The following is a 113,919-nucleotide window of genomic DNA, read 5'->3' as shown; positions in this document are numbered from 1 at the left end:
GGATCGAGTTCGTCAATGCCGACGGCAGCCCGGCACCGGCGCAGCTGGCCAAGGTGATGGAAGCGGCGCGAGCCAAGGGCCTGTTGCTGATGCCTAGCGGCAAGGCACGGCACATCATCCGCCTGCTGGCACCGCTGACCATCGAGGCCGCGGTGCTCGAAGAAGGTCTGGATATCCTTGAGCAGTGCCTGGCCGAGCTGAACTGATACTTACAAGCCCAGTTCTGCGGGAGTGAGCATGTCGGACTCGAAGGCAATCCAGCCGCCTTCGAGTTCGGCGTGGCCGTTGACGATCGGGCCATAGTAAGTCAGGCCGTTTTCCAGGGTCACGCAGATGTGCGTGGCGTTCTTTTCAGGGGCCGCGAGCGTACCGACGAAATGCACCTTCTTCAGGGTTTCGGTCACCGCTTCCAGGCCAACGCGCATGTTTGGGTTTTCCGAGGCTTCGGTGTCGCCGCCGCGGTCTTCGGCGCTGATGGTGATGGTGGCGATGTACGGGTACTTGGTGCTCAAGCGGGGTTACCTCAGTGGGTGTGTAGGCGTATGGGCGCGTAGAGTACGGCAGGTGATCTCCATTGTCTCTACTGGCCTCTTCGCGGGTAAACCCGCGAAGAGGCCGGGCCTGCAAAAGGTGATCTGAAGGGTCCGATCTGTTAGGGTGCCCGCCGATGCAAGCCACACCACACGAGGATACCGAGTGAGCGCCGAAGAACCCCTGATCGCCGACCTGTTCGAAGTCGACAAACGCCTGTCCCTCAAGCCCGTGGTGGACTTCAACAGCTACCTGCGCAATGCCTTCGGCGAAGGCCCGTGCCGTTGCCACCGCTGCACCGAAGGTGGCGACCAAAGCACCTACAGCCACGCCCACACCTTCACCTTCGACGGCCGCCAATGGCACCGCCGCTTCGCCAGCACCTCCGGCAGCGACGTCGCCCAGGCCCTGAAAAAAGCCTGGCTGTCGTACACCAAGGCCGATCTCAACCTGGTAGGTGCACTGGACCTGGCCACCCTCAAGACCTTCACCGAAGCCGCCCTGCACACGCGCCTGCTGGCCCTGCTGCCCGCCAGCGGCCTGGCCCGCGAAGTGGACGGCCAGTGGATGCTGCAAGCCCAGGCCGACTGACGGTCAGGCGGCAGGGCAGGATTCTCCCGGTCTGCTACCGTGGGAGAATCCGCTCATCCACAGGTAGTCCGCCATGGCCCGCACAACGCCCATCGAGCTGTACCGCAATATCGGCATCGTCGCCCACGTGGATGCCGGCAAGACCACGACCACCGAGCGGATCCTGTTCTACACCGGGGTCAACCACAAGATGGGCGAAGTGCACGATGGTGCCGCGACCATGGACTGGATGGCCCAGGAGCAGGAGCGCGGCATCACCATCACCTCGGCGGCGACCACCGCCTTCTGGCAGGGCTCGACAAAGCAGTTCGCCCACAAGTACCGCTTCAACATCATCGACACCCCAGGCCACGTCGACTTCACCATCGAGGTGGAGCGTTCGCTGCGCGTGCTCGATGGCGCGGTGGTGGTGTTCAGCGGCGCGGACGGGGTCGAACCACAGTCCGAGACCGTTTGGCGCCAGGCCAACAAGTACCATGTGCCACGCCTGGCCTACATCAACAAGATGGACCGCCAGGGCGCCGATTTCCTGCGCGTGGTCAGGCAGATCGACCAACGCCTGGGCCACCACCCGGTACCTATCCAGCTGGCCATCGGCAGCGAAGAAAACTTCGTCGGCCAGATCGACCTGGTGAAGATGAAGGCCATCTACTGGAACGACGCGGACCAGGGCACCAGCTACCGCGAAGAAGACATCCCCGCCGAGCTGCAGGCGCTGGCCGACGAATGGCGTGCGCACATGGTCGAGGCAGCAGCCGAGGCCGATGACGAACTGCTCAGCAAGTTTCTCGAAGGCGAAGCGTTAAGCATCGAAGAGATCAAGGCCGGCCTGCGCAAACGCACCCTGAACAACGAGATCGTGCCGACTATCCTCGGCTCGTCGTTCAAGAACAAGGGCGTGCCGCTGATGCTCGACGCGGTCATCGACTACCTGCCCGCGCCTTCGGAAATCCCGGCCATCAAGGGCACCGACCCGGATGACGAAGAAAAGCACCTGGAGCGCCACGCCGACGACAGCGAGCCGTTCTCGGCCCTGGCGTTCAAGATCGCCACCGATCCCTTCGTCGGCACCCTTACCTTCGCCCGGGTCTATTCCGGCGTGCTCAGCTCCGGCAACGCGGTACTCAACTCGGTCAAGGGCAAGAAGGAACGCATCGGCCGCATGGTGCAGATGCACGCCAACCAGCGCGCCGAAATCAAGGACGTGTGCGCCGGCGACATCGCCGCGCTGATCGGCATGAAGGACGTGACCACCGGCGATACCCTGTGCGACATGGACAAGCCGATCATCCTCGAACGCATGGACTTCCCCGACCCGGTCATTTCCGTGGCAGTAGAGCCGAAGACCAAGGCCGACCAGGAAAAAATGGGCATCGCCCTGGGCAAACTGGCCCAGGAAGACCCGTCATTCCGCGTGCGCACCGACGAAGAGACCGGCCAGACCATTATCTCGGGCATGGGCGAGTTGCACCTGGACATCATCGTCGACCGCATGCGCCGCGAGTTCAACGTCGAGGCCAACATCGGCAAGCCACAGGTGGCCTACCGCGAGAAAATCCGCAACACCTGCGAGATCGAAGGCCGTTTCGTCCGCCAGTCCGGCGGCCGAGGCCAGTACGGCCACTGCTGGATCCGCTTCGCCCCCGGCGACGAGGGCAAGGAAGGCCTGGAATTCATCAACGAAATCGTCGGCGGCGTGGTACCGCGCGAGTACATCCCGGCTATCCAGAAGGGCATCGAGGAGCAGATGAAGAACGGCGTGCTCGCCGGTTACCCGCTGATCAACCTGAAGGCGGCGGTGTACGACGGCTCATACCACGATGTCGACTCCAACGAAATGGCCTACAAGATCGCCGCCTCGATGGCCACCAAGCAGTTGTCGCAGAAAGGTGGAGCAGTGTTGCTGGAGCCGGTGATGAAAGTGGAAGTGGTGACGCCGGAGGAATACCAGGGTGACATCCTCGGCGACCTGAGCCGGCGCCGCGGGATGATCCAGGATGGTGACGAAACGCCGGCCGGCAAGGTGATCCGTGCCGAGGTGCCGCTGGGCGAGATGTTCGGCTACGCCACCTCGATGCGCTCGATGACCCAGGGCCGGGCCAGCTTCTCGATGGAGTTCACCCGCTATGCCGAGGCGCCGGCGAGCATTGCCGATGCCATCGTCAAGAAGAACCGCGGCGAATAAACCTTTCGCCTGCACCGGCCTCTTCGCGGCTAAAGCCGCTCCCACAAGGACATCACAGCCAGTGAATACTGTGCAGTACCTGTGGGAGCGGCTTTAGCCGCGAAGAGGCCGGCACAGACAACAACCAACCATCAGTGCTGCTCGCCAGCCCGCTTCAGCAGCTTCTTGCAGCGCTCCGACAGATGCACCACCCGCAATTGCTTGCCCGCCCTGGAATACCGCTCGCGCAAGGTCTTCAGCGCAGCAATCGCCGAGTAATCGACAAAGCTCAAATGCTGGCAATCCAGAGTCACATTGGCCGGGTCATTAGCCGGATCGAACTGATTCAGGAACTGCGTGGTCGAGGCAAAGAACAGCGTGCCATGCACCTGGTAATGCTTGCCTCCCTCTCCATCTTCACGGCTGTCGGCGTACAGCTCCCGCGCATGCTGCCAGGCAAAGTTCACCGCCGCGATGACGATGCCGAACAGCACCGCCACGGCCAGGTCGGTGAACACCGTGACCACGGTTACCGCGATGATCGCCAGCACATCGCTGGCCGGCACCTTGTGCAGCACCCGCAACGACGCCCAGGCAAACGTCTGCTGCGCCACCACGAACATCACCCCGACCAGCGCCGCCAGCGGAATGCGCTCGATCAGCGGCGCCAGGAACAGCACGAACAGCAGCACCATCACCCCGGCCACCACGCCCGACAGCCGGCCACGGCCATGGGAGCTGAGGTTGATCATCGTCTGGCCGATCATCGCGCACCCGCCCATGCCACCGCACAGGCCCGAAACCATGTTCGCCGCCCCTAGTGCCACGCACTCGCGGTCCGGGTAGCCACGGCTCTCGGTGATCTCATCGGTCAGGTTGAGCGTAAGCAGGGTTTCCAGCAGGCCGACCATGGCCATCAGTACCGCGTAGGGTGCGATGATCTTCAGGGTCTCAAGGTTCCACGGCACGTCCGGCAAGGCCAACTGTGGCAGGCCACCGGCGATGCGTGCCATGTCGCCCAAGGTACGGGTGGGCAGGTCAAGCAGGTAGACCAGCACACCAACGCCGAGGATCGCCACCAGCGCCGGCGGCACCGCCCGGGTCAGCTTCGGCAACACATAGACCACCAGCATGGTCAACGCCACCAGGCCGATCATCAGGTACAGCGGCGCACCGCTCAGCCAGTGCTCACCCTCCTTGAAATGCTCCAGCTGGGCCAGGGCGATGACGATGGCCAGGCCGTTGACGAAGCCGAGCATCACCGGGTACGGCACCAACCGCACCAATTTGCCCAGGCGCAACAGGCCGAACAGGATCATCACCCCGCCCCCCAGCAGCACCGTGGCCAGCAGGTACTGCACACCGTGCTGCACCACCAGGGCGACGATCACCACCGCCATCGAGCCGGCAGCGCCGGAAATCATCCCCGGCCGGCCACCGAATAGCGCCGTCAGGGTGCAGATGATGAAGGCGCCGTACAGGCCCATCAGCGGGTTGAGGTGAGCCACCAAGGCAAAGGCGATGCACTCGGGCACCAGGGCGAACGAGGTGGTCAGGCCGGCGAGCAGGTCGGCACGGAGTCGGGCGGGTTTCATGGGCATCCTGTGGCGCAGTCCGGATGGACGGATGGAAAACAAGGGGCGCGATGTTACGGAATTTGTCTGATAGCAGCCACCGCTCAAAGAGGTTCTGTAACGTGAAGCCAGCACAAGCCGGGCAAATTTGCCATCATGAACATTCCACCTGCGGAGATCATGGACATGCCGCTACGCCCCCTTTTCGCCTCCCTGCTGCTGGCCGCCAGCCTCACCGCCCAGGCCGCCACCGAGGTCGTACCGCTACAACACCGCAGCAGCGCCGAACTGCTACCCGCCGCCCAGGCCTTCATTGGCAAGGACGGCACGGTCAGCGCCTTCGAGAACAAGCTGATCGTCAACGCCAGCGCCGAACGCATCGACGACCTGCGCGCCCTGCTGCAACAGCTGGACACCGCCCCCAAGCGCCTGCTGATCAGTGTCGACAACAATGACAGCAACTTCCAGGACAACCGCGGCAACGCGCGCGTCATCCATTACGGGACCAGCAACCGTGACGGCGGCATGCAGCAGATTCAGGCCAGCGAAGGTCAACCGGCGCTGATCCAGGTAGGCCAGAGCATACCGATCACCAGCACCAGCACCGACGGCTACGGGCGCATTCAGAGCAATACCGAATACCGCAACGTGACCCAGGGTTTCTACGTCACCCCTAGCCTGAGCGGCGAAACGGTTCGTCTGCAAATAAGCAGCAATAATGACCGCATCAGCCAGGAACGCGCGGATGTAGTGAAAGTACAGAGCACCGACACAACAGTCACCGGAAAGCTCGGCGAGTGGATCAACCTGGCGGGGTACAATCAGCAGAGTCAGGCTGATCGCAGCGCGTCAAGCCTCAGCTACAGCACCCAGCGCGGTGAAAACATGACTTTACGTGTCAAAGTCGACCTTCTCGACTGATCCCAGGCAATTCAAGGCCTCGACCAAAGGCCTTGAAACTGACTGCCAAGTCGTATTAGACCAAAGATGTAGTAAGCGAAAAAAACCACTACAAAACATTTGACAGGGTCTTTTTCCCAAGGGCATGATGGCCTCGCTCCCGCTAATCAGGGGCCCTGGCAAGGGCCTTCGAGACGCACTCCTCCCACCCCTGGAGGCGCCTCGTGTCTATACGGCCCACAAGGCGGTTCGACGGGATTGCGACTGCAACGAAGAAGTTGTCCCGAGGGACGGAAGCGCATCACCGCAGTACTGGCAATCGCGCAGCACCGCAGCAAGGCAACCACGAGCCGACCTGCCGGAGCTCCTTTCGCCTGGCCTGCACACCCTTCCCCTTCGAGCCTTCGCGTTCGCCGCCGCACTCCTGCGAACAGGACAGCCGCCAGCTCCCTGATCTGCTCCGAGCATCAGCACAATTACCCCAAGATCGATGCGACGAGGTTTATTTCCATGGCACTGACACGCGAACAGCAAATTGCAGCCCTCGAGAAAGACTGGGCCGAAAACCCGCGCTGGAAAGGCGTGACCCGTACCTACACCGCCGCTGATGTCGTTCGCCTGCGTGGCTCCCTGCAGCCGGAGCACACCCTGGCCCGCCTGGGTGCAGAAAAACTGTGGAAGCTGGTCACCGAAGGTGCCCACCCGTCCTTCCGCCCAGAAAAAGATTTCGTCAACTGCATGGGCGCCCTGACCGGTGGCCAGGCAGTGCAGCAGGTCAAGGCCGGCATCCAGGCCATCTACCTGTCCGGCTGGCAGGTTGCCGCCGACAACAACTCGGCCGAGTCCATGTACCCTGACCAGTCGCTGTACCCGGTCGACTCGGTACCGACCGTGGTCAAGCGCATCAACAACGCCTTCCGCCGCGCCGACCAGATCCAGTGGAAAGCCGGCAAGAACCCGGGCGACGACGGTTACATCGACTACTTCGCGCCAATCGTGGCCGACGCCGAAGCCGGTTTCGGTGGCGTACTGAACGCCTACGAGCTGATGAAGAACATGATCGAAGCAGGCGCCGCCGGCGTGCACTTCGAAGACCAGCTGGCCTCGGTTAAAAAATGCGGCCACATGGGTGGCAAGGTGCTGGTACCGACCCAGGAAGCTGTACAGAAGCTGGTGGCTGCGCGCCTGGCCGCTGACGTGTCGGGTGTACCGACCATTATCCTGGCCCGTACCGACGCCAACGCCGCCGACCTGCTGACCAGCGACTGCGACCCGTACGACCAGCCGTTCGTGGTTGGCGAGCGTACCCGCGAAGGTTTCTACAAGGTACGCGCCGGCCTCGACCAGGCCATTGCCCGCGGCCTGGCCTACGCCCCGTACGCCGACCTGATCTGGTGCGAAACCGCCAAGCCGGACCTGGACGAAGCCCGCCGCTTCGCCGAAGCGATCAAGAAGGAGTACCCGGACCAAATCCTGTCGTACAACTGCTCGCCTTCCTTCAACTGGAAGAAGAACCTGGACGACGCGACCATCGCCAAGTTCCAGCGCGAGCTGTCGGCCATGGGCTACAAGCACCAGTTCATCACCCTGGCTGGCATCCACAACATGTGGCACGGCATGTTCAACCTGGCGCACGACTACGCCCGCAACGACATGACCGCCTACGTGAAGCTGCAGGAGCAGGAATTCGCTGACGCCAACAAAGGCTACACCTTCGTGGCGCACCAGCAGGAAGTGGGCACTGGCTACTTCGACGACATGACCACTGTTATTCAGGGCGGGGCTTCGTCGGTGACTGCACTGACTGGTTCGACCGAGGAAGAGCAGTTCCACTGATAGTGGGTTGCTGTTGAAGAAAGGCCCGGGGTTTGTGAAAGCCCTGGGCCTTTTTGCATGGGTTCAAATAGCAGCCTGTGACTGGAACAACCTCAAAGCTTCATGCCCAGCTCTGCGTCATCCATCAGCGCCTTGGCCATGGCGCTGAGGTAATGGGCAGCCCAGATCATCATCGGTTTCTCGTCCATCAGGCCGGTGATGGTCAGTTCGCGCACATAGCCCATCAGCTCCGAGGACTGCTCGCGGGCATCCCGACAAGGAATGCCGGGCTCGATGCGGAACAGTGGGTGGGTGCCGTTTTCACCTTGGTAGAAGGTGGTTTTGCCGACGGTGAACTGGGTGTCTTCTGTTGTCATTGTTCATTCCCCTGAAAATTCTCTACTGCCTGGGCCGGCCCTTTCGCGGGTAAACCCGCCCCCACAGGTGCTGTGCAAGTCTTGGCGCTTGTGATGAACCTGTGGGAGCGGGTTTACCCGCGAAGAGGCACACCCAGACAACACATCAATCAAGCCTTAGTGCAAAGTCCGAGGCCCTGTGTGCATCTGCGCCTGAACCAATGCCGAAGGCCTGATGCACCACGGTGGCCTGGATCAGGGTGTCTTCGAGGGAATGGGGGTTGTGGGGTAGATCGGGGACAACTTTTAGCATGACTCGCTCCTTTCTTTCCTGTTTGGCTGCCATCCGCCCGCTGTCAAACGGTTAGGTGGCAGCTATGCGCGGGTTGACAGACCGGTGGAAAGAAAGAAAGACCGGCGCACGCGAACGTGCCCACACGCACAGCTGCCATTGAGGCAAAGCGAGTGCACCTTCTTTCAATTCCGGCCTGTCAAAGCCGTGTCGTTGATGTGCAACGACTCGCCGAGACTAGAGCGCTGCCACAGCAGCCGCAACGGAAAAAAGGCGGCAAGAGTATGTTTGGGAAATGGCCTACATGGAAGGGGTTAAATCCGACATGTCAGGTGTTCTGCGCCCGATTGCGTCAGGGCGGCGAGGTGCCTGCCTTGGTTTTTGCGGTGCTGCGTAGATCGAGCGCCGCCCGCGCGGCGCTTCGCGGGACAAGCCCGCTCCCACATTTGTTGCAACGTGGCCATGCCTGTGGGAGAGGCGTTGTCAGCCTTGGCGCATGACTTGAGATAGATGGGACGGCAGCAGCGCCAGTCGAGAAATCAGGCCAGGGCAACCAGGCTGACAACCATGGCCTGACAGGTTCGGCACGTTGCAACAAATGTGGGAGCGGGCTTGTCCCGCGAAGCGCCGCGCGGGCGTCGCTCGGTCTCACAGGCGGCGCATTCCTTTCATCAAGCCCATGGCAGCCCCAACACAATCCAAAGGCATCACCAGCAAAACCCAAATTCAGGTCTATGCTTGAGGCAGCCCAGCCGCAAGGACCGCTCATGCCTCGCCCAAGCCACCTGACGATTCTCGCCCTGGTCGCCGCCGCCCTCTATATATATGCACTGGCCAGCGACAACACCCTGCTCGCCCTGCTGGCGAAACCGATCCCGGTACTGGCCCTGATCGCCTGGCTGCGCAGTGCTCGCGCCACACCTTATCGCCGCTGGATTACCCTCGGCCTGGCCTTCTCGGTACTCGGCGACATCCTGCTGGCCATCCCCGCCGACCTGTTCGTGTTCGGCCTGGCTGCCTTCCTCTGCGCCCACCTGGCCTACCTGCGCGCCTATTGCAGCCAGACCCTGCGTCCAGCCCTGCCCGCACTGCTGCTGAGCGCCATTACCGGTATCACTCTGCTCGGCGTGCTGGCCAGCCACGGCCTTGGCCCACTACTGATCCCGGTCGCACTGTACGCCCTGGCCATCAGCGCCATGCTCTGGCGCGCCCTGGCCTGTGGCGGGCTCGCCACGCTCGGCGCCTGCCTGTTCGTGCTCTCCGACAGCCTGATAGGCATCGACCGCTTCGTCAGCCCGTTCGCCGCCGCGCCATACCTGATCATCCTCACCTACTGGCTCGGCCAGTGGGCGATCGCTTCATCAGCCGGTCATCGCCCAATCGATAAAGTATTGACCCAGAGCGGTACGAGCGGTGTCAGAAGCTGCTAGAACAGGCGTTTTTTGCATTTGCAAGTAGCGGGAATCGTCAGATGAACTTTACAAGGGGCAGAAGAGGAGAAATATCAGGCACCAGACCAAATGATATCAATTATCATTACGAAACTTGCAATTCGTTACCCGTCGCAAGAAACATAATTAACAAAACCGCACGCAATGCCCTAATCTCAAGGCTTTCAGCCATTTACGAGCAGGTTTTGTACTTAATCCTACGAATAAATTTGCGACAGAAATTTTACTTGCACGGGGTTTACCCATAAAATCAGCGCGATTGATTCAGCTGCGACATTTGGTCACTGCATGTGCGACACCAGGTCGCCGCTCTACACTTATTTCAGACTGCAGAGCTGGGTCTCTGTATAAGGATCTCTAGCATGTCCGATTCGGCAGGACTCATCGCCCACAACTGGGGCTTTGCCATCTTCCTCCTGGGTGTCGTCGGCCTGTGCGCCTTCATGCTCGGCCTGTCCAGCCTGCTCGGTAGCAAGGCCTGGGGCCGCGCCAAGAACGAACCCTTCGAATCCGGCATGCTGCCCGTCGGCAGCGCCCGCCTGCGCCTGTCCGCCAAATTCTATCTGGTCGCGATGCTGTTCGTGATCTTCGATATCGAAGCCCTCTTTCTCTTTGCATGGTCTGTGTCCGTCCGCGAAAGCGGCTGGACCGGATTCGTCGAAGCACTCGTTTTCATAGCAATTCTGTTGGCTGGTCTTGTCTACCTATGGCGCGTCGGGGCACTTGATTGGGCTCCCGAAGGTCGCCGCAAGCGGCAAGCGAAGCTGAAACAATGAGGCTTTGGCATGCAATACAATCTCACCAGAATCGATCCGGATGCGCCCAACGAGCAGTACCCGGTCGGTGAACGGGAAACCGTCACCGATCAACTGCTAGAGGACCAGGTCCACAAGAACATCTTCATGGGCAAGCTTGAAGATGTGCTGCGTGGCGCGGTCAACTGGGGTCGCAAGAACTCCCTCTGGCCGTACAACTTCGGCCTGTCCTGCTGCTACGTGGAAATGACCACGGCCTTCACGGCGCCCCACGACATCGCCCGCTTCGGCGCCGAAGTCATCCGGGCCTCGCCGCGTCAGGCCGACTTCATGGTCATCGCCGGTACCTGCTTCGTCAAAATGGCGCCGATCATCCAGCGCCTGTACGAGCAGATGCTCGAGCCGAAGTGGGTCATCTCCATGGGTTCGTGCGCCAACTCCGGTGGCATGTACGACATCTACTCGGTCGTTCAGGGGGTCGACAAGTTCCTCCCCGTGGACGTCTATGTGCCTGGCTGCCCGCCACGCCCTGAGGCTTTCCTGCAAGGCTTGATGCTGCTGCAGGAGTCGATCGGCCAAGAACGACGCCCGCTTTCCTGGGTTGTTGGTGATCAAGGTATTTACCGTGCCGAGATGCCAGCCCAGAAAGACCTGCGTCGTGAGCAGCGCATTGCAGTAACCAACCTGCGCAGCCCCGACGAAGTCTGATCCAGCGACCTGCCGCCCGCTCCCCTGGAGCCGGCGGCCTGGCTTCATTCTTAACGTTTGCCCAAAGCGACCGAGACCATGACAGCGGACAACGCTATTTTCATTCCGCCCTACAAGGCTGACGACCAGGATGTGGTCGTCGAACTGCACAACCGTTTTGGCGCCGAAGCATTCGTCGCCCAGGAAACCCGCACCGGCATGCCCGTGCTGTGGGTCAAGCGCGAGCAACTCAAGGAAGTGCTCAGCTTCCTGCGCGGCGTGGCCAAACCGTACAGCATGCTGTACGACCTGCACGGCGTCGACGAACGCCTGCGCACCCAGCGCCGCGGCCTGCCCGCCGCCGACTTCAGCGTGTTCTACCACCTGCTGTCGATCGAGCGTAACAGCGATGTGATGATCAAGGTGTCGCTCAGCGAAGGCGACCTGAACCTGCCGACCGTGACCGGTATCTGGCCGAACGCCAACTGGTACGAGCGCGAAGTCTGGGACATGTTCGGCATCGACTTTGCCGGCCACCCACACCTCAGCCGCATCATGATGCCGCCTACCTGGGAAGGCCACCCGCTGCGCAAGGACTACCCGGCACGCGCCACCGAATTCGACCCCTACAGCCTGACCCTGGCCAAGCAGCAGCTTGAAGAGGAATCGGCACGCTTCAACCCGGAAGCCTGGGGCATGAAGCGCCAGGGCGCCAACGAGGACTACATGTTCCTCAACCTCGGCCCCAACCACCCTTCTGCGCACGGTGCCTTCCGTATCGTCCTGCAACTGGACGGTGAAGAGATCGTCGACTGCGTGCCGGACATTGGCTACCACCACCGTGGCGCCGAGAAAATGGCCGAGCGCCAGTCCTGGCACAGCTTCATCCCTTACACCGACCGTATCGACTACCTCGGCGGGGTAATGAACAACCTGCCGTACGTGCTCGCGGTCGAGAAGCTGGCCGGCATCAAGGTGCCACAGAAGGTCGACACCATCCGCGTGATGCTGGCCGAGTTCTTCCGTATCACCAGCCACCTGCTGTTCCTGGGTACCTACATCCAGGACGTCGGCGCCATGACCCCGGTGTTCTTCACCTTCACCGACCGACAGCGCGCCTACACCGTGATCGAAGCGATCACCGGTTTCCGCCTGCACCCGGCCTGGTACCGCATTGGTGGCGTCGCCCACGACCTGCCACGCGGCTGGGACAAGCTGGTCAAGGACTTCGTCGAATGGCTGCCCAAGCGCCTCGACGAGTACGAAAAGGCTGCCCTGCAGAACAGCATCCTCAAGGGCCGTACCATCGGCGTTGCCGCGTACAACACCAAGGAAGCCCTGGCCTGGGGTACCACCGGTGCCGGCCTGCGTGCTACCGGTTGCGACTTCGACCTGCGCAAAGCCCGCCCCTACTCCGGCTACGAGAACTTCGAGTTCGAAGTACCGCTGGCCCACAACGGCGATGCCTACGATCGCTGCATGGTCCGTGTCGAGGAGATGCGCCAGAGTATCCGCATCATCGACCAGTGCCTGCGCAACATGCCGGAAGGCCCGTACAAGGCGGACCACCCGCTGACCACGCCGCCGCCGAAAGAGCGCACCCTGCAGCACATCGAGACCCTGATCACGCACTTCCTGCAAGTCTCGTGGGGCCCGGTCATGCCGGCCAACGAGTCGTTCCAGATGATCGAGGCGACCAAGGGCATCAACAGTTACTACCTGACGAGCGATGGCGGCACCATGAGCTACCGCACCCGGATCCGTACCCCGAGCTACCCGCACCTGCAGCAGATCCCTTCGGTGATCAAAGGCAGCATGGTCGCCGACCTCATTGCGTACCTGGGCAGTATCGACTTCGTTATGGCTGACGTGGACCGCTAAGCATGAACAGCACGCTTATCCAGACAGACCGTTTCGCCCTGAGCGAAACCGAGCGCTCGGCCATCGAGCACGAAATGCATCACTACGAGGACCCGCGCGCGGCGTCCATCGAAGCCCTGAAGATCGTCCAGAAGGAACGTGGCTGGGTGCCGGACGGCGCCATCCACGCCATCGGCGAAGTACTGGGCATTCCGGCCAGCGACGTCGAAGGTGTCGCCACTTTCTACAGCCAGATCTTCCGTCAGCCAGTCGGCCGCCACATCATCCGCGTGTGCGACAGCATGGTCTGCTACATCGGCGGCCATGAATCCGTGGTCAGCCAGATCCAGAGCGAACTGGGCATCGGCCTCGGCCAAACCACCGCCGACGGCCGCTTCACCCTGCTGCCGGTATGCTGCCTGGGCAACTGCGACAAGGCCCCGGCGCTGATGATCGACGACGACACCTTCGGTGACGTGCAACCGGCAGGCGTTTCCAAACTGCTGGAGGGTTACGTATGACCATTACTTCCTTCGGCCCGGCCAACCGCATCGCGCGCACGGCCGAAACCCACCCGCTGACCTGGCGCCTGCGTGACGACGGCGAGCCGGTATGGCTTGCCGAGTACGAATCGAAAAACGGCTACGCTGCCGCCCGCAAGGCGCTGGCGCAGATGTCGGCCGACGACATCGTGCAAAGCGTCAAGGACTCCGGCCTCAAGGGGCGCGGTGGTGCAGGCTTCCCCACTGGCGTGAAGTGGGGCCTGATGCCCAAAGACGAATCCATGAACATCCGCTACCTGCTGTGCAACGCGGACGAAATGGAGCCGAACACCTGGAAGGACCGCATGCTGATGGAGCAACAGCCCCATCTGCTGGTCGAGGGCATGCTGATCAGCGCCCGTGCCCTGAAGGCCTACCGTGGCTACATCTTCCTGCGTGGCGAATACACCACCGCAGCGAAGCACCTCAACCGCGCCATCGAGGAAGCCAAGGCCGCCGGCCTGCTGGGCAAGAACATCCTTGGCAGCGGCTTCGATTTCGAGCTGTTCGTGCACACCGGTGCCGGCCGCTACATCTGCGGTGAAGAAACCGCACTGATCAACTCGCTGGAAGGTCGCCGCGCCAACCCGCGTTCCAAGCCACCCTTCCCTGCTGCCGTTGGCGTGTGGGGCAAGCCGACTTGCGTGAACAACGTCGAAACCCTGTGCAACGTCCCGGCCATCGTCGCCAACGGCAACGACTGGTACAAGTCGCTGGCCCGCGAAGGCAGCGAAGACCATGGCACCAAGCTGATGGGCTTCTCCGGCAAGGTGAAGAACCCGGGCCTGTGGGAGCTGCCGTTCGGCGTCACCGCCCGCGAACTGTTCGAAGACTACGCCGGCGGCATGCGCGACGGCTTCAAGCTCAAGTGCTGGCAGCCAGGCGGCGCCGGTACCGGTTTCCTGTTGCCCGAGCACCTCGACGCGCAGATGTACGCCGGCGGCATCGCCAAGGTTGGCACCCGTATGGGTACTGGTCTGGCCATGGCGGTGGACGACAGCATCAACATGGTTTCGCTGCTGCGCAACATGGAAGAGTTCTTCGCCCGCGAGTCGTGCGGCTGGTGCACCCCATGCCGTGACGGCCTGCCGTGGAGCGTGAAGATGCTGCGCGCACTGGAAAAAGGCCAGGGCCGCGCCGAAGACATCGAGACGCTGCTGGGCCTGGTCAACTTCCTCGGCCCTGGCCGTACCTTCTGTGCTCATGCACCAGGTGCCGTCGAGCCGCTGGGCAGTGCCATCAAATACTTCCGGTCCGAGTTCGAGGCCGGTGTCGCTCCCGCTGCGGCGGGCGATGCCCTGCGCCCCAACCTGGCCAAGCCGATCGTGGTCGGCGCATAACAAGATGATTGAGGCGGGTGGTCCGTGCCACTCGCCAGCTTGCCGGCAGGCCCGAGAAATCGTGGCGTGTCGCAAGCTCACCGATTTCCATTAGCCACGCCCGCTCACGCGGGCCAACGAAGAACTTTGAACAATGGCCACTATCCACGTAGACGGCAAAGCGCTCGAAGTCAACGGTGCAGACAACCTGTTACAGGCCTGTCTGTCGCTCGGCCTCGACATCCCTTATTTCTGCTGGCACCCGGCGCTTGGTAGCGTTGGCGCCTGCCGGCAGTGTGCGGTCAAGCAGTACACCGACGAGAACGACACCCGTGGTCGTATCGTCATGTCCTGCATGACCCCTGCCTCCGACGGCACCTGGATCTCCATCGACGATGAAGAATCCAAGGCGTTCCGCGCCAGCGTCGTCGAATGGCTGATGACCAACCACCCGCACGACTGCCCGGTGTGCGAGGAAGGCGGTCACTGCCACCTGCAGGACATGACGGTAATGACCGGCCACAACGAGCGCCGCTACCGTTTCACCAAGCGTACCCACCAGAACCAGGACCTCGGCCCGTTCATCGCCCATGAGATGAACCGCTGCATCGCCTGCTACCGCTGCGTGCGCTACTACAAGGACTATGCCGGTGGTACCGACCTGGGCGTGTACGGCGCCCACGACAACGTGTACTTCGGCCGCGTCGAAGACGGCGTGCTGGAAAGCGAATTCTCCGGCAACCTGACCGAGGTCTGCCCGACCGGCGTGTTCACCGACAAGACCCACTCCGAGCGCTACAACCGCAAGTGGGACATGCAGTTCGCCCCGAGCATCTGCCACGGCTGCTCCAGCGGCTGCAACATCAGCCCGGGCGAGCGCTACGGCGAACTGCGCCGCGTGGAAAACCGCTTCAACGGTTCGGTCAACCAGTACTTCCTGTGCGACCGCGGCCGCTTCGGCTATGGCTACGTCAACCGCAAGGATCGCCCGCGCCAGCCATACCTGGCCGACGGCACCAAGCTGGGCCTGGACGCCGCCCTGGACAAGGCTGCCGACCTGCTGCGCGGCCGCACCATCGTTGGTATCGGTTCGCCACGCGCCAGCCTGGAAAGCAACTACGGCCTGCGTGAGCTGGTCGGTGCCGAGTACTTCTACTCGGGTATGGAAGCCGGCGAGCTGGCCCGCGTACGCCTGGCCCTGAACGTGCTGAACAACAGCCCGCTGCCGGTTCCGACCCTGCGCGACATCGAAGACCACGACGCCGTGTTCGTGCTCGGTGAAGACCTGACCCAGACCGCTGCCCGCGTCGCCCTGGCCGTGCGCCAGGCCACCAAGGGCAAGGCCGAGGCCATGGCCGAAGCGATGAAAGTGCAGCCTTGGCTCGACGCCGCCGTGAAGAACATCGGCCAGCACGCGCTGTACCCGCTGTTCATCGCTTCGCTGGCTGAAACCAAGCTGGACGACGTCGCCGAAGAATGCGTGCACGCTGCCCCGGCCGACCTGGCTCGCATCGGTTTTGCCGTCGCCCACGCCATCGACCCGAGCGCCCCTGCCGTCGAAGGCCTGGACGCCGAAGCGAAAGCTCTGGCGCAGCGCATCGCCGACGCCCTGGTCGCCGCCAAGCGCCCACTGGTTGTAGCCGGTACCTCGCTGGCCGACCCGGCACTGATCGAAGCCGCCGCCAACATCGCCAAGGCGCTGAAGCTGCGCGAGAAGAACGGCTCGCTGAGCCTGGTGGTACCTGAAGCCAACAGCCTCGGCATGGCCATGCTCGGTGGCGAGTCGGTCGACGCCGCGCTGGACGCAGTCATCAGCGGCAAGGCCGACGCCATCGTCGTACTGGAAAACGACCTGTACACCCGCGTACCGGCCGCCAAGGTCGACGCTGCCCTGGCTGCGGCCAAGGTGGTGATCGTTGCCGACCACTCCAAAACCCCGACAGTCGATCGCGCCCACCTGGTGCTGCCAGCTGCTTCGTTCGCCGAAGGCGACGGTACCCTGGTCAGCCAGGAAGGCCGTGCCCAGCGTTTCTTCCAGGTATTCGACCCGCAGTACCTGGACAGCAGCATCCAGATCCACGAAGGCTGGCGCTGGATGCACGCCCTGCGTGCCACCCTGCTGAACAAGCCGGTCGACTGGACCCAGCTGGACCACGTCACCAGCGCCTGCGCCGAAGCCGTCCCGCAACTGGCCGGCATTGTCAACGCTGCGCCAGGCGCCGCATTCCGCATCAAGGGCTTGAAACTGGCCCGTGAGCCGCTGCGCTACTCCGGCCGTACCGCCATGCGCGCCAACATCAGCGTGCATGAGCCGCGTACCCCGCAAGACAAAGACACCGCGTTCGCCTTCTCCATGGAAGGCTACTCGGGTTCGGCCGAACCGCGCCAGCAAGTGCCGTTCGCCTGGTCGCCGGGCTGGAACTCGCCACAAGCCTGGAACAAGTTCCAGGACGAGGTCGGTGGCCACCTGCGTGCCGGCGACCCGGGCGTACGCCTGATCGAATCGCAAGGCGACCGCCTGCACTGGTTCAACGCCATTCCGGGCGCCTTCAGTCCGGCCCGTGGCACCTGGACTGCCGTACCGTTCTTCCACCTGTTCGGCAGCGAAGAAAGCTCCTCGCGCGCCGCCCCGGTGCAAGAGCGCATCCCGGCAGCCTACGTGGCCCTGGCCAAGTCCGAAGCCGACCGCCTGGGCGTCAACGACGGTGCCCTGCTGAGCCTGAACGTCGCCGGTGTCACCCTGCGCCTGCCACTGCGTATCAATGAAGAGCTGGGCGCTGGCCTGGTCGCGTTGCCGAAAGGCCTGGCCGGCATTCCGCCTGCCATCTTCGGTGCATCCGTCGAAGGTCTGCAGGAGGCAGCACAATGAGCTGGTTCACCCCCGAAGTGATCGATGTGATCCTCTCCGTGCTGCGGGCCATCGTGGTCCTGCTGGCGGTGGTGGTCTGCGGCGCACTGCTCAGCTTCGTCGAGCGTCGCCTGCTGGGCTGGTGGCAGGACCGTTATGGTCCAAACCGCGTCGGCCCGTTCGGCATGTTCCAGATTGCTGCCGACATGCTGAAGATGTTCTTCAAGGAAGACTGGAACCCACCCTTCGTCGACCGTGTGATTTTCACCCTGGCACCGGTAGTGGCCATGAGCGCCCTGCTGATCGCCTTCGTGGTCATCCCGATCACCCCGACCTGGGGCGTTGCCGACCTGAACATCGGCCTGCTGTTCTTCTTCGCCATGGCAGGCCTGTCGGTCTACGCAGTGCTGTTCGCCGGCTGGTCGTCGAACAACAAGTACGCCCTGCTGGGCAGCTTGCGTGCCTCTGCTCAGACCGTGTCGTACGAAGTGTTCCTGGGCCTGGCGCTGATGGGCGTGGTGGTGCAGGTGGGTTCGTTCAACATGCGCGACATCGTTGAATACCAGGCGCAGAACCTGTGGTTCATCATTCCGCAGTTCTTCGGCTTCTGCACCTTCTTCATCGCTGGCGTCGCCGTGACTCACCGTCACCCGTTCGACCAGCCAGAGGCGGAACAGGAACTGGCCGACGGTTACCACATCGAGTATGCCGGCATGAAATGGGGCATGTTCTTCGTCGGTGAGTACATCGGCATCATCCTCATCTCGGCGCTGCTGGTAACCCTGTTCTTCGGCGGCTGGCACGGCCCGTTCGGCATCCTGCCGCAACTGTCGTTCCTGTGGTTCGCACTGAAGACCGCGTTCTTCATCATGCTGTTCATCCTGCTGCGCGCCTCGATCCCGCGCCCACGCTATGACCAGGTGATGGACTTCAGCTGGAAGTTCTGCCTGCCGCTGACCCTGATCAATTTGCTGGTGACCGCTGCGATCGTGCTCTACAACACGCCAGCCGTCGCGGCCCAGTGAGGATTTGACCCATGTTCAAGTATATCGGCGACATCGTTAAGGGCACCGGCACCCAGCTGCGCAGCCTGGCAATGGTGTTCTCCCACGGGTTCCGCAAGCGCGATACCCTGCAGTACCCAGAAGAACCCGTGTACCTGCCGCCGCGCTACCGCGGCCGCATCGTCCTCACCCGCGACCCCGATGGCGAGGAGCGCTGCGTAGCGTGCAACCTCTGCGCGGTGGCCTGCCCGGTCGGCTGCATCTCGCTGCAGAAGGCCGAGACCGAGGACGGCCGCTGGTACCCGGAGTTCTTCCGCATCAACTTCTCGCGCTGCATCTTCTGCGGCCTGTGTGAAGAAGCGTGCCCGACCACCGCGATCCAGCTGACTCCGGATTTCGAAATGGCCGAGTTCAAGCGTCAGGACCTGGTGTACGAGAAAGAAGATCTGCTGATCTCCGGCCCCGGCAAGAACCCTGACTACAACTTCTACCGTGTTGCCGGCATGGCAATCGCTGGCAAGCCGAAAGGCTCTGCACAGAACGAAGCCGAGCCGATCAACGTGAAGAGCTTGCTCCCATAAGGACAGAAAGATGGAATTCGCTTTCTACTTCGCATCCGGGATCGCCGTGGTCTCCACCCTTCGGGTGGTGACCGGCACCAACCCCGTGCACGCCTTGCTTTACCTGATCATTTCGCTGATTTCCGTGGCCATGATCTTCTTCGCCCTGGGTGCGCCGTTCGCCGGCGCCCTGGAAGTGATCGCCTACGCCGGCGCCATCATGGTGCTGTTCGTGTTCGTGGTGATGATGCTCAACCTCGGGCCGGCTTCGGTCGCCCAGGAACGGGGCTGGCTCAAGCCCGGTATCTGGGCGGGGCCTGTGATCCTTGCCGCCCTGCTGCTGCTGGAGCTGCTGTACGTGCTGTTCGTCGCCCCGAGCGGTGCCGGCATCAGCGGCACTACCGTGGGTCCGAAAGAAGTCGGCATCAGCCTGTTCGGTCCCTACCTGCTGGTGGTCGAACTGGCTTCGATGCTGCTGCTGGCCGCAGCTGTCACCGCCTTCCACCTGGGCCGCAACGAGGCGAAGGAGTAAATCATGGGTGCTATCCCTCTCGAGCATGGTCTGGCGGTCGCCGGCATCCTGTTCTGCTTAGGTCTGGTTGGCCTGATGGTCCGCCGCAACATCCTCTTCGTGCTCATGAGCCTGGAAGTCATGATGAACGCCTCTGCCCTGGCGTTCATCGTCGCCGGTGCCCGTTGGGTCCAGCCCGACGGCCAGGTGATGTTCATTCTGGTGATCAGCCTGGCAGCCGCCGAGGCCAGTATTGGCCTGGCCATCCTGCTGCAGCTGTATCGCCGCTTCCACACTCTCGACATCGATGCTGCCAGTGAGATGCGCGGATGAACCTTCTCTTCCTGACTTTCGTCTTCCCCCTCGTCGGCTTCCTGCTGCTGTCGTTCTCGCGCGGGCGGTTCTCGGAGAACCTGTCCGCCCTGATCGGCGTCGGCTCGGTAGGCCTGTCGGCCGCCGTGGCCGCCTACGTCATCTGGCAATTCAACGTCGCCCCGCCTGAAGGTGGCGCGTACAGCCAGCTGCTGTGGCAGTGGATGTCGGTGGATGGCTTCACGCCGAACTTCACCCTGTACCTGGACGGCCTGTCGGTCACCATGCTCGGCGTGGTCACCGGTGTCGGCTTCCTGATCCACCTGTTCGCGTCCTGGTACATGCGTGGCGAAGCCGGCTACTCGCGCTTCTTCGCATACACCAACCTGTTCATCGCCAGCATGCTGTTCCTGGTGCTGGGCGACAACCTGCTGTTCATCTACTTCGGCTGGGAAGGCGTGGGCCTGTGCTCGTACCTGTTGATCGGTTTCTACTACAGCAACCGCAACAACGGTAACGCGGCGCTCAAGGCATTCATCGTCACCCGTATCGGCGACGTGTTCATGGCCATTGGCCTGTTCATCCTGTTCGTCCAGCTGGGTACCCTGAACGTGCAGGAACTGCTGGTGCTGGCACCGCAGAAGTTCCAGGCTGGCGACACCTGGATGGTCCTGGCAACGCTGATGCTGCTGGGTGGTGCGGTCGGCAAATCGGCCCAGCTGCCACTGCAGACCTGGCTGGCCGACGCGATGGCCGGCCCGACCCCGGTCTCCGCGCTGATCCACGCGGCAACCATGGTGACCGCGGGCGTGTACCTGATCGCCCGTACCAACGGCCTGTTCCTGCTGGCGCCGGACATCCTGCACTTGGTAGGCGTGGTCGGTGGCGTAACCCTGGTTCTGGCCGGCTTCGCCGCGCTGGTGCAAACCGATATCAAGCGTATCCTCGCCTACTCGACCATGAGCCAGATCGGCTACATGTTCCTGGCCCTGGGCGTTGGCGCCTGGGACGCGGCGATCTTCCACCTGATGACCCACGCCTTCTTCAAGGCCCTGCTGTTCCTTGCCTCCGGTGCGGTGATCGTTGCCTGCCACCACGAGCAGGACATCTTCAAGATGGGCGGCCTGTGGAAGAAACTGCCGCTGGCCTACGCCAGCTTCGTGGTCGGTGGTGCTGCCCTGGCTGCCCTGCCGATCGTGACCGTGGGCTTCTACTCCAAGGACGAGATCCTCTGGGAAGCCTTCGCCAGCGGCAACACCGGCCTGCTGTACGCCGGCCTGGTCGGTGCGTTCATGACCTCGCTGTACACCTTCCGCCTGATCTTCATCGCCTTCCACGGCGAAGCCAAGACCGAAGCCCACGCTGGCCACGGCATCAGCCACTGGCTGCCGCTGGGCGTGCTGATCGTGCTGTCGACCTTCGTCGGCGCCTGGATCACCCCGCCGCTGGCAGGTGTACTGCCTGAAAGCGCCGGCCACGCCGGTGGCGAAGCCAAGCACGCGCTGGAGCTCACTTCGGGCGCCATCGCCATCGCCGGTATCCTGCTGTCGGCCCTGCTGTTCCTGGGCAAGCGCCGCTTCGTCAGCGCCGTCGCCAACAGCAGTATCGGTCGTGTCCTGTCGGCCTGGTGGTTCGCCGCCTGGGGCTTCGACTGGATCTACGACAAGCTGTTCGTCAAACCTTACCTGCTGATCAGCCACATCCTGCGCAAGGATCCGGTTGACCGCAGCATCGGCCTGATCCCTCGCCTGGCTCGCGGCGGCCACGTCGCCATGAGCAAGACCGAGACCGGCCAGCTGCGCTGGTACACCGCTTCGATCGCCGTTGGCGCAGTGCTGGTACTCGGCGCTGTGGTAGTGGCCGCGGTATGACCATGAACTTTGCGAACCTTGCGACCCTGCAAAAGGAAACGAACCCGTCATGATTTTGCCTTGGCTGATCCTGATCCCCTTCATCGGCGGCTTCCTGTGCTGGCTGGGTGAGCGCTTCGGCGCCACCCTGCCGCGCTGGATCGCGCTGCTGACCATGTCCCTGCTGCTCGGCATCGGCCTGTGGCTGTGGGGTAACGGCGACTACACCCTGGCCCCCGCCCCGGGCGCCGAGCCGGCCTGGGCCCTGGAATACAAAGTCCAGTGGATCCAGCGCTTCGGCATCAGCATCCACCTGGCCCTCGACGGCCTGTCGCTGCTGATGATCCTGCTCACCGGCCTGCTCGGTGTGCTGTCGGTACTGTGCTCCTGGAAAGAGATCCAGCGCCATGTCGGCTTCTTCCACCTCAACCTGATGTGGATTCTCGGCGGCGTGGTCGGTGTGTTCCTGGCCCTGGACCTGTTCCTGTTCTTCTTCTTCTGGGAAATGATGCTGGTGCCGATGTATTTCCTCATCGCGCTCTGGGGTCACAGCTCCTCGGATGGCAAGAAGACCCGGATCTACGCCGCTACCAAGTTCTTCATCTTCACCCAGGCCAGCGGCCTGATCATGCTGGTGGCGATCCTCGGCCTGGTGCTGGTCAACTACACCAACACCGGCGTGATCACCTTCAACTACAGCGACCTGCTCAAGGCCGAACTGCCAGCTGGTACCGAGTACCTGCTGATGCTGGGCTTCTTCATCGCCTTCGCGGTGAAACTGCCGGTGGTGCCATTCCACTCCTGGCTGCCTGACGCTCACGCCCAGGCACCGACCGCAGGTTCCGTGGACCTGGCCGGTATCTTGCTGAAGACTGCGGCCTATGGCCTGCTGCGCTTCGCCCTGCCGCTGTTCCCGAACGCCTCGGCCGAGTTCGCACCAATCGCCATGACCCTGGGTCTGATCGGTATCTTCTACGGTGCCTTCCTGGCCTTCGCGCAAACCGACATCAAGCGCCTGGTCGCCTTCTCCAGCGTCTCGCACATGGGCTTCGTACTGATCGGTATCTACTCCGGTAGCCAGCAGGCCCTGCAAGGCGCGGTGATCCAGATGCTGGCCCACGGCCTGTCGGCTGCCGCGCTGTTTATCCTGGCCGGCCAGCTGTACGAGCGCCTGCACACCCGTGACATGCGCGAGATGGGTGGCCTGTGGCACCGCATCGCCTACCTGCCGGCCATCAGCCTGTTCTTCGCCGCCGCATCTCTGGGCCTGCCCGGTACCGGCAACTTCGTCGGCGAGTTCCTGATCCTGATCGGCAGCTTCGCCAGCGTACCGTGGATCACCGTGATCGCCACCACTGGTCTGGTGTTCGGTTCGGTGTACTCGCTGATCATGATCCACCGCGCCTATTTCGGCCCGGCCAAGACCGAAACCGTGCTGGCCGGCATGGATGGTCGCGAGCTGATCATGGTCCTGGGTCTGGCGGTACTGCTGATCCTGCTGGGCGTGTATCCGCAGCCGTTCCTCGACACCTCTGCCGCCACCATGAGTGGTGTGCAGCAGTGGCTCGGTTCCGCTTTCACTCAACTCGCTTCGGCCCGGTAAGAGCGCTATGGAATTCACCACTCAACACTTCATCGCATTGGCGCCGATGCTGATCACCACCATCACCACGGTGGTGGTGATGCTGGCGATCGCCTGGAAGCGCAACCACTCGCAGACCTTCCTGCTGTCCACCGTGGGCCTCAACCTGGCCCTGCTGTCGATCCTGCCGGCGCTGAAGGTTGCGCCGCTGGCGGTCACCTCGCTGGTCACCATCGACAAGTTCGCCTGCCTGTACATGGCGATCATGCTGGTGGCGACGCTGGCCTGCGTCACCCTCGCCCACGCCTACCTCGGCGAAGGCTCCAAGGGCTTCCCGGGCAACCGTGAAGAACTGTACCTGCTGCTGCTGATGTCGGCCCTCGGTGGCCTGGTGCTGGTCAGCGCCAACCACCTGGCCGGCCTGTTCATCGGCCTGGAGCTGCTGTCGGTACCGGTCTACGGCCTGGTGGCGTATGCCTTCTTCAACAAGCGCTCGCTGGAAGCCGGCATCAAGTACATGGTGCTGTCGGCCGCAGGCTCGGCCTTCCTGCTGTTCGGCATGGCCCTGCTGTACGCCGACGCCGGCAGCCTGAGCTTCGACCAGATCGGCAAGGCCCTGGCCGCCACCAGCATGCCAAGCCTGGTGGCCCAGTTGGGCCTGGGCATGATGCTGGTCGGCCTGGCCTTCAAGCTGTCGCTGGTACCGTTCCACCTGTGGACCCCGGACGTGTACGAAGGCGCCCCGGCACCGGTCGCCGCCTTCCTGGCCACCGCCAGCAAGGTCGCAGTGTTCGCCGTGGTCGTGCGCCTGTTCATGCTCTCCCCTGCTGCCAGCAGCGGCGTGCTGAGCACCGTACTGGCGGTGATTGCCGTGGCCTCGATCCTGATCGGCAACCTGCTGGCACTGACCCAGAGCAACCTCAAACGCCTGCTGGGTTACTCGTCCATCGCCCACTTCGGCTACCTGGTCATCGCCCTGGTCGCCAGCAAGGGCCTGGCCCTGGAGGCCATGGGCGTTTACCTGGTCACCTACGTGATCACCAGCCTGGGCGCCTTCGGTGTCATCACCCTCATGTCCTCGCCTTACGGTGGCCGTGACGCCGATGCGCTGTACGAGTACCGTGGCCTGTTCTGGCGCCGTCCGTACCTGACCGCAGTACTGACCGTGATGATGCTGTCGCTGGCGGGTATCCCGCTGACCGCCGGCTTCATCGGCAAGTTCTACATCATTGCCACCGGCGTCGAGTCGCACCTGTGGTGGCTGGTCGGTGCCTTGGTGATCGGTAGCGCCATCGGCGTTTACTACTACCTGCGCGTGATGGTCACCCTGTACCTGGTCGAGCCGAACCTGCGTCGCCACGATGCACCGCTGAAGTGGGAACAGCGCACCGGCGGTGTCATGCTGCTGGCTATCGCCATTCTCGCCTTCGTGCTGGGTGTGTACCCGCAACCGCTGCTGGAAATGGTCCAGCAAGCAGGCCTGCAACTGATCGGCTGATCGCCCCGGCAAAACAAGACACCCCGCTTATGCGGGGTGTTTTTTTATCTGCGCGTTTTTTATTTGTGAGCATGAAGGCTCATTCACCAGGGCTGTCCTGGGCGGCACCCTGCAGCGCTGCCTTACGTAAATCACCATTGGCCGAAGGCAGGTACACTTCCGGGTTGGGCATGCCGCTGGGCGAGAGTTCATGGGTCATTTCGAACTCGGCCCGCACTGACCAGCCACATGCCTCGGTGGTGCATTGCAAATAGGCGATCCGCAGGAAAATATGACGCCCTTCACTGGTGCGTATACGCATCCGGCTGTGGCAATGCGGGCAAACCAGCTTGTATGTACTCACGGCAAATACCTGCAAGCATTGTTCAGGTTTACATTCTGTGAGAATAGTCGTCCAGTTTTGTCAGTATTAGCTGCATATATAGGTGTATTCTTCAGTTTGATGCTTCTCATTGCAGGAATGCTCCTTAAATCGCAGGGCTGTATTCATAACGAGTAGTTTAAGCCCATGGAATATCATTAAACCAGTCATGGATATTTGTTATGAGTACCAACGTACTTGCTTCGGTGCTGACCAGACTGAAGCAACTGACCGCTACGGAATCTGATGCCGAGCTGTCCCGAGCGCTTTCAATCAGCCCGCAAACATTGAGCAGCTGGAAGGTGCGCGACAGCATTCCATATTCACTTTGCATAGATGTCGCCAGGCAGTATGCATGCTCACTGGACTGGCTTCTGCTGGGTGAACCCGAACCGCATCGCACATGCCTGGACGAAGAAGACTGGGAATGCGACATGCTCGCGCGACTGCGCACCTTGTCGCGTGCCGATCGTCAAGCCGTTCTCCTGCTGGTCCAGGACAAGCAACGCATCCAGCAGCTGGAACGGCAATTGAGCGCGCTGACCAGTCGCTTGCCCAATGCCGCCAGCGGCTAGCCCCGCCGGCGCCAGCGCTGGATGAGTTCGCGCGGGTCCAGCGTATCCAGCCAGACCATCACCTTGAGGCTGATGGGGATCACCACCACGGCAGCCACGAACGCCGCCATGCCACGGGTCAGCAAAGGCACCAGTGACGAAACCAGGGGCTCGAACAGGTGGCCCACCCCCACAGTCACGAACACCAGCAACAGTTTCTTGCCGAGCGTCAGGCGCCTGGCAGTGTTGGTGATCAACCGATCGCGCGCCGCACTCACCAACAAAGCCCCCAGAAGCGCGGCGAACAATACGTTGCCATCCACGCCCAGCAACTCCAGCAACGCCGAGGTCAAACTGTCGAGAACAGATTCCTCAGCCATGGGCAGCTCCCCGGTGCGCAATGGGCAGGTAAGCGTTCGAGCCGAGGTTATACAGGACCGCGGCTTCGACAAAGCGGATGTAGCACACCCGCAATGCACGCCCCTGGTCATGCCCGGCCACATCCTCGAGGCGCTTGTAGCCCCGCTCTCGCAACACCGCGCGCCAGCGCGCGAATTCGCGTGCCGCATCGATGGCGGCGCAGCGCGCGGCCACTTCCAGCGCCGCCTCACTGACAGGCCGCTGCAGGTTCAGCCGCTCACGCAGCCTGCCAAGGTCCACCCGTGGCCAGAACGGATCATGGCAATCGGCAAAGCGCGGTAACCGAGGATCGTTGCCCATGCTTCACCCCCTCACTGCTCGGCCAGCATGCCGTAGCGGATGGCCTTGATCACCGCAGCCACCCGGGTGGGCACATCGAACTTGCGCAGGATGTTCGACACATGGAAGTTCACCGTCGATTCCTTGCATGCCAGGATCTGGCCAATCTCCCACGAGCTCTTGCCATAGGCACACCACAACAGCACTTGCCGTTCACGTGGCGTCAGGCGAACCGGGGCGTCCGCCAGGGGTTGCTGCGAGTGTCGTGCGTTGTCAGTCATTTTTGAACTCCTCGGGTGAGTGAGGCATCGCTGCCGGATCTGCTGTCACCTTACGAAGCTCGCCCCCCCCTGCTCCACCGCTGCGGCTTGTAAAGAACTTTCATACAAGACCGTCTGACGAAGGCTGTCCGAGATTTGCCGACTTTCTTCGTGCTCCAAGCGGCATTTCGCTCGTCTCAAGGCCGTTGTCCATTCGCCTTTCGCCTGGAGTCGTACAATGCGTTGCGTTTTGCCCCTACCATCCTGCCTTGGCCTGCTGGCTGCTTTCGCTACCACCCAGCCCGCCCTGGCGGCACCTTCGGTCGAGCTGGGCCAGGTGCTGATCACCGATGAGGAGCAGAACGAACTGAGCGCAGCCAGCGAACGCCTGCGCGAAGTGCCAGGCGCCAGCAACCTGGTGGACATGCAGCGCGTGGGGCAAGGCCGGGTGGCCAGCAACCAGGACGTGCTGGCCTACCAGCCCGGGGTGTTCGCCCAGTCCGCGGGCAACGATGGCATCAAGCTGTCGATCCGCGGTTCGGGCATCAACCGCGCACCGGGGGCCCACGGTTCCGGGGTGTACACGATGTTCGACGGCCTACCCCTGACCGGCCCGGGCGGTACGCCCTACGAGCTGTTCGAACCGCTGTGGCTGAGCCGTGCCGAAGTGCTGCGCGGCGCCAACGGCTTCGACCAGGGCGCGCTGGCCCTTGGCGGTGCGATCAACTACGTCACCCACACCGGCTACGACGCCGCACCGCTGCAGGTGCGCTACGAAATCGGCAGCCGCGGCTACCAGCACCGGCACATCAGCTCGGGGCAGGTGCTGGGCAACCTCGACTACTACGTTGCCCTGACCGATGCGGAATATGACGGCTACCAGGCGCACAGCAGCGGCAGCGCCAAGGGCGTTGCCGCCAACGTCGGCTACCGCTTCAACCCGAACCTGGAAACCCGCTTCTACTTGCGCTACCGGGAAACCGAGAACGAGCTGGCCGGGCGCCTGACCAAGGAGCAGATCAAGCATCACCCGCGCGCGGCCAACCCGGCCTACCTGGCCCGCGACGACAGCCGCCCGCAACCGGGCAGCACCTGGGTGGGCAACAAGACCACCTTCTACCTTGACGACGATGCGCGCCTGGAGGCCGGCCTGGTCTACCACGACTACCCGATGGACCTGCGCGAAGGCCCGATGCGCCTGAAGGTGGCCTACACCGATGTCAGCGGCACCTTGAACTACTTCCGCCGCGACACCCTGTTCGGCCACGAGAGCAAGACCACCGTCGGCTGGCGCACCACCAAGCACCTGCCCAACAGCGGTGCATCGCAGTTCACCCGCAACGGCGACGTGTTCGGTGAGCGCACCCGTGACTTCACCTACCAGGGCTCGGACACCGTGCTGCATGTGGGCAACGACCTGGAACTGGTCCCCGACCTATGGCTGACCACAGGCCTGGCGATGATCTATACCCGCCGTGAAAGTGATGTCACCTACCCTGCCGAGGGCGGCAAGGTGAGCATGCATGACTGGGACTATGCACCACGCCTAGGGCTGCGCTATGACATCAGCCCGGACCTGCAGGTGTATGGCAACCTGAGCCGCTCGGTAGAGCCACCTCACCCGTGGTCGCTGATCTGGAGCTCGCCCAAAGTAGGCGGCAAGCAGATCCAGCCGATCGAGATGCAGAACCAGACCGCCACGACCCTGGAGCTGGGCGCGCGTGGCGATTCGACGCTTGGCCGCTGGGACCTGGCCTGGTACTACTCGCAAGTGCGCCACGAGCTGCTGGCCGTGGAAGTGGTGCCGAACTTCACCTCGGAATTCAACGCCAGCCCCACCGTGCACCAGGGCGTGGAGGCAGGCCTCGACAGTACCCTGTGGGAACGCGCCGGTACTGGCAAGCTCAGCCTGCGTCAGGCCTATACCTTCAGTGACTTCCACTTCCGTGATGACGACAAGTTCGGCGACAACCGCCTGCCGGGCATCCCCATGCACTACTACCAGGCCGAGCTGCGCTATGACTGGCCGAGCGGCTTCTATGCCGGGGTGAATACGCAGATGGCGTCGAAGGTGCAGGTGGACTACGCCAACAGCTACCACGCCGATGAATATGCCTTGCTCGGCGCGCGCCTGGGCTGGGACTCACCGAAGCAGGACTGGCAGACCTGGCTGGACCTGCGCAACCTCACCAACAAGCGCTATGCGGCGACGGTGGCCCCTACCTATGATGCAGACTTGGACAAAGCCCGCTTGACCCCGGGCGAAGGCTTCGCCGTGTATGCCGGGGTTTCCTACAGTTTCCGCTAGAACATGCCGCGCCCCGCTTCTGTAGGAGCAGCCTTGTGCTGCGAAGAGGCCGGTACAGATCCTGTTGATGCGTGATTTGTACCGGCCTCTTCGCAGCACAAGGCTGCTCCTACAAAGAGACCGTCCATTCAACGATCGCGGATCACACCGCCCTGTTCAACTTCACCCAGGAAGCGAACTTGTCAATGAATGCCTGCAAGAACGGCCGGGTCTTGTCACTGAGCTTGCCCGAATCCTCGAACAGGCTAGCCGCACCGCCAAGATAGGCCTCGGGCATCTGCATGCACGGCATATCCAGAAACACCAGCGACTGGCGCACGGCATGGTTGGCGCCAAAGCCACCAATGGCCCCCGGTGACACACTGACCACCGCCGCCGGCTTGCCACTCCAGGCGCTTTGCCCGTAGGGCCGCGAGCCCACATCGATGGCATTCTTCAGGCCGCCAGGTACCGAGCGGTTGTACTCCGGGGTGACGAACAGCACCGCATCACTGCGGCGGATCTCGTCGCGAAAACGCTTCCACGCTTCCGGCGGCGCTTCGGCCTCGACATCCTCGTTGTACAACGGCAAATCACCAATCTCGACGATCTTCAGGGCAAGGCTGGACGGGGCCAGCTCCGAGAGTGCGCGGGCGACCTTGCGGTTGTAGGAGTCCTTGCGCAAGCTGCCGACGACCACCGCTACCGAATACACCTGACTCATGGCAATTTCCAACCTTTGCTGGGGAAAGGGACGTTGTAGTTATAGATGACCGTTCCTCGGCACTTTGGTTTTTTTTCCACGGGGCGAAAACTTCCGACGCTGTTCCACGGTCTATGCCTGCAGACATTTCCCACGTAATTCAGAGGTTTCCACCCAAATGGCAGCAGTAATGATCGGCCAGTTCCACGCCCGTGACGCCGAAGGCCGCATCTACCCCGTGCACGAGTTCCAGGAGTCGACCCTGCAAACCGACGGCAGCACGCTGGGCGCCCCCATCACCACCTACCGCCTGGCCATCGGCGACAAGGTCAACCACCTGGGTGAAAACCGCTTCGAACTGGCGCGCAGTGGCGTCGAGATCATTCGCATTCCTTGATGCAATCCACCGTGTAGCGACCACTTTCGTTCTGCAGGCCATGCACGTCGGCGACGAAACCTGGGAAGCCCTGGTTGAACGCCCGGGCGAATGTCAGGTAATCGATTATCGAGCGGGTCGCCTCGGTGAACCGCTCCCCCGGCATGATCAACGGAATACCAGGCGGGTAAGGCACCAGCATCACCGCCGCCACCCGCCCCGGCAGCGCCTCGATCGGCACCGCCTCCACCTCCCCGCGCACCATCTGGTCATAGGCCTGGGCCGGGCTCACGGCCACCTCCGGCAAGCGTGTGAACAGCCGCTTCAACTGCTTGGCCGTGGCATTGGTGCGGTAGCAACCATGCAACTGATCGCACAGGTCGCGCAGGCCCATACCCTGGTAGCGTGAGGCATCGGCAACCACCACACTCGGCAGGCAGTTGCTCAGGGCAGTATTGCCGTCATAGTGGCGCTTGAACTCCAGTAACTCGGTCAGCAAGGTACTCCACTTGCCCTTGGTGATACCCATTGAGAACAGCACCAGGAAGCTGTACAGGCCGGTTTTTTCCACCACCAACCCGCGCTCCCAGAGGAACTTGCTGACCACCGCCGCCGGGATGCCATGTTCGCCCAGCGCACCGCCCGCGCTCAGGCCCGGCATCACCAGGGTCACCTTCAGCGGGTCGAGCAGTACATAGTCGTCTGCCACCTCGCCAAAGCCATGCCACTCCGCCCCCGGCTGCAGCAGCCAGTCCTGCGCGGCCAGGCGATGGATGCCTTCGGCGCTCGGCGGCTGCCAGATGCTGAACCACCAGTCGTCGGCGGCGATGTGCTCGCGCAGGTTAGCCAGGGCACGACGAAAGCTCAGCGCCTCGTCGAACATTTCTTGCAGCAGCGAACGCCCGGCCGGGCCTTCCATCATGGTCGAGGCCACGTCCAGCGAGGCAAGGATGCTGTACTGCGGTGAGGTCGAGATGTGCATCATGAACGCTTCGTTGAAGCGATCACGGTCCAACTGGCGCCTGGCCCCGTCCTGCACATGAATCATCGAGGCCTGGCTGAACGCGGCTAGTAGCTTGTGGGTGGAATGGGTGCTGAACACCAGCGGGCTGTCCGCGGCACAGGCCGTGCCCATGGCGTAACGCCCGGAGAAGAAGTCATGGAACGCCGCGTAGGCGAACCAGGCTTCGTCGAAATGCAGCACCTCGACACTGGCACCCAGGGTCTGCTTGATCAACCCGGCGTGGTAGCACAGGCCGTCGTAGGTAGAGTTGGTCACCACCGCCAGCTTGATGCGCTGCCCGCGATCACGGGCAAGGGGGTTGGCCTGGATCTTCGCCTGAATCGCCTCGGGGCTGAACTCGCTGAGCGGGATCGGGCCGATGATGCCCAGCTCGTTGCGCTCCGGGCACAGGTACAGCGGAATGGCGCCGGTCATGATGATCGCGTGCACCACCGATTTGTGGCAGTTGCGATCCACCAGTACCAGATCGTCGCGGCCGACCATGGCGTGCCAGACGATCTTGTTGGCCGTGGAGGTGCCATTGATGACGAAGAAGGTGTGGTCGGCGCCGAAGTTGCGCGCGGCCCTGGCCTCGGCTTCGGCCAAGGGGCCGGTGTGATCGAGCAGCGAGCCCAGCTCTGGCACGGATACGGACAGGTCCGAGCGCAAGGTGTTTTCCCCGAAGAACTGGTGAAAGGCCTGGCCCACCGGGCTTTTGCGGTAGGCCACGCCGCCGCCGTGGCCTGGGGTGTGCCAGGAATAGTTGGACTGCGCGGTGTGCTGCACCAGGGCCTTGAAGAACGGTGGCAGCAGGCCATCGAGGTAGGTGTGTGCGGCACGCGCCACCTGGCGGGCGAGAAACGGCACGGTATCTTCGAACAGGTAGAGGATGCCACGCAGCTGGTTGAGCTCGCTCATGGCCTCGGCGGGGGCGTTTTCCAGGGTCACCTGTTCGCCCAAGGCGAAAATCGGCAGGTTGGGGGCGCGCAGGCGGGCCAGGCGGATCAGCTCGGCCATGCTCTGCAGCAGGTGGGTATTCTCACCTGCGCCTTCGGCGGCGATCAGCATGCAGGCCAGGCCGTGGTGAGTGGCCGCGACCAGGCAGGCCTCGGCGTGGTCGGCGGCGGCGAGGATGGCAAAGCCGTCCTGCCGCAGCTCCTCGGCGATACCCCGCACGCGCTCGCCGGCGACGCTGTCGACCTTGATGGCGCGGTGGACGATAAGGATAGGGAACTTGAGGTCCTTGTACATCAGGCGGCTACCTCCGAAGGACATGGCGTCCATTTCAGGGTAGTTGACGTGCCTGTCTTGAGTGTTGAGGTGGCGCGTAAATCGAGCGCCGCCCGCGCGGCGCTTCGCGGGACAAGCCCGCTCCCACATCTGTTTCGGGCCAATTATTCCTGCACCAGTGGGTTGCAGCCTTGGTGCATGGCTGGAGATTGATGGGATGCAGTGGCGTACCCTTCAAAATCGAATGGAACACTCAAGGCGGACGGAGGTTGCTTCACAGGAGTGACTGGCCCGAAACAGATGTGGGAGCGGGCTTGCCCCGCGAAGCGCCGCGCGTGCGGCGCTCGATCTCACAGACATCAAACACCCCAAGGCAAGCAAAAAAATCAGCCCGCAGGTGCCTCGGTCAGAGTCTGCCACATGGATGGCCCACCCGCCGACTTGGCAATGGCCGCCAGGCGCTCGGCATGCGCCTCCAGCTCCTCGGCACTAGCCATGATCACGCGCCCAGGCACCCGCCCGGTAATACGGCGAATCTCGCTGCCGCCAGCACCCGTTCCTTCATCCTCGGCTTCTGCACCATGCCCGGCCAGCGACAGACTGGTCTGGCCACCAGTCATCGCCAGGTAAACGTCCGCCAGCAGTTCCGAGTCGAGCAATGCGCCGTGCAGCTCGCGCCCCGAGTTGTCGATATCGTAGCGTTTGCACAGCGCATCCAGGCTGTTGCGCTGCCCCGGGTGGCGCGAGCGCGCCAGCAGCAGGGTGTCGAGCACGGTGCAGTACTGCGAAACGTCCGCGCGGTCGTGCTGGCCCAGCAAGGCGAATTCGTTGTTGATGAAGCCAACGTCGAACGCCGCGTTGTGGATGACCAGCGTGGAACCCTGGATGAAGTCGAAGAACTCCTCGGCGACATCGCCAAAGCGTGGCTTGCCGACCAGGAAAGCATCGGTGATGCCGTGGACGTTGATGGCGCCCTCGTCACTCTCGCGGTCCGGCTGCAGGTAGACGTGGAAGTGCCGCCCGGTCAGGCGTCGGCCAATCACCTCGACACAACCAATCTCGATGATCCGGTGGCCTTCGCTGACCGGCATGCCCGTGGTTTCGGTATCGAGAATGACGAACCGTTTATCTTGCTGCTGCTCCACGCGGGGCGCTCCAACTTGCATCAGTTACAAAGATCGCAATTGTACCCCAGCTCAACGCTGGGCGCGCACCTCATCGACCCCACGGTTGGCCAGCTGGTCGGCGCGTTCGTTGCCGGGGTGGCCGATGTGGCCGCGCACCCACTTCCAGGTCACCTTGTGGCGGTTGACCTGCTCGTCCAGCTGCTGCCACAGGTCGGCGTTCTTCACCGGCTCCTTGGCCGCGGTTTTCCAGCCGCGCTTCTTCCAGTTGGTCATCCACTCGTTGATGCCCTTCATCACGTACTGCGAGTCGGTGGTCAGCACGACTTCGCACTCGCGCTTCAGCGCCATCAGGCCCTGGATCGCGGCCATCAGCTCCATGCGGTTGTTGGTGGTTTCGCGTTCGCCGCCCCACAGTTCCTTCTCGACGCCCTTGTAGATCATAAGGACGCCCCAACCGCCAGGGCCAGGGTTGCCCTTGCAGGCACCATCGGTAAACATCTCGACGCTTTCGCTCATGTACCACTCATGTTCAGTGCTTTTCAGTATCCGGGTTGGCCGCCGTGCGGTTGACCTTGGCCAGTGGCAGCGGCAGCAGCTTGCCCATCGGTTCGCGACGCTCCTGGCGCAACGGCCGCAGGCCCACCACCATCTTGCGCGCTACCAGCAGGTATACCCCGCCACCAGAGCTCTGCCAGCCGCCGGCCACCCGTTCCCAGCCTGCCAGGCGCTGCTGCCAGGCCGGTGAGGCAAGCGGCGGACGATAGCACCCGAAGCGGCGTTTCTCCAGCGCGAAGCCCAGCAGGTTGAGCCAGTCGCCCACCCGCGACGGCGAGATGCAGCGAGCCTTGCGCAAGGCATCATGGCTGAAGAAATGGCGCATACCCCAACTGCTCCAGGGGTTGATCCCGACGATCAGCAGGTGCCCGCCGGGGCGCACCGCACTGGCCGCCTCACGCAGCAAGCCATGGGGCGACAGGCTGAAATCCAGGCCATGCTGCAGCACCACCACGTCGGCGGCGTGCTCGCTCAGCGGCCACGCCTGCTCTTCGCAGACAATCTCCACCCCCGGCAGCGGCGCGCCGAGGCGCACGTTGCGCTGCACCTGGGGCGCGCTGGGCGGCGGTTCGGCACATGGCCCGTAGTGCACAAGGTATCCGCCGAAGAAGCGCCCGAGCTCTTCTTCCAGCAGTTTTTCCTCCTCCTTGAGCATCAGTTGGCCGAGTGGACCATTGAACCACTCACGGGCCAGGCTGATCAGCTTGACCCAGTCCGGGTCGGCCTGGGCAAAGGCTTGGTCGGTCATTGCGCTCTCCCTCGAAGGTTCTCGCACCGCGCCATCGCGGCTAAGATGGCCCTCATGTGCCACGCTAGGCGAATCGGATCCGCACCATGATACAGATCGATGCTCTCCCCGCTTTCTCCGACAACTACATCTGGTTGTTACAGGATACTGCCAAACGCCGCTGCGCGGTGGTCGATCCGGGTGACGCCGGCCCAGTGGAACGCTGGCTGTCAGCCAACCCCGACTGGGTACTGAGCGACATCCTGGTCACCCACCACCACAACGACCATGTTGGCGGCGTGGAACGGCTCAGGCAACTGACCGACGCCCGGGTCTGCGGCCCGGCCCGCGAGCGCATTCCCTGCCGTGACCTGGCGCTGGACGAGGGTGACCAGGTGACCGTGCTGGGGGTGACCTTCCAGGTGCTGGCCGTGCCCGGCCATACCCTGGGGCATATTGCCTTCTTCAGCGACCAGCCGGCGACGCCGCTGCTGTTCAGCGGCGATACCCTGTTCGCCGCCGGCTGCGGGCGCATGTTCGAGGGTACTGCCGAACAGATGCAGCCCGCCCTCGCCCGCCTGGCGGCCCTGCCAGAGCATACCGAGGTGTACTGCGCCCACGAATACACCCTGAGCAACCTGCGTTTCGCCAAGGCAGTGGAGCCTGCCAATCCGCACGTTCAACAGCGGTTCGAAGACGTTAGCCGTTTGCGCGCCGACAATCGCATCACCTTGCCCTCAACGATTGGCCTGGAACGCCTGACCAACCCTTTCCTGCGCACCGCTGAAACATTAGTTAAACAAAAAGCAGACGAATGGAAGGGGCATTCAAACCCCACGCATGTCGCTGTTTTTGCTGCCTTGAGGTCTTGGAAGGACACCTTCTGATAACCTCAAGATATATCGCAAGCGATGGTCAAAGGTTGACCAGGCCCGGAGCGGTTTCTAGAATCGCCGAAATTTTTCGCCCGGAAACCTGTGTCAGCCGATGTCTTCACGTAGCCGCAGAACCTCTCATTCCGTCGCCCTGACGCGCCTGGCCCAAATCAGTGCGCTGGCCCTGGCCGCCACCCTGGTGGGCTGCCAGAGCACCCGTCAGCTCGACGAATCCGATAGCGTTCGCGCGCACAACTACCAGGCGCGGATCAAGCACAAGCCTTCACCGCTGCTGGTCAAGCCGGCCGAGCAGGCGCCACAGGACGTGTGGGAACGCATGCGCCAGGGCTTTGCCCTGCAGGACAACATCGACGTCAACCCGCGCATCGAGCAGCAGCGCCTGTGGTTCGCCAGCAACCCAAGCTACATCGAAAGCGCCGGCGAGCGTGGCAGCCTCTACCTGCACTATATCGTCGAACGCCTCGAAGAACGCGACATGCCGCTGGAACTGGCCCTGCTGCCAGCCATCGAAAGCGCCTACAACCCGATGGCCTACTCGCGTGCCCATGCCGCGGGCATGTGGCAGTTCATCCCCTCCACCGGCCGCCACTTCAACCTGCGCCAGACCAACTTCTACGACGGGCGTCGCGACGTGACCGCCTCGACCAACGCCGCGCTGGACTACCTCAGCCGCCTGCACGACATGTTCAACGGCGACTGGCTGCTGGCCCTGGCTGCCTACAACGCCGGCGAAGGCACGGTCAGCCGCGCCATCGAGCGCAACGAACGGCTCGGCCTGCCCACCGACTACTGGAACCTGCCGCTACCGCAGGAAACCCGTGACTACGTGCCCAAGCTGCTGGCGCTATCGCAGGTAGTACTCACGCCGGAAGCCTATGGCGTGAACCTGAACCCGATCGCCAACGAACCCTACTTCGAGGCGGTGGCCATCAACGACCGCCTCGACCTGTCACGGGTAGCAGCCTTCGCCAACATTGACGAAGACGAGCTGATCCAGCTCAACCCGGCATTCAAGAAACGCATGACCGTGGACGGCCCGCAGCAGCTGCTGGTACCGACCGCCAAGGCGCAGTTGCTGAGCGACAGCCTGTCCAACCTCAAGCCCGAGCAACTGGTCAGCCTGCAGCCGAACAAGGCCGTATTCGCCCGCGCCGTGGCCGAAGCCAAGGCACCTGTGGCGGCGCGCAGCTACCGGGTCAAGCGCGGCGACAACCTGGGTGCCATCGCCAGGGCTAACCGCGTTTCGGTCAAGGACATCAAGCGTTGGAACCGCCTCTCCGGCAACAGCGTGCGCGCAGGCCAGGTCCTGGCACTGCGCGGTGGCAGCGCGCCGAGCGCTGCTGGCAATCGGGTAGCCGCCTCCGGGCAACGCTCCACGCAGTACAAGGTACGCAAAGGCGATTCGCTGTACCTGGTGGCCAAGCGCTTCAACGTGGAAATGAAGCACCTCAAGCGCTGGAACCCACGCAGCGGCCATGCCCTGAAGCCAGGCCAGACCCTCACCGTCTACCTTTCGCATTGATGCAGTGATCGTGGCCTTTACGCGGCCCTGTGGGAGCGGCCTTGTGTCGCGATAGGGCTGCGCAGCAGCCCCAGCAACCGATGCTGCGAAGCTGAAATCCTGGGGCCGCTCCGCGCCCCTTTCGCGACGCAAGGCCGCACCCGCAGGTACCGTGCCACCCGCGAAAACCGGCAAGGGGCTGTACCGCCACCCTCTCCTTCAAAACCTCTCTTTTTCCAACCCCACCAAGCTGTTACTGTACCCCGATCAAAGCCCAACGCCTCTGGATCGGATGCCGACTTGATACGTCCCCTCCTGCTGTCACTCAGCCTGGCCTTGAGCTTTCCCGCAGCCGCGATGGTGAGCGAAAGCCACGGATACGCGCAGTTCGGCACGCTCAAGTACCCAGCCACATTCACCCATTTCGACTGGGTCAACCCGCAAGCGCCCAAGGGCGGCACCTTGCGGGCCATGGCTTTCGGTACCTTCGACACCCTCAACCCCTATACCTTCAAGGGGTCGAGCCCGATTACCACGCCCAACTTCCAGCAATACGGTATCAGCGAGCTGAACGAGCCACTGATGGTCGGCACCGGCCAGTACGACCCGTCCGGCGACGAACCGACCTCCAGTTACGGCCTGATCGCTCGCTCGGTGGAGTACAGCGAGGACCGCAGCTGGGTGGTGTTCAACCTGCGCCCGGAAGCCCACTGGCATGACGGCAAGCCGATCACCTCGGCAGACGTGGCCTTCTCCTACCGCACGTTGCTCAAGGACGGCCACCCGATCTACCGCACCAACCTGCAGGAAGTGCAGCGGGTGGACATCCTCGGCCCACTGCGCATCCGCTTCGTGTTCAAGCGCGCCGGCAACCCGCTACTGATCCTGCGCCTGGGCGAAATGCCGGTGCTGCCCAAGCACTACTGGCAAAAGCGTGACTTCAAGGCCACCACCTTCGAGCCCCCGCTGGGCAGCGGCCCCTACCGCATTACCCAGGTCCAGCCTGGGCGCCGGCTGGTATTCGAACGGGTGAAGAACTACTGGGGCAAGGACCTGGCGGTGAACCGTGGCAAGTACAACTTCGACCGCGTGGAATACGAGTTCTACCGCGACGCCACGGTCGCCTTCGAGGCGTTCAAGGCCGGTGAGTTCGACATCTATATCGAGCACCAGGCGAAGAACTGGGCCAACGGCTACAACTTCCCGGCCGTGCGCCGGGGCGAGGTAATCAAGGCGCAAATTCCCCACCGCATCCCCACGCAAACCCAGGGCCTGTTCATGAACAGCCGCCGGGCCACCTTCAGCGACCCACGGGTACGCCAGGCGCTGGGGTTGATGCTCGACTTCGAGTGGACCAACCGCGCGCTGTTCAGCGGCGCCTACCGCCGCTCGACCAGCTACTACCCCAACAGCGAGTTTGCCGCCACTGGCCTGCCCACCGGCAAGGAGTGGCTGCTGCTGGCACCGTTCCGTGACCAGTTGCCGGCCAGCCTGTTCAGCGAGCCCTACAAGGTCAGCCACACCGATGGCCGTGGCATCAGCCGCCAGACCCTGCGCCAGGCCCTCGGCCTGCTCGCCGAGGCTGGCTGGAAGCTGAACGGCCAGCGCCTGGTCGACAGCAAGGGGCAGCATCTGCGCATGGAGCTGCTGCTGGTAAACCCCAACCTTGAACGCATCCTGCAACCTTATGTCGAAAATCTGGCCAGTATCGGCATCGATGCGCGCTTGCGCACCGTGGACCGCGCCCAGTACAAACAACGCCTGGACCAGTTCGATTTCGACATGATACTGATGACCCTGAACCAGACCCTGAGTCCCGGCCTGGAACAGTGGCTGTACTTCCATTCCAGCCAGGCCACGACCAAGGGCAGCAAGAACTATGCTGGGGTCAAGGACCCGGTGGTCGACCATCTGCTCGACACCCTGCTCGCCGCTCGCACTCGTGATGACCAGATCGCCGCCGCCCGTGCCCTGGACCGCGTGCTCTCATGGCAGTACTACATGATTCCCAACTGGTACCTCGACAATCATCGCCTGGCCTACCGCAACCGGTTCGCCTTCGTCACTACGCCGCCCTACACCCTTGGGCTGAACAGCTGGTGGATCAAGACTTCGGAGAAAGCCCAATGACGCCAACGCACCGACTGCGCCGGCTGGCAGGCAGCCTGTTGCTCGCCTGCCTGAGCCTTCCCGCCCTGGCCGCACCGCAACACGCGCTCACCCTGTATGACGAGCCGCCCAAATACCCGGCCGACTTCAAGCACTTCGACTACGTCAACCCGGACGCACCCAAGGGCGGCACCTTCCGCCAGTCCAGCTTTGGCGGCTTCGACAGCCTCAACCCGTTCATCAACAAGGGCGTTCCGGCCGAGAACATCAGCAGCATCTACGACACCCTGATGCGCCAGAGCCAGGACGAGCCGTTCACCGAGTACGGCCTTGTGGCCGGCAAGATCGAAAAGGCCCCGGACAACAGCTGGGTGCGCTTCTACCTGCGCCCCGAGGCACGCTTCCACGACGGCCACCCGATGCGCGCCGACGACGTGGTGTTCACCTTCAATACCCTGATCAAGGACGGCGCTCCGCTGTACCGCCAGTACTACGCCGACGTCGCCGAAGTGGTCGCCGAAGACCCGCTGAAGGTGTTGTTCACCTTCAAGCACAAGAACAACCGCGAGCTGCCGCTGATTCTCGGCCAGCTGCCGGTATTGCCCAAGCACTGGTACGAAAACCGCGATTTCAACCGCGGCAACCTGGAGATCCCGCTGGGCAGCGGCCCGTACAAGGTCGCCGAGGTCAAGGCCGGGCGCTCGGTGCGCTACGAGCGGGTCAAGGACTACTGGGCCAAGGACCTGCCGATCAACCGCGGCTTCTACAACTTCGACGTCATGACCTTCGATTCCTACCGCGACACCACCGTCGCCCTGGAAGCACTCAAGGCCGGAGCGTTCGACTATGCGCTGGAAGTCAGCGCGAAGAACTGGGCCACCGCCTACAACGTACCCGCCGTACGCGACGGCCGCCTGATCAAGGAAGAGTTGCCCAACGGCAACCCCACCGGCATGCAGGGCTTCATCTTCAATATCCGCCGCCCGGTGTTCCAGGACGTGCGCGTGCGCCAGGCACTGAGCCTGCTGCTGGACTACGAGTGGACCAACAAGCAGCTGTTCAACGGCGCCTACACCCGTACCGGCAGCTACTTCGAAAACTCGGAGATGGCCGCCCGCGGCCTGCCCAGCCCCAGCGAGCTGAAAATCCTCGAACCGCTGCGTGGCAAAGTCCCCGAGCAGGTATTCAGCGAAGCCTTCCACAACCCGGTCAGTGACGGCAGCGGCATGATCCGTGAACAGCAGCGCCAGGCCTACAAGCTGCTGCAGGAAGCCGGCTGGAAGATCGTCGACGACAAGATGGTCGACGCCCAGGGCAAACCGGTAAACATCGAGTTCCTGCTGGCACAGACCGAGTTCGAACGCATCCTGCTGCCGTTCAAGCGCAACCTCGCCGACCTCGGCATCGACCTGAACATCCGCCGGGTCGACGTTTCCCAGTACATCACCCGCCTGCGCTCGCGCGACTACGACATGATCGTCGGCGGCTACCCGCAGTCCAACTCGCCGGGCAACGAGCAGCGCGAGTTCTGGTCCAGTGCCGCCGCCGACAACCCCGGCAGCCGCAACTTCATCGGCCTGCGCGACCCGGCCATCGACCAGCTGGTGGAACAGCTGATCAACGCCGATTCGCGGCAGAGCCTGATCGACCACTGCCGGGCCCTCGACCGCGTGCTGCTGTGGGGCTACTACGTGATCCCCAACTGGCACATCAAAACCTGGCGCGTGGCCTACTGGAACCACATTGTCCACCCGGACGTTTCGCCCAAGTACGACATCGGCATCGACACCTGGTGGATCAAGCCCGGCGTGACCCCGGCCGTCAGCTCAGCCTCTGCGGACGAGGCCGAATAAAATGCTCGCCTACATCCTGCGCCGCCTGCTGCTGATCATCCCGACCCTGTTCGGCATCCTGATCATCAACTTCATCATCGTCCAGGCCGCCCCCGGCGGCCCGGTCGAGCAGATGATCGCCAAGCTCGAAGGTTTCGAAGGCGCCACCAGCCGCATTGCCGGTGGCGGCGCCGAAGTGTCCGTGGCCGGCTCCAACTACCGCGGCGCCCAAGGCCTGGACCCGGCGCTGATCGCCGAAATCGAGCGCATGTACGGCTTCGACAAGTCGCCGCCCGAGCGCCTGTGGATCATGATCAAGAACTACGCCCAACTGGACTTCGGCGACAGCTTCTTCCGCGATGCCAAGGTCATCGACCTGATCATCGAGAAGATGCCGGTGTCGATCTCGCTGGGGCTGTGGAGCACGCTGATCATGTACCTGGTGTCGATCCCGCTGGGCATTGCCAAGGCCGTGCGCCACGGCAGCCACTTCGACGTGTGGACCAGTTCGGCGATCATCGTCGGCTACGCCATCCCGGCATTCCTGTTCGCCATCCTGCTGATCGTGCTGTTCGCCGGCGGCAGCTACTTCGACTGGTTCCCGCTGCGCGGCCTGACCTCCAACAACTTCGACGAGCTGAGCACCACCGGCAAGGTGCTGGACTACTTCTGGCACCTGGTGCTGCCGATCACCGCGCTGGTCATCGGCAACTTCGCCACCATGACCTTGCTGACCAAGAACAGCTTCCTCGACGAGATAAACAAGCAATACGTGGTCACCGCCAAGGCCAAGGGCCTGAGCCGACCACGGGTGCTGTACGGCCATGTATTCCGCAACGCCATGCTGCTGGTGATTGCCGGTTTCCCTTCGGCGTTCATCGGCATCTTCTTCACAGGCTCCTTGCTGATCGAGGTGATCTTCAGCCTCGACGGCCTCGGCCTGATGAGCTTCGAGGCAGCCATCAACCGCGATTACCCGGTGGTCTTCGGCACCCTGTTCATCTTCACCCTGCTGGGGCTGGTGGTGAAACTGATCGGCGACCTGACCTACACCCTGGTCGATCCACGTATCGACTTCGCCAGCCGGGAGCACTGACATGGCCTTGTCCCCCCTCAACCGCCGGCGCTTCGAGCGCTTCAAGGCCAACCGCCGTGGCTGGTGGTCGCTGTGGCTGTTCCTGATCCTGTTCGGCCTGAGCCTGGGCGCCGAGCTGATCGCCAACGACAAGCCGATTGCCGTGCGCTACGACGGCGAATGGTACTTCCCGGCATTCAAGCGCTACCCGGAAACCACCTTCGGCGGCGAATTCCCGCTGGAAGCCAACTACAAGAGCCCGTACATCCGCGAACTGCTGGAGAAGAAAGACAGCTTCGTGCTGTGGGCACCGATCCCGTTCAGCTACCAGAGCATCAACTATGACCTGCGGGTACCCGCCCCGGCCCCACCGTCGGCGGACAACTGGCTGGGTACCGACGACCAGGGCCGCGACGTGCTGGCGCGGGTGATCTACGGTTTCCGCATTTCGGTGCTGTTCGCCCTGACGCTGACCGTGCTCAGCTCCATCGTCGGCGTGATCGCCGGCGCCCTCCAGGGCTTCTATGGCGGCTGGGTCGACCTGGCCGGGCAGCGCTTTCTGGAAGTCTGGTCGGGCCTGCCGGTGCTGTACCTGCTGATCATCCTCGCCAGCTTCGTGCAGCCCAACTTCTGGTGGCTGCTGGGCATCATGCTGCTGTTCTCGTGGATGAGCCTGGTGGACGTGGTGCGCGCCGAGTTCCTGCGCGGGCGCAACCTGGAATACGTGCGCGCTGCCCGCGCGTTAGGGATGCGCAACGGCGCGATCATGTACCGGCACATCCTGCCCAACGCCATGATCTCGACCATGACCTTCATGCCGTTCATTCTCACCGGTGCCATCGGCACCCTCACCGCCCTGGACTTCCTCGGCTTCGGCCTGCCGCCTGGCGCACCGTCGCTGGGCGAACTGGTGGCCCAGGGCAAGTCCAACCTGCAGGCCCCATGGCTGGGCATCAGCGCCTTCGCCGTGCTGGCGCTGATGCTGAGCCTGCTGGTGTTCATCGGCGAATCCGCCCGCGATGCCTTCGACCCGAGGAAGTGACATGAGTGAACAGAACCTGATCGAAGTGCGGGACCTGGCGGTGGAGTTCGTCACCGGTGACCAGGCCCACCGCGTGGTGGACGGCATCAGCTTCGACATCCGCAAGGGTGAGACGCTGGCACTGGTGGGCGAGAGTGGCTCGGGCAAATCGGTCACCGCGCACTCGCTCCTGCGCCTGCTGCCCTACCCCTTGGCGCGCCACCCCAGCGGCAGCATCCGCTACGAGGACAAGGACCTGCTGCAGCAGAACGAGAAGACCATGCAGCGCATTCGCGGTAACCGCATTGCAATGATCTTCCAGGAACCGATGACCTCGCTGAACCCGCTGCACTGCATCGAAAAGCAGATCAACGAAATCCTCCTGCTGCACAAAGGCCTGACCGGCAAGGAAGCAACCGCGCGCACCCTGGAACTGCTGGAGATGGTCGGCATTCCCGAGCCACGCAAGCGCCTGAAGGCCCTGCCCCACGAACTTTCCGGCGGGCAGCGCCAGCGGGTGATGATCGCCATGGCACTGGCCAACGAGCCGGAGCTACTGATTGCGGATGAGCCGACCACGGCGCTGGATGTGACCGTGCAGTTGAAGATTCTCGACCTGCTCAAGGAACTGCAGGCGCGTTTGGGCATGGCCCTGCTGCTGATCAGCCATGACCTGAACCTGGTGCGGCGCATCGCCCACCGCGTGTGCGTGATGCAGCGCGGACAGATTGTCGAGCAGGCCGAATGCGCCAGGCTGTTCAGCGCACCGCAGCACCACTACACGCAGATGCTGATCAATGCCGAGCCCAGCGGGCTGCCGGCGCACAACCCGGTGGGCGCGCCGTTGCTGGAGGTGAATGACCTGAAGGTGTGGTTCCCGATCAAGAAGGGCTTGCTGCGGCGCACGGTCGACCATGTGAAGGCGGTAGACGGGATCAACTTCAGCTTGCCGCAAGGGCAGACGCTGGGGATTGTCGGCGAGTCCGGATCGGGCAAGTCGACTTTGGGCCTGGCGATCTTGCGGCTGATCTCCAGCCAGGGCGGCATTCGCTTTCATGGGCAGAACCTGGAAGGGCTGAACCAGAAGGCCGTGCGCCCGTTGCGGCGCGAGATGCAGGTAGTGTTCCAGGACCCGTTCGGCAGCCTGAGCCCGCGCATGTGCGTGGAGGACATCGTCGGTGAAGGGTTGCGCATTCACCGCATCGGCACGGCGCAGGAACAGGAAGCTGCAATTATTGCGGCCCTGGAGGAAGTGGGGCTGGACCCACGCACACGGCATCGCTATCCGCATGAGTTTTCCGGTGGGCAGCGCCAGCGCATTGCCATTGCCCGGGCGTTGGTGTTGAAGCCGGCGCTGATCCTGCTGGATGAGCCTACGTCAGCGCTGGACCGCACGGTACAGCGGCAGGTGGTGGAACTGCTGCGCAATCTGCAGCAGAAGTACAACCTGACCTACCTGTTCATCAGCCATGACCTGGCGGTGGTCAAGGCGTTGAGCCACCAGTTGATGGTGATCAAGCACGGGCATGTGGTGGAGCAAGGGGATGCGCAGGCGATCTTCCATGCACCGCAGCATCCGTATACCCGGCAGTTGCTGGAGGCGGCGTTCTTGGAAGTTGAGGCAGGTTCGCCTTAAGTTTTGTAGAGTCCTCAAGATCGAGCGCCGCCCGCGCGGCGCTTCGCGGGTGTTCGCCTTGACACTTTCTGCGCCTGTGAGACCGAGCGCCGCCCGCGCGGCGCTTCGCGGGACAAGCCCGCTCCCACATTTGTTGCAACGTGGCCATGCCTGTGAAAGAGGCGTTGTTAGCCTTGGTGCAAGGCTTGAGGTAAGTGGGGCGGCAGCAGTGCCAACTCAGAAATCCAGGCAGCCCACCAAAGTTGGCCACCATGGCCTGACAGGTTCGGCACGTTGCAACAAATGTGGGAGCGGGCTTGTCCCGCGAAGCGCCGCGCGGGCGGCGCTCGATCTACGCAACACCGCAAAAACCAAGGCAGGCACCTCGCTGCCCTGACGCAATCGGGCGCAGAACACCTGACATGTCGGATTTAACCCCTTCCATGTAGGCCATTTCCCAAACATACTCCTGCCGCGTGTTTTCCGTTGCGGCTGCTCTCTGGGCTCTAGTCTCGGTTGGTCGCTGAAGATCAGCGATACAGCTTTGACAGGCTGTGACGGTTAATTCACGCAGGCAGTCTCCGCTTCATGGTGGCTGTGCGTGTGGGCACGCTTGCGTGCGCCGGAACTTTTGCGTGATTTACCGCCGGTCTGTCAACCCACGTACAGCTGCCACCCGACTGTTTGACAGCAGACAGGTGGCCGCACAGCCAATGGTTAATCACGATGCTGAAGATTGTCCCCGATCCACCCCAACCCCCCCCATTCCCTCGAAGACACCCTGATCCAGGCCACCGACTACGCGCTATGCGCGGCCACCGTGGTGCATAAGGCCTTGCTACTGCAGCCCAAATCGCCGGCTTCGATCCTGATGATGACCTCGATGCATGAGCTGGAGGCGCTTCGGATTTTGCTGGAGTCGGCACTGGTTCAGCTGCAGATACCCGCTGAGCCTCGGACTTTGCACTGAGGCTTTAGTGTTGCGTTGTCTGGGCCGGCCTCTTCGCGGGTAAACCCGCTCCCACACGATCTCCACAGGCCTTGAGGTAGATGCAGTACCTGTGGGAGCGGGTTCACCCGCGAAAGGGCCCGTCCGGGCAGTCGAGAATTTTCAAGGGATTCAAAAATGACCACAGAAGACACGCAATTCACTGTCGGTAAAACCACGTTCTACCAAGGCGAAAACGGCACCCACCCACTGTTCCGCATCGAGCCCGGCATCCCCTGCCGCGACGCCCGCGAGCAATCTTCAGAGCTGATGGGCTATGGCCGCGAACTGACCATCATCGGCCTGATGGATGAAAAACCGATGATGATCTGGGCTGCCCACTACCTGAGTGCGATGGCCAAGGCCCTCATGGATGACGCCGAGCTGGGCATGATGCGCTGATTGGCATCACAGGCCATTGCCCCCGACGCATGATCAGGTTAGCGGCCAGCAGTTCGTTGGCAACCGGCTGTATCTCTTCGACACGCACTTCACGCCCCACAGACTTCGAATACTCGGCCGCCGCGGCAGATCGGCTCGAAAGCCATCATCAAATTTCCTGACAACAATCGTCTTCCATCATCAGCCAGATCGGGCATAAATTCTCCACCGTCAACCCCAGCAGCAACGGTAGAGCCCCATGTCCAGCCCACAACACCAGCCCGCCTCCCCTGCCCTGGCCACGCTGATCCAGCGCTCCGGCCTGCCCAGCCCTGTGCTCAGCGAAGCCCAGGCACATGCCGTGCTGCAAGCGCACTACGGCATTGCCGGCAACCTCTCTGCAATGGGCAGCCAGCAGGACCTGAACTTCCGCGTAGACGCACAACAAGGCCGCTTCGTGCTCAAGGCCTGCCACGGCAGCTATGCCCAGCTGGAACTCGAAGCCCAGCACGCCGCCCTGGCCTACCTGCGCGAACAGGGCTTGCCAGTGCCCGCCGTGCGCCCGGCCAGCGATGGCCAGATGCTGCTGGCGTTGGAAATAGACGGGCAACCACTGCGCATGCGCCTGCTCGACTACATCGAAGGCCAGCCCCTGACCCGCCTCAAGCACATGGAACCGCGCCTGATGGCCGAACTCGGCGGGCTCTGCGCGCGGCTGGACAAGGCCCTGGCCACTTTCGAGCACCCGGGCCTTACACGCACCCTGCAATGGGACCCGCAACATGCCCAGGTACTGATCCAGCACCTGCTGCCCGTGCTGCGCAACGCCGAGCAACGCGCCCGCATCGAGCGGGCCACCCAGCTGGCCGCCGAGCATCTGGCGCCGCTGGTCGACCAGCTGCCAAGCCAGGCCGTGCACCTGGACATCACCGATGACAACGCCGTCTGGGCCCGCGATGGCGAGCGCCAGTGGCAGTTGCAAGGGGTGATCGATTTCGGCGACCTGGTGCGCACCTGGCGCATCGCCGACCTGTCGGTGACCTGCGCGGCGCTGCTGCACCATGCCGAGGGCGACCCGCTGCGCATCCTGCCGGCCGTGCGTGCCTACCAGGCGCTCAACCCTCTGAGCGAAGCCGAACTGCGCGCCCTGTGGCCGCTGGTGTTGAACCGCGCTGCCGTACTGGTGCTGAGCAGCGAGCAGCAACTCGCCGTCGACCCGGGCAACCAGTACACCCGCGACAACATCACCCATGAATGGGAAATCTTCGACACTGCCACCGCCGTACCTTTCGCGTTGATGGAAGCGGCCATCCTGCAAGCTGCAGGGTTGCAACCCGCCACGCCGGACCTGAGCGGCTGCGCACCCCTGCTCCCTGAACTGGATGGGCAGGCAGTGACGCGCGTCGACCTGGGCGTGCTCAGCGTGCATTGCGACGCGGGCAACTGGGAACAACCTGGCTTCGACCAGCACCTGCTGACCACACAGCCGGCCCCGGCCTGCAGCCTGCACGGGCAGTATCGCCTGTCGCAAACCCATATCGACCGCCCCGAAGAGCCGGCCACCTGCGCCCTTGGCGTCGAGCTACATGTACCCAACGGCAGCCTGGTGCAAGCGCCAGATACCGGCACCTGGCAGCGCCATGGCGACGGCCGTGGCTGCCTGCGCAGCGCGCACTGGGCCTTGTGGCTGCAAGGCCTGGAAGACACGCCCGCAGATGGCCAGGCCGTGGAAAAAGGCCAGCCGCTGGGCAGCAGTTGTGGCTTCCTCAGCGTGCAGCTGTGCCTGGATAACGGCATCCAGCCGCCGTTCTTCGCCACCCCATCCCAGGCAGCCGCCTGGCTGGCCCTGTGCCCGTCGCCAGCTGTGTTGCTGGGCTTCGACTGCAATGCCGAGCCGCTGCCCGACCCACAGGCCCTGCTGGCCCGCCGCGACGCCAGCTTCGCTCGCTCGCAGAAGCACTACTACGCGCAACCACCTCATATCGAACGTGGCTGGCGCAACTACCTGATCGACATGCAAGGCCGCTCGTACCTGGACATGCTCAACAACGTCGCGGTGCTGGGCCACGGCCACCCGCGCATGGTCGCCGAGTCTGCACGGCAGTGGTCGCTGCTGAACACCAACTCGCGCTTCCATTACGCGGCCATCACCGAGTTCTCTGAACGCCTGCTGGAGTTGGCACCCGAAGGCTTCGATCGGGTGTTCATGGTCAACAGCGGCACCGAAGCCAACGACCTGGCGATTCGCCTGGCCTGGGCCTACAGCGGCGGGCGCGACCTGCTCAGTGTACTGGAGGCCTACCACGGCTGGTCGGTGGCCACCGATGCCATTTCCACCTCCATCGCCGACAACCCGCAGGCCCTGGAAACCCGCCCGGACTGGGTGCACCCGGTCGAGGCGCCGAACACCTTCCGTGGCCGCTTCCGTGGTGCCGACAGCGCCACCGACTACCTGCGCGACGTCGATGCCAAGCTGGCCGACCTCGACGCCCGTGGCCGCCAGTTGGCGGGCATCATCTGCGAGCCGGTATACGGCAATGCTGGTGGTATTTCGTTGCCGGCCGGTTACCTGCACGAGGCCTATGCCAAAGTCCGTGCGCGGGGCGGCGTGTGCATCGCCGACGAGGTACAGGTCGGTTATGGCCGCCTGGGCGAGTACTTCTGGGGCTTCGAGGAACAGGGTGTGGTGCCCGACATCATCACCATGGCCAAGGGCATGGGCAACGGCCAGCCGCTGGGGGTGGTCATCACCCGCCGCGAGATTGCCGAAGCACTGGAGGACGAGGGCTACTTCTTCTCCTCGGCCGGTGGCAGCCCGGTAAGTTGCCGCATCGGCATGGCGGTACTGGACGTGATGCAGGAGGAAGGCCTGTGGGACAACGCCCGCGACACCGGGCGCTACTTCAAGGCACGCCTGCAGGCACTGGTCGACAAACACCTGCTGGCCGGCGCGGCGCATGGTTCGGGCTTTTACCTGGGGCTGGAACTGGTACGCGACCGTACAACGCTGGAACCGGCCACCGAGGAAACCATGGCCCTGTGCAACCGCCTGCGTGACCTGGGTATCTTCATGCAGCCGACCGGCGACTACCTGAACATCCTCAAGATCAAGCCACCGATGTGCACCAGCCGGGCGAGCGTGGACTACTTTGTCGACAGCATTGATCGGGTGCTGGGTGAAGGGCTGTAGGTGCTTGGCTTTGGTCTTTCAGCGCCTGTGAGATCGAGCGCCGCGCGGGCGGCGCTCGATCTCACAGGCGCTGACAATCCCCTGCCGAACCACTCTGCGCCCTGGTGCATTCTCAAACAAAAGCCCCATAATTTTCTTCCATAACACTCCCCCATCATCAGGTTTACTGACAATGGCCTTTACCAGCGACTCCCTGGCAATCTTCCTCGCGGTGCTGGAGGCAGGCTCGTTCTCCGCCGCCGCGCGCAAGCTGGGGCGTGTGCCTTCGGCCGTGAGCATGGCCATCGCCCAACTGGAGGCCGAACTGGACCTGGTGCTGTTCGACCGGGCCACGCGCAAAGCCTTGCCGACCAGCGCCGCCCTGGCGCTGGAGCCCCAGGCCAGGCAGGTGATCTGCCAGCTCAACCTGCTCGACGCCCAGGCCCTGCAACTGCACAAGGGCCTGGAAAAGCGCCTGACCATCGCCATGGCGCCCGAGCTGCAAACCGGCCGCTGGAGCCAGCCGCTGGAAATCCTCGCCCAGGAATTTCCCAGCCTGGAAATCGAGGTGCGCTCGGCCACCCAGGCCGAAGCCATCCGCCTGCTGCATGACGGCAGCGTGCAATTGGCGCTGGTCTTCGAACGGCCTGGTATCGACGAGCGCGAGTCATTCCTGGAGGCCGGCAGCCAGTTGCTGGTGGCCGTCGCCTCCCCCCGCCACCCGGCCGGGCAGAACAGCGGCACGCCGTTGCCGGAAGAGGCTTTCGCCGAACAGCGACAGATCATCGTGGCCTCGGGCAAGGCCACCGGGTCGGACCCGCGCATGGTGCTGTCGCGGCGCATCTGGCTGACCGACAGCTACCTGGCCACGCTGGATCTGGTGCAATCGGGCCTTGGTTGGGCCTATCTGCCGCAGCCGTTGGTCGAGCCGTTGATTGCTTCGGGCGCGCTGGCGGAGGTGCGCTTCGACAACATGGCCAGCCGATTGCGCTTGTGGGTGGACATCATCTGGGTGAAGTCGCGCCCGTTGGGCCTGGGTGCTCGGCGTTATCTTGACGTGATGCGCCAATGCTTTGAAACAGAATCCCCGAGGTCCTGAGCGATACGACTGTCTTGTCCGAAAGCGAAAAATCCTAAACTGGTTAGGAAGTCGTTGCCGTAACGCGCATCGACTGCAGCGGGCTGGTGCAGGACCATTTCGCACTGACATTTTTGATAGTTGCGTCGCTGTTGAGATTGGTCAAATCTTTAGCAAGGGTTGATCGGTAAAGAAGCAGTCGATGTCCAGATATTTTTACAGGGGTCAGCCATTAGCTACTAAGTTTACTGCGGACTGTGTGTTTGCTGGGGGGGGGGGTGACTTTGTATTAGGTGAAATTTCTGAAAAGGCGCAATCGCTGCTGGCGGTAGATCGGCACAATTCCATACTCAAGGTGCGGAGCAGTCGGCATTATAGCCATTATGTATTTGATCAGGTTGCATCTAGAAAGTCCCTCCTTGGACTCAGTGGTGAACATCGGGATTTCGCCTCTGGATTTTATTATTTTTGCGAGCATTCAAATTTCAGTTTAAAAGGCAAAAAAATAGAGTGTAAAACCCTCAGCATCGAGAGCGATACCATGATAAACAACACACAAAGGACATTAGACGATTCGCAGCACTCTGTGCCTGGCTCATACGGGCCATCTTTCCAGTTAACCATGGCGTATTCGCCATATGGTTACTGTGCTCGTGAGGTGGATGTAACGCCCGCGCTAGGTTTTAACGGTGAGCGGCAAGATCCAGCTGGCCAAGGTTACTTGCTAGGGAATGGCTATCGAAATTTCAATCCGATTTTAATGCGCTTCAACTCTCCAGATAGTATGAGTCCGTTCGGAGTTGGTGGGGTGAATGCATATTGTTTTTGTGTAGGAGACCCCATAAATCGACAAGATCCAAGTGGGCATGCAGGCTGGCCTTTGTTTCCAGAGAATTTTAGATTCGGAAGGTATAGACGAGTTGTTATGAACGCCTATCAGGAAGCCAGCCGATCAAGAGTGAGGCGGACCTCGATGCCTTCACTTCCTGCCAGACCTTCAAACGATGAGATTATAAAAAATTGGGATATGATTGCGTATCATGCCGGTGCGGCTGACAGTAAGAAAGGCTTGCAAGCGAACCTTGATCCGATATTTCAAGGTTCCCCTGGTCGTGAGGACTTTGGTTCGGGATTCTACGGTGCGCCGGAGCTTAACATACCCGTTGAAATTGCCAGGGCCATTCAAGAGTTTGATAAAAAAGACCCTATGATTTATTCAGTGTATACCGAAAATATGGCGCGTCTCAAGCTGGGAAGGGATTTTGAATTTTCCCAGCTTCCCGAACAGTTTACTCATCGTAGAGAAATGGAGATGGTTTTCAGGACGGCGGCATATCATATGCTTGCTGTCCGAGTAGGTAGGCCAGGTCGAATTGTGCTTCCTCGACCTAAAGAAGCCCCATTCTAGTGGGTGTTTCAGAAATACCGGTGAACATCTGAGCCAGGCTATGTAGAAGCTCACTATTCAAGGGCATCGATATGGGGCGACCAGCAACCGCCATTACCCTTCCCGAAACTGAAAAGTCGGAACTGCTACGCTGGATCAACTTTCGCAAAGGCCCTCAGGATGCTCGACTGCGCGCGGAGATAATCCTCACCTGTGCCGCAGACGAGTCAGGCAATGACATCACTCAGCGCTTGGGCACGAGTAAGGATGTGGTTCGCGGTGGCCCAGCGCTTCTCTAAATTGGGGCTGCTGGGGCTGAACCATGAACCGCGCTCTGGCCGACCACGCTTGTTTGTCGACAAGGTGCACGACATCGTTGGGCTCTACTTGAACCCACCTGAGCGAGCCCTGGTGATCCTGGCTGAATCTGGTTGAGAGGTTTTGCTCAACGCTGAGCGAGAAGTGGATCAAGCGGCAGGCACATGTCAGCCCAAAAGCGCCTTGCGAGAGACCGTGAGTCATCAGTTGCCAGATCCATTGGCAATCCAGCACGTCAGACTTGCGCCCCGTTATTTGCCGAGTAGCTCGGGCATTAACGAGATAGACCTCGAATCCCCGCTCGCTGAGGATTTCGTAAATCGGAATCCAGTAAACGCCTGTGGACTCCATGGCTACGACCTTGATGGCCAAGCTATCGAGGTAAAGGACGTGAGTGACTGAACGGCGTTCTCGTACCGGGGATCAACTTCACGCCGATACCGTGCGGATCACTCTCCCACGCGGGTGTGCTGACACACACCAGTGCTGGCTACGATCTCTGTCCCGCGCGCTCAAACCCTAACAAAGCAAAAGGCGGCTGGCCCTAATGGGCCAGCCGCCTTTTCTTTTTCAAAATGTCAGCGCCGCCGCAGATCTGAAGTCATGCGCCTCATGTTTGCTGCGCGACAGCGCAGCCCGGAAGGGCTGGGTGATCTCCCACAGGTACTGCGCAAGACTTGAAGGCAATGCGGTCAATGTGGGAACGGGCATGCCCGCGAACACCGGCACAGCCGTTGCCATGCTTCGCGCTGGATTCTTCGCGGGCACGCCCGCACACAGGGGTTACATGGTCGGAGCCACCAATCTGTACCCCACCCCCGGCTCGGTGATGATGAACCGCGGCGCCGTCGGGTCATCCCCCAGTTTCTGCCGCAGATGCCCGACCACAATCCGCAGGTAATGGGTGTCATCCACATGGGTAGGCCCCCAGATATCCTTGAGCAGCTGCTGCTGGGTAATCACCCGCCCCGGGTGCCCGGCCAGTTGCGCCAGCAGCGCATACTCCTTGCGCGTCAGCGCCACTTCCACGCCATCCAGGGTCACCCGGCGAAAGGCAAAGTCCACCATCAGCGGCCCAAAGCTGGCCGCCACTTCCGAGCCACCAGCCTGCGGCACCTGACGCAGCAAGGCACGTACCCGCGCCAGAAACTCCTGGATGCCGAACGGCTTGGTCACATAGTCGTTGGCGCCGCCATCCAGCGCGTCGACCTTCTGCACCTCACTGGCGCGCACCGACAACACCATCACCGGTACCGCGCTCCATTCGCGCAGGTCACGCAGCACCTGCTGGCCGTCCATGTCCGGCAGGCCCAGGTCGAGCACTACCAGGTCCGGCTTGCCCAAAGCGGCCTGGGCCAGCCCCTCCGCGCCGGTGGCAGCCTCGAGCACCTTGTAGCCTTGCGAGGCCAGGCTGATGCGCAGGAACTTGCGGATCTGCGGTTCATCGTCGATGACCAGGAGGGTGGCGGACTGACTCATGGGGCTTCGCTTTCAGCTTCAGGTTGAGGGGGCAGCGGCAAGCATAAAGTGATGCTGGTGCCCTGGCCATCGATGCCTTCGCCCACCAGGATCTGCCCACCATGGGCGCCGATCATGCCCTGGCAGATCGCCAGGCCCAGGCCGGTGCCCTGCCCGCCGCGGTCGCCGCGGGCTGCGGTGTAGAACATGTCGAAGATCTTCTCGCGGTCGGCCACGGGAATACCGGGGCCCTGGTCGCTGACGGCAAAGCGCAACTGGGCGTCCTGCACCGACACTTGCAGTTCCAGCCGGCCATTGCCTGGCGAGAAGCGCGCGGCATTTTCCAGCACATTGACCAGCGCCTGCTCGATCAACGCCGCATGCACGAACAGCAACGGCAGCTCGGCCGGCACGTCGGTGTGCACGCGCAGCGGTGCCAGCACCACGCGCAGGCGGTTAAGCGCACTGCCGACGATGTCAGCCGGGGCCACCCAGTCGCGGGCCAGCTTGAGGCCGCCGTGGCCCAGGCGGGTCATGTCGAGCAGGTTCTGGATGTAGCGGTCGAGGCGTTCGGCCTCGTTGCGGGTGCCCTCCAGCAGTTCACGGCGGTCTGCGGCCGGGATCGCCTCGCCCAGTGCCAGCAGGCTGTCGATGCTGCCGCGCATGGCGGTCAACGGGGTACGCAAGTCATGGGAAACGGACGCCAGCAAGGCGCTGCGCAGTTGCTCGGTTTCGCCATGCAGGCGCGCGGCCTCCAGCTGCTCGGCCAGGCGGGCGCGGGCCAAGGCCTGGGCCAATGGCTGACCAAGGGCGGTGAGCAGGCGCCGGCGTGGATCGCTCAGCGGCTGGCCAGAGCGTGGGCGCACACCGAGCAATGCCAAGGGCTGTTCATCCACCGCCAGCGGCCACCACCACCAGCGGCCATTGGGCAGGGTGTCACTGCCATGACCGGCGGCCTGGCCATGCTGCCAGGCCCACTCTGCAGCGGCGCGCTCGTTATCGCTGAAGGCATGGGCTTCGCCGCTGACCAGTTGCAACTGGCCTTCGACATTTCGCTCCAGCAGGCACACCTGCATGTCCTGCCAACCGTCCAGGTGCTGACCGGCGGCGTTGAACACCGCCTGGCGGTCGGTGGCCACGGTCAGCCGGCGCGACAGGTCGAGCAGTTGGCTGGTCTGCGCCTGGGTCTCGCGCAGCGCCTGCAACTGGCGGCGCTGACGGGCGGCCAGGTTGCCGGTCAGCGCCGCCATCAACAGGAAGAACACCAGGGTCAACACGTCTTCTTCGCGCTGGATCCTGAACGACAGGTTGGGCGGAATGAACAGGAAGTCGTAGGTCAGGAACGACAGCACCGCGCAAGCCAGCGCAGGCCCCAGGCTGCTGCGCACCGCCACCAGCAACACCGCTGCCAGGAACACCAGCGAGATGTTGGGCAGGGCCAGCACACTCGATACCGCCCAGGCCAGGCCCGCGGCCATGACCGTGGCCAGCAGCGCCAGCAGGTAATGGCGCCAGACCCACACTCGCCGCACCGCCGAACGTGGCGCTTGCGGCTGCGCGTCGCGGTCCAGCACGTTGATTTCCAGGCCGTGGCTTTCGCGCAGCAGTCGCGTGGCCACACCGGCACCGAACAGGCGCCGGCGCAGGCGGTCGCGGGACTGCCCGACCAGCACCAGGCTAGCCCGTCGTTCAGCGGCATGCTGGATCAGCGTGCGCGCTACTTCGCCGGCGCGCAGCAGCACCACCTCCCCGCCCAGGCGTTCGGCCAGTTGCTGGGCAGCTTGCAGGCGCTGGCGTGCGGTTTCGTCACGCAGGCGGCCGTTGTCCACGTGCACCAGGCTCCAGGGCAGGTGGCGGCGTTGGGCCACGCGGCTGGCATGGCGCACCAGGCGTTCCGCCTGGTCGTCGCCATCCACACCCACCAGCAAGCGCCCACGCAGGGCAGGAGCTTCCTGGCCGCGTTGGCGATAGCCGTGGGCCAGGTCGGCATCCACCTGGGCGGCGGCGGTTTGCATGGCCAGCTCGCGCAGGGCGGTGAGGTTGGTTTGTGAGAAGAATGCATCGATGGCGGCCCGCGCCTGCTCGGGCACGTACACCTTGCCTTCACGCAGGCGTTCGAGCAGCTCACGGGGTGGCAGGTCGATCAGCACCAGCTCGAAGGCTTCCTGCAGCACCCAGTCCGGCAGGGTTTCGCGCACTTGCACGCCGGTAATGTCGCGGACCTTGTCGTTGAGGCTTTCCAGGTGCTGGACGTTGACCGTGGTGTATACATCGATGCCGGCGGCCAGCAGTTCCTGTACGTCTTGCCAGCGTTTGGCGTGGCGGCTGCCGGGAGCATTGGTGTGGGCCAGTTCATCGACCAGCACCAGGGCCGGGGCTGCCTTGAGCAGGCCGTCGAGATCCATTTCCTCGAGGGTGACGCCGCGGTACTGGCTGCGCAGCAGGGGCTGCTGCTGAAGGCCGCCGAGCAGGACCTCGGTTTCGGCGCGGCCATGGGTTTCTACCACTCCGGCCAGCACCTGCACGCCCTGGCGTTGCTGGGCGTGGGCGGCCTGAAGCATGGCGAAGGTCTTGCCGACGCCGGGGGCGGCGCCAAGGAATACCTTCAGACGGCCCCGGCCTGTTCGCGGGAGGGTAGCCAACAGCGCGTCTGCGCGGGCGGAGTCACTCATCTTTCATCCTTTGCTATTTCCAGCAATCAGCCAACTCAGGGCCAGACACCGTAACTGTGGGAGCGGGTTCACCCGCGAATGCGATAGTGGTGCCACCGACGCATTCGCGGGTAAACCCGCTCCTACAAGGGGCCCTGCTAGCCCTTCAAGTCATCCATCAATGGCTGAGGTTTTCCAAGGCCTGGTTCAAGGCCAGCACATTGACCACCGGCGGGCCGATCAATGGGTGGAGGGTGGCCTCTTCCAGCAAGCCTTGCAAGCGCTCCACCGGCAATTGCCGTGCCGCCGCCACCCGCGGGATCTGGTAGGCCACGGCCTCCGGCGGCAGGTGCGGGTCGAGGCCACTCCCCGAGGTGGTCAGCAGTGTCTGAGGCACAGGCCCCTGCTGCGCCTGATACAACGCAGCCGCATCGCCCTTGACCCGCTCGGCCAGCGCCGGGTTGCTCGGTGACAGGTTGCTGGCGCTACTGGCCACGGTGGCATAACCGCCTGCCGATGGCCGCGCGTGGAACCAGCCATCGCCCTTGAAATCCTGGGCGATCAGCGCCGAGCCACGTACCTGACCCAGGTCATCGCGCACCAGGCTGCCATTGGCCTGGCTGGGGAAAGCCACCTGGGCAATACCGGTCACCGCCAAGGGATACAGCGCGCCGGTCACCAGCGTCATCAACAAGGCCAGGCTCAACGCCGGGCGTACATAAGCATTCATGGTGGCCTCCTCAGACCAGGTGCAGGGCATTGAGCAGCAGATCGATCAGCTTGATCCCGGCAAACGGCACGACAATGCCGCCCAGCCCATAGATCAACAGGTTGCGCTGCAGCAGGTGCGCCGCACTGGCCGCCTGCACCCGCACGCCGCGCAGCGCCAGCGGGATGAGCACGATGATGATCAGCGCGTTGAACACGATGGCCGACAGAATCGCACTCTGCGGGCTGGCCAGGTGCATCAGGTTGAGCACGCCCAACTGCGGGTAGATAGCAGCGAACAGCGCCGGCAGGATGGCGAAGTACTTGGCCACATCGTTGGCAATGGAGAAGGTGGTCAGCGCGCCGCGGGTCACCAGCAGCTCCTTGCCAACCTGAACCACATCCAGCAACTTGGTCGGGTCACTGTCCAGGTCGACCATGTTGGCTGCCTCGCGCGCAGCCTGGGTGCCGTCGTTCATGGCCATGCCCACATCAGCCTGGGCCAGTGCCGGGGCGTCGTTGGCGCCGTCGCCGCACATGGCCACCAGGCGGCCGTCGTTCTGCTCCTGGCGGATGCGCGCCAGCTTCTTCTCCGGCGTGGCCTCGGCCAGTACGTCATCCACGCCGGCCTCGGCGGCGATGGCGGCGGCGGTCAGTGGGTTGTCGCCGGTCACCATCACCGTGCGGATGCCCAGCTTGCGTAGCTCGGCAAAGCGCTCACGAATGCCGGGTTTGACCACGTCCTTGAGGTGGATCACGCCGAGCAGGCGCTTGTCGAGGCACACCAGCAACGGTGTGCCGCCGCTCTGGGCAATACGCTCCACTTCACGGGCCAGCGCCGGGGGCATTTCCAGGCGTTGCATGCCGACGAACGCCAGCACGGCATCGACGGCACCCTTGCGATAGCAGTGCTGCTGGAAGTCGATGCCCGACAGGCGCGTCTCGGCACTGAAAGCCACGGCCTCGAACTGCCCGGCGGACGGTTCGACGAAGTCGTGCAGCTGGCGCAGGTACTCGACGATCGACTTGCCCTCGGCGGTGTCATCCGCCAGAGAAGCCAGCAAGGCGCCCTCCCCCAGCTCGCGGGCAGTGATGCCCGGTGCGGCGTGCAACGCGCTGCAGCGGCGGTTACCGAAGGTGATGGTGCCGGTCTTGTCGAGCATCAGCGTATGCACGTCACCGGCCGCTTCCACCGCGCGGCCCGAGCGGGCGATGACGTTCAACCGCACCAGCCGGTCCATGCCGGCAATGCCAATGGCCGACAGCAGGCCGCCGATGGTGGTCGGGATCAGCGTCACCAGCAGCGCGGCAAGGAAGATCAGCGGCAAGCTGCCACCCACGAAGTGGGCGAACGGCTGCAGCGTCACTACCACGATCAGGAAGATCAGCGTCAGGCCGATCAGCAGGATGTCAAGGGCGATCTCGTTCGGGGTCTTCTGCCGTTTGGCACCTTCGACCAGGGCAATCATACGGTCGAGGGTTGATTCGCCGGGGTTGCTGGTGATGCGGATCAACAGCCAGTCGGAGACCAGCCGGGTATTACCGGTCACCGCCGAACGGTCGCCGCCGGATTCGCGGATCACCGGCGCGGACTCGCCGGTAATGGCGGCCTCGTTGACCGCAGCAATACCGTCGAGCACCTCGCCGTCACCGGGGATCATTTCGCCGGCCACCACGCGCACCACATCGTCCTTGCGCAACGCGCTGGCCGCGACGGTTTCGTAGCTGCCATCGCGCTTGCGACGCTGGGCGGTCAGGCCCTGGCTGCCTGCCTTGAGGCTGTCGGCGCGGGCCTTGCCACGGCCTTCGGCCAGGGCCTCGGCGAAGTTGGCGAACAGCACGGTGAACCACAGCCACAGGGCGATCTGCACGGCCACACCGGTACTCACACCGCTGCCGGGGGCAAAGCACAGTACGGTGGTCAGCACAGCAGTCAGGGCAACTACCAGCATCACCGGCGAGCGCTTGAGCTGGCGCGGGTCGAGCTTGACGAATGCCTGCACCAGCGCCGGACGCCACAACGCGGCGAAGCGGGTCTGGTCCTTGGCACTGTGCCGGGCTTGTACTTCAGGAATGGGCATGTTCATGGTCGGTCCTCAAAAACCCAGACTCAAGTGTTCGGCGATTGGCCCAAGGGCCAGGGTCGGCAGGAAGGTCAGGCCGCCTACCAGCAGGATGGTGACCAGCAGCAGGCCAGTGAACAGCGGGCCATGGGTGGGGAAGCTGTTCAGCCCCTGGGGCGCGCTTTTCTTCGCCGCCAGGCTGCCGGCCAGCGCCAGCACCGGCAGGATGTAGCCGAAGCGACCGATGAGCATGGCCAGGCCGATCATCAGGTTGTGGTACACCGTGCTGGCACCGAAGCCGGCAAAGGCCGAGCCGTTGTTGGCCGCGCCGGAGGTGTAGGCGTACAGCAGCTGGCTGAAGCCATGCGCACCGGGGTTGCTGACCGCACCCGCCGGGCCTGGCAGGCTGGCAGCGACGGCGCCGAGGACCAGCACGCCGACAGGCATCACCAGCAGGGTCGCCACCAACAACTGCACCTCGCGTGCCTGCAGCTTCTTGCCCAGGTATTCCGGGGTGCGGCCGATCATCAGCCCGGCCAGGAACACCGCGATCAGCACGAACAGCAGCATGCCGTACAACCCTGCACCGACGCCGCCGAAGATCACCTCACCGACCATCATGTTGACCATTGCCACCATGCCGGTCAGCGGGTTGAGGCTGTCGTGCATGGCATTGACCGAACCATTGGAAGCAGAGGTGGTAGTCACCGTCCACAGCACCGAACCGGTGGTGCCGAAGCGGCTTTCCTTACCCTCCATAGGGGCGCTTTGCTGTACCTGCGCGCTCTCGAGGGCGGGGTTGGGCTGGTACTCGGACCACAACGCCGTGCTGCCGCCGATCAGGAACAGGGCAAGCATGCAGGCGAGGATGGCGCGGCTCTGGCGCAGGTCCTTCACGTAGTGGCCAAAGGTGAACACCAGCGCCACCGGAATGAGGATGATCGAAGCCACCTCGAACAGGTTGCTCCAGGCCGTGGGGTTTTCGAACGGGTGCGCCGAGTTGACCCCGAAGAAGCCACCGCCATTGGTGCCCAGTTGCTTGATGGCGATCTGGCTGGCGGCCGGGCCCAACGGGATGGTCTGCTCGGTGCCTTGCAGGGTGACGGCGTGGGCGTAATCGGCCAGGGTTTGCGGTACGCCCTGCCACACCAGCAACAATGCCAGCAGCAGGCACAGCGGCAGCAGGCAATAGAGGGTCGCGCGGGTCATGTCGACCCAGAAGTTGCCCAGCGTCGTCGCGCTGCGCCGGGCGATGCCACGACACAGCGCCACCAACACGGCCAGGCCGGTTGCGGCGCTGACGAAGTTCTGCACGGTCAGGCCAAGCATCTGGCTCAAGTAGCTGACCGACGCCTCACCGCTGTAGGCCTGCCAGTTTGTGTTGGTGACGAAGCTGACCGCGGTGTTGAACGCCAGCGACCATTCCTGGCCGGGCAGGTGCTGCGGGTTCAACGGCAGGTAGCCCTGCAACAGCAGCACGGTGAACAGCAGCAGGAACCCGGTCAGGTTGAAGGCCAGCAGGGCCAGGGTGTACTGCTGCCAGTTCTGCTCCTGGCTGGAGCGCACACCCGCCAGCCGGTAGCAGGCCTGTTCGACCCGGCCCAGCACAGGCGAAAGCCAGGTGCGCTGGCCTTCCATGACCTTGAAGTAGAACCGCCCGAGCCAGGGTGCCGGTAGCAGCACGATGGCGAAAAATGCCAAGAGCAAGGCGAAGTCGTAACTGTGCATGGCCGCTCCCTAGCTGCGATCGGCGCGCAGCAGCGCCACCAGCAGATAAAACGCCAATGCCACTGCCAGCAGCAGTGACAGCCCGTCGAGCATGTTCATGTGTGGTTCTCCCCGTGGTGCGGCTTGGGCCGCTTTGGGGAAATTGTCCGAGCGAGGGGCGTAAAGGGGCGAGATCGAGGGGTGGGGGTGGCTATAAAGAAGGTGTAAAGATCAACGTTTTGTATTGTTTGTACCGGCCTCTTCGCGGGTGAACCCGCGAAGAGGCCAGTACAGGTTTATTGCTGAGGCGGCTGCTGCGCCGCGTTGCGGCTCCAGTCCAGCAGCAGGCTGTAGCCGACCGCCAGCAAGGTCGGCCCGATGAACAGGCCAATGAAGCCAAAGGCAATCAAACCACCGAACACCCCCAGAAGCACGATAACCAACGGCAGGTTGCCGCCACGGCTGATCAGGTACGGTTTGAGCACGTTGTCCACGCCACTGATGATGAAGGTGCCCCAAACTCCCAGGAACACCGCCATGCCGTACTCGCCCTTCCATACCAGCCAGCCGGTGGCCGGGATCCAGGCCAGTGGCGGGCCCATGGGGATCAGGCTGAGCATGAAGGTCACCAGACCCAGCACGATGGCCCCGGGTACACCGGCGATCAGGAAGCCGATCAACGCCAGCACGCCCTGTGCGGCGGCCGTACCGATCACCCCGTTGACTACCCGCTGCACCGTACCGGCCACCAGCTCCAGGTAGTACTCGCCGCGGTCGCCCATCAAGCGGTGCAGCAAGCGCAGGACGAACGCCGACAAGCGCGGGCCGTCGCGGTAGAAGAAGAACACGAACACCAGGCTCAGGGTCAGTTCCAGCACGCCACTGCCGATCTGGGCGCTACGTGCCAGCAACCAGTTGCCCACCTGCCCCAGGTGCGGTTTGACCGAGGCCAGCAAGGCCGCGCCGTGCTGGTCCAGCGATTGCCACCAACTGACCAGGCGCTCGCCAACGAACGGGATGCCACCCAGCCAGGCCGGGGCATCAGGCAGGCCGTCCACCTGCACGTCACGCACGAACGCCGTCGCATCGCGAATGTGATCGGCCAGGTTGAACCCCAGCCACACCAGCGGCAGCGCCACGATCAGGATCCAGGCGGTGGTCAGCAGGCTTGCCGCCAGGGTTTCGCGCCCGCCCAGCACACGCGTCAGCAAACGCATCAAGGGCCAACTGGCAAAGGCCAGAATGGCACCCCACAGTAGCGCTGAAATGAAAGGTGCCATTACCCACAGGCCGGCACCCAGCAGCGCCAGCAGCAGAATCTGGACCAGCAAGCGGTCATTGTTAGCCATGGTGGTGCTCTTCAACGGATCAGTTCAAGGTGCAGGCCGTCGGTAGGCGCGCTACCGACTTCGAGGCGGCTATTGCGCACCCCTGCCTTGACCAGCGCCTCGCGCCAGGCTTCAGCCTGGGCGCCACTGAGGCTGGCACGCAGGGTGCTGTCGAGGTTCAGGCTGCGAGCCAGCAGGTTGGCCCAGGTGTCTTGCGGCGCGGCCAGGTCAGGGTAGTCGAGCTTGCCGGTATCGCGCATCTCGCGCAGCACCGTGGCGGCGGTCGGCAGCAGTTCGCCCAGCGGGCTGCCGGCGACAAACTCTTCCACGTGCAGGTAAGCGCGGCGGTTGCCGCGGGTGACGCTGTACAGCGCGACCAGGGTGTCGGCCTGCTCCGCCGAGCGGCGCAGCAGAATGAACGCCTGCTGCTCGTCACCGCCGTTGAGGCGGGCATTGCCGAACACGTCATTGGCCCACAGGCTGGCCTCGCCGCAATCGCGGCCCTGGCACCAGAACAGCGGGTAGCCACCATCACGCTGCAGTGCTTCACGAGCGCTGGTAAAGGCTTCGCGGGCGGTACGTTCGACCGGCAGTTCATAGGTTACCGAGCTGACCTGGCCGCGGCTTTCTATCTTGTCCTCGACCCGCAGGCGGCCGCTGATCTTGCGCAGCGGGCCCATGGGGTAGACGCGCTCCTGCTCCACACCCGGACGCTGGTCGACTACCTTGGCGTCCACCGGCACCGGCAGGCTGCCGGCCCACGACACTGGGCTGGCGAACAGCAGGCAGGCAGCGAAGGCATTACGGATGGCAACAGGCGCGCTCATTGGCGAACCAGGCGGCGCTCAGCGCCGGGGTGAAGCTCCAGGATGTCTGGCAGTTGCATGGTTGTCTCCCTGTTCAACCCACCAAGCCTCGACACTTGTCCGGTGCAAGTCAAGCAAAGCCAAAAAAGCGATTGAAACAGTCTGCGACAAGGGCCGCGCCCTGCTCATCGTTCAGGTGCAGGTGATGGCCACCGGGCAGCGTCACCTGCTCAAAGGGTAGCTGTTCCAGCAACCCGGTGTGGCGCGCCAGCATGCCGTCGGCGGCCACCACCAGGCACGCCGGGCAGCTCACCCTGCGCACATAGGCCATGGCCTGGGCCTCGCTCAGGCGCACTGGCGATGGCAGGGTCAGGCGGCTGTCGCTGCGCCAGCTGTAGCCTCCGGGCACCGGCATCAGGCCACGCTGGGCCAGCAGCTCGGCGGCCTCGCGGCTGACCGCGACCATGCCTTTCATGCGCGCCTGCACGCCCTGCTCCAGTGTGGTGTATACCGACTTGCGCTTGCCATCCAGGCGCAACTGGGCCTGCAGTGCCATGCCCAACCGCTCACCGGCATCCTGCTCGGCGCCAGTCGGCGGGATGACGCCGTCGATCAGGGCCAGATGGCTGACCCGCTCCGGCAACGCGCCAGCCAGTTGCACCGAAATGATTGCCCCCAGCGAATGGCCCAGCAGGGCGAAACGTTGCCAACCCAGCTGCTCGGCCACCCGCAGCACGTCATGGGCGTAGTCGGCCAGGGCGTAGCCGGCACCGAGCGGCCGGTGCTCCGAGTAACCATGCCCGGCCAGGTCCAGGGCGACGATGCGCAGGCCTTTCAGTTGCGGCGCCAGGCGGGCGAAGCTGTTGGCGTTGTCCAGCCAGCCATGCAGGGCGATCACCGGCAGCCCGTCCTCGGGGCCGAACAGGTGCGCCGCCAGTTCGATATGGCCCAGGCTCAGGCGGATTTCCTCGACCTGCGCGCTCATGCCTGGCTCCAGCGGTCGAACAGGCCCTTGATCAGGCTGGCGGTGTCAGTTGGCCGCTCCAGCGGGAACATGTGCCCACCCGGCACGCTGTGGTATTCGCCCTTGGGCATGCCGCGCACGGCCAAGGTATGGTGACGGCGAATGACGTTGCTGCGCTCGCCGCGGACCATGGCCAGTGGCACCTGCAACTGCCGTGCAGGTGCAGGGCTGGTATGCGGGATGCTGCGGTAGATGCTGATTTCCGTGGCCGGGTCGAAGCGCAACTGCAGCCCCTGCTCCTTCGCCTGCAGGCCATGCTCGATATAGGCATCCAGGCAGTCGGGGTCGAAATGGCGGAACAGTGACTTGCCGGCGAAATAGTCCCGGGCACTGTCGCGGTCATTGAAGGTTTCGCGGCGCCCCAGGGTGCGGCCAGCCGGGGTGATACGGTCGATGAAGCCGAAGCGCTTGGCGGTGCGCAGCAGCCACTGGTCGGCGCGGGTGAGCACCGGCGAGTCGAGCATCACCACGCCGCGGTAATACTCGGGGCAGCGCAAGGCTGCGTGCAAGTGCAACACCCCGCCCAGCGAATGGCCGACGCCCCATACGGGCTGGTCTTGCCGGGCCAGGTGGTGCAGCAGTTCATCGACCAGGCTCTGCCAGTTGTCGTCCACCGGAAAGCGCGGATCGTGCCCGTGCTGGGCCAGGTGCTGCACCTGGTAGTCCGGCGCCAGGGCAGCGAACAGCTTGCCGTAGGTGGCCGAGGGGAAACCGTTGGCATGGGCGAAGAAGATCTGCTGCGACATGGCGCCAGGTCCGGATGGGGGATGATGGCCCATTGTCGGTATCGTGGGGCGGTTCGGCAACGTCCGGAAAGGTCATCGGCGAGGGCTATCAGGTCAGGCTTGTGGGCGCGGGCACTGCCTGTAGGAGCAGCCTTGTGCTGCGAAGAGGCCATAACTGCCGGAGAAGAGCTATTGCCCTACTGGCCTCTTCGCAGCACAAGGCTGCTCCTACAGGAAACCGAGATAGCCTGAGAACTCAGGCCGGCGAGTTGATCGCCCGAAGCGTCATCAGCCCAGCCAGCGGCCAGTCCCCTTCCAACTCCGCCAGGCTTGCAGTGCTCATGCCCGCTGGTTGCTGCTGGTGGCCATGCTCCAGCGCACCGACCAGGGTCCCCACCAGCGGCTGGTGGCTGACCAGCAGCACATGCTCCAGGCCCAGGCGCTCGATTTCGCCGATGACCTGCTGCACATCAGTGTCGGGCGTCAGCCAGGGCACGGTGCGCACCGGTTCGGCGAAACCCAGGGTGTCATGTACCAGGGCGGCCGTTTGCTGGGCACGGACGTAAGGGCTGGCGATGATCGCCTGCAACGGCTGCCCCAGCAGGCGGGCGGCGCTGTGCAGCACCTGCTCGCGGCCATGGGCGGTCAGCCGGCGCTCGGCATCGCTGCTGGCCCGCGACTCCGCTTCGCCGTGGCGCAGCACCCACAGCTTCACAGCTTGGGCTCCTCATCACGCACCGGGTGCGGGGCCGGGGCTACGGCGTGCGGCGCCTCGCCTTCCGGGGCACGCGGTGCCGGCCAGTCGGCGAACGGCCAGGGTTTCTGGTCACTGTGGAAACTGCCGAAGCGACCGATCTGCGCCAGGTACTGGCTCAGGCTGTCGCCGAAGTTCATCAGGCTTGCGCTGGGGGCGCCGTACACCAGGCGGTAGACCAGTTGTACCAGCACCAGGCCACCGAGCAGCAGCTCGGCCAGTTGCCAGACCACCAGGAACACCAGCATCCACAGGACCCGCAGGATGATCGACTCGCGCTGGGCGCGCTCGGGCGTATCGTTCATGTGTTGCTCCTTGCTGTTGTCAGAGCCGCTCAAGGCTCAGTTGAAACCGCTGATGGAAATGAAATCGACATCGGTCTTCGGCTCGGCACGCATCAGGTGCTCGATCACCTGGTTCAGCGTACGGCCTTCGAACAGAATGGCATGCAGGCCCGCCACCAGCGGCATGTACACCTGCACCTCCTGCGCCTTGGCCTTGAGCACCTTGAGGGTGTTGACGCCTTCGGCCACTTCGCCCAGGCGGTTGACCGCCTGCTCCAGGCTCAGGCCCTGGCCCAGCGCGTGGCCAACCTGGTAGTTACGGCTCTTGGGCGAGGAGCAGGTGACGATGAGGTCACCCACACCAGCCAGGCCGAGGAAAGTCATGGGGTTGGCGCCCTGGCTGACGGCAAAGCGGGTCATCTCGGCCAGGGCACGGGTAATCAGCATGCTCTTGGTGTTCTCGCCCATGCCCAGGGCCACCGCCATGCCGGCGATGATGGCGTAGACGTTCTTCAGCGCCCCGCCCAGCTCGACGCCAAAGCGGTCGGCACTGGCGTAGACGCGGAAGGTACGCCCGTGCAACACGGCCTGCACCTGCTGACACAGTTTTTCGTCCTCGCTGGCGACCACCGTCGCAGTCAGCGCATGTTCGGCGATTTCACGGGCCAGGTTGGGGCCGGACAGCACGCCGATGCGCGCCTCGGGGGCGATTTCCTCGAGGATCTGGCTCATCAGTTTGAAGCTTTGCGCTTCGATGCCCTTGGTCAGGCTGACCAGGCCCTTGCCGCGCAGCAGCTCGGCATGCGGGGCCAGCACGCTGCGCAAGGCACTCGATGGCAGGGCGACGAAAATCAGGTCGCTGGCCTGCAAGGTGGCCAGCAGGTCACTGACCGGTTCGACGCCATCGTGCAAGCGGATGCCCTTGAGGTAGCGCGGATTCTCGCGATTGACGCGCATGGCCTCGGCCTGTTCCGGGTCGCGCATCCATTGACGCACCGGCACACCGTTTTCCGCCAGCAGGTTCGCCACGGCGGTGCCGAAGCTGCCGCCTCCCAGAACTGCAACAGGTTGCTGTTCAGTCATATCCAATCCGTTAAAGCCAATAATAAGTGGCGACCCGGCCATTATACGGCAGTGCATGACATGCGTTCATCTGCGCGCTTGAAATCGAGCGCCGCCCGCGCGGCGCTTCGCGGGACAAGCCCGCTCCCACATTTGTTGCAACGTGCCGAACCTGTCAGGCCATGGTTGCCAGCCTTGTTGGGCTGGCTGGATTCCTGAGTTGGCATTGCTGCCGCCCCACTTGCCTCAAGCCTTGTACCAAAGCTGACAACGCCTCTCCCACAAGCATGGCCACGTTGCAACAAATGTGGGAGCGGGCTTGTCCCGCGAAGCGCCGCGCGGGCGGCGCTCGATTTTCGCCACACTGCACATCTCAAGAAGTACGCCCAACACTCACTGGCAAATACGCCAAGGTCAGTTACCATGCCTGTTTCAATCCTGATACAAGGCCGCTTTGTGTTCCCTGGCACGCCCCCGTACCCGCGCCTGCTCCTACTGACCGCCCTGCTCGGTGGCCCGGCCATGGCCGATGATCTGTTCATCGACAACACGGACCTGCCGCAGGTTCTGACCGCCACGCGCCTGAAACAATCCCCGGCCGCAGTGCCAGGCAGCATGACCGTGCTCGACAGCGAGCTGATCCGCGCCAGCGGTGCCCGTGACATCCCCGAGCTGCTGCGCCTGGTGCCGGGCATGATGGTGGGTTACAACGCCGGCAACCAACCCACGGTCAACTACCACGGCAGCAACGTCAACGACGCCCGGCGCATGCAGGTACTGATCGATGGCCGTTCGGTGTACCGTGCCGGCCTGGCCACGGTGGACTGGAGCGACATCCCCCTGGCCATGGAGGACATCGAACGCATCGAGGTGTTCCGCGGCCCCAACACGGTCAGCTACGGCGCCAACGCGCTGATGGCAGTGGTCAACATCCTTACCCGCAACCCCGCCGACAGCCATGGCACGCGACTGAAGATGACCCGCGGCCAGGATGGCATCAACGATTTCTACGCCAGCCACGGCTTCGGCTGGGAGGGCGGCGACATGCGCCTGTCGCTGTCCGGCCAGCAGGACGATGGCTTCGACGAGAACCAGTTCGGCCAGGACTACCGCGACAGCCGCCGGCTGACCCGCTTTACCCTCAACGCCAGTCACAGCCTGGCGCACGACCAGACCCTGGAATGGCAACTGGCGGCCAAGGAAGGCAGCAACCAGAGGCCTTATACCTATCAGCCGGTGTTCAAAAAATATGAGGCGGGAAACAACGCAGACGTCAATGCCAAGGACTACGCCGGCTCATTGCGCTGGACCAAGGATTTCAGCTCAGAGCACAGCCTCTATATCCAGGGCTCGGCTCAGCACTTTGACCGCCAGCAGGTCTGGCGCGCTTGCGATGCCTTGCAATCGTTCAGCCCCGAATTGACTCAGATCTGGCAAATCAACCCCGATTTTGCCGAGAAAGTAGCGCGCGGTATCGCTGGAGGAACGCCACTTTCGACCAGCGACCCCGTTCTGAGTGAGCTCCTGGATAAGGTGCAAAAGCAATGGAAGGAGAAGGACGGAGATCAACAGGTCTGCGGCGACGTCGACCAGAGCACCCGCGAAACCCGCTACGACCTGGAAATCCAGGACACCCTGAGCCTGACCGACAGCCTGCGCCTGCTCAGCGGCATGAACTACCGCTATGATCGTGCCGACTCGCAGACTTACTTCAACGGCAGCATCGACGACCAGACCTGGCGCCTGTTCGGCCAGCTGGAGTGGCGCGCCGACGAGCACTGGATCCTGCAGGGCGGCGCCATGTTCGAGGACTCACGCCTGTCCGACAGCTCGCTGACCCCGCGCGTGGCGGTCAACTACCTGATCACCCCGCGCCATGGCCTGCGTGCGGTGTACTCCGAGGCGGTACGCTCGCCCGATATGTTCGAGAACAACGTCAACTGGAGCTACACAGTCAAGAACCTGACCCCCAACGCTTTCGGCCTGCAGAACGGCGAGTACTTCGTCAAGACCCGCGGCCCGGGCGACCTCGACCAGGAACGCATGCGCTCGCGCGAGCTGGGCTACAACGGCTACTTCAGCGACATCGACCTGAACATGGATGTGAAGCTGTTCTACGACGAGATCACCGGCATGATCAGCGAGCCCCTGAAGAACAACCAGTACATCGCCAGCAACGCTAACAAGGCCCGCTTCAGCGGCAGCGAGGCGCAACTGGACTGGCGCCCGACCCTGCGCGACCGCCTGCGCCTGACCTACGCCTATGTCGATGCCTGGGCCAGCAACCCCGACGACCGCCGCCTCAGCGCCCGCAACAGCGGCTCGGCCGGGTGGATGCGCGAATGGGGCGACGGCTGGTCCAGCGCGTTGTTCTATTACGGTGACGATGCACTCAACCAGTATCGCTACGAGCGTCTGGACCTGCGCCTGGCCAAGCGTTTCCGGGTGCATGGCAGCAACCTGGAATTGGCGGCGCTGTGGCAACAACGCCTGGACGATGAGCCGACCACGGTAATCCAGAACCGCTACGACAGCCGCCACCGCCTGAGCGTCAGCGCGGAGCTGGAGTTCTGATGGCCCTGCTGCTGCGCCTGTTACTGTTGTGCCTGTGGCCGATGGGGCCGCTGTCCGCCAACGAAATCCTGTTGGTAGGCGCGGAAGACCAGCCCGGCATTCGCAGTTTCGTCGCTGCGCTGGAAAGCCGCCGGCCGCACGATCATGTGCACTTCCAGACCACCGCAGACCTGCCACGCCCGGGCAAGCTCAGGGCTGACCTGCGCCTGATCCTGCTGGACAACGCCGCACTGGAATGGCGCCTTGGGGAAACCGCCGGTCCGCCAGCCATGGCCATGCGGGTCAGCCGGGTACAGGCTGAACAGCGCCTGGGAAAGTCGCGTCCCGCGTTCCTCACCCTGCTGTGGAGCGACCCGCAGCTGGGCCGGCAACTGCGCCTTGCCCACTACCTGCTGCCTCAGGCCCAGCGCATTGGTGTGCTGTACGCTGAGCACAGCAGCTTTTTGCTCGAAGAGCTGCGCAATGCCGCCCGCCCGCTGGGCCTGGAGATCGTTGCCCAGGACTGGCCCGATCCGCGCGACAGCCGCCCTCTGCAACATTTGCTGGCCAACAGTGACGTGCTGCTGGGGCTGGACGACCCCGACCTGTACAACTCCAAGACTGCGAAAAACCTGCTGTTGAGCAGCTATGGCAGACAGATGGCACTGATCGGCCCGAACGCCGGGTTCGTACGCGCCGGCGCCCTGGCCAGCACCTTCAGCGACCAGGACGACTGGCTGGCGGTGCTCGACCAGTTGCTCGACCAGCCACCGGCGCGCTGGCCGCGCAGCCTGTACCCGACACGCTTCGGCGTCAGCGGCAACCAGCAGGTGGCGCGCGCCCTGGGCCTTGAACCGATCGATCCGAACGCCGCCGCCAAGGCCCTGGCCGAAGGAGAACCCACCCCATGAGCAAGCGCCTGAGCTGGGACATCCACACCCGCACCCAGATCATCAGCCTCGGCCCTGCCCTGCTGCTGACCTTGCTGCTGATCAGCTTTTTCACCTTCGTACGCATCCAGGACCTGCGCCAGGAACTGAACCACACCGGGCAACTGATCGCCAACCAACTGGCGCCAGCCTCGGAGTACGGGGTGATCTCGGGCAACAACGAAGTGCTCGAGGGCCTGATGCGCGCCACCCTGAGCATCCCCCACGTGCGCTTCCTCGAAGTGCAGGACAGCCGCAACCACATCCTGGTCTACGTCGAGCAGTCCGACGAAAGCGCCAACCGCGCACAGCGCGTCGAAGTGTTCCAGGCGCCCATCCGCCTGCAGCAAATCCGCCTGGACAGCGACTTCCTGCAACAGGGCAAGGCCACCACCCCGGCCATCGGCGACGACTACCTGGGCCGGGTGATCGTCGGGATGTCCGATGATGCCTTCAGCCAGCGCCAGCAGGAAATCGTGATCAAGGCCGGCATCCTCGCACTGTTCGCCCTGCTGTTCACCTTCTTGCTGGCGCGCCGCCTGGCCCTGAGCCTGGCCAAGCCGATCAGCGACATGGGCCATGCGGTCAAGGCCATCCAGCAGGGCGAGTACAACACCCTGTTGCCGGTGGTCGATGACAGCGAGCTGGGCCACCTGGCGCGCCACATCAATAACCTGGCCCACGCCCTGGAGCAGGCCAGCGATGAACAGAAGCAGGCCATTGCCGAGCTGATCCAGGCCCGCGAGGAAGCCGAACAGGCCAACCGCGCCAAATCGGACTTCCTGGCGATGATGAGCCACGAGTTGCGCACGCCGATGAATGGCGTGCTGGGCATGCTGCAATTGCTGGAAACCACGCCACTGAGCAACGAACAGGCCGAGTACACTGCGGTGGCCAGCGAGTCCACAGGGCACCTGCTCAAAGTCATCAACGACATCCTCGACTTCTCGCGCATCGAGCGCGCCGCACTGCAGCTGGAACACATCGACTTCAACCTGGGTGAGCTGATTACCAGTAGCGTCCAGTCGTTCCAGCACAGCGCCCAGCAGCGCGGCCTTGCCCTGCACCTGCAGCTGCCGGCTGGTACCGAGCAGTTGCAGGTTAACGGCGACCCCACGCGCATCCGCCAGATCCTGCTGAACCTAGTAGGCAACGCGCTGAAATTCACCGAGCGCGGCCAGGTACAGGTCGAGGCGCGTTGGCAGGTGCTCGACCGGCAACTGATCTGGCTGACCTGCAGCGTACGCGACACAGGTATCGGCATCGACAACGACCGCCTGGAAATGATGTTCGTCGCCTTCCAGCAAGCCGACAGCTCGATTTCCCGCCGCTATGGCGGTACCGGGCTGGGACTGTCGATCGCCCGCACCCTGGCCGAACGCATGGGCGGCAAGCTGCGCGGCGAAAGCCGTGAAGGCCTGGGCTCGACCTTCACCCTGGAGATGCCATTGGCCCTGGCCACCACTGCCCCGGTCTCGCTGACGCCGCCAAGCGCTGCACCAACGGCGGTGGCCGAAAATGATCAGGTGCTGCTGGTAGAAGACAATCCGGTCAACCAGAGTGTCATCGAAGCCATGCTGCGTAGCCTGGGGCTGACGGTATGCACGGCCGAGGACGGCCTGGAGGCGGTCGAACGGGTCAGCCGGCAGCGTTTCGCCGCCGTGCTGATGGACTGCCGCCTGCCACACCTGGACGGCTATGAAGCCACCCGGCGTATCCGCCAGCTACCCAACGGCGCCGGGCTGCCAATCATCGCCTTGACCGCCAACGCCTTGCAGGGCGACCGCGAGCGTTGCATGGCCGCCGGCATGGACGACTACCTGAGCAAACCCTTGCGCCGCACCGAACTGCAGCGCGTACTGCAGCGCTGGCTACCCGGTCGGACAACCGCGACTGGCGATAAATGCTAAAGTGCGGCAGTCTTAAACACTGGACAGGACCTTCATCGGACCTGAAAATAGATGTTTCAGTGCACACCTGTACTTCTTTAACCAGGTGCACTGTGACTTTCACCACAACGCAATAGTCTACCTGTAGGCTGCCGCCTCGGACGCGATGCGTATCGGGCCGGCCGGGAAGATTCATCCCCTGCCGCAGGGGGTTATTGAGGAGCTCGCATGACCAAACAACACGCCTTTACTCGGGAAGACCTGCTGCGCTGCAGTCGCGGTGAGCTGTTCGGCCCAGGTAATGCGCAACTGCCCGCGCCGAACATGCTGATGGTCGATCGCATCACCCATATCAGTGAAGAAGGCGGTAAGTACGGCAAAGGTGAATTGGTCGCCGAGCTGGATATCAATCCGGACCTGTGGTTCTTCGCCTGTCACTTCGAAGGCGACCCGGTAATGCCGGGCTGCCTGGGCCTCGACGCCATGTGGCAGCTGGTAGGTTTCTTCCTCGGCTGGCAGGGCCTGCCAGGCCGCGGTCGCGCCCTGGGTTCGGGTGAGGTGAAGTTCTTCGGCCAGGTACTGCCCGAAGCCAAGAAAGTCACTTACAACATTCACATCAAGCGCGTCCTGAAGGGCAAGCTGAACATGGCCATCGCCGATGGCTCGGTCAGCGTCGACGGCCGCGAGATCTACACTGCCGAAGGCCTGCGGGTCGGCGTGTTCACCTCCACTGACAATTTCTAAGGGTTATTCGCATGCGCCGCGTCGTTATCACTGGTCTGGGCATCGTATCGTGCCTGGGCAATGACAAAGCTACCGTCACCGAAAACCTGCGCAACAGCCGTCCGGGTATCCGTTACAACCCGGAATACAAGGAAATGGGGCTGCGTAGCCAGGTTTCCGGGTCCATCGACCTCAACCTCGAAGAACTGATCGACCGCAAGGTCTACCGCTTCGTCGGCCACGCTGCCGCCTACGCCTACCTGGCGATGCAGGACGCGATCAAGGACGCTGGCCTGACCGAAGAGCAGGTTTCCAACCCGCGTACCGGCCTGGTGGCTGGCTCCGGCGGCGCCTCGACCCTGAACCAGATGGAAGCGCTGGACACCCTGCGCGAGAAAGGCGTCAAGCGCGTCGGCCCGTACCGCGTTACCCGCACCATGGGCAGCACCGTTTCGGCGTGCCTGGCCACCCCGTTCAAGATCAAGGGCATCAACTACTCGATCTCGTCGGCCTGCGCCACTTCGGCACACTGCATCGGCACCGCCCTGGAGCAGATCCAGTGGGGCAAGCAGGACATCGTCTTCGCCGGTGGCGGTGAAGAAGAGCACTGGAGCCAGTCGTTCCTGTTCGATGCCATGGGCGCCCTGTCGACCAAGCGCAACGAAACCCCGGAACTGGCCTCGCGCGCCTACGACGCCGACCGTGATGGCTTCGTCATCGCTGGCGGTGGCGGCATGGTGGTGGTCGAGGAGCTGGAACACGCCCTGGCCCGTGGCGCCAAGATCTACGCGGAAATCGTCGGCTACGGCGCCACTTCCGACGGCTACGACATGGTTGCCCCGAGCGGCGAAGGTGCCATCCGCTGCATGCAGCAGGCGCTGTCGACCGTCGACACCCCGATCGACTACCTGAACACCCACGGCACCTCGACCCCGGTCGGTGACGTTGCCGAGATCAAGGGCGTTCGCGAAGTGTTCGGCGCCAATGCACCGAAGATCAGCTCGACCAAGAGCCTGTCGGGCCACTCGCTGGGCGCTGCTGGCGTACACGAGGCGATCTACTGCCTGCTGATGATGGAAAACAACTTCATCGCCGGCTCCGCCAACATCGACGAGCTGGACCCGGAGGTCGCCGACCTGCCGATCCTGCGCAAGACCGAAGAAAACGCCAAGATCGACACGGTCATGAGCAACAGCTTCGGCTTCGGCGGCACCAACGCCACCCTGGTGCTCAAGCGCTGGGAAGGCAAGTAAGACGCTGATGCGGTAAACGAGAACGCCCCGACTGGTTCGGGGCGTTTTCATTTGTGTCGCCTGTACCGGCCCTTTCGCGGGTAAACCCGCTCCCACAGGTACAGCGCCAGTTTCAAGAGCAGCGCGGTCCCTGTGGGAGCGGGTTTACCCGCGAAAGGGCCGACACAGGCGAAATACTATTGTTTGGGCAACACAGCCAGAAAATTCTCCCTGGCCACCTTGTTGGCAACTTGTTCCGGCAATGCATCCAGAAACGGCCTGAACCCGTGCATCTGCTCCCCAAGGCTGCCAAACCGCCCCACCACATCCGAACCCAGCATGAACCGCTCCGGGAATTTCTCGACCAGTGCCAGCCATTCCTTGCGCGGCACACCCCGGTCATCCAGCAGATAAGGTTCCAGCACACTCCACGACAGGTCGACATACAGGTTCGGGTAATCCTCCAGCAACCGCGTCAGCACCGGCAGCAGAAAGTCCATTTGCGTCTGGTGCCGGTGGATCTCCATACTGCTGCCGGCGTGCGCCCAGATGAACCGCGTATGTGGGTGATTGCGCAGCGGCTCCTCGATCTCTGTCAGGTAAAGCGGATTGCGCTCGCGCTTGGAGGTGATGTTGGAATGCAGCAGCACCGGCAAGTCGCGCTCGGCCGCCAGGTGGTAGATGCGCGTCATGGCCTCGTTGTTGGCGCGCGGCGTGTCACCGCTGGTCAGTGCCGTCAGGTCATCGTGGCGGGTGAACACTTCGCCAATACCCTGCCACAGCCCCGGGTACAGTTCGAGCATGCGCTCGATATGGCTGGAGGCGTTCTTGTCCACCGGATTGAAGCCGGTAAGGAACGGATGAAAGCGCTTGCGCTGCTCGTCGGGCAATTGCTGCAGCGCCGCGGCCACGTAGGTATCCGTGGCGCTGTACCAGTAGGCCTCGGCGTCATCACCGGCGTAATAGCGCGGGCGCTTGGGCTCGTCTTCGTGCCATTTCTTGGCCACCGGTACGCCGGAAATCATCGACTGCTCGATACCAGCGGCATCCATGGCCTTGATCAGCGCAGGCATGCCTTCGCTTTCCTGGAAGAAGTCGACGTAGTGCAGGTGCGCATCACTGTAGCGGTAATCGCGCGCCTGCGCCGGGTGGCACAGCCAGGTGGACAACAGCATGCAGGCCAGCGCTCTGGCGATCATGGGGCAGCTTCCTTCTCCGGTTATCAGCCCTGTAGACCGGCCGGCCAACGAGGCGGTTCAGCCGGGGCGGGCAAACCGCTATGCTTGGGGCATTTCCACATCGCCTGGAGCCTTCCCATGAGCAGCCCCTTGGTCATCCGCCCACGTGCCGAATCGGTCGAGGGCCAACCGATCCTGCGCCCGCTGCCGTCGGCCCAATGCCGCAGCGTCGGCCCGTTCGTGTTTTTCGACCATATGCTCGAAACCGACTATGCCCCGGGGCATGGCATGGACATCCGCCAGCACCCGCATATCGGCCTGTCGACCCTTACCTACCTGTTCGAAGGGGCCATCCTGCACAAGGACAGCCTCGGCTCGGACCAGCGGGTGCTACCTGGTGATGTCAGCTGGATGACAGCTGGCAGCGGCGTGGCCCACGTGGAGCGCACGCCTGAAGATGCCCTGGCCCATGGTTCACGCCTGCACGGGTTGCAGGTATGGCTGGCGTCGCCGCGCGAACATGAGCAAGGCGCACCCAGCTACAGCCATCACCCGGCGGCGAGCCTGCCGGTCAGTGACAGCCTCGGGGTACGCATCTGCATGATTGCCGGTAGCGGGTTCTGCCTGGAATCGCCGGTGCCAGTGCTCTCCCCTACCCTTTACGCGCATGTACAGATGCAACCGGCAACCACGCTACTGGTGCCGAACGAGCATGTGCAGCGAGCACTTTACCTGCTCGACGGTGAGCTGATGTTGAACGATGAACAGGTCGAGGCCTGCAACCTGATCGTGTTGCCGGAGGGTGAAGAGGTAACGCTGTACGCGGAGAGTGAGTGCCAGCTGGTGCTGATTGGTGGCGCGCCACTGGATGGGCCGCGGCGGATGAACTGGAATTTTGTCGCCAGTGATGTGGAACTGATCGAACAGGCCCGGGCCAAGTGGGCTGCGAGGGATTGGCCGGTGGTGCCAGGGGAAACCTCGCGAATCGAGTTGCCTAGGTGAAAGGGGGGCGTTTTTGCGACCCATTCGCGGGTAAACCCGCTCCCACAGACAGCGCAGTACCTGTGGGAGCGGGTTTACCCGCGAATGGGCTGCAAAGCAGCCCCATGCAACCTCAGCGCTGGAACACTTCGGTCAGCAGGTTATGCATCGCCCGGAACGCCCGCTCCGAGGTACGCCGGTCATACTGCATCTTGCCCGGCACATTGGCGCTCGGGTCGGTAAACGAGTGCACCGCGCCACCATAACTCAGCAATTGCCAGTCAACCTTGGCCGCGTTCATCTCGTCCTCGAACGCCGGCAGTTGCTCTTTCGGCACCAGCGGATCGGCGGCGCCGTGCAATACCAGCACCGAGCCCTTGATGCGCTTGGCATCTTCAGGGTTCGGCGTGTCCAGCGTGCCATGGAACGACACCGCCGCACGCAGATCGGCACCGGTACGGGCCAACTCCAGGGCGCAGCAGCCACCAAAGCAGAAGCCGAACGTGGCGACCTTGCCCGGCTCCAGCAACGCCTTCGACTGCCCCAGCAACTGCGCCAGGGCTTCCTGCATGCGCTTGCGCAGCTCGCCTCTGTCGTTCTTCAACGGCATCATCGCCGCACCGGCCTCTTCGGCATTGGATGGGCGCACCGACTGCCCGTACAGGTCGGCAATCAGCACCACATAACCCTTCTCGGCTACTTCCTTGGCGATGCGCTCGGCCCCTTCGCCAATGCCCATCCAGTTCGGCGCCATCACCAGGCCCGGTCGCCCCAGCACGCCCGGCTCGTAGACCAGGCGGCTTTCATATGCCTTGCCGGACAGGTGATAGACCAGCGATTCGACGATTACTTTGCTCATCAAGCACTCCTTTGGCACTCATCATCAATATGCTCGCCATGAAAAAAGCCCGCCGAAGCGGGCTTTCCTATGCATCAACTCAAGCAGACAGCTCGACCAGCAGCTTGTTGAGGCGACGAACGTAAGCCGCCGGGTCCTTCAGGCTGTCACCGGCCGCCAGGGCCGCCTGATCGAACAGGATGTGCGACAGCTCGGCGAAACGGTCTTCGCTCTGCTCGTTGTCCAGCTTCTCGATCAGCGGGTGGGTCGGGTTGAACTCGAAGATTGGCTTGGACTCCGGCACCTTCTGCCCGCTGGCTTCCAGGATCTGGCGCATCTGCAGGCCAAGGTCCTGTTCACCGATGGCCAGGATCGCCGGCGAGTCGGTCAGGCGGTGCGATACACGCACTTCGGCCACGCTGTCACCCAGCGCGCCTTTCAGACGCTCGACCAGGCCTTCCTTTTCCTTGGCGACTTCTTCCTGGGCCTTCTTGTCCTCCTCCGAATCCAGCTTGCCCAAGTCCAGGTCACCGCGGGCGACATCGACGAAGGCCTTGCCGTCGAACTCGTTGAGGTAGCTCATCAGCCACTCGTCGATACGGTCGGTCAGCAGCAGCACTTCGATGCCTTTCTTGCGGAAGACTTCCAGGTGCGGGCTGTTCTTGACCTGCGCGTACGACTCGCCGGTGAGGTAGTAGATCTTGTCCTGGCCTTCCTTGGCACGGGCCAGGTAATCGGCCAGGGCAACGCTCTGCTCGCCGCTGTCGTCCTGGGTGGAAGCGAAGCGCAGCAGGCCGGCGATCTTTTCCTTGTTGGCGTAGTCTTCGGCCGGGCCTTCCTTCAGCACCTGACCGAAGTTCTTCCAGAAGCCCTTGTACTGCTCGGGTTCGTTCTTCGCCAGCTTCTCCAGCATGTCCAGCACGCGCTTGGTCAGCGCGGTCTTCATCGAGTCGATGATCGGGTCTTTCTGCAGGATTTCACGCGACACGTTCAGCGACAGGTCGTTGGAATCGACCACACCCTTGATGAAGCGCAGGTACAGCGGCAGGAACGACTCGGCCTGGTCCATGATGAATACGCGCTGCACGTACAGCTTCAGGCCGCGTGGCGCTTCGCGCTGGTACAGGTCGAACGGCGCGCGGGCCGGCACGTAAAGCAGCGAGTTGTATTCGAGCTTGCCTTCGACCTTGTTGTGGCTCCAGGCCAGCGGGTTTTCGAAGTCATGGCCGATGTGCTTGTAGAACTCCTGGTACTCCTCGTCCTTGATCTCGGTACGCGGACGGGTCCACAGGGCGCTGGCACGGTTGACGGTTTCCCACTCTTCGGCCGGCTTTTCTTCACCTTCGACTGCAGCTTGCTCCTTCGGCAGCTGGATCGGCATGGCGATGTGGTCGGAGTACTTCTTGACCACGTTGCGCAGGCGCCAGCCGTCGGCAAACTCCTGCTCGCCCTTCTTCAGGTGCAGGACGATGCGGGTACCGCGCTGCGGCTTGTCGATGGTGGCGACTTCGAACTCGCCCTCGCCTTTCGACGACCAGTGCACGCCTTCTGCGGCCGGCTGGCCGGCACGACGGCTGTAAACATCGACCTTGTCGGCCACGATGAACGCGGAGTAGAAGCCCACACCGAACTGACCGATCAGGTGCGAGTCCTTCTTCTGGTCACCAGTGAGGTTCTTCATGAAGTCGGCGGTGCCGGACTTGGCGATGGTGCCCAAGTGGGCAATGACGTCTTCGCGGCTCATGCCGATGCCGTTGTCCTCGAGGGTCACGGTACCGGCGTCCTTGTCGAAGCTCAGGCGAATCTTCAGGTCGGCGTCACCCTCGAACAGCTCTGGCTTGGCCAGGGCCTCGAAACGCAGCTTGTCGGCAGCGTCGGAAGCGTTGGAGATCAATTCACGCAGGAAGATCTCCTTGTTCGAATACAGGGAATGGATCATGAGGTGCAGCAGTTGCTTTACCTCGGTCTGGAAGCCCAGCGTTTCTTTTTGAGTCTCCACACTCATGGTCTTCAAAACTCCGATCTGATGGCGGATGGCGCCTTGCGGCCGGTTCGGCCTGCGTTAGCGGCGGATGTCATGCAGATGGGGGCTGCCCGGATGATTTCAAGGGCTTTTCCGGTTCTATCTTGAAATGCGCGCGGGCCGTGGCAATCGGCGACTGCCTGTCGCCCTGCCAGGCGGTGATGGCCACATTGGTTATCCGCCGCCCCTGGCGCCAAAGCTGGCACTGGGCGTAGGTATCACGAAAATGCCCGGCGCGCAGGTAATCGATGGAGAAGTCGATGATCTTCGGAATGCTCGCGCTCTCGCTGTAGATCAGCAGGTACAGCGCTGCCGAGAGCTCCATGAACCCCGCGATAACCCCGCCATGGATGGCCGGTAGCAGCGGGTTGCCGATGTTGTCCTGGCTGGCCGGCAGACGGAACAGCAGGTCATCGCCCTCGCGCTCGCATTCGATGCCGATCAGGCCGGCGTAGGGGATCAGTGCCAGTAATGGCTGATAGTCTCCCACCGCGTGGGCGGCGTTGAGCTGTTGGCGAATCGCACGCGGAATCATGCCCCGCCCTCCTTCAGGCTGTTGCCGAAGCGGATGCCTCCCTTGATCTCCTGGCCCAGGCGCATGAACGTGCCCACCACCTGGCAGATCGGCTGGGCAGGATCGTCCTGGTAGGCCGTGCCACGGGTGAAGATTACATCGCGGGTAACCCGGTAGCACTGGGCGTGGCCGTAGATATCCTTGCCCGCCTCAGCCGGGTGCATGTAGTCGATGCGCAGGTCCAGTGTGGGGCACACTTCGAAGCGCGGCAGCACGCACAGCGTGGCCATACCGCAGGTGGTGTCCATCAACGTGGTCAGCGCGCCGCCATGCACGGCGCCGGTCTGCGGGTTGCCGACGATGGCCGGTGACCAGGGCAGAACCAGGGTCATGCCATCGGCATTGGCTTGCGCCACGCGCATTTGCAACAACTGACAATGTTTCAGGGCCGAAAGAAAACGCTCGGCCATGGCCATCAAGGTTGAATCGCTCATCGGCTGTTTCCCCGCGCATTGCCGCAGCTGCATAAAATCGTTGAAAAGTCCATATAGAACGGGGCGTTATATATGTGTAATCTTCGCGGAACTTATTCCGCGTAGTTGCACTCGAAGGAACAAGTCACTTATTCCACCAAGGAGAAACACCCCCATGCGTAAACCTTTTGCTTTTGCTCTGATGCTGGCCGCTGCCATGGGCCTGGCCGCTTGCGATAAAGCGAGCGAAGACAAAGCCCAGGACGCACAGCAACACGCCGAGCAAGCCCAGGAAAAAGCGGGCGAAGCTCAGGATAAAATGAACGAGGCTGCCAAGGAAAACGCCGAAGCCGCCAAAGATCAGGCCGAAGCCGAGCAGAAGGCCGCCGAAGAAGCCGCTCCGGCTACTCCGGCTCCGGAAGCCGCGCCAGCCGCCCCGGCAACAGAAGCAGCCCCTGCTGCCCCTGCTGCCCCAGCCGAACCTGCCAAGCAGTAATCGGCTAAAACAAAAAAACCCGACATTGTCGGGTTTTTTTGTGCCTGAAGTTTATGGATTAAACGTTTCACGTAGCAGGTGCGGTGGTTTCCTTGGCGGGCTCGAGCGAGACACTTTCAGTAGGTGTGAACACCATCACATCCAGCACATCCGAATGGAACTCACGGCGGTACAGAATCAGCACTACCCCGACACTCATGACCATGAACAACCATGGGCTGATGAACCAGCTCAACATGGCCATACCGAAGTAATAGGAACGCAGGCCGAAGTTGAACTGGTTGGCGGCAAGTGACAGCACCCGCGCTGCCCGAGAGGCGAATGCCTTGCGCTCCAGTTCATTGACCAGCCGTTCGCCGATCATCGGCGCCGAACCCACCAGTACTGCAGCGAAGTTGTATTGGCGCATGCACCAACTGAAGGTGAAAAAGGCGTAGACGAAGACCATGGCCAGGCACAGCAGCTTGATCTCCGACATGCCCTGGGAGGTCTGCTGAACCAGCGGCAAGTCGGCCAGCAGTGACAGCGCCCGGTCGGAGGCCCCGAGCACGGTGAGGATACCTGCAAGGATGATCAGGGTGCTGGAGGCGAAAAACGATGCGTTGCGCTCAAGGTTGCCGATCACGCTGGCATCGGCGATGCGGTTGTCGCGCAGCAGCATGCGGCGCATCCAGTCTTCGCGATACAGGTGCAGCACGCTGGCCAGGCACGCGGTGTCGCGGCCCTTCCAGATGGCATAGCGGGTGTAGCCGCCCCAGCACAGAGCGAACCAGGCGATGGCCAACAGGTTGTTGAAGTTGCTTTGGATGAAGTTCATGCAGGGTTCCCGAGAGGACCAGATACCTGAAGGATAGGGACCGGATTTCGACGCTGGCAAGCGGCAAAAGGCACACACCCACCCAGAAATCCGCATTGCCTGTTCTGGCCTCTTCGCAGCACAAGGCTGCTCCTACAGGTACGGCACTGTACTTGTAGGAGCAGCCTTGTGCTGCGAAGAGGCCAGTGCAGGCAAACAAAAAGCCCCGCATCCTCTCGGATACGGGGCTCTTGAGTTTCCACCCTTGGCGAGCACCCTTCGGCTTGTGGCCGGTGCCGCCCTCAGGCTTCGACTATCAGGCCAGCGCCTCGCGCGGCTTGCCGAGCAGGCGGTCGCAGGCCACGGCGCCAACCAGGGTCACCACCGAAGGCACCAGCCAGGCCAGGCCCTGGTCGCTCAGCGGCAGGTGCGCCATGAAGTCCGGCAGCACGTGGGCAATGCTGCTGCCCTTGATCGCATCGACCATGCCGAACAGCAGCGACACCAGCATCACCGGCGCCAGGATGCGGGTTGGCGAGTTCCACAGGTCCTTCACGAAGCTCAGCCCGACCACCACGATGCACGGCGGGTAGATCGCGGTGAGCACCGGGATCGAGAACATGATCAGCTTGGTCAGGCCGAGGTTGGAGATCAGCAGCGAGAAGCCCGCCAGTATCACCACCAGCGCGCGGTACGACAGCGGCAGGATCTGGCTGAAGTACTCGGCGCAGGCGCAGGTCAGGCCAACCGCGGTGACCAGGCAGGCCAGCGCGATCAGCACGGCGAGGAAGCCGCTGCCCAGCGAGCCGAAGGTGTGCTGCACGTAGGCATGCAGTACCGCCGCGCCGTTGGTGGCGTCAGCCGCGATGTCGTAGCTGGTGGCGCCCAGGCGGAACAGGCTGATGTATACCAGGGCCAGACCGACACCGGCGATCAGGCCGGCGATGATGGCATAGCGGGTGATCAGCCTCGGCGACTCGACACCACGCGAGCGAATGGCGTTGACGATGACGATACCGAACACCAGAGCACCCAGGGTATCCATGGTCAGGTAACCATCGGAGAAGCCCTTGGAGAACGCCGCGGCGGCATAGGCCGGCTGCGCCTCACCAATGGTGCCGGCAGGCAGCGCGAAGGCGGCGATGCCCAGCACCGCCAGGGCGATGATCTTCAACGGCGCCAGGAAGCGGCCCACGGTGTCAAGCAGCTTGCCCGGATACATGGACACGGCCAGTACCACGAGGAAGTACACCAGGCTGTAGATGAACAGCGCCAGCGGGCTTTCGCCGGTCAGCGGTGCAACACCCACTTCGAACGACACGGTCGCGGTGCGCGGGGTGGCGAACAGCGGGCCGACCGACAGGTAGCACACGGCCGCCAACAGGCCACCGAAGAACTTGCCGATCGGACTGCTCAGGGCATCCATGCCGCCGCCGACCTTGGCCAGGGCGACCACGGTGATGACCGGCAGGCCCACGGCGGTCACCAGGAAGCCCAGGGCGGCCATCCACACGTGCGGACCTGACTGCAGGCCGACGATAGGCGGGAAGATGATGTTGCCCGCGCCTACGAAAAGCGCAAACGTCATAAAGCCAAGCGCCAGAATGTCCTGGCCTTTTAAAACTTTCATTTAAGTTAGTACCACACTGCTGAAATCGGGATTCGAGAGGGGATTTCCCTTTGGATGAGGGGAAATGCTGCCCGGCTTGATAGGCCAGACCCGTTTAGCGTGTCGTTCCCTTTTGGGGTACGGGCACAGAGTGAGCGCGTAGGGTAACTGTTTTGTCACTTAAACGCACTGGCACAGTGCTGCTTGTCCGATGTGCGTATGTGTTTGTTGTCTGTGCGACCGGGGACAGGGGGGATTATCCTCGCATTGAAACTTTCGTCTGCGTGAAAACCCCTATCAAACCCATCGAAAAATCTTTGCTGACTGTACTGGCCTCTTCGCGGGTAAACCCGCTCCCACAGGTCCTTCACAATGCTCAAGGTTAGTGATTTCCGGTGGGAGCGGGTTTACCCGCGAAGGGGCCGGCCCAGGAATACCCAAACCCCGGAAACGACAAAGGCCACCCGAAGGTGGCCTCTGTGCGCGTGGGGGGTGTAGCAGTATTACTTCTTGACTTCCCAGCCAGTCAGCTCGGCCAGGGCCTTGCCGATATCAGCCAGGGAACGCACGGTCTTCACACCAGCGTCCTGCAGGGCGGCGAACTTCTCGTCCGCAGTGCCCTTACCGCCGGAAATGATGGCGCCAGCGTGACCCATGCGCTTGCCCGCAGGTGCAGTAACACCAGCGATGTAGGAAACCACAGGCTTGGTGACGTTGGCCTTGATGTAGGCCGCGGCTTCTTCTTCAGCCGAACCGCCGATCTCACCGATCATGACGATCGCTTCGGTCTTCGGATCTTCCTGGAACAGCTTCAGGATGTCGATGAAGTTGGAGCCCGGGATCGGGTCACCGCCGATGCCGACACAGGTCGACTGGCCGAAGCCGGCGTCGGTGGTCTGCTTCACAGCTTCGTAGGTCAGGGTGCCGGAACGCGAAACGATACCGACCTTGCCTGGCAGGTGGATGTGACCTGGCATGATGCCGATCTTGCACTCGCCCGGGGTGATGACACCTGGGCAGTTAGGGCCGATCAGGGTCACGCCCAGCTCGTCGCACTTGACCTTGGCATCCAGCATGTCCAGGGTAGGAATGCCTTCGGTGATGCACACGATCAGCTTGATGCCACCGAAGGCAGCTTCCAGGATCGAGTCCTTGCAGAAAGGAGCAGGAACGTAGATGACCGAAGCATCAGCGCCGGTAGCTTCCACAGCTTCTTTCACAGTGTTGAACACTGGCAGGCCCAGGTGGGTGGTGCCACCCTTGCCTGGGGTTACACCACCGACCATCTTGGTGCCGTAGGCGATGGCCTGTTCGGAGTGGAAAGTACCCTGCGAGCCGGTGAAGCCCTGGCAGATGACTTTGGTATCTTTATTGATCAGGACGCTCATTACTTGCCCTCCGCAGCTTTGACAACTTGTTGAGCAGCGTCGGTCAGGCTGGTTGCCGCAATGATGTTCAAACCGCTTTCTGCCAGTACTTTAGCGCCCAGTTCGGCGTTGTTGCCTTCAAGGCGAACGACGACCGGAACTTTAACGCCGACTTCTTTCACTGCACCGATGATGCCTTCGGCAATCATGTCGCAGCGAACGATGCCGCCGAAGATGTTGACCAGAACGGCCGCGACATTGCTGTCGGACAGAATGATCTTGAACGCTTCGGTAACGCGCTCTTTGGTAGCACCACCGCCAACGTCGAGGAAGTTGGCCGGCTTGCCGCCGTGCAGGTTGACGATGTCCATGGTACCCATGGCCAGGCCGGCACCGTTGACCATGCAACCGATGTTGCCTTCGAGGGCAACGTAGTTCAGTTCGAACTTGGCAGCGTGGGCTTCACGAGCATCGTCCTGCGACGGGTCGTGGAAGGTTTTCAGCTTGGGCTGACGGTACATGGCGTTGGCGTCGATGTTGATCTTGGCATCGAGGCAGTGCAGGTCGCCGTCGGCCTTGATCACCAGCGGGTTCACTTCCAGCAGGGCCAGATCGTGATCCTTGAACAGCTTGGCCAGGCCAACGAAGATCTTGGCGAACTGTTGAACTTGCTTGCCTTCCAGGCCCAGCTGGAACGCCAGCTCGCGACCCTGGAACGGCTGAGCACCGACCAGCGGGTCGATGGTGGCCTTGAGGATCTTCTCAGGCGTTTCGTGAGCGACCTTCTCGATGTCCACGCCACCTTCGGTGGAGGCCATGAACACGATACGGCGGCTCGAACGATCGACTACAGCGCCCAGGTACAGCTCTTTGGCGATGTCAGTGCAGGATTCGACCAGAATCTTGGAGACGGGTTGACCGTTGGCATCGGTCTGGTAGGTAACCAGATTCTTGCCCAACCACTGTGCAGCGAACGCCTTGGCGTCTTCTTTGCTGCGAACCAGCTTGACGCCGCCCGCTTTACCGCGACCACCCGCGTGAACCTGGGCTTTTACTACCCACTCGTTCCCGCCGATCTTGTCGCAGGCTTCTGCAGCTTGCTCAGGGGTGTCGACAGCGAAACCCTTGGAAACTGGCAGGCCGTACTCAGCGAACAGCTGCTTACCCTGATACTCGTGAAGATTCATGCTTTTTACCGTCTTCGTTAGGTACTGCGCTTCGGCGCTGCGCCATCACTGGCGCCGCACCACCTGTGACCGTTGACCCCGGGTTTTCCCATGTGATCCGGTCCGGCGGACTTTCCGCGGTGAGTCATGCACGCAAGACTCACGACGGGCAGCCCGCCGTGGTTTCTTATAATTAACGCTTCTTACGGTTGGCCACGTGAATGGCGCCGCCATTCACTGCCAGCGCTGCTTCATGCAACGCTTCGGACAGGGTCGGATGGCTGAAGACCATCATGCCCAGGTCCTCGGCACTGGTGCCGAATTCCATTGCGATTGCGCCCTGCTGCACCAGTTCGGCAGCCGATGGGCCAATCACGTGTACACCCAGGACGCGGTCGGTCTTGGCATCGGCGATGACCTTGACGAAACCACCGGTGTCGTTGGCAGCCATCGCACGGCCGCTGGCAGCGAACGGGAAGGTGCCCACGTTAACCTCAACGCCCTCGGCCTTCAAGGCCTGTTCGGTCTTGCCGACCCACGCGATTTCCGGGTGGGTGTAGATGACCGACGGGATCAGGTCGTAGTTCATCTGGGCCTTGTGGCCCTTGATGCGCTCGACCACCATGATGCCCTCTTCCGAGGCCTTGTGGGCCAGCATCATGCCGCGTACCACGTCACCGATGGCGTATACGCCAGGTACGCTGGTAGCGCAGTAGTCATCGACGAAGATGTAGCCACGCTCGTCGATGGTCACGCCGCTGTCGGCAGCCAGCAGGTCCGTGGTCACCGGGCGACGGCCGACCGCGACGATCAGCTTGTCGAAGGTGATCTTCTGCTCGCCGTTGGCGTCGGTGTAGGTCACTTCAACTTCGTTGCCGTTGACTTTCGAGCCGGTGACGCGCGCGCCCAGCTTGATGTCCAGGCCTTGCTTGGTCAGGGTCTTCTGGGCTTCTTTCGACACGGCGGTGTCGGCAGCCATCAGGAAGGTGTCCAGGGCTTCCAGGACAGTGACTTCAGCACCCAGGCGAGCCCATACAGAGCCCAGCTCCAGGCCGATCACGCCAGCACCGATAACGCCCAGGCGCTTCGGCACGGCCTGGAATTCCAGGGCGCCGGTGGAGTCGACGATAACATTCTGGTCGACCGGCGCCGGAGGGATGTCGATCGGGCGCGAGCCGGAAGCCAGGATCACGTTCTCGGCTTCGATGACTTCGGTGGTGCCGTCAGCCTTGGTGACTTCGACTTTCTTGCCAGCCAGCAGTTTGCCGTGGCCCTGAATCGAAGTAACGCCGTTGGCCTTGAACAGGGTGGCAACGCCACCGGTCAGGTTCTTGACGATGCCAGCCTTGCGGCCAACCATCGCGGCGACGTCCATCTTCACTTCGCCAGTGGAGATACCGTGGACGTTGAAGCTCTCTTTGGCTTCCTTGTACTTCCAGGAGCTGTCCAGCAGCGCCTTGGAAGGAATGCAACCTACGTTCAGGCAGGTGCCGCCCAGGGCCAGCTTGCCCTCGGCGTCGGTGTACTTCTCGATACAGGCAGTCTTCAGACCAAGTTGTGCGGCCTTGATGGCAGCCACATAGCCGCCAGGACCTGCACCAATCACCACTACGTCGAATTTCTGGGTCATAAAAGATTCCTTATCAGCTACAAGCTACAAGCCGCGAACCGCGCGGCATGGCTTCCTGAGGAGCCAGGGCCGGCACGGTACGCAGCCAGAGGGTTAGATGTCCAGCAGCAGGCGAGACGGATCTTCCAGCAGGTTCTTGATGGTGACCAGGAAGGTTACCGCTTCCTTGCCGTCGATCAGGCGGTGATCGTACGACAGCGCCAGGTACATCATCGGGCGAATCACCACCTGGCCATTGATGGCCATCGGGCGCTGGATGATGTTGTGCATACCCAGAATCGCGGCCTGCGGCGGGTTGACGATCGGGGTCGACATCATCGAACCGAAGGTACCACCGTTGGTGATGGTGAAGGTGCCGCCAGTCATCTCTTCGATGGCCAGCTTGCCGTCACGGGCCTTCTTGCCGAAGGTGGCGATGCCGTTCTCGATTTCCGCCAGGCTCATCGACTCGGCGTTACGCAGTACCGGTACCACCAGGCCACGGTCGCTGGACACCGCAACACCGACGTCGGCGTAGCCGTGGTAAACGATGTCGTTGCCATCGATCGAGGCGTTGACAGCCGGGAAGCGCTTCAGGGCTTCGGTGGCAGCCTTGACGAAGAACGACATGAAGCCCAGGCGCACGCCATTGTGGGTCTTCTCGAACAGGTCCTTGTACTTCGAACGCAGGGCCATGACTTCGGTCATGTCGACTTCGTTGAAGGTGGTCAGCATGGCCATGCTCGACTGGGCTTCGACCAGACGCTCGGCGATCTTGGCGCGCAGGCGGGTCATCGGCACACGCTTCTCGGTGCGGTCGCCAGCAGCGACGACAACCGGGGCGGCAGCGGCGGCAGGCTTGGCAGCCGCAGCAGGTGCCGACTTCTTGTTGGCGACGGCAGCGACGACGTCTTCCTTGGTGATGCGACCACCTTTACCGGTGCCGGCAACGCTGGCCAGGTCGATGCCGTTCTCTTCGGCCAGCTTGCGCGCGGCCGGGGCGGCAACCGGGTCGTCTTCGCCAGCGTCGGCAGCAGCGGCAGCCGGAGCAGCAGCGGCAGCGGCCGGAGCGGCAGCTGGCGCAGCGGCGGCAGCACCGCCTTCAACGATCGAGCCCAGTACTTCGTCGGACAGAACGGTGTCGCCCTCGCCCTTGACGATGGCACCCAGTACGCCGTCGGCGGTGGCCAGCACTTCCAGGACGACCTTGTCGGTCTCGATGTCGACGATCAGCTCGTCACGCTTGACGGCATCGCCCGGCTGTTTGTGCCAGGTGGCAACGGTGCCATCGGCAACCGATTCCGGGAAGGTTGGGGCTTTGATCTCGATAGCCATTATCAGTGTTTCCTTAAATTCGGTTTCAGGTGCGCGAAGGCGTTAGACAGTGAACGCGTCTTGCAGCAGTTTTTCCTGCTGTTCGGCGTGCATCGAGGCGTAACCACAAGCAGGCGCGGCAGATGCGTCGCGACCGGCGTATTCCAGGACCAGTGCCTTGTTGTGGCGGCCCAGGATACGGCGCATGTGGTGCTGGCTGCTGTACCAGGCACCCTGGTTCATCGGCTCTTCCTGACACCAGACCGCATGCTTGAGGTTGGTGTACGGCGCCAGGATTTCCACCAGGTCGTCCTCAGGGAACGGATACAGCTGCTCGATACGCACGATGGCGATGTCTTCGCGGCCTTCGGCACGGCGTTTTTCCAGCAGGTCGTAGTAAACCTTGCCGCCGCACAGGACCAGGCGTTCGACCTTGGCCGGATCGAGGCTGTCGATTTCCGGGATCACGGTCTGGAACGAGCCTTCTGCCAGGTCTTCCAGGGTCGAGATGGCCAGCTTGTGGCGCAGCAGCGACTTCGGCGTCAGGACGATCAGCGGCTTGCGCAGCGGACGGATGACCTGACGACGCAGCAGGTGGTAGATCTGGGCCGGGGTGGTCGGTACGCACACCTGGATGTTGTGCTCGGCGCACAGCTGCAGGTAACGCTCCAGGCGCGCGGAGGAGTGCTCCGGGCCCTGCCCTTCATAACCGTGTGGCAGCAGCATGGTCAGACCGCACAGGCGGCCCCACTTGTGCTCGCCGCTGGTGATGAACTGGTCGATCACCACTTGCGCACCGTTGGCGAAGTCGCCGAACTGGGCTTCCCAGATCACCAGCGCGTTCGGCGTGGTGGTCGAGTAACCGTATTCGAAGGCCAGTACCGCTTCTTCCGACAGGAAGGAGTCGTACAGCTCGAAGCTCGGCTGACCCGGGAACAGGTTCTTCAGTGGTACGTAGGTGCTGGCGTCCTTCTGGTTGTGCAGCACCGCGTGACGGTGCGAGAAGGTGCCACGGCCGATGTCCTGGCCGGTCATGCGGATCGGGTGACCTTCGAACTGCAGCGTGGCGTAAGCCATGGTCTCTGCATAACCCCAGTTGATCGGCAAGCCACCGGCCTGCATCTTCTGGCGGTCTTCGTAGATCTTGGCGACCTGACGCTGAACGACAAAGCCTTCCGGCAGTTCCAGCAGCTTGGCCGACAGTTCCTGCAGGGTCTTGAGGTCGAAGCGGGTGTCGTGACGCGCAGTCCAGGCATGGCCCAGATACGGACGCCAGTCGACGAACAGCTCGCGGTTCGGCTCCTTGACCAGGCTCTTCACCACGTGCAGGCCGTTGTCCAGCGCGTTGCGGTACTCGTCGATCTTGGCCTGGGCGCGCTCGGCATCGATGCGGCCGGCCTGGATCAGTGCCTCAGCGTACAATTCACGAGTCGTGCGCTGCTTGCTGATCTGCTGGTACATCAAAGGCTGGGTGCCGTTCGGTTCGTCGGCCTCGTTGTGGCCGCGGCGGCGGTAGCAGACCAGGTCGATGACCACGTCACGCTTGAACTGCATGCGGTAGTCGATAGCCAGCTGGGTAACGAACAGCACGGCTTCCGGATCGTCGCCGTTCACGTGCAGGATCGGCGCCTGGATCATCTTGGCAACGTCGGTGGCGTACTCGGTGGAACGCGCGTCCAGCGGGTTGCTGATGGTGAAACCAACCTGGTTGTTGATCACGATGTGCACGGTGCCGCCGGTCTTGAAACCGCGGGTCTGCGACATCTGGAAGGTTTCCATGACCACGCCCTGGCCGGCGAATGCGGCGTCGCCGTGGATCGAAATCGGCAGCACCTTGTCGCCAACGGTGTCGTTGCGACGGTCCTGACGGGCGCGCACCGAACCCTCGACCACTGGCGAGACGATTTCCAGGTGGGACGGGTTGAACGCCATGGCCAGGTGCACTTCGCCACCCGGGGTCATCACGTTCGAGGAGAAGCCCTGGTGATACTTCACGTCACCGGAGCCCAGCTCGTTCATCTTCTTGCCTTCGAACTCGTCGAACAGCTCGCGCGGGTTCTTGCCGAAGGTGTTGACCAGAACGTTCAGACGGCCACGGTGGGCCATGCCGATCACGACTTCCTTGGTGCCGTAGGAACCGGAACGCTGGATCATCTCGTCCAGCATCGGGATCAGGCTTTCGCCGCCCTCGAGGCCGAAACGCTTGGTGCCCGGGTACTTGGTGCCCAGGTATTTCTCAAGGCCTTCACCGGCAGTCACGCGCTCGAGCAGGTGGGCCTGCACGTCAGCGGAAAACTCCGGACGGCCGCGCACGCTTTCCAGGCGCTGCTGGAACCAGCTGCGCTGCTCGGAATCGACGATGTGGGTGAACTCGGCGCCGATGGTGCGACAATATGTCTTCTGGAGCGCCTCGAAGATCTCGCGTAGGCTCGCCTCCTCTTTGCCGATGAACAGGTCGCCGGCACGGAAGGTCGTATCAAGATCGGCATTGGTCAAGCCGTAATGATTGATCGACAGGTCTACGGGCGCAGGACGCTGCCACAACCCCAACGGGTCGAGCTTGGCAGCCTGATGGCCGCGCATACGATAGGCCTGGATCAGTCGCAGAACTTCAACCTGCTTCTTCTCGTGTTCACTGCTCACGCTCCCGGCGGATACCGGTTGGGCGCGGCGCTGGTTCTTTGCCAGCAGTACGAAATGGTCGCGGATTGTCGAGTGCGATACATCGGTAGCGGTGCTGCCGTCGGCGGGCAACTTCTGGAAGTAGGTGCGCCACTCTTCTGGCACAGCGTTAGGGTCGTGCAGGTAGAGCTCATAAAGCTCTTCCACATATGCAGCGTTACCACCTGAAAGGTGGGCGCTTTCCCACATGCGCTGCATCACGCTTTCTTGCATGCTTGGTCACCCTCGGTTAGGGGACTGATCGGCGAGAGCCACAGCAAACCTGGAAAAGTCCGAATACAGCGACTGAACCACGCCACTTGGATCCTGCTGATTTTCCGGGTACCAGCCCGGAAGGCCCCTGCTGGTCTCATATCTTCATAGGTAATGAACGCAGGCTTTGTGAGCCCTTGTTCGGGTTTTACCTCGGTGCGGGCTCACCACCCGCACCGAGGCTTACTGCAGGTACAACGCTTTGTATCAGGTGCCGCTTTGCAGCAGCATGTTACGTACGTGACCGATTGCCTTGGTCGGGTTCAGACCTTTCGGGCAAACGTTGACGCAGTTCATGATCCCGCGGCAGCGGAATACGCTGAACGGGTCATCCAGGGACGCCAGGCGCTCCTGGGTCTTGGTGTCACGGCTGTCGGCCAGGAAGCGATAGGCCTGCAGCAGTGCGGCGGGGCCCAGGAACTTGTCCGGGTTCCACCAGAACGACGGGCAGGAAGTCGAGCAGCAAGCGCACAGAATGCACTCGTACAGGCCGTCCAGCTTGTCGCGGTCTTCCGGCGACTGCAGGCGCTCGATGGCCGGCGCCGGAGTGTCGTTCTGCAAGAACGGCTTCACCTTCTCGTACTGCTTGTAGAAGATGCTCATGTCGACGACCAGGTCACGAATGACCGGCAGACCCGGCAGCGGGCGCAGAATCAGCTTGTTGCCCTTCACCACCGCCGAGAGCGGGGTGATGCAGGCCAGGCCGTTCTTGCCGTTGATGTTCATGCCATCGGAACCGCAAACGCCTTCACGGCACGAGCGACGATAGGAGAAACCTTCGTCCTGCTCCTTGATCAGCGCCAACACGTCCAGCACCATCAGGTCCTTGCCGCCGGTATCGACCTGGAAGGTCTGCATTTTCGGCGCCGAATCGGTGTCCGGGTTGTAACGATAAACTTCGACTTGCAACATAGCGGCCACCCTTAGTAAGTCCGGACTTTTGGTTCGAAGGCTGGAACAGTCTTCGGCGCAAAGTTGACGCCACGCTTGGCGACGCGCTTCTCACCCGGGTAGTACAGGGTGTGGCACAGCCAGTTTTCGTCATCACGGTCTTCGTAGTCTTCACGGGCGTGAGCACCACGGGACTCTTTACGGGCTTCTGCCGCGATGGCGGTAGCTTCGGCGACTTCCAGCAGGTTCTGCAGCTCCAGCGCTTCGATACGCGCGGTGTTGAAGGCCTTGGACTTGTCGTTGATCTTGACGTTGGCGATACGGTCACGCAGACCGGCCAGCTGCTCGATACCCTTCTGCATGTATTCGCCAGTACGGAATACACCGAAGTAGTTCTGCATGCAGCTCTGCAGCTCGCGCTTCAGGCTGGCAACGTCTTCACCGGTGGTGCGCTCGTTCAGCTTGTTCAGGCGGTTCAGGGCAACATCGACGTCGGTGTCGCTGGCGTCGCGGTATTCCACGCCTTCGGTCAGCGCCTTCTCCAGGTGCAGGCCGGCAGCACGGCCGAAGACCACCAGGTCGAGCAGCGAGTTACCGCCCAGGCGGTTGGCACCGTGAACCGATACGCACGCTACTTCACCTACGGCGAACAGGCCAGGGATGATCTGGTCGTTGCCGTCGGCGTCCATGGTGATGGCCTGACCATGAATATTGGTGGCAACACCACCCATCATGTAGTGGCAGGTCGGGATGACCGGTACCGGCGCGACGACAGGGTCGACGTGGGCGAAGGTCTTGGACAGTTCGCAGATACCTGGCAGGCGGCTGTGCAGCACTTCCTCGCCCAGGTGGTCCAGCTTCAGCAGTACGTGGTCCTTGTTCGGGCCCACGCCGTTGCCGGCGATGATTTCCTTGACCATGGAACGGGCGACCACGTCGCGGCCGGCCAGGTCTTTCGCGTTCGGCGCGTAACGCTCCATGAAGCGCTCGCCGTGGGCGTTGATCAGGTAGCCACCCTCACCGCGGCAACCCTCGGTGACCAGTACACCGGCGCCGGCGATGCCGGTCGGGTGGAACTGCCACATTTCGATGTCCTGCACCGGCACGCCGGCACGCAGGGCCATGCCCACGCCGTCACCGGTGTTGATCAGGGCGTTGGTGGTGGAGGCGTAGATACGGCCGGCACCGCCAGTGGCCAGCACGGTGGCCTTGGACTTGATGTACAGGGTTTCGCCGGTTTCGATGCAAATCGCGATCACACCAACGAATGCGCCGTCCTGGTTCTTTACCAGGTCAACTGCGTAGTACTCGTTGAGGAATGTGGTGCCGGCTTTCAGGTTGCCCTGGTACAGGGTGTGCAGCAGCGCGTGACCGGTACGGTCGGAAGCGGCGCAAGTACGGGCAGCCTGGCCACCCTTGCCGAAGTCCTTGGACTGGCCACCGAACGGACGCTGATAGATACGACCGGTTTCGGTACGCGAGAACGGCAGGCCCATGTGGTCCAGCTCGAAGACCGCAGCCGGGCCTTCCTGACACATGTATTCGATAGCGTCCTGGTCACCGATGTAGTCGGAACCCTTGACGGTATCGTACATGTGCCAGCGCCAGTCGTCGTTCGGGTCGGCCGAAGCGATGGCGCAGGTGATGCCGCCCTGGGCGGATACAGTGTGCGAACGGGTCGGGAAGACCTTGGTGACCACGGCAGTCTTGTGACCGCCTTGAGCCAGCTGCAGCGCAGCGCGCATGCCGGCACCGCCGCCACCGATGATGATGGCGTCGAAGGAAATGGTTGGAATGCTAGCCATGGATCAGATACCCCAGAGAATCTGCACACCCCAGACGAAGTAAGCGAACATCGCAACGCCGCATACCGCCTGGAACAGGAAACGAATCGCAGTTGCCGACTTGCCGAACGACATAGGCGTCAGGTAGTCGGTCGCAATGGTCCACATGCCAACCCAGGCGTGAGCGCCCAGGGCAACGAGGGCCAGCAGACTGAAGATCCGCATCGCGTTGTTGGAGAACAGACCATGCCACTGGGTGTAGTCGATGCCTGGGTGGGCGACCACGTAGCCGATCAGGAAGAGGAAGTAAGCCGCGAGAACGACCGCAGAAACGCGCTGCGCCATCCAGTCATAGAGGCCCGAACGCGACAGGTTCGTGACATTGGTTACCATACCCAAACTCCCACCAGAACGATCAGCACCACGGAGATGACGATCACGATTTTCGAGCCCAGCTTGCCGCCTTCCAGCGTCTCACCGATACCCATGTCCATGATCAGGTGACGTACACCTGCCACGAGGTGATAAAGCAGGGCGGACAGCAGGCCCCAGGTCACGAATTTGGCCAGCGGGCTGGTCAGACACGCCTTCACCTCACCGAAGCCTTCCTCGGAACCCAGCGACTTGCCCAGTGCATAAAGCATGATGGCAAGGCCGAGGAACAGGATGACGCCGGAGATACGATGCAGGATGGACGTGTACGCAGTGACGGGGAGCTTGATGGTCCTTAGGTCTAGGTTTACAGGTCGTTGGCTTTTCACGGCTTTTTTCACACTGAAGAGCCCCTAGCGAATCAGGGCAAAGTTGTTGGTAAGTGTACTGGTCAGGTACCCACCACCCAGGGAACGGCGACCCCCAGCAGTTCGGGCTTGCAAGCCCCTGGCGGTCGGGTTGCGAGTATAGACAGTTAGGCTGCTTATGACAACGTGACGGGGTAGCCCAAATAGCGCATTGCCTTTAACCGACAAAAGGCGTAAATGGGCGAGAATTTCGCGAAAAATCAGGCCTCAATGCCTGTTTCAACAAGCCTTTAGGCAAATTGACATCTGAATTTATCCCTCTATAGTGGTGCGGGCCCTGCGTGGGGGGTCTGTCTGATGATTTCAAGCATTAATAGGAGGCCACATGGCTGACAAAAAAGCGCAGTTGGTCATCGAGGGCGCTGCCCCCGTCGAGCTGCCCATTTTAACCGGCACCGTTGGTCCTGATGTAATCGACGTCCGCGGGTTGGGGGCCACTGGTCACTTCACCTTCGACCCTGGTTTCATGGCGACCGCCTCGTGCGAGTCGAAGATCACCTACATTGACGGCGACCAAGGTATCCTGCTGCACCGCGGCTACCCGATCGAGCAGCTCGCCGAAAAATCCGACTACCTCGAAACCTGCTACCTGCTGCTCAACGGCGAACTGCCGAATGCCGAGCAGAAGGCCCAGTTCGTCAGCACCGTAAAGAACCACACCATGGTTCACGAGCAGCTGAAGTCCTTCTTCAACGGCTTCCGCCGCGATGCCCACCCGATGGCGGTGATGTGCGGCGTGGTCGGCGCCCTGTCGGCGTTCTATCACGACTCCCTGGACATCAATAACCCGCAACACCGCGAAATTTCCGCGGTGCGCCTGGTCGCCAAGATGCCGACCCTGGCCGCGATGGTCTACAAGTACTCCATGGGCCAGCCGATGATGTACCCGCGCAACGACCTGTCGTACGCGGAAAACTTCCTGCACATGATGTTCAACACCCCCTGCGAGATCAAACCGATCAGCCCGGTGCTGGCCAAGGCGATGGATCGGATCTTCATCCTCCACGCCGACCACGAGCAGAACGCCTCCACCTCTACCGTTCGCCTGGCCGGCTCGTCGGGTGCCAACCCGTTCGCCTGTATCGCCGCCGGCATCGCCGCACTGTGGGGCCCGGCCCATGGCGGTGCGAACGAAGCGGTACTGACCATGCTCGATGAAATCGGCGATGTTTCGAACATCGACAAGTTCATCGCCAAGGCCAAGGACAAGAACGACCCATTCAAGCTCATGGGCTTCGGTCACCGCGTGTACAAGAACCGCGACCCGCGCGCCACCGTGATGAAGCAGACCTGCGACGAAGTCCTGCGCGAACTGGGCATCAAGAACGACCCGCAGCTGGAACTGGCCATGCGCCTGGAAGAGATCGCCCTGACCGATCCGTACTTCATCGAGCGCTCGCTGTACCCGAACGTCGACTTCTACTCGGGGATCATCCTCAAGGCCATCGGCATTCCGACCAGCATGTTCACCGTGATCTTCGCCCTGGCACGTACCGTGGGCTGGATTTCGCACTGGAAAGAAATGCTCTCCAGCCCGTACAAGATCGGCCGCCCGCGCCAGCTGTACACCGGCGAGCAGAAGCGCGACATCGTTGCGCTGCAAGACCGCAAGTAAGCTTCAATTGCCGAACGCAAAAAGGCTGCCCTCGGGCAGCCTTTTTTATTTCTGCTCGACGCGATGCGGTTTTGTGGGAGCGGCCTTGTGTCGCGAAAGGGGCGCGGAGCGGCTCCGGGATCTTAGGCTTACCGCAATATTGCCGGGGCTGCTGCGCAGCCCTTTCGCGACACAAGGCCGCTCCCACAAGAAGCAGCCCCCACCAGGGCCGCCACCCCACAAAGCCGACACAATGCCTCAGTTTTTCTCAGCCCGCTCACGCAGCGCTTTCAGGGTATTGAACGGCGCATCCACCACGAACTTGTTGGCCACCATCGCCGGCACGCTACCACCCGGCTCGGTGTGTACCTGATAGGTCACTTCCGTGCTGTCGCCCTTGGGCACCAGCTTCCAGAAGCCTTCGACCTTCGCCACCCGCACGAAACCCTTCTCTTCCGGGATGTAGGTCGGCTCTTCCTTCAGGTTGCGCACCAGGCTGCCATCAGCCTGCTTCACAGTGGTCACATGCAACACCGAGTCCCGCGGCGTCACCGGCCATGGCGTATTGAACTGGGTGTAGGTCCAGCTCTGGTCACCTTCATGCTTGAGCAACTTCTGCGACTTGCACTCATGAATCCATTTGCAGGCACCTACCACGTCTTCCTGCAACGCCTGCACCTTGGCCAACGGCGCCTTGATCACGGTGACGCCTTGATAGGCCTTGTACTTGGAACCGGCCACTTCGCTGAGGGAAACCTTGATCCCCTCTTCATCCTTGGCCACCTGCCAGTTTTCCGCCCAGGCCGCAGGCGAAAGCAGAACACCCATGCCACACAGCAGAGCAATACGCGTGAACGATCTCATCATGTTTATCCTTGTTGTCGAAGATCCAGCCTGTCACGCCGCCGTCATCTGCTCCCACCAACCGAGTATCCTGATGGCCTCATCACGGTCACTGCCACACACCTCGACATCCGCCTTGAAACCGCCACACACCGCTGGCCGCTCGGGCTTGCCGAACAGGTCGCAGAGGTTGTCGACAGTCAGGTGCAGGCAGCGCTCGCCAGCCGGCTTGCCATTGGGCATGCGCGGCATTGCAGAGGTGATGGACGGGGCGATGCAGCAGGCACCACAACCCTCACGGCAATTCATGGCTATTCACCAAAATCAGGACTCCCTGGAACAAAACGGGACGAACGTCCCTGGATAGTAACCGCTCAAACAGGCGTTTGAAATTGCTGGCACAGTAAAAACTGTCGTGACCCGGCAGTCAGTTCACTGGCTACTGGCGGTACTCGAAATCGATGGCCGCCCCTTCAACGTCGCGACGGCTGTCATTGCGCAGTTGCAGCTGCATCTCGTTGCTGATCAGCCGGCCATTGAGCTGGAACGGGCTATCATTGGCCTCTGGCTTTTCAGTGAACATGGGTGGCAGCAAAGGCTTGCGTCGCTGGATCGGCGAAAGGCTGCCCACATCCGGTTCCAGATTATCGACCATATCGGCAGGCAGGCTGAGGTCGAGCTTTGCCTTGGGCAACGGCTTGGCAACCTCCTTGCTCACTGGCTTGCGTACCGGCTTGGCCTTGCTGTTACCGGCCTTTTTTACCGCCTGCTTCTGCACTGGCCTGGCTGTCGCCTTCTGCGCCGGCTTGGCCTTCTGCACCGGCCTGGCTGCCTGCGCCTGACCTGCCGGCTGCGCAGCCTGGGCAACACCAGCCAGACTGCAGAGCGGCACAAGGCACAAGATCAGGACAAAACGGCGCAAAGCATTCATGGCAAATGGACAGGCTGGCAGGAAAAGTGCGTATGCTCCCTGTTCCGCAGGCGCGTGGCAAGCCTACAAAAGTGCGGCCGCTGGCTCCCGGCATAATTGCTGGGCCAGCAAACCGAGAGTGATCACCGCGCGCTCGGCTTCCTTGTTCCAAGGTATACCGCAATTAAGGCGAATGCAGTGGTTGAATTGCTCGGTATTACTGAAGATCAGCCCCGGCGCAATACTGATGCCCTGCTCCAGCGCGCGCACATGCAGCTCCTGGGTATTGACCCGCCCGGGCAGGCTCACCCACAGGATGAAACCGCCTGTCGGCCGGGTCATCTGGGTACCCTCGGGGAAGTGCTGCTGCACCGCCAACTGGTAGGCACTGAGGTTCTTGCGGTACTCCTGGCGGATGTAACGCAGGTGCCGGTCATAGCCACCATTCTCCAGGTAGGCCGCCACACCCATCTGCGTCACGCTGCAGGCCGAGTGGGTGGTAAAGGTTTGCAGGCGCTGGATTTCGTCCTGATAGCGCCCGGCGATCATCCAGCCAACACGCACACCGGGGGACAAGGTCTTGGAAAAACTCGAGCAATAGATCACCCGGTCCAGCCGGTCGAATGCCTTAAGCGCCTTGGTCTTGCCCTGCTCGAACATCAGCTCGCCATAAATATCATCCTCGACGATCTGGATATCGAAGTCCGACGCCAGGCGTAGCAATTGCTTCTGCCGCTCTTCCGGGACAGTGCCACCCAGCGGGTTGCTAAGGCGCGCGGTCAGGACCAGGGCCTTGATCGACCACTGGTTGGCCGCCAGCTGCAAGGCCTCGAGGCTGATACCGGTGGACGGGTCGCTGGGGATCTCGATCACCTTCAGGCCCAGCAGATCGGCCAGTTGCAACAGCCCGTAATAGGCAGGCGATTCGGCGGCGATCAAGTCGCCGGGACGGGTCAGCACGCGCAGCGACATCTGCAGCGCATCGACGCAGCCATGGGTCACGATCACTTCACGCGGGTCGACCAGCACCCCGGCATCACGCATGCGAATGGCGATTTGCCGGCGCAGCGGCTCGAAACCGGGGCTGAACATATAGCTGAAGGCGCGCGGGCTGTGAAAGCGCGTCACCTTGGCAATCTGCTGGTGCAGGGCACGGACCGGCAGGTAGTCGACGTGCGGCACCGCGGCACCGAACGGGAACACGCCATCACGGCGCGCCTCGGTCAGTACCTGCTGGATGATACTGGCACGGGTGACCAGGCCGGGGCGCTCCACCCGGGCGATGTCCGGGGTCTGCGCGGTCAAGGCCGGGGTCTGGTGCACGTAGTAGCCGGACTGCGGTCGCGCACGGATCAGCCCCTGATCCTCGAGATTGGCATAGGCCTGCAGCACCGTAGCATGGCTGACATTGAGCTGGGCGCTCATCTTGCGCACGGAGGGTACCCGCTCGCCTGGCTGGTAGACACCGCGACGGATGTCATCGGCCAGTTGCTGGGCGATACGCTGATAAAGCAGCAGGTTGGTCATGGCTGGCTCTCGACACGCGGACGGGCTCGTTATTCTTGTGTAGCTCACTGACGGTAGAGGATACCGTAACAGTTGCAAAGTGTACTGGGACAGATCGCAGGATAGTCAACAATACAGTTGCGTGACAGCTATAGAAACGATCAAGCCCGACTAGCCCGACGAAAAGCCGGGGGCGCTTTGCGCCCCTTTCGCGACACAAGGCCGCTCCTACAGGTACTGCGCATACCTTGAAGTTAACACTGTACCTGTGGGAGCGGCTTTAGCCGCGAACACCGGCAAAGCCGGTGCCATCCACCGCGCCGCCAAGCGGTCAGCGTGCTGGCGCCAGCTTGCCCTTGTCATCGGAGAACACGATCTCGACGCGGCGGTTCTGCGCCCTGCCCCGCTCCGAGGCATTGGCCTCGATAGGGTACTGGTCGCCATACCCCTCGACCTGCAGGCGCTTCTCTTCGATACCCAGGTCCACCAGCATGTCGGCCACCGCTTGCGCCCGATCACGGGACAGCTTCAGGTTGTCCTCCGTCAGGCCGGTGCTGTCGGTATAGCCCTCGATCCGCACCACCCGGCGCGGGTTGAGCTGGAGGAACTGCACCAGTTTGAGCACGGTACGGCTGGCCGAGTTCTTCAGGTCGGCGCGGCCGGTGTCGAACAGCACGTCACCCAGGGTCATCACCAGACCACGATCGGCCTGCTCCGAGGCCAGGGCGGCGATCTGCGACTCGATCCACTTGCCCTGCTGCTGCACACTGGCCAACTTGGCCTCGCGCAGGGCCAACTGCAGCCGCTGGCGCTCCAGGTCGAGCTTGGCCTGGCGCTCCTGGTTCAGCGCCAGCCTGGCATGCTCGCTGGCAATCTCGCTGTAACGTTGGCTCAGATAGGCGTAATGGCGCACGTCGGCACCGGTGCCGATATAGCTGGACAGGCGCTCGGCGCGGGCCAGCGACTCGCCCGCGCGAATCACGTCACGTGGTGCGCTGCGCAGCACATTGGAATCATCCTTGACCTTCTGGAAGGCTGCGGTGGCATCATCCAGCGCTGCGCTGCTGCGCTGGCTGGCGCAACCTTGCAAACCTGCCGCCAGCGCCAGCATTGCCAGCGCGGCCAGAGGCATACGACGGATCATGGCTGCACCTCCAACTGCTTGCGCAGGCGCTTGACCCGCGACTGCAACAGTTGCACCTGCTCTTCACTCTTCTGGTTCAGCACCTGGGCCTCGGCCAGACGTGCATCCAGCTCGGCCTGCTCGGCACGCATGCGCGCATCGCGGTAGTTTTCGGCAAGCATATTGGTCTTGGCCCGGGCCAGCTTGTCTTCGGCCAGCTTGAGCGCTTCGACCTGCTCGGTAGCACCGACGGCCCTGGCCTGCTCCAGCGCCTGTTCGGAAATGCGCATCTGCTCGTTAGGGGCCGGATCGTTGGCGCAGCCAGCCAGGCCGAGCACGGCCAGGGCAAGGATTAGTGGTTGGGTTCTCACGCAATCTTCCTAATGTTTGGGGGCGTCCGTCGGCACCTGCAGCTGCGCTTTCCAGCGCTCGACATTACGTTGCAGCACGGCCTCGGACGCACCGGAGATCGGCAATTCTGTCAGTTTTTTCGCCAATTGCCCACGCAACCAGCTGTCATTGCAGGCCGAATTGTGCGACAGGGCCAGGTACAGGCCCGGCCGATCCACCGGCAGGCCTCGGGCGATCAGGTCATTGCTCATGCCCAGGCTCTGCGCCATGGCCATGCCCGAATAGCGGCCAGCGAGCACATAATCCACCTGGCCGAGCACCAGCTTCTGGAACGCCTGGGTCAGGTTCTGTGCCGGCACCAGTTTCAGCTGCGCCTTGGCGAAGGCGGTAAAGGCCGGGGTGAGTCGCGCGCGCTCGGACAAACTGCCCTGGTACTGGGCCAGGTCAGCCGGGCCCTCGAAGGCCAGTGTCGCGTCGTGGCGCGTCCACACCAGGTATTCATTGAGCTGCAGGGGTGGGTGGATGTAGTCCAGAGCGGTCAGTTGCTCCACCTGCATGGGGGTGTCGAGCAGCAGGTCCATCCGCCCGCTACGTACTTCTTCCAGTGCCTGGTCACGACGGCCGGCGCTCAGCACCTCCACCTTCACACCCAGCTCGCCAGCCACCTGGCGCAGCAGGTCGACATTGGCGCCGACCAAGTGTTTCGGGTCGTTCGGGTCCTGCCACGAATAGGGCGGCGCATCAGGGCTACCGGTCGCCACCAGGCGTTCGCACTTGCCTGCCGCCATGGCCAGCGGCGAAACCAGCACCGCCATGCATGCCAGCACCCTGCCTGCTTTGCGCAGCACCATTCCTCACTCCTTGTACAGACCCAAAAAAAACCCGGCCCCCTGTACGAGGGCCGGGTTCTTTATAAGTGAAGCAGGCAGATCAGACCAGCTTTTCCAGCTCCGGAACCGCTTCGAACAGGTCAGCGACCAGGCCGTAGTCGGCTACCTGGAAGATCGGCGCTTCTTCGTCCTTGTTGATCGCCACGATCACCTTGGAGTCCTTCATGCCAGCCAGGTGCTGGATCGCGCCGGAGATGCCGACGGCGATGTACAGCTGTGGCGCAACGATCTTGCCGGTCTGGCCGACCTGCATGTCGTTGGGCACGAAGCCTGCGTCGACCGCGGCGCGCGAAGCACCGACAGCAGCGCCGAGCTTGTCGGCCAGGCTGTACAGGTGCTTGAAGTTGTCACCGTTGCCCATGCCACGGCCGCCGGAAACGACGATCTTGGCAGCGGTCAGCTCTGGGCGGTCGGACTTGGCCAGCTCTTCGCCAACGAAGGCCGAGATGCCAGCGTTGTGCGCAGCGCCGACGGCCTCGATGGCTGCCGAGCCACCTTCGGCGGCCACGGCGTCGAAGCCGGTGGTACGCACGGTGATGACCTTGATGGCAGCGCTCGATTGCACGGTGGCAATGGCATTACCGGCATAGATCGGGCGCTTGAAGGTGTCGGCGGACTCGACCGAGATGATCTCGGAGATCTGGTCCACGTCCAGCAGCGCGGCAACGCGCGGCAGGATGTTCTTGCCGTTGGTAGTAGCCGGGGCCAGCACGTGGCTGTAGCCCTTGGCCAACTCGACGATCAGCGGCGCAACGTTTTCCGGCAGGACGTGGGCGTAGGCAGCGTTATCGGCAACCAGCACCTTGGCCACGCCAGCGATCTTGGCAGCAGACTCGGCAACGCCGCCCACGTTCTGGCCAGCGACCAGCACGTGAACATCACCACCGATCTTGGCGGCAGCGGCAACAGTGTTCAGGGTGGCCGGGGCTACGGCACCGTTCTCGTATTCAGCGACAACCAGGATAGTCATTTAGATTACCTTCGCTTCGTTCTTCAGCTTCTCGACCAGTTCGGCCACCGATTTGACCTTGATGCCCGCGCTGCGGGCAGCCGGGGCTTCAACCTTCAGGGTCTTGTTGGTGGAGGCGAGGGAAACGCCCAGCGCGTCTGGAGTGACGGTCTCCAGCGGCTTCTTCTTGGCCTTCATGATGTTCGGCAGCGACGCGTAGCGTGGCTCGTTCAGGCGCAGGTCGGTAGTGACGATGGCCGGCAGGTTCAGTGCAACGGTCTGCAGGCCGCCGTCGATTTCTCGGGTGACGTTCAGCTTGTCGCCAGCCACTTCGACCTTGGAGGCAAAGGTGCCCTGGGCGAAGCCGGTCAGCGCAGCCAGCATCTGGCCGGTCTGGTTGTTGTCGCTGTCGATGGCCTGCTTGCCGAGGATGACCAGCTGCGGCTGCTCCTTGTCGACAACGGCTTTCAGCGCCTTGGCCACCGCCAGGGAGTTCAGTTCGTCCGCGGCTTCGACCAGGATGGCACGGTCGGCACCCAGGGCCAGGGCTGTACGCAGTTGCTCCTGGGCAGTGGCCGGGCCGACGGAAACGACGACGATCTCGCTCGCAACACCCTTTTCCTTCAGGCGTACGGCTTCTTCCACGGCGATTTCGCAGAAGGGGTTCATGGACATCTTGACGTTAGCAAGGTCGACGCCGGAGTTGTCCGCCTTGACGCGAACCTTGACGTTGTAGTCGACCACTCGTTTGACAGCTACAAGAACCTTCATGGATTCCTCGTTACTCTCCGGTGAATAGATAGTCGCCTGGGACAGAGCCCTGCGATGCGCGTGGGTACAAGGGCACCTCTAAAAACGTACCGGGAGGCGGTAAGTTCACAGTGACCGAACAGTCTTGCCCGGACTCTTGCGACAATACTCACGGGTCATTTTCTGTCGTGGCGTGTAAACTCCACTACAAACCGGCCCAAGGCCGCAAAACCCTGCTCCACACCTGGTCTTTAGAGGTGTACCTGCGCCCGGCTGCAAGCCTACGGCGAACGTAAAACCGCTCGTATCTTGACCGTAACACCCAATCCGGTCAATACGGCAAATCGGTCACCCTCCAGCCGCGTTCCTTTGATTTTACTGGCCTGCGGCAAATTCAAACAAACGTTTGTATTGGACCCGCCAAGTGGTGTAGATATAATGCGCGGCCAAGACAAAACGGTGTAGTCCGTCATTTGCCCAGCTACAGTTCCGCCGTTGCGTAGAACCGCTGCGAATGCCCCGCGCACCCATAAGACAAAGCAACAGCACGAGCCTTGATGAGTAGGAGAGAACCTGTGGAACGCGAATACATGGAATTCGACGTGGTCATCGTCGGCGCCGGCCCGGCGGGCCTGTCCGCCGCCTGCCGCCTGAAGCAGAAGGCCGCCGAAGCCGGTAGCGAAATCAGCGTCTGCGTGGTGGAAAAAGGCTCTGAAGTCGGCGCCCACATCCTCTCTGGCGCAGTGTTCGAACCCCGCGCCCTGAACGAGTTGTTCCCTGACTGGAAAGAGCTCGGCGCACCGCTGAACACCGAAGTGAAGCGCGACGACATCTACGTGCTCAAGGATGCCGGCAGCTCGACCAAGGTACCTGACCTGTTCGTGCCCAAGACCATGCACAACCAGGGCAATTACATCATCTCGCTGGGCAACCTGTGCCGCTGGCTGGCCCAGCAGGCCGAGAACCTGGGCGTGGAAATCTACCCGGGCTTCGCCGCCCAGGAAGCATTGATCGACGACAATGGCGTGGTCCGTGGCATCGTTACCGGTGACCTCGGCGTGGACCGTGAAGGCAACCCGAAGGACGGCCTGTACACGCCGGGCATGGAGCTGCGCGCCAAGTACACCTTGTTCGCCGAAGGCTGCCGTGGCCATATCGGCAAGCAGCTGATCAAACGTTTCAACCTCGACAGCGAGGCCGACGTCCAGCACTACGGTATCGGCCTGAAGGAAATCTGGGAAATCGACCCGGCCAAGCACGAGCAGGGCCTGGTGGTGCACACCGCCGGCTGGCCACTGGACGTGATGGCCAAGGACAACACCGGTGGCTCGTTCCTCTATCACCTGGAAAACAACCAGGTGGTGGTCGGCCTGATCGTCGACCTGTCCTACGCCAACCCGTACCTGTCGCCGTTCGACGAGTTCCAGCGCCTGAAGCACCACCCTGTGATCAGCCAGTACCTCGAAGGTGGCAAGCGTATCAGCTATGGAGCCCGCGCCCTGGCCAAGGGTGGTCTCAACTCGCTGCCGAAGATGGTATTCAATGGCGGCGCCCTGATCGGTTGCGACCTTGGCACCATGAACGTGGCCAAGATCAAGGGCAGCCACACCGCTATGAAGTCTGGCATGCTGGCCGCCGAAGCGGTAGCTGACGCTCTGATCGCCGGCAGCGAAGGCGGTGACCAGCTGAACGGTTACGTCAGCGCCTTCAAGGCCAGCTGGCTGTACGAAGAGCTGTTCGCCAGCCGCAACTTCGGCCCGGCCATGCACAAGTTCGGCCCGCTGCTGGGCGCTGCGTTCAACTATGTGGACCAGAACTGGTTCGGCGGCAAGCTGCCGTTCACCCTGCACGACACCAAGCCGGACTACGCCTGCCTGAAGCTGGCGGCCGAGTCACAGAAGATCGACTACCCGAAACCGGACGGCAAGCTCAGCTTCGACAAGCTCAGCTCGGTATTCCTCTCCAGTACCAACCACGAAGAGGAACAACCCTGCCACCTGAAGCTGACCGACCCGAACGTGCCGATCGCCAGCAACCTGCCGCTGTACGACGAGCCGGCCCAGCGCTACTGCCCGGCGGGCGTGTACGAAGTAGTCACCCAGGAAGACGGCAGCAAGCGCTTCCAGATCAACGCGCAGAACTGCGTGCACTGCAAGACCTGCGACATCAAGGACCCGGCCCAGAACATCACCTGGGTCACCCCTGAAGGCGCTGGCGGGCCGAACTACCCGAACATGTAAGGCCCCTGCCCTTGCTGTAACGAAAAGCCCCCGGTTCTTACGAGCCGGGGGCTTTTTGTTTTACCTGTACCAGCGACGAGGCCAGAACAGACAACAGAAAACTATTTTTCACCACACATTACCGGCATCGGCTCTGCCGCAAACGCCAATGGCTCCCGACGCCCGAAATACAAGGCCGTCAGCAACCCCACCGTGCCCATGACCAGACAAAAGCCGACACACACCCACGGGCTCCAAGGCATCAGCGCAATCAGCGCCAGCGGTGTGGTGCTGGCCCAAAGCGCGTAGGCCACGTTATAGGTGAAGGAAATGCCCGATACGCGGATCTCGGCCGGGAACAGCCCTACCATCACTGACGGCACCACACCCACCACACCGCAGGACAGGCCAGCCAGCGTATAGGCCAGCCAGGTCATGCCCCACTGCCCCACCAGGCTGGCATACAACGCGCCGATGCCCAATGGCAGCAGCAGGCTGTAGAGCATCAGCGCGCGCCAGGCGCCTACGCGGTCGACCAGCAGCCCGGCCAGCACACAGCCGATATTGAGGAAGACGATGCCCACGCTGCTCAGGGCAAAGGTGTGCCCGGCACTCATGCCGAAACGCTGCTGCATCACTGTCGGGGTGATCACCACCAGCACCACCACGGCGGACGTAAGCACACAGGTCAGCAGCGCCGCCGGGATCAACGCCCGACGGTGTTCGCCCAACACCCGCCGCAGCGGGAAGGTCACCGGCTGCTCCTGACGCGCGCGCAGGGCAAGGAACACCGGTGTTTCGCTGAGCCAACGGCGCAACCACACGCCAATTACACCAAACACCCCACCCAGCAGGAACGGGTAGCGCCAGGCGTAGTCGAGGATTTCCTGCGGGGTGAACAGCTGTGCCAGCAAAGTCGCAGTCAGCGCACCCAGCAGGTAGCCGAAGGTCAGCCCGGCCTGCAGGAAACCCAGGGCGTAGCCGCGGCGCCCGGCTGGTGCATGCTCGGCGACGAAGGTCCAGGCGCTAGGCACCTCGCCGCCAACCGCTGCGCCCTGCAGGATGCGCAAGGCCAGCAGGATCAGCGGCGCCGCATAGCCGATGTCGGCGTAGGTCGGCATCACCCCGATCAACAGGCACGGCAGGGCCATCATCAGGATGCTCAGGCTGAAGACCCGCTTGCGCCCCAGATGATCGGCGAAGTGTGCCATCAGGATGCCACCCAGTGGCCGCGCCAGGTAGCCGGTGACGAAGATCCCGAAGCTTTGCAGCAGGCGCAACCATTCGGGCATTTCGGGCGGGAAGAACAGCTGGCTGAGGGTCAGCGCAAAGAACACGAAAATGATGAAATCGTAGATTTCCAGGGCGCCGCCCAACGCCGCCAGGCCCAGGGTCCGGTGATCGCCGCGGCTGAACCGGGGCGGGCGAGCGGTATCGATGGCAGTCATGGCAGGGTCCGCAAATCGGCAAAGGGCAAGAGGATAGCAAATAGCAGCCCCCTTGCCCCGCCCGCTGCGGCTTCAGCGGTTGAACACCGTGTGCGCGAAATTGGTCCGCGGCCGTGGCCGCACCGTAGCAGCCGGCATGGCACCCGGCAGCGGCAGCTTGCCGACCGGTAGCGGCGTATCGATGATCGCCATGAACGCCTCCAGCGCCTCGTTATCGGGCACCTGGGGCAGGCTCAGGCTGACGGCCTGGCGCTCGGTCTGCGGCACCGAGGGCACTCTCAACTGGGCAGAGTGATAAAGCAGGGCATGCTGGATCTGTGTGCTGACGCGGCAGAAGCGCGCCAGGTCGACCCCGACATGGCTGGCCAGTTCGATATTGCCCAACAGCAGGTTGAAAGGCTGCAAGGCACACAGCACCAGGCGCTGCAGCTCCTCGAAGCTCTCCACTGGCGCTATCCGGTAGTAGCCCAGGCCATTGAGCAGCCGTTCCAGCTGCAGGCGCTGGCACGGGTGGGCGTCGGCAATGAGGATGCGCAGGGTCTTGTTGGCCATGGTCGGACCTGGGCAGTTGGGTAATGGGTACGCTCCATGACCATACTGCGCCAGTAACGGCTACTGCCAACGCTACGTTTGGCAGAGGTCTTCTTTGATAGAAGTCGGGAAAGCCGTGGAAATCAAGTGATTGACTGACGGAATTTGAGCAATACCGTCGCCGCCACAGCTATACGCGCTCTTCTGGCACAGATCTCAGGGTTGTTGCAGTACCTGTGGAAGCAGGTTGACCCGCGAAGAGGCCGGGGCAAGCGATAAAGATCAATGCCCCGAGCGCGCCGGCACCTGCAAGAGCACTCGCAAGCCATCACTGCGGCTGTCGAACTTCAGGCTACCAGCACAACGCTGCACGATCGCCTGCACGATCGCCAGCCCCAACCCGCAGCCACCACTTTGCCCGTTACGCCAGAAGCGCTCGGTCAGGTGTTCCAGGTCCGACTCGGCAATCCCCGGCCCATGGTCGCGCACCAGAAAGCCCACCTGGCCGTCAGCCATCTGCACCTCAAGCTCCACCGTCTCGTTGCCGCCATGGCGCAGGGCGTTATCCAGCAGGTTGCGCAGCGCTGCCACCGCCAACGGTGCCGGCATGCCCAGGTAGATCTGCGTAGCTGCTTCAGGCAAGCGCAACACGATCCGCCGATTGTCACCGCCGCCGGCATCCTGTACCGCCTGCCGGGCCACCTGCTCGGCGCTGCACTGCACGCCATCCTCGAACGACAGGCTGCCTTCCACCCGCGCCAGCATCAACAACTGCTCAAGCGTGCGGTGCATGCGGTCAGCGCCCTGCTCGGCATGCTCCAGCGCCTGCTCGCGTACGGCGCCATCGGTCATCCGTGCTACCTGCAGGTGAGTCTTGATCGCTGTCAGCGGGCTGCGCAGTTCGTGCGCGGCATCGTCGGTCAGGCGCCGCTCACGTTCGATGGTCTGGGCAATGCGCAGGAACAGCTGGTTCTGGGTTTCCAGCAACGGTTGCAGCTCGCTGGGCATACCCGCCACCTGCAGTGGCTCGACGCTGTCCGCACGCCGGCGGCGCAAAGCATCGCGCATGCGGTTAAGCGGCTCCAGGCCCTTGCCCAGGCCGATCCACAACAACCCCAGGCTGCCAAGCAGCGCCATCAGCACCGGTGCCGAGGCCACCAGCAGGATCGACTGGTTCAGCGCCTCGCGCTCCATGTGCCGGTCGGCAGTGGTGATGCGCACATCGCCATGGTTGTAGGTAAAGGTGCGCCACAGCGCATCGTCGATGGTCTGGTCACGGAAACCGCTGCGTTCATCGTCCATGACGCCATCGTGCTTGTGGTTGCTGGCGAGGATCTCGCCACGCAGCGAACTGACCTGGCAGGCCATGCCATCCGGCACGCTGAACTGGTCGGCGGAAATGTGCGCCTCCCCACCCTTGGCGGTCAGCGGCTGCGGCAGCTGATCGATCAGCCCGGCGACCATGCGCGCCGAAGCCACCAGGCGCTGGTCGAGGGAGAACATCATCTGCTGGCGCAAGTCGCGCAGCATCCACGCGGCGGCCAACACCCAGATGATCACGAAGGCGCTGCCCAGGATCAGGCTCAGCCGTACCCGCAGGCTCATGATGCGGCCTCCTCCGGCGCCTGCGCAGGGCCCAGGCGGTAGCCCAGACCGCGCACGGTCTCGACGATGCCGTTGCCCAGCTTGCGCCGCAGGTGGTGGATATGCACGTTCAGGGCATTGCTCTCGACTTCGTCGCTGAAGCCGTACACGCAGTCTTTGAGCTGCTCACTGGACAGCACCCGCCCGGGGTTCTGCAGCAGCGCCTGGAGCAATGCCTGTTCGCGCCGGGATAGGTCGACCGGCTGGCCGGCCAGGGTTGCCTCGCAACTGCTCGGGTCATAGCGCAGCGGGCCGTGCTGGATCACATTCACCGCCCGCCCGGCCACCCGCCGCAGCAGGCTGTGCAGGCGTGCGGCCAGCTCGCGCAGGTCGAAGGGCTTGAGCAGGTAGTCGTCGGCACCGGCCTGCAGGCCATCGACCCGGTCGGTGACCGCATCACGCGCGGTGAGCACCAGCACGGGCAGTGTCTCGCCTTTCTCGCGCAGGCGGCGCAGCAGCTTCAGGCCGTCTTCGTCGGGCAGGCCAAGGTCGAGGATCATCACGTCGAACTGCGCCGCCTGCAGCATCGCACGTGCATCGGCGGCATTGCCCACACGGTCCACGGTCAGGCCCTGGGCGGCAAGGCCGGCGCAGATGCCGGCGGCGATCAGGTCGTCGTCCTCGCAGAGCAGAACGTGCATGGTGGGCTCCTGCAGTGGTGTGGCTGACATTGCACCTTGGGCGGATTAAGGGAGGATTATGGACCTTTTTGGAGGGCGTTCGCCTTCAGTCTTGCAGCGCCTGCGGCATATCCACATCCAGCAACACACCAGCATCATCCACTTCGACCACCACACAGCACCCCTGATGCGCCCGCAACACCGCCCGCGCCCCTTCATCCCCGCTCAGCCGCCCCAACGTCGGCCAGAAATCACGCCCGAAGATCACCGGATGCCCCTGCTGCCCCGCATGGCGCGGCAACACGATGGTCGATGCGGTAACCGCCTCCGCCAGCCGAAGCAAGGTTGCCGGTTCGATCCAGGGCATATCACCCAGCAGGATCGCCACCGCCTGCGCCTGGCTGTCGAGCAACGACCCGGCACCGGCAGCCAGGCTATGCCCCATGCCTGCGGCGGCCAGGGGACTGACGACAATGCGGCAAGCGGCAGGCAGCCCGAAATCCTCGCCCCGCTCGCCTTCGCGCAATACCACGCGCACGTCATCGAATGCTGCCCAGGCGCGCTCAACGCTATGCGCCAGCAGGCTGCGACCATCGGACAGGGCCGCCCGGCGCTTGTCAGCGCCAAAACGCCTGGCGCTGCCTGCCGCCAGCACCAGCGCGACGACGCTCACAGCACCACCCGACACTGCCGCAGGACCGCCCTGGAGTCCATCACACCGATGCCGAACGCTTCGGTACCTATCGCCTCAGGCATGGTCAACTCATCGATATCTGGCTCATGGAACAATGCAACCACCGCTGCGTCGGCATGGCAAGCACCGCTGGCGGCCTGGCACCGGTGTACTGGACCTGCGTTGGCAGGAAAGGGTTAACCTTGGGTTAATCGGCCCAAGCCAGCATGACCCCTTTCAACGTACTGCCAAGGCGAAGACATGCGCGTCCTCCTGCTCTTCCTGACACTGCTGCTGGCCGGCCCGTTACAGGCCAACCCGTTCGATGTCAAACCGGATTTCCTCCCGGTCAACCAGGCCTTCGTGCTGACCCACGACCGCCAGGCCGATGGCCAGATGCGCCTGTTCTTCCAGATCCAGCCAGGCTACTACCTGTATCAGAAACGTCTGAAGTTCGAGGGCCTGCCCGTCGAACAGCACCCGCAACTGCCAGTCGCCCTCAACCACCACGACGAGTTCTTCGGCGACAGTGCGGTGTACCGCGACCAACTCGAACTGTTGCTGCCGGTCAATGCCCAGGGCCAGCTGCGCCTGGGCTGGCAAGGCTGCGCCGATGCCGGCCTGTGCTACCCACCGCAAACCACGTTGATCGACCTGGGTGGCAGTGTGGCAACAGTGGCCGAACAAGCCAGTGACCAGGCCCTGGCCAGTGACCTGCAACAAGGCCACCTGGCCTGGAGCCTGCTGGCGTTCTTCGGCCTGGGCCTGTTGCTGGCCTTCACCCCCTGCTCGCTGCCGATGCTGCCGATCCTCGCCGGGTTGGTGCTGGGCAATGGCGCCAGTGCCCGGCGCGGCTGGGTACTGGCTGGGGTCTATGTACTGAGCATGGCCCTGGTGTATGCCGCCCTGGGCGTGGTCGCCGCGCTGCTGGGCGCCAGCCTGCAGGCCTGGCTGCAGCAACCCTGGCTGCTGGGCAGCCTGGCGGCGCTGTTCGTGCTGCTGGCCCTGCCGATGTTCGGCGCCTTCGAACTGCAACTGCCCGCGGCCCTGCGTGACCGCCTCGACCGCGCCGGGCACGGCACCCGTGGCGGCAACCTGTATGGCGCGGCGCTGCTGGGCGCGCTGTCTGGCCTGCTGATGGGCCCATGCATGACCGCACCGTTGGCCGGCGCGTTGCTGTACATCGCCCAGAGCGGCGACGTGCTGCAGGGGGCGCTGGTGCTGTTCAGCCTTGGCCTGGGCATGGGCGTGCCGCTGCTGTTGCTGGTGACCCTGGGCAACCGCTACCTGCCCCGCCCAGGCGCGTGGATGAACCGGGTCAAGGGCGTGTTCGGCTTCGTGTTCCTGGCCATGGCGCTGTATACCGTGCGCGGTCTGCTGCCCGCGGCATTGCTGCTGGCCCTGAGCGGCGCCTTGCTGATCGCCCTGGCCTGGGCTGCCTGGCCCGCCTTGCAGCGGCTACCGGCGCTGCGCGCAGTGCCACTGCTGGGTGCCCTGTGGGGCGGTCTGCTGCTGGTGGGCGCGGCGGCCGGTGGCGACGACCTGTGGCAACCGTTGCGCCCGTTCGCCGGTGGCAGCGCTTTGTCGGCCACCGGCCAGCATGCCGAAGACACCTTCGTCACCGTCAGCCGCCCCGAAGACCTGCAACGCGAACTGGAGGCGGCCAAGGCCCGTGGCCAGTGGGTGATGCTCGACTACTATGCCGACTGGTGCGTGTCGTGCAAGGTCATGGAAAAACAGGTGTTCGCCCGCAGCGACGTGCAGGCCGGCCTGGCCGGCGTACACCTGCTGCGCCTGGACGTGACCGCCGACAGCCCGGCCAGCCAGGCCATGCTGCAGCGCTACCAGGTACCCGGCCCGCCCAGCATCATCTGGATCGGCCCGGAAGGCGACGAACGCCGCGCGCGGCGCATCACCGGTGAAGTGGATGCGGCCGCCTTCCTGCAACACTGGACCCAGACCAGGAGCCAAGGCTGATGCTGACCGTAACCCTCGGGCCACTGACCATGGCCCTCAACCACCTGCTGATGCTCACCGCCCTGGTGATCGCCAGCGTGGTCGGCTGGTGGGTCGCCCGGCGTGGCGGCGAGAGCCCGGAATCGGCACTGTTCAACCTGTTCCTGATCGGCCTGTTGTGCGCACGCGCCGGCTTTGTGCTGGCCTACTGGCCGATGTACCGGGACGAGCCGCTGCAGATCATCGATATCCGTGATGGCGGCTTCCTGCTCTGGTCCGGCCTTGCCGGCATCGTGCTCGGCGCCCTGTGGCAGGGCTGGCGCCATCCGGGCCTGCGCCGCCCAATGGGCTGGGCGCTGTTCAGCGGCGCGTTGTTCTGGGGCCTGGCCAGCCTCGGTGGCCATTTGTACAGCAAGGGCACCGAACTGCCGGAACTGAGCCTGCGCAACGCCAGCGGCCAATCCGTGGCGTTGCATAGCTACCGCGGCAAGCCGCTGGTCATCAACATCTGGGCCACCTGGTGCCCACCCTGCCGGCGCGAAATGCCGGTGCTGCAACAAGCGCAGAGCGCTTACCCACACGTGACCTTCCTGTTCGTCAACCAGGGCGAGACCCCGGAAAACGTCAGCACCTTCCTCGCCACCACCGGCCTTAGCCTGACCCACGTGCTGTTCGACGGTACCGGCCTGCTGGCCCAGCGCGTCGGCTCCATGGCCCTGCCTACCACCCTGTTCTACGACGCCGACGGGCGCCTGGTCGGCAGCCATCTGGGCGAGCTGTCCCGGGCCAGCCTGCGCCATGCCCTGGAGCCTTTCGACCGTGCCACCGCGCCCGCCCCTGCCGCACAAGGAAACTGACATGCGACTGACTGCACTGCTACCCCTGTCCCTGGCCCTGCTGACTCCCCCCATCTTGCAGGCCGAAGAGCTGCCCAAGGCGATTGCGCAACTGCAAGCCAAGGGCGCCGTGATCAAAGGCAGCTTCGACGC

102 protein-coding genes and 4 pseudogenes (2 of these 106 cut by a window edge) are annotated in these 113,919 nt (G+C 63.0%); 47 read left to right on the top strand and 59 right to left on the bottom strand.

Annotation, left to right across the window (positions count from 1 at the left end):
* Positions 1–206, top strand: the 3' portion of a protein-coding gene (locus tag CAY82_RS03625) for an aspartate aminotransferase family protein (protein WP_087499970.1). Its footprint begins 1,045 nt before the window's first position; only the last 206 of its 1,251 coding nucleotides appear in the window; its start codon lies off the left edge, out of view; it ends in the stop codon at positions 204–206.
* 3 nt (positions 207–209) lie between these two features.
* On the opposite strand, the gene CAY82_RS03620 is transcribed toward CAY82_RS03625, so the two are convergent.
* A complete protein-coding gene (locus CAY82_RS03620) occupies positions 210–512 on the bottom strand; it encodes a hypothetical protein (RefSeq protein WP_085720495.1) in 303 nt (100 codons plus the stop codon).
* A 184-nt stretch (positions 513–696) separates the two neighbouring features.
* Here CAY82_RS03620 and CAY82_RS03615 point away from each other — a divergent pair, with 184 nt between their 5' ends.
* Both CAY82_RS03615 and fusA read left to right on the top strand, forming a co-directional pair.
* Positions 697–1,122 carry a hypothetical protein gene (locus CAY82_RS03615; protein WP_087499969.1) on the top strand — a complete coding sequence of 142 codons (426 nt, stop codon included), beginning with the start codon at positions 697–699 and terminating at the stop codon, positions 1,120–1,122.
* 73 nt (positions 1,123–1,195) lie between these two features.
* A complete protein-coding gene (gene fusA / locus CAY82_RS03610) occupies positions 1,196–3,307 on the top strand; it encodes an elongation factor G (RefSeq protein WP_087499968.1) in 2,112 nt (703 codons plus the stop codon).
* 131 nt (positions 3,308–3,438) lie between these two features.
* Here fusA and CAY82_RS03605 read toward each other — a convergent pair whose 3' ends face one another.
* Positions 3,439–4,881, bottom strand: coding sequence for a SulP family inorganic anion transporter (locus CAY82_RS03605; RefSeq protein ID WP_087499967.1), 1,443 nt, complete (start codon positions 4,879–4,881; stop codon positions 3,439–3,441).
* A gap of 135 nt (positions 4,882–5,016) precedes the next feature.
* Between CAY82_RS03605 and CAY82_RS03600 the strand changes: the two genes are divergently transcribed.
* Together CAY82_RS03600 and aceA are read left to right on the top strand one after the other, a co-directional pair.
* The gene (locus tag CAY82_RS03600) at positions 5,017–5,781 is read left to right on the top strand and encodes a secretin N-terminal domain-containing protein (RefSeq protein ID WP_170931019.1); all 765 of its coding nucleotides are present in this window, start codon (positions 5,017–5,019) and stop codon (positions 5,779–5,781) included.
* A gap of 489 nt (positions 5,782–6,270) precedes the next feature.
* Positions 6,271–7,596: an isocitrate lyase gene (gene aceA, locus CAY82_RS03595; protein WP_087499966.1), complete on the top strand. Its 1,326-nt coding sequence runs from the start codon at positions 6,271–6,273 to the stop codon at positions 7,594–7,596.
* A gap of 92 nt (positions 7,597–7,688) precedes the next feature.
* On the opposite strand, the gene CAY82_RS03590 is transcribed toward aceA, so the two are convergent.
* Positions 7,689–7,952: a DUF3077 domain-containing protein gene (locus CAY82_RS03590; RefSeq protein ID WP_087499965.1), complete on the bottom strand. Its 264-nt coding sequence runs from the start codon at positions 7,950–7,952 to the stop codon at positions 7,689–7,691.
* Positions 7,953–8,097: 145 nt separating this feature from the next.
* Positions 8,098–8,244, bottom strand: a complete 147-nt coding sequence (locus CAY82_RS26590; RefSeq protein WP_170931015.1) for a hypothetical protein — start codon at positions 8,242–8,244, stop codon at positions 8,098–8,100.
* Positions 8,245–8,990: 746 nt separating this feature from the next.
* On the opposite strand from CAY82_RS26590, the gene CAY82_RS03585 reads away from it, so the two are divergent.
* The 14 genes from CAY82_RS03585 to nuoN all read left to right on the top strand — a co-directional run bounded on the left by CAY82_RS03585 (position 8,991) and on the right by nuoN (position 25,002).
* Positions 8,991–9,653, top strand: coding sequence for a lysoplasmalogenase (locus CAY82_RS03585; protein WP_087499964.1), 663 nt, complete (start codon positions 8,991–8,993; stop codon positions 9,651–9,653).
* Positions 9,654–10,036: 383 nt separating this feature from the next.
* Positions 10,037–10,450: an NADH-quinone oxidoreductase subunit A gene (locus tag CAY82_RS03580; protein ID WP_003251427.1), complete on the top strand. Its 414-nt coding sequence runs from the start codon at positions 10,037–10,039 to the stop codon at positions 10,448–10,450.
* Between the two features lie 9 nt (positions 10,451–10,459).
* Complete coding sequence (locus CAY82_RS03575) at positions 10,460–11,137, top strand: NADH-quinone oxidoreductase subunit B family protein (protein ID WP_003251429.1); 678 nt, start codon at positions 10,460–10,462, stop codon at positions 11,135–11,137.
* Positions 11,138–11,215: 78 nt separating this feature from the next.
* Positions 11,216–12,997 (top strand): NADH-quinone oxidoreductase subunit C/D, encoded by a 1,782-nt coding sequence (nuoC, locus tag CAY82_RS03570; RefSeq protein WP_013973384.1) that lies wholly within the window; start codon positions 11,216–11,218, stop codon positions 12,995–12,997.
* Between the two features lie 2 nt (positions 12,998–12,999).
* Positions 13,000–13,497 (top strand): NADH-quinone oxidoreductase subunit NuoE, encoded by a 498-nt coding sequence (gene nuoE, locus CAY82_RS03565; protein WP_003251433.1) that lies wholly within the window; start codon positions 13,000–13,002, stop codon positions 13,495–13,497.
* On the top strand, positions 13,494–14,858 hold the full coding sequence (nuoF, locus tag CAY82_RS03560; protein WP_087499963.1) for an NADH-quinone oxidoreductase subunit NuoF: 1,365 nt from the start codon (positions 13,494–13,496) through the stop codon (positions 14,856–14,858). Before nuoE ends, nuoF begins: the two co-directional genes overlap by 4 nt.
* 133 nt (positions 14,859–14,991) lie before the next feature.
* Positions 14,992–17,706 carry an NADH-quinone oxidoreductase subunit NuoG gene (gene nuoG / locus CAY82_RS03555; RefSeq protein WP_087499962.1) on the top strand — a complete coding sequence of 905 codons (2,715 nt, stop codon included), beginning with the start codon at positions 14,992–14,994 and terminating at the stop codon, positions 17,704–17,706.
* The gene (nuoH, locus tag CAY82_RS03550) at positions 17,703–18,710 is read left to right on the top strand and encodes an NADH-quinone oxidoreductase subunit NuoH (RefSeq protein ID WP_028632275.1); all 1,008 of its coding nucleotides are present in this window, start codon (positions 17,703–17,705) and stop codon (positions 18,708–18,710) included. Before nuoG ends, nuoH begins: the two co-directional genes overlap by 4 nt.
* A gap of 11 nt (positions 18,711–18,721) precedes the next feature.
* Positions 18,722–19,270 (top strand): NADH-quinone oxidoreductase subunit NuoI, encoded by a 549-nt coding sequence (nuoI, locus tag CAY82_RS03545; protein WP_003251442.1) that lies wholly within the window; start codon positions 18,722–18,724, stop codon positions 19,268–19,270.
* A gap of 10 nt (positions 19,271–19,280) precedes the next feature.
* Positions 19,281–19,781 (top strand): NADH-quinone oxidoreductase subunit J, encoded by a 501-nt coding sequence (gene nuoJ, locus CAY82_RS03540; protein WP_087499961.1) that lies wholly within the window; start codon positions 19,281–19,283, stop codon positions 19,779–19,781.
* 3 nt (positions 19,782–19,784) lie between these two features.
* Positions 19,785–20,093 carry an NADH-quinone oxidoreductase subunit NuoK gene (nuoK, locus tag CAY82_RS03535; protein ID WP_008096201.1) on the top strand — a complete coding sequence of 103 codons (309 nt, stop codon included), beginning with the start codon at positions 19,785–19,787 and terminating at the stop codon, positions 20,091–20,093.
* Positions 20,090–21,943 carry an NADH-quinone oxidoreductase subunit L gene (nuoL, locus tag CAY82_RS03530; RefSeq protein WP_087499960.1) on the top strand — a complete coding sequence of 618 codons (1,854 nt, stop codon included), beginning with the start codon at positions 20,090–20,092 and terminating at the stop codon, positions 21,941–21,943. Before nuoK ends, nuoL begins: the two co-directional genes overlap by 4 nt.
* Before the next feature lie 49 nt (positions 21,944–21,992).
* A complete protein-coding gene (nuoM, locus tag CAY82_RS03525) occupies positions 21,993–23,525 on the top strand; it encodes an NADH-quinone oxidoreductase subunit M (protein ID WP_087499959.1) in 1,533 nt (510 codons plus the stop codon).
* A gap of 7 nt (positions 23,526–23,532) precedes the next feature.
* On the top strand, positions 23,533–25,002 hold the full coding sequence (gene nuoN, locus CAY82_RS03520; RefSeq protein ID WP_087499958.1) for an NADH-quinone oxidoreductase subunit NuoN: 1,470 nt from the start codon (positions 23,533–23,535) through the stop codon (positions 25,000–25,002).
* A gap of 79 nt (positions 25,003–25,081) precedes the next feature.
* Here nuoN and CAY82_RS03515 read toward each other — a convergent pair whose 3' ends face one another.
* Positions 25,082–25,345, bottom strand: a complete 264-nt coding sequence (locus CAY82_RS03515) for an ogr/Delta-like zinc finger family protein (RefSeq protein WP_087499957.1) — start codon at positions 25,343–25,345, stop codon at positions 25,082–25,084.
* Positions 25,346–25,545: 200 nt separating this feature from the next.
* Here CAY82_RS03515 and CAY82_RS03510 point away from each other — a divergent pair, with 200 nt between their 5' ends.
* Positions 25,546–25,938 carry a helix-turn-helix domain-containing protein gene (locus CAY82_RS03510; RefSeq protein WP_087499956.1) on the top strand — a complete coding sequence of 131 codons (393 nt, stop codon included), beginning with the start codon at positions 25,546–25,548 and terminating at the stop codon, positions 25,936–25,938.
* On the opposite strand, the gene CAY82_RS03505 is transcribed toward CAY82_RS03510, so the two are convergent.
* Genes CAY82_RS03505 through CAY82_RS03495 form a run of 3 tightly spaced genes read right to left on the bottom strand, consistent with a single transcriptional unit; the run spans position 25,935 to position 26,897 of the window.
* On the bottom strand, positions 25,935–26,297 hold the full coding sequence (locus CAY82_RS03505) for a hypothetical protein (protein WP_087499955.1): 363 nt from the start codon (positions 26,295–26,297) through the stop codon (positions 25,935–25,937). The genes CAY82_RS03510 and CAY82_RS03505 overlap by 4 nt on opposite strands.
* Positions 26,290–26,637 carry a head completion/stabilization protein gene (locus tag CAY82_RS03500; RefSeq protein WP_087499954.1) on the bottom strand — a complete coding sequence of 116 codons (348 nt, stop codon included), beginning with the start codon at positions 26,635–26,637 and terminating at the stop codon, positions 26,290–26,292. The genes CAY82_RS03505 and CAY82_RS03500 overlap by 8 nt, the downstream gene beginning before the upstream one ends.
* An 11-nt stretch (positions 26,638–26,648) precedes the next feature.
* Positions 26,649–26,897, bottom strand: coding sequence for a response regulator transcription factor (locus tag CAY82_RS03495; protein ID WP_063912679.1), 249 nt, complete (start codon positions 26,895–26,897; stop codon positions 26,649–26,651).
* Positions 26,898–27,114: 217 nt separating this feature from the next.
* On the opposite strand from CAY82_RS03495, the gene CAY82_RS03490 reads away from it, so the two are divergent.
* Entirely contained in the window at positions 27,115–29,184 is a 2,070-nt protein-coding gene (locus tag CAY82_RS03490) for a TonB-dependent receptor (protein WP_087499953.1), read from the top strand.
* Between the two features lie 142 nt (positions 29,185–29,326).
* Here CAY82_RS03490 and chrR read toward each other — a convergent pair whose 3' ends face one another.
* Entirely contained in the window at positions 29,327–29,887 is a 561-nt protein-coding gene (gene chrR, locus CAY82_RS03485; protein WP_087499952.1) for a class I chromate reductase ChrR, read from the bottom strand.
* Between the two features lie 157 nt (positions 29,888–30,044).
* On the opposite strand from chrR, the gene CAY82_RS03480 reads away from it, so the two are divergent.
* On the top strand, positions 30,045–30,263 hold the full coding sequence (locus CAY82_RS03480) for a hypothetical protein (RefSeq protein WP_087499951.1): 219 nt from the start codon (positions 30,045–30,047) through the stop codon (positions 30,261–30,263).
* On the opposite strand, the gene CAY82_RS03475 is transcribed toward CAY82_RS03480, so the two are convergent.
* The 4 genes from CAY82_RS03475 to CAY82_RS03460 form a co-directional block, all read right to left on the bottom strand.
* Entirely contained in the window at positions 30,247–32,496 is a 2,250-nt protein-coding gene (locus CAY82_RS03475) for an Orn/Lys/Arg decarboxylase N-terminal domain-containing protein (protein WP_087500200.1), read from the bottom strand. The two genes, CAY82_RS03480 and CAY82_RS03475, sit on opposite strands and share 17 nt — an antisense overlap.
* A gap of 365 nt (positions 32,497–32,861) precedes the next feature.
* Positions 32,862–33,620, bottom strand: a complete 759-nt coding sequence (dnaQ, locus tag CAY82_RS03470) for a DNA polymerase III subunit epsilon (protein ID WP_087499950.1) — start codon at positions 33,618–33,620, stop codon at positions 32,862–32,864.
* Between the two features lie 51 nt (positions 33,621–33,671).
* A complete protein-coding gene (gene rnhA, locus CAY82_RS03465; RefSeq protein WP_087499949.1) occupies positions 33,672–34,118 on the bottom strand; it encodes a ribonuclease HI in 447 nt (148 codons plus the stop codon).
* A 13-nt stretch (positions 34,119–34,131) separates the two neighbouring features.
* The gene (locus CAY82_RS03460; protein WP_087499948.1) at positions 34,132–34,905 is read right to left on the bottom strand and encodes a class I SAM-dependent methyltransferase; all 774 of its coding nucleotides are present in this window, start codon (positions 34,903–34,905) and stop codon (positions 34,132–34,134) included.
* Between the two features lie 86 nt (positions 34,906–34,991).
* Between CAY82_RS03460 and gloB the strand changes: the two genes are divergently transcribed.
* The 13 genes and pseudogenes from gloB to CAY82_RS26965 form a co-directional block, all read left to right on the top strand.
* Positions 34,992–35,771, top strand: coding sequence for a hydroxyacylglutathione hydrolase (gloB, locus tag CAY82_RS03455; protein WP_087499947.1), 780 nt, complete (start codon positions 34,992–34,994; stop codon positions 35,769–35,771).
* Between the two features lie 100 nt (positions 35,772–35,871).
* Entirely contained in the window at positions 35,872–37,302 is a 1,431-nt protein-coding gene (locus CAY82_RS03450; RefSeq protein WP_087499946.1) for a lytic transglycosylase domain-containing protein, read from the top strand.
* A 279-nt stretch (positions 37,303–37,581) separates the two neighbouring features.
* Complete coding sequence (locus CAY82_RS03440) at positions 37,582–39,411, top strand: extracellular solute-binding protein (RefSeq protein ID WP_218190824.1); 1,830 nt, start codon at positions 37,582–37,584, stop codon at positions 39,409–39,411.
* Entirely contained in the window at positions 39,408–41,243 is a 1,836-nt protein-coding gene (locus tag CAY82_RS03435; protein ID WP_087499944.1) for an extracellular solute-binding protein, read from the top strand. The genes CAY82_RS03440 and CAY82_RS03435 overlap by 4 nt, the downstream gene beginning before the upstream one ends.
* A gap of 1 nt (position 41,244) precedes the next feature.
* Positions 41,245–42,318: a microcin C ABC transporter permease YejB gene (locus CAY82_RS03430; RefSeq protein ID WP_056803365.1), complete on the top strand. Its 1,074-nt coding sequence runs from the start codon at positions 41,245–41,247 to the stop codon at positions 42,316–42,318.
* 1 nt (position 42,319) lies between these two features.
* Positions 42,320–43,339: an ABC transporter permease gene (locus CAY82_RS03425; protein ID WP_085664605.1), complete on the top strand. Its 1,020-nt coding sequence runs from the start codon at positions 42,320–42,322 to the stop codon at positions 43,337–43,339.
* 1 nt (position 43,340) lies between these two features.
* Positions 43,341–44,954: an ABC transporter ATP-binding protein gene (locus CAY82_RS03420; protein ID WP_087499943.1), complete on the top strand. Its 1,614-nt coding sequence runs from the start codon at positions 43,341–43,343 to the stop codon at positions 44,952–44,954.
* A 705-nt stretch (positions 44,955–45,659) separates the two neighbouring features.
* Positions 45,660–45,903: pseudogene (locus CAY82_RS03415) on the top strand (hypothetical protein).
* 156 nt (positions 45,904–46,059) lie between these two features.
* Positions 46,060–46,323, top strand: a complete 264-nt coding sequence (locus CAY82_RS03410; RefSeq protein WP_087499942.1) for a DUF3077 domain-containing protein — start codon at positions 46,060–46,062, stop codon at positions 46,321–46,323.
* A gap of 238 nt (positions 46,324–46,561) precedes the next feature.
* Positions 46,562–49,492: an aminotransferase gene (locus CAY82_RS03405; RefSeq protein ID WP_087499941.1), complete on the top strand. Its 2,931-nt coding sequence runs from the start codon at positions 46,562–46,564 to the stop codon at positions 49,490–49,492.
* Positions 49,493–49,664: 172 nt separating this feature from the next.
* Positions 49,665–50,570, top strand: a complete 906-nt coding sequence (locus tag CAY82_RS03400; protein WP_087499940.1) for a LysR family transcriptional regulator — start codon at positions 49,665–49,667, stop codon at positions 50,568–50,570.
* Positions 50,571–50,751: 181 nt separating this feature from the next.
* Positions 50,752–51,957, top strand: coding sequence for an RHS repeat-associated core domain-containing protein (locus CAY82_RS03390; protein WP_256576220.1), 1,206 nt, complete (start codon positions 50,752–50,754; stop codon positions 51,955–51,957).
* Between the two features lie 71 nt (positions 51,958–52,028).
* Positions 52,029–52,362, top strand: a pseudogene (locus CAY82_RS26965) (helix-turn-helix domain-containing protein); the annotation flags it as partial.
* A 66-nt stretch (positions 52,363–52,428) separates the two neighbouring features.
* On the opposite strand, the pseudogene CAY82_RS03380 reads toward CAY82_RS26965, so the two are convergent.
* The 15 genes and pseudogenes from CAY82_RS03380 to CAY82_RS03310 all read right to left on the bottom strand — a co-directional run.
* A pseudogene (locus CAY82_RS03380) lies at positions 52,429–52,682 on the bottom strand (transposase); the annotation flags it as partial.
* Between the two features lie 142 nt (positions 52,683–52,824).
* A complete protein-coding gene (locus CAY82_RS26585) occupies positions 52,825–52,995 on the bottom strand; it encodes a hypothetical protein (RefSeq protein ID WP_170931018.1) in 171 nt (56 codons plus the stop codon).
* A 42-nt stretch (positions 52,996–53,037) separates the two neighbouring features.
* Positions 53,038–53,733, bottom strand: a complete 696-nt coding sequence (locus CAY82_RS03370; protein WP_087499936.1) for a response regulator — start codon at positions 53,731–53,733, stop codon at positions 53,038–53,040.
* On the bottom strand, positions 53,730–56,384 hold the full coding sequence (locus CAY82_RS03365; protein WP_087499935.1) for a sensor histidine kinase KdpD: 2,655 nt from the start codon (positions 56,382–56,384) through the stop codon (positions 53,730–53,732). The genes CAY82_RS03370 and CAY82_RS03365 overlap by 4 nt, the downstream gene beginning before the upstream one ends.
* 157 nt (positions 56,385–56,541) lie before the next feature.
* Complete coding sequence (gene kdpC / locus CAY82_RS03360) at positions 56,542–57,093, bottom strand: potassium-transporting ATPase subunit KdpC (RefSeq protein ID WP_087499934.1); 552 nt, start codon at positions 57,091–57,093, stop codon at positions 56,542–56,544.
* Positions 57,094–57,103: 10 nt separating this feature from the next.
* On the bottom strand, positions 57,104–59,158 hold the full coding sequence (gene kdpB / locus CAY82_RS03355; protein WP_087499933.1) for a potassium-transporting ATPase subunit KdpB: 2,055 nt from the start codon (positions 59,156–59,158) through the stop codon (positions 57,104–57,106).
* Positions 59,159–59,167: 9 nt separating this feature from the next.
* The gene (kdpA, locus tag CAY82_RS03350) at positions 59,168–60,862 is read right to left on the bottom strand and encodes a potassium-transporting ATPase subunit KdpA (protein WP_087499932.1); all 1,695 of its coding nucleotides are present in this window, start codon (positions 60,860–60,862) and stop codon (positions 59,168–59,170) included.
* Between the two features lie 9 nt (positions 60,863–60,871).
* The gene (kdpF, locus tag CAY82_RS03345) at positions 60,872–60,961 is read right to left on the bottom strand and encodes a K(+)-transporting ATPase subunit F (RefSeq protein WP_003251485.1); all 90 of its coding nucleotides are present in this window, start codon (positions 60,959–60,961) and stop codon (positions 60,872–60,874) included.
* A gap of 176 nt (positions 60,962–61,137) precedes the next feature.
* A complete protein-coding gene (locus CAY82_RS03340; RefSeq protein ID WP_087499931.1) occupies positions 61,138–62,190 on the bottom strand; it encodes an AI-2E family transporter in 1,053 nt (350 codons plus the stop codon).
* 11 nt (positions 62,191–62,201) lie between these two features.
* Positions 62,202–62,996, bottom strand: coding sequence for a DUF4892 domain-containing protein (locus CAY82_RS03335; RefSeq protein ID WP_087499930.1), 795 nt, complete (start codon positions 62,994–62,996; stop codon positions 62,202–62,204).
* 109 nt (positions 62,997–63,105) lie between these two features.
* Positions 63,106–63,960, bottom strand: coding sequence for an alpha/beta hydrolase (locus tag CAY82_RS03330; RefSeq protein ID WP_087499929.1), 855 nt, complete (start codon positions 63,958–63,960; stop codon positions 63,106–63,108).
* Complete coding sequence (locus CAY82_RS03325) at positions 63,957–64,745, bottom strand: alpha/beta fold hydrolase (protein ID WP_087499928.1); 789 nt, start codon at positions 64,743–64,745, stop codon at positions 63,957–63,959. Before CAY82_RS03325 ends, CAY82_RS03330 begins: the two co-directional genes overlap by 4 nt.
* Before the next feature lie 235 nt (positions 64,746–64,980).
* Positions 64,981–65,439, bottom strand: coding sequence for a phosphohistidine phosphatase SixA (gene sixA / locus CAY82_RS03320; RefSeq protein ID WP_087499927.1), 459 nt, complete (start codon positions 65,437–65,439; stop codon positions 64,981–64,983).
* Entirely contained in the window at positions 65,436–65,783 is a 348-nt protein-coding gene (locus tag CAY82_RS03315) for a DUF4389 domain-containing protein (RefSeq protein WP_051098986.1), read from the bottom strand. The genes sixA and CAY82_RS03315 overlap by 4 nt, the downstream gene beginning before the upstream one ends.
* Before the next feature lie 36 nt (positions 65,784–65,819).
* Positions 65,820–66,845 (bottom strand): NAD(P)H-dependent glycerol-3-phosphate dehydrogenase, encoded by a 1,026-nt coding sequence (locus CAY82_RS03310; RefSeq protein WP_087499926.1) that lies wholly within the window; start codon positions 66,843–66,845, stop codon positions 65,820–65,822.
* 402 nt (positions 66,846–67,247) lie between these two features.
* Here CAY82_RS03310 and CAY82_RS03305 point away from each other — a divergent pair, with 402 nt between their 5' ends.
* From CAY82_RS03305 to fabB, 5 genes are all read left to right on the top strand, one after another.
* Positions 67,248–69,398: a TonB-dependent siderophore receptor gene (locus CAY82_RS03305; protein WP_170931017.1), complete on the top strand. Its 2,151-nt coding sequence runs from the start codon at positions 67,248–67,250 to the stop codon at positions 69,396–69,398.
* Complete coding sequence (locus CAY82_RS03300) at positions 69,398–70,288, top strand: ABC transporter substrate-binding protein (protein WP_087499925.1); 891 nt, start codon at positions 69,398–69,400, stop codon at positions 70,286–70,288. The genes CAY82_RS03305 and CAY82_RS03300 overlap by 1 nt, the downstream gene beginning before the upstream one ends.
* Positions 70,285–72,216 carry an ATP-binding protein gene (locus tag CAY82_RS03295; RefSeq protein WP_087499924.1) on the top strand — a complete coding sequence of 644 codons (1,932 nt, stop codon included), beginning with the start codon at positions 70,285–70,287 and terminating at the stop codon, positions 72,214–72,216. Before CAY82_RS03300 ends, CAY82_RS03295 begins: the two co-directional genes overlap by 4 nt.
* Positions 72,217–72,423: 207 nt before the next feature.
* Positions 72,424–72,939, top strand: a complete 516-nt coding sequence (fabA, locus tag CAY82_RS03290) for a 3-hydroxyacyl-[acyl-carrier-protein] dehydratase FabA (RefSeq protein ID WP_003251509.1) — start codon at positions 72,424–72,426, stop codon at positions 72,937–72,939.
* Positions 72,940–72,950: 11 nt separating this feature from the next.
* Positions 72,951–74,171, top strand: coding sequence for a beta-ketoacyl-ACP synthase I (fabB, locus tag CAY82_RS03285; RefSeq protein WP_087499923.1), 1,221 nt, complete (start codon positions 72,951–72,953; stop codon positions 74,169–74,171).
* A gap of 176 nt (positions 74,172–74,347) precedes the next feature.
* Here fabB and CAY82_RS03280 read toward each other — a convergent pair whose 3' ends face one another.
* The gene (locus CAY82_RS03280) at positions 74,348–75,349 is read right to left on the bottom strand and encodes an amidohydrolase family protein (RefSeq protein WP_087499922.1); all 1,002 of its coding nucleotides are present in this window, start codon (positions 75,347–75,349) and stop codon (positions 74,348–74,350) included.
* A 117-nt stretch (positions 75,350–75,466) separates the two neighbouring features.
* On the opposite strand from CAY82_RS03280, the gene CAY82_RS03275 reads away from it, so the two are divergent.
* On the top strand, positions 75,467–76,330 hold the full coding sequence (locus CAY82_RS03275; protein ID WP_087499921.1) for a pirin family protein: 864 nt from the start codon (positions 75,467–75,469) through the stop codon (positions 76,328–76,330).
* A gap of 112 nt (positions 76,331–76,442) precedes the next feature.
* Here the strand turns inward: CAY82_RS03275 and CAY82_RS03270 are convergent, their stop codons facing one another.
* From CAY82_RS03270 to CAY82_RS03255, 4 genes are all read right to left on the bottom strand, one after another.
* Positions 76,443–77,168, bottom strand: a complete 726-nt coding sequence (locus CAY82_RS03270) for a dienelactone hydrolase family protein (RefSeq protein ID WP_087499920.1) — start codon at positions 77,166–77,168, stop codon at positions 76,443–76,445.
* Between the two features lie 79 nt (positions 77,169–77,247).
* The gene (htpG, locus tag CAY82_RS03265) at positions 77,248–79,152 is read right to left on the bottom strand and encodes a molecular chaperone HtpG (RefSeq protein ID WP_087499919.1); all 1,905 of its coding nucleotides are present in this window, start codon (positions 79,150–79,152) and stop codon (positions 77,248–77,250) included.
* Positions 79,153–79,222: 70 nt separating this feature from the next.
* Positions 79,223–79,705 carry a PaaI family thioesterase gene (locus tag CAY82_RS03260; protein ID WP_087499918.1) on the bottom strand — a complete coding sequence of 161 codons (483 nt, stop codon included), beginning with the start codon at positions 79,703–79,705 and terminating at the stop codon, positions 79,223–79,225.
* Positions 79,702–80,178 (bottom strand): PaaI family thioesterase, encoded by a 477-nt coding sequence (locus tag CAY82_RS03255; protein WP_085705160.1) that lies wholly within the window; start codon positions 80,176–80,178, stop codon positions 79,702–79,704. Before CAY82_RS03255 ends, CAY82_RS03260 begins: the two co-directional genes overlap by 4 nt.
* Positions 80,179–80,332: 154 nt before the next feature.
* On the opposite strand from CAY82_RS03255, the gene CAY82_RS03250 reads away from it, so the two are divergent.
* The gene (locus CAY82_RS03250; protein ID WP_087499917.1) at positions 80,333–80,653 is read left to right on the top strand and encodes a hypothetical protein; all 321 of its coding nucleotides are present in this window, start codon (positions 80,333–80,335) and stop codon (positions 80,651–80,653) included.
* Positions 80,654–80,720: 67 nt separating this feature from the next.
* On the opposite strand, the gene CAY82_RS03245 is transcribed toward CAY82_RS03250, so the two are convergent.
* The 11 genes from CAY82_RS03245 to sdhC all read right to left on the bottom strand — a co-directional run bounded on the left by CAY82_RS03245 (position 80,721) and on the right by sdhC (position 94,896).
* The gene (locus CAY82_RS03245; protein WP_087499916.1) at positions 80,721–81,470 is read right to left on the bottom strand and encodes a DUF599 domain-containing protein; all 750 of its coding nucleotides are present in this window, start codon (positions 81,468–81,470) and stop codon (positions 80,721–80,723) included.
* 295 nt (positions 81,471–81,765) lie between these two features.
* Positions 81,766–83,079: a branched-chain amino acid transport system II carrier protein gene (gene brnQ / locus CAY82_RS03240; RefSeq protein WP_087499915.1), complete on the bottom strand. Its 1,314-nt coding sequence runs from the start codon at positions 83,077–83,079 to the stop codon at positions 81,766–81,768.
* 482 nt (positions 83,080–83,561) lie between these two features.
* Positions 83,562–84,446, bottom strand: coding sequence for a succinate--CoA ligase subunit alpha (sucD, locus tag CAY82_RS03235; RefSeq protein WP_004376004.1), 885 nt, complete (start codon positions 84,444–84,446; stop codon positions 83,562–83,564).
* Entirely contained in the window at positions 84,446–85,612 is a 1,167-nt protein-coding gene (gene sucC, locus CAY82_RS03230; RefSeq protein WP_003254205.1) for an ADP-forming succinate--CoA ligase subunit beta, read from the bottom strand. Before sucC ends, sucD begins: the two co-directional genes overlap by 1 nt.
* A 172-nt stretch (positions 85,613–85,784) precedes the next feature.
* A complete protein-coding gene (gene lpdA / locus CAY82_RS03225; protein WP_013973439.1) occupies positions 85,785–87,221 on the bottom strand; it encodes a dihydrolipoyl dehydrogenase in 1,437 nt (478 codons plus the stop codon).
* A 93-nt stretch (positions 87,222–87,314) separates the two neighbouring features.
* The gene (gene odhB / locus CAY82_RS03220) at positions 87,315–88,535 is read right to left on the bottom strand and encodes a 2-oxoglutarate dehydrogenase complex dihydrolipoyllysine-residue succinyltransferase (RefSeq protein WP_087499914.1); all 1,221 of its coding nucleotides are present in this window, start codon (positions 88,533–88,535) and stop codon (positions 87,315–87,317) included.
* A gap of 42 nt (positions 88,536–88,577) precedes the next feature.
* Complete coding sequence (locus CAY82_RS03215) at positions 88,578–91,409, bottom strand: 2-oxoglutarate dehydrogenase E1 component (protein ID WP_087499913.1); 2,832 nt, start codon at positions 91,407–91,409, stop codon at positions 88,578–88,580.
* 246 nt (positions 91,410–91,655) lie between these two features.
* Positions 91,656–92,360, bottom strand: coding sequence for a succinate dehydrogenase iron-sulfur subunit (locus tag CAY82_RS03210; RefSeq protein WP_011534752.1), 705 nt, complete (start codon positions 92,358–92,360; stop codon positions 91,656–91,658).
* 11 nt (positions 92,361–92,371) lie between these two features.
* Positions 92,372–94,144, bottom strand: coding sequence for a succinate dehydrogenase flavoprotein subunit (gene sdhA / locus CAY82_RS03205; protein ID WP_087499912.1), 1,773 nt, complete (start codon positions 94,142–94,144; stop codon positions 92,372–92,374).
* Positions 94,145–94,147: 3 nt separating this feature from the next.
* The gene (sdhD, locus tag CAY82_RS03200; RefSeq protein WP_003254214.1) at positions 94,148–94,516 is read right to left on the bottom strand and encodes a succinate dehydrogenase, hydrophobic membrane anchor protein; all 369 of its coding nucleotides are present in this window, start codon (positions 94,514–94,516) and stop codon (positions 94,148–94,150) included.
* Entirely contained in the window at positions 94,510–94,896 is a 387-nt protein-coding gene (gene sdhC / locus CAY82_RS03195; protein ID WP_012315350.1) for a succinate dehydrogenase, cytochrome b556 subunit, read from the bottom strand. The genes sdhD and sdhC overlap by 7 nt, the downstream gene beginning before the upstream one ends.
* A gap of 352 nt (positions 94,897–95,248) precedes the next feature.
* Here sdhC and gltA point away from each other — a divergent pair, with 352 nt between their 5' ends.
* Positions 95,249–96,538 carry a citrate synthase gene (gene gltA, locus CAY82_RS03190; protein ID WP_085625400.1) on the top strand — a complete coding sequence of 430 codons (1,290 nt, stop codon included), beginning with the start codon at positions 95,249–95,251 and terminating at the stop codon, positions 96,536–96,538.
* Between the two features lie 237 nt (positions 96,539–96,775).
* On the opposite strand, the gene CAY82_RS03180 is transcribed toward gltA, so the two are convergent.
* From CAY82_RS03180 to CAY82_RS03140, 9 genes are all read right to left on the bottom strand, one after another.
* A complete protein-coding gene (locus CAY82_RS03180) occupies positions 96,776–97,381 on the bottom strand; it encodes an START domain-containing protein (RefSeq protein WP_087499910.1) in 606 nt (201 codons plus the stop codon).
* 33 nt (positions 97,382–97,414) lie between these two features.
* The gene (locus CAY82_RS03175; protein WP_025339973.1) at positions 97,415–97,669 is read right to left on the bottom strand and encodes a YkgJ family cysteine cluster protein; all 255 of its coding nucleotides are present in this window, start codon (positions 97,667–97,669) and stop codon (positions 97,415–97,417) included.
* A 130-nt stretch (positions 97,670–97,799) separates the two neighbouring features.
* A complete protein-coding gene (locus CAY82_RS03170; protein ID WP_087499909.1) occupies positions 97,800–98,291 on the bottom strand; it encodes a hypothetical protein in 492 nt (163 codons plus the stop codon).
* A gap of 63 nt (positions 98,292–98,354) precedes the next feature.
* A complete protein-coding gene (locus CAY82_RS03165; protein WP_087499908.1) occupies positions 98,355–99,797 on the bottom strand; it encodes a PLP-dependent aminotransferase family protein in 1,443 nt (480 codons plus the stop codon).
* A 310-nt stretch (positions 99,798–100,107) separates the two neighbouring features.
* Complete coding sequence (locus tag CAY82_RS03160) at positions 100,108–100,920, bottom strand: OmpA family protein (protein ID WP_087499907.1); 813 nt, start codon at positions 100,918–100,920, stop codon at positions 100,108–100,110.
* A complete protein-coding gene (locus CAY82_RS03155) occupies positions 100,917–101,270 on the bottom strand; it encodes a DUF4398 domain-containing protein (RefSeq protein WP_087499906.1) in 354 nt (117 codons plus the stop codon). Before CAY82_RS03155 ends, CAY82_RS03160 begins: the two co-directional genes overlap by 4 nt.
* Before the next feature lie 9 nt (positions 101,271–101,279).
* Positions 101,280–102,101: an ABC transporter substrate-binding protein gene (locus CAY82_RS03150; RefSeq protein WP_087499905.1), complete on the bottom strand. Its 822-nt coding sequence runs from the start codon at positions 102,099–102,101 to the stop codon at positions 101,280–101,282.
* 79 nt (positions 102,102–102,180) lie between these two features.
* A complete protein-coding gene (locus CAY82_RS03145) occupies positions 102,181–103,110 on the bottom strand; it encodes an electron transfer flavoprotein subunit alpha/FixB family protein (RefSeq protein WP_013973453.1) in 930 nt (309 codons plus the stop codon).
* On the bottom strand, positions 103,111–103,860 hold the full coding sequence (locus CAY82_RS03140; protein WP_015271101.1) for an electron transfer flavoprotein subunit beta/FixA family protein: 750 nt from the start codon (positions 103,858–103,860) through the stop codon (positions 103,111–103,113). It lies immediately after the preceding gene.
* Between the two features lie 536 nt (positions 103,861–104,396).
* Here CAY82_RS03140 and CAY82_RS03135 point away from each other — a divergent pair.
* A complete protein-coding gene (locus CAY82_RS03135) occupies positions 104,397–106,079 on the top strand; it encodes an electron transfer flavoprotein-ubiquinone oxidoreductase (RefSeq protein ID WP_087499904.1) in 1,683 nt (560 codons plus the stop codon).
* A gap of 101 nt (positions 106,080–106,180) precedes the next feature.
* Here the strand turns inward: CAY82_RS03135 and CAY82_RS03130 are convergent, their stop codons facing one another.
* The 6 genes and pseudogenes from CAY82_RS03130 to CAY82_RS26960 all read right to left on the bottom strand — a co-directional run.
* On the bottom strand, positions 106,181–107,506 hold the full coding sequence (locus CAY82_RS03130; protein WP_087499903.1) for an MFS transporter: 1,326 nt from the start codon (positions 107,504–107,506) through the stop codon (positions 106,181–106,183).
* A gap of 72 nt (positions 107,507–107,578) precedes the next feature.
* On the bottom strand, positions 107,579–108,058 hold the full coding sequence (locus CAY82_RS03125; RefSeq protein ID WP_087499902.1) for a histidine kinase: 480 nt from the start codon (positions 108,056–108,058) through the stop codon (positions 107,579–107,581).
* Between the two features lie 261 nt (positions 108,059–108,319).
* On the bottom strand, positions 108,320–109,642 hold the full coding sequence (locus CAY82_RS03120; protein ID WP_087499901.1) for an ATP-binding protein: 1,323 nt from the start codon (positions 109,640–109,642) through the stop codon (positions 108,320–108,322).
* On the bottom strand, positions 109,639–110,322 hold the full coding sequence (locus CAY82_RS03115) for a response regulator transcription factor (RefSeq protein WP_087499900.1): 684 nt from the start codon (positions 110,320–110,322) through the stop codon (positions 109,639–109,641). The genes CAY82_RS03120 and CAY82_RS03115 overlap by 4 nt, the downstream gene beginning before the upstream one ends.
* An 85-nt stretch (positions 110,323–110,407) precedes the next feature.
* Complete coding sequence (locus CAY82_RS03110; protein WP_087499899.1) at positions 110,408–110,974, bottom strand: NTP transferase domain-containing protein; 567 nt, start codon at positions 110,972–110,974, stop codon at positions 110,408–110,410.
* 26 nt (positions 110,975–111,000) lie between these two features.
* Positions 111,001–111,129, bottom strand: a pseudogene (locus tag CAY82_RS26960) (XdhC family protein); the annotation flags it as partial.
* A 106-nt stretch (positions 111,130–111,235) separates the two neighbouring features.
* On the opposite strand from CAY82_RS26960, the gene dsbD reads away from it, so the two are divergent.
* The 3 genes in view from dsbD to dsbG are tightly spaced (at most 1 nt apart) and all read left to right on the top strand, a layout consistent with a single transcriptional unit that may run on beyond the window.
* Positions 111,236–112,951 carry a protein-disulfide reductase DsbD gene (dsbD, locus tag CAY82_RS03105; protein ID WP_087499898.1) on the top strand — a complete coding sequence of 572 codons (1,716 nt, stop codon included), beginning with the start codon at positions 111,236–111,238 and terminating at the stop codon, positions 112,949–112,951.
* Positions 112,951–113,787, top strand: coding sequence for a TlpA disulfide reductase family protein (locus CAY82_RS03100; RefSeq protein ID WP_087499897.1), 837 nt, complete (start codon positions 112,951–112,953; stop codon positions 113,785–113,787). Before dsbD ends, CAY82_RS03100 begins: the two co-directional genes overlap by 1 nt.
* Before the next feature lies 1 nt (position 113,788).
* Positions 113,789–113,919: the beginning of a thiol:disulfide interchange protein DsbG gene (dsbG, locus tag CAY82_RS03095; RefSeq protein WP_087499896.1), read on the top strand. Its footprint extends 628 nt past the window's final position; 131 of the gene's 759 nt are visible here — the first part of the coding sequence; it begins with the start codon at positions 113,789–113,791; its stop codon lies beyond the right edge, outside the window.

It is taken from the genome of Pseudomonas sp. SID14000 (genome assembly GCF_002165135.1).
Lineage (GTDB): Bacteria > Pseudomonadota > Gammaproteobacteria > Pseudomonadales > Pseudomonadaceae > Aquipseudomonas.
The sequence above is the reverse complement of the archived record's forward strand: the minus strand, read 5'-3'. Positions and strand labels throughout refer to the sequence as shown.

What these genes read in the sequence shown, in the direction of transcription:
- CAY82_RS03430 (WP_056803365.1), top strand. Translation starts at nt 41,245, where the DNA reads ATGCTCGCCTACATCCTGCGCCGCCTGCTGCTGATCATCCCGACCCTG.
- nuoK (WP_008096201.1), top strand. Translation starts at nt 19,785, where the DNA reads ATGGGTGCTATCCCTCTCGAGCATGGTCTGGCGGTCGCCGGCATCCTG.
- fabA (WP_003251509.1), top strand. Translation starts at nt 72,424, where the DNA reads ATGACCAAACAACACGCCTTTACTCGGGAAGACCTGCTGCGCTGCAGT.
- brnQ (WP_087499915.1), bottom strand. Translation starts at nt 83,079, where the DNA reads ATGAAAGTTTTAAAAGGCCAGGACATTCTGGCGCTTGGCTTTATGACG.
- CAY82_RS03315 (WP_051098986.1), bottom strand. Translation starts at nt 65,783, where the DNA reads ATGAACGATACGCCCGAGCGCGCCCAGCGCGAGTCGATCATCCTGCGG.
- nuoL (WP_087499960.1), top strand. Translation starts at nt 20,090, where the DNA reads ATGAACCTTCTCTTCCTGACTTTCGTCTTCCCCCTCGTCGGCTTCCTG.
- fabB (WP_087499923.1), top strand. Translation starts at nt 72,951, where the DNA reads ATGCGCCGCGTCGTTATCACTGGTCTGGGCATCGTATCGTGCCTGGGC.
- CAY82_RS26585 (WP_170931018.1), bottom strand. Translation starts at nt 52,995, where the DNA reads ATGGCAACGGCTGTGCCGGTGTTCGCGGGCATGCCCGTTCCCACATTG.
- gltA (WP_085625400.1), top strand. Translation starts at nt 95,249, where the DNA reads ATGGCTGACAAAAAAGCGCAGTTGGTCATCGAGGGCGCTGCCCCCGTC.
- aceA (WP_087499966.1), top strand. Translation starts at nt 6,271, where the DNA reads ATGGCACTGACACGCGAACAGCAAATTGCAGCCCTCGAGAAAGACTGG.
- sucD (WP_004376004.1), bottom strand. Translation starts at nt 84,446, where the DNA reads ATGAGCGTCCTGATCAATAAAGATACCAAAGTCATCTGCCAGGGCTTC.
- sdhD (WP_003254214.1), bottom strand. Translation starts at nt 94,516, where the DNA reads ATGGTAACCAATGTCACGAACCTGTCGCGTTCGGGCCTCTATGACTGG.
- CAY82_RS03145 (WP_013973453.1), bottom strand. Translation starts at nt 103,110, where the DNA reads ATGACTATCCTGGTTGTCGCTGAATACGAGAACGGTGCCGTAGCCCCG.
- CAY82_RS03280 (WP_087499922.1), bottom strand. Translation starts at nt 75,349, where the DNA reads ATGATCGCCAGAGCGCTGGCCTGCATGCTGTTGTCCACCTGGCTGTGC.
- CAY82_RS03175 (WP_025339973.1), bottom strand. Translation starts at nt 97,669, where the DNA reads ATGAATTGCCGTGAGGGTTGTGGTGCCTGCTGCATCGCCCCGTCCATC.
- CAY82_RS03590 (WP_087499965.1), bottom strand. Translation starts at nt 7,952, where the DNA reads ATGACAACAGAAGACACCCAGTTCACCGTCGGCAAAACCACCTTCTAC.
- CAY82_RS03405 (WP_087499941.1), top strand. Translation starts at nt 46,562, where the DNA reads ATGTCCAGCCCACAACACCAGCCCGCCTCCCCTGCCCTGGCCACGCTG.
- CAY82_RS03575 (WP_003251429.1), top strand. Translation starts at nt 10,460, where the DNA reads ATGCAATACAATCTCACCAGAATCGATCCGGATGCGCCCAACGAGCAG.
- CAY82_RS03420 (WP_087499943.1), top strand. Translation starts at nt 43,341, where the DNA reads ATGAGTGAACAGAACCTGATCGAAGTGCGGGACCTGGCGGTGGAGTTC.
- nuoG (WP_087499962.1), top strand. Translation starts at nt 14,992, where the DNA reads ATGGCCACTATCCACGTAGACGGCAAAGCGCTCGAAGTCAACGGTGCA.
- CAY82_RS03490 (WP_087499953.1), top strand. Translation starts at nt 27,115, where the DNA reads ATGCGTTGCGTTTTGCCCCTACCATCCTGCCTTGGCCTGCTGGCTGCT.
- kdpC (WP_087499934.1), bottom strand. Translation starts at nt 57,093, where the DNA reads ATGAATGCTTATGTACGCCCGGCGTTGAGCCTGGCCTTGTTGATGACG.
- CAY82_RS03410 (WP_087499942.1), top strand. Translation starts at nt 46,060, where the DNA reads ATGACCACAGAAGACACGCAATTCACTGTCGGTAAAACCACGTTCTAC.
- CAY82_RS03460 (WP_087499948.1), bottom strand. Translation starts at nt 34,905, where the DNA reads ATGACCGACCAAGCCTTTGCCCAGGCCGACCCGGACTGGGTCAAGCTG.
- CAY82_RS03365 (WP_087499935.1), bottom strand. Translation starts at nt 56,384, where the DNA reads ATGAGTGACTCCGCCCGCGCAGACGCGCTGTTGGCTACCCTCCCGCGA.
- CAY82_RS03245 (WP_087499916.1), bottom strand. Translation starts at nt 81,470, where the DNA reads ATGAACTTCATCCAAAGCAACTTCAACAACCTGTTGGCCATCGCCTGG.
- CAY82_RS03125 (WP_087499902.1), bottom strand. Translation starts at nt 108,058, where the DNA reads ATGGCCAACAAGACCCTGCGCATCCTCATTGCCGACGCCCACCCGTGC.
- CAY82_RS03400 (WP_087499940.1), top strand. Translation starts at nt 49,665, where the DNA reads ATGGCCTTTACCAGCGACTCCCTGGCAATCTTCCTCGCGGTGCTGGAG.
- kdpF (WP_003251485.1), bottom strand. Translation starts at nt 60,961, where the DNA reads ATGAACATGCTCGACGGGCTGTCACTGCTGCTGGCAGTGGCATTGGCG.
- nuoF (WP_087499963.1), top strand. Translation starts at nt 13,494, where the DNA reads ATGACCATTACTTCCTTCGGCCCGGCCAACCGCATCGCGCGCACGGCC.
- lpdA (WP_013973439.1), bottom strand. Translation starts at nt 87,221, where the DNA reads ATGACCCAGAAATTCGACGTAGTGGTGATTGGTGCAGGTCCTGGCGGC.
- CAY82_RS03450 (WP_087499946.1), top strand. Translation starts at nt 35,872, where the DNA reads ATGTCTTCACGTAGCCGCAGAACCTCTCATTCCGTCGCCCTGACGCGC.
- nuoI (WP_003251442.1), top strand. Translation starts at nt 18,722, where the DNA reads ATGTTCAAGTATATCGGCGACATCGTTAAGGGCACCGGCACCCAGCTG.
- CAY82_RS03115 (WP_087499900.1), bottom strand. Translation starts at nt 110,322, where the DNA reads ATGCACGTTCTGCTCTGCGAGGACGACGACCTGATCGCCGCCGGCATC.
- nuoM (WP_087499959.1), top strand. Translation starts at nt 21,993, where the DNA reads ATGATTTTGCCTTGGCTGATCCTGATCCCCTTCATCGGCGGCTTCCTG.
- CAY82_RS03305 (WP_170931017.1), top strand. Translation starts at nt 67,248, where the DNA reads ATGCCTGTTTCAATCCTGATACAAGGCCGCTTTGTGTTCCCTGGCACG.
- CAY82_RS03275 (WP_087499921.1), top strand. Translation starts at nt 75,467, where the DNA reads ATGAGCAGCCCCTTGGTCATCCGCCCACGTGCCGAATCGGTCGAGGGC.
- kdpA (WP_087499932.1), bottom strand. Translation starts at nt 60,862, where the DNA reads ATGCACAGTTACGACTTCGCCTTGCTCTTGGCATTTTTCGCCATCGTG.
- CAY82_RS26590 (WP_170931015.1), bottom strand. Translation starts at nt 8,244, where the DNA reads ATGCTAAAAGTTGTCCCCGATCTACCCCACAACCCCCATTCCCTCGAA.
- nuoC (WP_013973384.1), top strand. Translation starts at nt 11,216, where the DNA reads ATGACAGCGGACAACGCTATTTTCATTCCGCCCTACAAGGCTGACGAC.
- CAY82_RS03370 (WP_087499936.1), bottom strand. Translation starts at nt 53,733, where the DNA reads ATGAGTCAGTCCGCCACCCTCCTGGTCATCGACGATGAACCGCAGATC.
- gloB (WP_087499947.1), top strand. Translation starts at nt 34,992, where the DNA reads ATGATACAGATCGATGCTCTCCCCGCTTTCTCCGACAACTACATCTGG.
- CAY82_RS03510 (WP_087499956.1), top strand. Translation starts at nt 25,546, where the DNA reads ATGAGTACCAACGTACTTGCTTCGGTGCTGACCAGACTGAAGCAACTG.
- CAY82_RS03310 (WP_087499926.1), bottom strand. Translation starts at nt 66,845, where the DNA reads ATGACTGAACAGCAACCTGTTGCAGTTCTGGGAGGCGGCAGCTTCGGC.
- CAY82_RS03150 (WP_087499905.1), bottom strand. Translation starts at nt 102,101, where the DNA reads ATGGTGCTGCGCAAAGCAGGCAGGGTGCTGGCATGCATGGCGGTGCTG.
- CAY82_RS03505 (WP_087499955.1), bottom strand. Translation starts at nt 26,297, where the DNA reads ATGGCTGAGGAATCTGTTCTCGACAGTTTGACCTCGGCGTTGCTGGAG.
- CAY82_RS03270 (WP_087499920.1), bottom strand. Translation starts at nt 77,168, where the DNA reads ATGAGCAAAGTAATCGTCGAATCGCTGGTCTATCACCTGTCCGGCAAG.
- CAY82_RS03160 (WP_087499907.1), bottom strand. Translation starts at nt 100,920, where the DNA reads ATGATCCGTCGTATGCCTCTGGCCGCGCTGGCAATGCTGGCGCTGGCG.
- htpG (WP_087499919.1), bottom strand. Translation starts at nt 79,152, where the DNA reads ATGAGTGTGGAGACTCAAAAAGAAACGCTGGGCTTCCAGACCGAGGTA.
- CAY82_RS03215 (WP_087499913.1), bottom strand. Translation starts at nt 91,409, where the DNA reads ATGCAAGAAAGCGTGATGCAGCGCATGTGGGAAAGCGCCCACCTTTCA.
- CAY82_RS03210 (WP_011534752.1), bottom strand. Translation starts at nt 92,360, where the DNA reads ATGTTGCAAGTCGAAGTTTATCGTTACAACCCGGACACCGATTCGGCG.
- CAY82_RS03585 (WP_087499964.1), top strand. Translation starts at nt 8,991, where the DNA reads ATGCCTCGCCCAAGCCACCTGACGATTCTCGCCCTGGTCGCCGCCGCC.
- sdhA (WP_087499912.1), bottom strand. Translation starts at nt 94,144, where the DNA reads ATGGCTAGCATTCCAACCATTTCCTTCGACGCCATCATCATCGGTGGC.
- CAY82_RS03475 (WP_087500200.1), bottom strand. Translation starts at nt 32,496, where the DNA reads ATGTACAAGGACCTCAAGTTCCCTATCCTTATCGTCCACCGCGCCATC.
- CAY82_RS03335 (WP_087499930.1), bottom strand. Translation starts at nt 62,996, where the DNA reads ATGAGCGCGCCTGTTGCCATCCGTAATGCCTTCGCTGCCTGCCTGCTG.
- nuoN (WP_087499958.1), top strand. Translation starts at nt 23,533, where the DNA reads ATGGAATTCACCACTCAACACTTCATCGCATTGGCGCCGATGCTGATC.
- CAY82_RS03130 (WP_087499903.1), bottom strand. Translation starts at nt 107,506, where the DNA reads ATGACTGCCATCGATACCGCTCGCCCGCCCCGGTTCAGCCGCGGCGAT.
- kdpB (WP_087499933.1), bottom strand. Translation starts at nt 59,158, where the DNA reads ATGAACATGCCCATTCCTGAAGTACAAGCCCGGCACAGTGCCAAGGAC.
- CAY82_RS03580 (WP_003251427.1), top strand. Translation starts at nt 10,037, where the DNA reads ATGTCCGATTCGGCAGGACTCATCGCCCACAACTGGGGCTTTGCCATC.
- CAY82_RS03495 (WP_063912679.1), bottom strand. Translation starts at nt 26,897, where the DNA reads ATGACTGACAACGCACGACACTCGCAGCAACCCCTGGCGGACGCCCCG.
- nuoE (WP_003251433.1), top strand. Translation starts at nt 13,000, where the DNA reads ATGAACAGCACGCTTATCCAGACAGACCGTTTCGCCCTGAGCGAAACC.
- CAY82_RS03260 (WP_087499918.1), bottom strand. Translation starts at nt 79,705, where the DNA reads ATGATTCCGCGTGCGATTCGCCAACAGCTCAACGCCGCCCACGCGGTG.
- CAY82_RS03140 (WP_015271101.1), bottom strand. Translation starts at nt 103,860, where the DNA reads ATGAAGGTTCTTGTAGCTGTCAAACGAGTGGTCGACTACAACGTCAAG.
- odhB (WP_087499914.1), bottom strand. Translation starts at nt 88,535, where the DNA reads ATGGCTATCGAGATCAAAGCCCCAACCTTCCCGGAATCGGTTGCCGAT.
- CAY82_RS03170 (WP_087499909.1), bottom strand. Translation starts at nt 98,291, where the DNA reads ATGAATGCTTTGCGCCGTTTTGTCCTGATCTTGTGCCTTGTGCCGCTC.
- rnhA (WP_087499949.1), bottom strand. Translation starts at nt 34,118, where the DNA reads ATGAGCGAAAGCGTCGAGATGTTTACCGATGGTGCCTGCAAGGGCAAC.
- CAY82_RS03100 (WP_087499897.1), top strand. Translation starts at nt 112,951, where the DNA reads ATGCTGACCGTAACCCTCGGGCCACTGACCATGGCCCTCAACCACCTG.
- CAY82_RS03340 (WP_087499931.1), bottom strand. Translation starts at nt 62,190, where the DNA reads ATGGCTAACAATGACCGCTTGCTGGTCCAGATTCTGCTGCTGGCGCTG.
- sucC (WP_003254205.1), bottom strand. Translation starts at nt 85,612, where the DNA reads ATGAATCTTCACGAGTATCAGGGTAAGCAGCTGTTCGCTGAGTACGGC.
- nuoJ (WP_087499961.1), top strand. Translation starts at nt 19,281, where the DNA reads ATGGAATTCGCTTTCTACTTCGCATCCGGGATCGCCGTGGTCTCCACC.
- CAY82_RS03480 (WP_087499951.1), top strand. Translation starts at nt 30,045, where the DNA reads ATGGCAGCAGTAATGATCGGCCAGTTCCACGCCCGTGACGCCGAAGGC.
- CAY82_RS03425 (WP_085664605.1), top strand. Translation starts at nt 42,320, where the DNA reads ATGGCCTTGTCCCCCCTCAACCGCCGGCGCTTCGAGCGCTTCAAGGCC.
- CAY82_RS03255 (WP_085705160.1), bottom strand. Translation starts at nt 80,178, where the DNA reads ATGAGCGATTCAACCTTGATGGCCATGGCCGAGCGTTTTCTTTCGGCC.
- CAY82_RS03300 (WP_087499925.1), top strand. Translation starts at nt 69,398, where the DNA reads ATGGCCCTGCTGCTGCGCCTGTTACTGTTGTGCCTGTGGCCGATGGGG.
- fusA (WP_087499968.1), top strand. Translation starts at nt 1,196, where the DNA reads ATGGCCCGCACAACGCCCATCGAGCTGTACCGCAATATCGGCATCGTC.
- CAY82_RS03435 (WP_087499944.1), top strand. Translation starts at nt 39,408, where the DNA reads ATGACGCCAACGCACCGACTGCGCCGGCTGGCAGGCAGCCTGTTGCTC.
- CAY82_RS03390 (WP_256576220.1), top strand. Translation starts at nt 50,752, where the DNA reads ATGTCCAGATATTTTTACAGGGGTCAGCCATTAGCTACTAAGTTTACT.
- CAY82_RS03500 (WP_087499954.1), bottom strand. Translation starts at nt 26,637, where the DNA reads ATGGGCAACGATCCTCGGTTACCGCGCTTTGCCGATTGCCATGATCCG.
- dsbD (WP_087499898.1), top strand. Translation starts at nt 111,236, where the DNA reads ATGCGCGTCCTCCTGCTCTTCCTGACACTGCTGCTGGCCGGCCCGTTA.
- CAY82_RS03120 (WP_087499901.1), bottom strand. Translation starts at nt 109,642, where the DNA reads ATGAGCCTGCGGGTACGGCTGAGCCTGATCCTGGGCAGCGCCTTCGTG.
- CAY82_RS03330 (WP_087499929.1), bottom strand. Translation starts at nt 63,960, where the DNA reads ATGAGCGCGCAGGTCGAGGAAATCCGCCTGAGCCTGGGCCATATCGAA.
- CAY82_RS03605 (WP_087499967.1), bottom strand. Translation starts at nt 4,881, where the DNA reads ATGAAACCCGCCCGACTCCGTGCCGACCTGCTCGCCGGCCTGACCACC.
- CAY82_RS03295 (WP_087499924.1), top strand. Translation starts at nt 70,285, where the DNA reads ATGAGCAAGCGCCTGAGCTGGGACATCCACACCCGCACCCAGATCATC.
- CAY82_RS03600 (WP_170931019.1), top strand. Translation starts at nt 5,017, where the DNA reads ATGAACATTCCACCTGCGGAGATCATGGACATGCCGCTACGCCCCCTT.
- CAY82_RS03180 (WP_087499910.1), bottom strand. Translation starts at nt 97,381, where the DNA reads ATGAGATCGTTCACGCGTATTGCTCTGCTGTGTGGCATGGGTGTTCTG.
- CAY82_RS03165 (WP_087499908.1), bottom strand. Translation starts at nt 99,797, where the DNA reads ATGACCAACCTGCTGCTTTATCAGCGTATCGCCCAGCAACTGGCCGAT.
- CAY82_RS03135 (WP_087499904.1), top strand. Translation starts at nt 104,397, where the DNA reads ATGAGTAGGAGAGAACCTGTGGAACGCGAATACATGGAATTCGACGTG.
- CAY82_RS03325 (WP_087499928.1), bottom strand. Translation starts at nt 64,745, where the DNA reads ATGTCGCAGCAGATCTTCTTCGCCCATGCCAACGGTTTCCCCTCGGCC.
- nuoH (WP_028632275.1), top strand. Translation starts at nt 17,703, where the DNA reads ATGAGCTGGTTCACCCCCGAAGTGATCGATGTGATCCTCTCCGTGCTG.
- chrR (WP_087499952.1), bottom strand. Translation starts at nt 29,887, where the DNA reads ATGAGTCAGGTGTATTCGGTAGCGGTGGTCGTCGGCAGCTTGCGCAAG.
- CAY82_RS03250 (WP_087499917.1), top strand. Translation starts at nt 80,333, where the DNA reads ATGCGTAAACCTTTTGCTTTTGCTCTGATGCTGGCCGCTGCCATGGGC.